This is a genomic window from Xanthomonas sp. NCPPB 3200, from assembly GCF_056393585.1.
On record NZ_CM150785.1, the window covers coordinates 3,040,721 to 3,156,063 of the forward strand.

General features: G+C 66.7%; 97 protein-coding genes and 1 other RNA gene (1 of these 98 cut by a window edge). 44 read left to right on the plus strand and 54 right to left on the minus strand.

All coding sequences use genetic code 11. The features are described from left to right. Positions 1–180, minus strand: partial view of a hypothetical protein gene (locus tag AC06DU_RS13260; RefSeq protein ID WP_016903690.1) — the 5' portion only. Its footprint begins 30 nt before the window's first position; the window shows 180 of its 210 coding nt (coding positions 1–180); the start codon lies at positions 178–180; its stop codon lies beyond the left edge, outside the window. Then, positions 180–1,397 carry a tryptophan synthase subunit beta gene (trpB, locus tag AC06DU_RS13265; RefSeq protein WP_016903691.1) on the minus strand — a complete coding sequence of 406 codons (1,218 nt, stop codon included), beginning with the start codon at positions 1,395–1,397 and terminating at the stop codon, positions 180–182. Before trpB ends, AC06DU_RS13260 begins: the two co-directional genes overlap by 1 nt. Before the next feature lie 106 nt (positions 1,398–1,503). Between trpB and AC06DU_RS13270 the strand changes: the two genes are divergently transcribed. Next, positions 1,504–2,424, plus strand: coding sequence for a LysR family transcriptional regulator (locus AC06DU_RS13270; protein ID WP_478202609.1), 921 nt, complete (start codon positions 1,504–1,506; stop codon positions 2,422–2,424). Positions 2,425–2,557: 133 nt separating this feature from the next. Here AC06DU_RS13270 and AC06DU_RS13275 read toward each other — a convergent pair whose 3' ends face one another. From AC06DU_RS13275 to prmB, 9 genes are all read right to left on the minus strand, one after another. Continuing rightward, a complete protein-coding gene (locus AC06DU_RS13275) occupies positions 2,558–3,226 on the minus strand; it encodes a phosphoribosylanthranilate isomerase (RefSeq protein ID WP_016903693.1) in 669 nt (222 codons plus the stop codon). Continuing rightward, positions 3,223–3,996: a tRNA pseudouridine(38-40) synthase TruA gene (truA, locus tag AC06DU_RS13280; protein WP_016903694.1), complete on the minus strand. Its 774-nt coding sequence runs from the start codon at positions 3,994–3,996 to the stop codon at positions 3,223–3,225. Before truA ends, AC06DU_RS13275 begins: the two co-directional genes overlap by 4 nt. Before the next feature lie 38 nt (positions 3,997–4,034). Beyond that, on the minus strand, positions 4,035–4,421 hold the full coding sequence (locus tag AC06DU_RS13285) for a VOC family protein (protein WP_104568255.1): 387 nt from the start codon (positions 4,419–4,421) through the stop codon (positions 4,035–4,037). Continuing rightward, positions 4,418–6,388, minus strand: coding sequence for a motility hub landmark protein FimV (locus tag AC06DU_RS13290; protein ID WP_478202610.1), 1,971 nt, complete (start codon positions 6,386–6,388; stop codon positions 4,418–4,420). Before AC06DU_RS13290 ends, AC06DU_RS13285 begins: the two co-directional genes overlap by 4 nt. Before the next feature lie 218 nt (positions 6,389–6,606). Beyond that, a complete protein-coding gene (locus tag AC06DU_RS13295; RefSeq protein ID WP_039510062.1) occupies positions 6,607–7,632 on the minus strand; it encodes an aspartate-semialdehyde dehydrogenase in 1,026 nt (341 codons plus the stop codon). Between the two features lie 86 nt (positions 7,633–7,718). Continuing rightward, a complete protein-coding gene (locus AC06DU_RS13300) occupies positions 7,719–8,789 on the minus strand; it encodes a 2-hydroxyacid dehydrogenase (RefSeq protein ID WP_435013927.1) in 1,071 nt (356 codons plus the stop codon). Next, positions 8,782–9,885 (minus strand): chorismate synthase, encoded by a 1,104-nt coding sequence (aroC, locus tag AC06DU_RS13305; protein ID WP_039522212.1) that lies wholly within the window; start codon positions 9,883–9,885, stop codon positions 8,782–8,784. The genes AC06DU_RS13300 and aroC overlap by 8 nt, the downstream gene beginning before the upstream one ends. Further along, positions 9,875–10,363 (minus strand): hypothetical protein, encoded by a 489-nt coding sequence (locus AC06DU_RS13310; RefSeq protein ID WP_104593243.1) that lies wholly within the window; start codon positions 10,361–10,363, stop codon positions 9,875–9,877. The genes aroC and AC06DU_RS13310 overlap by 11 nt, the downstream gene beginning before the upstream one ends. Next, positions 10,353–11,279 (minus strand): 50S ribosomal protein L3 N(5)-glutamine methyltransferase, encoded by a 927-nt coding sequence (gene prmB / locus AC06DU_RS13315; protein WP_104542609.1) that lies wholly within the window; start codon positions 11,277–11,279, stop codon positions 10,353–10,355. The genes AC06DU_RS13310 and prmB overlap by 11 nt, the downstream gene beginning before the upstream one ends. Positions 11,280–11,359: 80 nt before the next feature. Between prmB and AC06DU_RS13320 the strand changes: the two genes are divergently transcribed. Further along, complete coding sequence (locus AC06DU_RS13320; RefSeq protein WP_054592520.1) at positions 11,360–12,010, plus strand: SCO family protein; 651 nt, start codon at positions 11,360–11,362, stop codon at positions 12,008–12,010. After that, complete coding sequence (gene asd, locus AC06DU_RS13325; protein WP_065032464.1) at positions 12,007–12,855, plus strand: archaetidylserine decarboxylase; 849 nt, start codon at positions 12,007–12,009, stop codon at positions 12,853–12,855. The genes AC06DU_RS13320 and asd overlap by 4 nt, the downstream gene beginning before the upstream one ends. 636 nt (positions 12,856–13,491) lie before the next feature. Here asd and AC06DU_RS13330 read toward each other — a convergent pair. Beyond that, the gene (locus AC06DU_RS13330; RefSeq protein WP_065032465.1) at positions 13,492–15,075 is read right to left on the minus strand and encodes a transglycosylase SLT domain-containing protein; all 1,584 of its coding nucleotides are present in this window, start codon (positions 15,073–15,075) and stop codon (positions 13,492–13,494) included. A gap of 282 nt (positions 15,076–15,357) precedes the next feature. Between AC06DU_RS13330 and AC06DU_RS13335 the strand changes: the two genes are divergently transcribed. Continuing rightward, entirely contained in the window at positions 15,358–16,863 is a 1,506-nt protein-coding gene (locus AC06DU_RS13335) for a helicase HerA-like domain-containing protein (protein WP_478202611.1), read from the plus strand. A 66-nt stretch (positions 16,864–16,929) separates the two neighbouring features. Next, complete coding sequence (locus AC06DU_RS13340) at positions 16,930–17,445, plus strand: hypothetical protein (RefSeq protein ID WP_080689456.1); 516 nt, start codon at positions 16,930–16,932, stop codon at positions 17,443–17,445. Positions 17,446–17,512: 67 nt separating this feature from the next. Here AC06DU_RS13340 and nudK read toward each other — a convergent pair whose 3' ends face one another. After that, on the minus strand, positions 17,513–18,112 hold the full coding sequence (gene nudK, locus AC06DU_RS13345; RefSeq protein ID WP_478202612.1) for a GDP-mannose pyrophosphatase NudK: 600 nt from the start codon (positions 18,110–18,112) through the stop codon (positions 17,513–17,515). A 346-nt stretch (positions 18,113–18,458) separates the two neighbouring features. Between nudK and AC06DU_RS13350 the strand changes: the two genes are divergently transcribed. Continuing rightward, a complete protein-coding gene (locus AC06DU_RS13350) occupies positions 18,459–19,733 on the plus strand; it encodes a hypothetical protein (protein ID WP_478202613.1) in 1,275 nt (424 codons plus the stop codon). Positions 19,734–20,149: 416 nt separating this feature from the next. On the opposite strand, the gene AC06DU_RS13355 is transcribed toward AC06DU_RS13350, so the two are convergent. Continuing rightward, positions 20,150–21,616 carry a rhomboid family intramembrane serine protease gene (locus AC06DU_RS13355; RefSeq protein ID WP_478202614.1) on the minus strand — a complete coding sequence of 489 codons (1,467 nt, stop codon included), beginning with the start codon at positions 21,614–21,616 and terminating at the stop codon, positions 20,150–20,152. 106 nt (positions 21,617–21,722) lie between these two features. Here AC06DU_RS13355 and greB point away from each other — a divergent pair, with 106 nt between their 5' ends. Further along, positions 21,723–22,229 (plus strand): transcription elongation factor GreB, encoded by a 507-nt coding sequence (greB, locus tag AC06DU_RS13360; protein ID WP_024939541.1) that lies wholly within the window; start codon positions 21,723–21,725, stop codon positions 22,227–22,229. A gap of 125 nt (positions 22,230–22,354) precedes the next feature. Here the strand turns inward: greB and rimO are convergent, their stop codons facing one another. Next, positions 22,355–23,728 carry a 30S ribosomal protein S12 methylthiotransferase RimO gene (rimO, locus tag AC06DU_RS13365; protein WP_047128955.1) on the minus strand — a complete coding sequence of 458 codons (1,374 nt, stop codon included), beginning with the start codon at positions 23,726–23,728 and terminating at the stop codon, positions 22,355–22,357. Positions 23,729–23,908: 180 nt separating this feature from the next. On the opposite strand from rimO, the gene AC06DU_RS13370 reads away from it, so the two are divergent. The 4 genes from AC06DU_RS13370 to AC06DU_RS13385 all read left to right on the plus strand — a co-directional run bounded on the left by AC06DU_RS13370 (position 23,909) and on the right by AC06DU_RS13385 (position 25,859). Then, entirely contained in the window at positions 23,909–24,571 is a 663-nt protein-coding gene (locus AC06DU_RS13370) for a dienelactone hydrolase family protein (protein ID WP_016905084.1), read from the plus strand. After that, the gene (locus tag AC06DU_RS13375; RefSeq protein ID WP_024939538.1) at positions 24,568–25,005 is read left to right on the plus strand and encodes an HIT domain-containing protein; all 438 of its coding nucleotides are present in this window, start codon (positions 24,568–24,570) and stop codon (positions 25,003–25,005) included. Before AC06DU_RS13370 ends, AC06DU_RS13375 begins: the two co-directional genes overlap by 4 nt. Positions 25,006–25,032: 27 nt before the next feature. Further along, positions 25,033–25,200, plus strand: coding sequence for a LiaI-LiaF-like domain-containing protein (locus AC06DU_RS13380; protein ID WP_006452352.1), 168 nt, complete (start codon positions 25,033–25,035; stop codon positions 25,198–25,200). Between the two features lie 473 nt (positions 25,201–25,673). After that, the gene (locus tag AC06DU_RS13385) at positions 25,674–25,859 is read left to right on the plus strand and encodes a LiaI-LiaF-like domain-containing protein (protein ID WP_024939537.1); all 186 of its coding nucleotides are present in this window, start codon (positions 25,674–25,676) and stop codon (positions 25,857–25,859) included. Positions 25,860–25,881: 22 nt separating this feature from the next. Here the strand turns inward: AC06DU_RS13385 and dcd are convergent, their stop codons facing one another. Then, positions 25,882–26,451 (minus strand): dCTP deaminase, encoded by a 570-nt coding sequence (dcd, locus tag AC06DU_RS13390; protein ID WP_010366727.1) that lies wholly within the window; start codon positions 26,449–26,451, stop codon positions 25,882–25,884. A gap of 96 nt (positions 26,452–26,547) precedes the next feature. Next, positions 26,548–27,399, minus strand: a complete 852-nt coding sequence (gene apbC, locus AC06DU_RS13395) for an iron-sulfur cluster carrier protein ApbC (RefSeq protein ID WP_024939536.1) — start codon at positions 27,397–27,399, stop codon at positions 26,548–26,550. A 339-nt stretch (positions 27,400–27,738) separates the two neighbouring features. On the opposite strand from apbC, the gene AC06DU_RS13400 reads away from it, so the two are divergent. The 5 genes from AC06DU_RS13400 to AC06DU_RS13420 all read left to right on the plus strand — a co-directional run bounded on the left by AC06DU_RS13400 (position 27,739) and on the right by AC06DU_RS13420 (position 41,182). Then, complete coding sequence (locus tag AC06DU_RS13400) at positions 27,739–30,729, plus strand: TonB-dependent receptor plug domain-containing protein (protein WP_478202615.1); 2,991 nt, start codon at positions 27,739–27,741, stop codon at positions 30,727–30,729. Positions 30,730–31,109: 380 nt separating this feature from the next. Next, a complete protein-coding gene (locus AC06DU_RS13405; protein ID WP_104600324.1) occupies positions 31,110–34,160 on the plus strand; it encodes a TonB-dependent receptor in 3,051 nt (1,016 codons plus the stop codon). Positions 34,161–34,412: 252 nt separating this feature from the next. Then, on the plus strand, positions 34,413–36,515 hold the full coding sequence (locus tag AC06DU_RS13410; RefSeq protein WP_046345999.1) for a M13 family metallopeptidase: 2,103 nt from the start codon (positions 34,413–34,415) through the stop codon (positions 36,513–36,515). A 364-nt stretch (positions 36,516–36,879) separates the two neighbouring features. Then, positions 36,880–38,985, plus strand: coding sequence for a M13 family metallopeptidase (locus AC06DU_RS13415; protein WP_478204423.1), 2,106 nt, complete (start codon positions 36,880–36,882; stop codon positions 38,983–38,985). 184 nt (positions 38,986–39,169) lie between these two features. Next, the gene (locus AC06DU_RS13420) at positions 39,170–41,182 is read left to right on the plus strand and encodes a M13 family metallopeptidase (RefSeq protein WP_478202616.1); all 2,013 of its coding nucleotides are present in this window, start codon (positions 39,170–39,172) and stop codon (positions 41,180–41,182) included. Positions 41,183–41,531: 349 nt separating this feature from the next. On the opposite strand, the gene AC06DU_RS13425 is transcribed toward AC06DU_RS13420, so the two are convergent. The 6 genes from AC06DU_RS13425 to AC06DU_RS13450 form a co-directional block, all read right to left on the minus strand. After that, positions 41,532–42,230: a rhomboid family intramembrane serine protease gene (locus AC06DU_RS13425; protein ID WP_054591556.1), complete on the minus strand. Its 699-nt coding sequence runs from the start codon at positions 42,228–42,230 to the stop codon at positions 41,532–41,534. 40 nt (positions 42,231–42,270) lie between these two features. Continuing rightward, positions 42,271–42,678: an MGMT family protein gene (locus tag AC06DU_RS13430; RefSeq protein ID WP_478202617.1), complete on the minus strand. Its 408-nt coding sequence runs from the start codon at positions 42,676–42,678 to the stop codon at positions 42,271–42,273. A gap of 476 nt (positions 42,679–43,154) precedes the next feature. Continuing rightward, the gene (gene gorA / locus AC06DU_RS13435) at positions 43,155–44,525 is read right to left on the minus strand and encodes a glutathione-disulfide reductase (protein WP_478202618.1); all 1,371 of its coding nucleotides are present in this window, start codon (positions 44,523–44,525) and stop codon (positions 43,155–43,157) included. Beyond that, on the minus strand, positions 44,522–45,772 hold the full coding sequence (locus AC06DU_RS13440) for an NAD(P)/FAD-dependent oxidoreductase (RefSeq protein WP_478202619.1): 1,251 nt from the start codon (positions 45,770–45,772) through the stop codon (positions 44,522–44,524). Before AC06DU_RS13440 ends, gorA begins: the two co-directional genes overlap by 4 nt. A 7-nt stretch (positions 45,773–45,779) precedes the next feature. Then, positions 45,780–47,024, minus strand: coding sequence for a DUF418 domain-containing protein (locus AC06DU_RS13445; RefSeq protein WP_478202620.1), 1,245 nt, complete (start codon positions 47,022–47,024; stop codon positions 45,780–45,782). A 213-nt stretch (positions 47,025–47,237) separates the two neighbouring features. Then, positions 47,238–47,717 (minus strand): FKBP-type peptidyl-prolyl cis-trans isomerase, encoded by a 480-nt coding sequence (locus AC06DU_RS13450; protein ID WP_024939526.1) that lies wholly within the window; start codon positions 47,715–47,717, stop codon positions 47,238–47,240. Positions 47,718–47,763: 46 nt separating this feature from the next. Between AC06DU_RS13450 and AC06DU_RS13455 the strand changes: the two genes are divergently transcribed. Together AC06DU_RS13455 and AC06DU_RS13460 are read left to right on the plus strand one after the other, a co-directional pair. Then, positions 47,764–48,372, plus strand: a complete 609-nt coding sequence (locus AC06DU_RS13455) for a C40 family peptidase (protein WP_175430018.1) — start codon at positions 47,764–47,766, stop codon at positions 48,370–48,372. A 109-nt stretch (positions 48,373–48,481) separates the two neighbouring features. Next, on the plus strand, positions 48,482–49,231 hold the full coding sequence (locus tag AC06DU_RS13460) for a C40 family peptidase (RefSeq protein WP_016903983.1): 750 nt from the start codon (positions 48,482–48,484) through the stop codon (positions 49,229–49,231). Between the two features lie 149 nt (positions 49,232–49,380). On the opposite strand, the gene AC06DU_RS13465 is transcribed toward AC06DU_RS13460, so the two are convergent. The 3 genes from AC06DU_RS13465 to AC06DU_RS13475 form a co-directional block, all read right to left on the minus strand. Beyond that, positions 49,381–49,872 (minus strand): acyl-CoA thioesterase, encoded by a 492-nt coding sequence (locus AC06DU_RS13465; RefSeq protein ID WP_024939524.1) that lies wholly within the window; start codon positions 49,870–49,872, stop codon positions 49,381–49,383. Positions 49,873–49,978: 106 nt separating this feature from the next. Continuing rightward, complete coding sequence (locus tag AC06DU_RS13470) at positions 49,979–50,815, minus strand: class I SAM-dependent methyltransferase (RefSeq protein WP_478202621.1); 837 nt, start codon at positions 50,813–50,815, stop codon at positions 49,979–49,981. A 9-nt stretch (positions 50,816–50,824) separates the two neighbouring features. Continuing rightward, positions 50,825–52,165, minus strand: coding sequence for a dicarboxylate/amino acid:cation symporter (locus AC06DU_RS13475; protein ID WP_046343426.1), 1,341 nt, complete (start codon positions 52,163–52,165; stop codon positions 50,825–50,827). A gap of 142 nt (positions 52,166–52,307) precedes the next feature. Between AC06DU_RS13475 and AC06DU_RS13480 the strand changes: the two genes are divergently transcribed. From AC06DU_RS13480 to AC06DU_RS13500, 5 genes are all read left to right on the plus strand, one after another. Then, positions 52,308–54,014 (plus strand): alkaline phosphatase, encoded by a 1,707-nt coding sequence (locus tag AC06DU_RS13480; protein WP_102251699.1) that lies wholly within the window; start codon positions 52,308–52,310, stop codon positions 54,012–54,014. 91 nt (positions 54,015–54,105) lie between these two features. Next, a complete protein-coding gene (gene tilS / locus AC06DU_RS13485) occupies positions 54,106–55,401 on the plus strand; it encodes a tRNA lysidine(34) synthetase TilS (protein ID WP_478202622.1) in 1,296 nt (431 codons plus the stop codon). A gap of 31 nt (positions 55,402–55,432) precedes the next feature. After that, positions 55,433–55,696: an exodeoxyribonuclease VII small subunit gene (locus tag AC06DU_RS13490; RefSeq protein WP_478202623.1), complete on the plus strand. Its 264-nt coding sequence runs from the start codon at positions 55,433–55,435 to the stop codon at positions 55,694–55,696. A gap of 1 nt (position 55,697) precedes the next feature. Continuing rightward, positions 55,698–56,573 carry a polyprenyl synthetase family protein gene (locus tag AC06DU_RS13495; protein ID WP_478202624.1) on the plus strand — a complete coding sequence of 292 codons (876 nt, stop codon included), beginning with the start codon at positions 55,698–55,700 and terminating at the stop codon, positions 56,571–56,573. A gap of 504 nt (positions 56,574–57,077) precedes the next feature. Next, positions 57,078–58,175, plus strand: a complete 1,098-nt coding sequence (locus tag AC06DU_RS13500; RefSeq protein ID WP_478202625.1) for a M35 family metalloendopeptidase — start codon at positions 57,078–57,080, stop codon at positions 58,173–58,175. A gap of 70 nt (positions 58,176–58,245) precedes the next feature. Here the strand turns inward: AC06DU_RS13500 and AC06DU_RS13505 are convergent, their stop codons facing one another. After that, complete coding sequence (locus AC06DU_RS13505; protein ID WP_024940779.1) at positions 58,246–58,710, minus strand: DUF4870 domain-containing protein; 465 nt, start codon at positions 58,708–58,710, stop codon at positions 58,246–58,248. A 106-nt stretch (positions 58,711–58,816) separates the two neighbouring features. Beyond that, on the minus strand, positions 58,817–60,184 hold the full coding sequence (pmbA, locus tag AC06DU_RS13510) for a metalloprotease PmbA (protein WP_478202626.1): 1,368 nt from the start codon (positions 60,182–60,184) through the stop codon (positions 58,817–58,819). Between the two features lie 52 nt (positions 60,185–60,236). Between pmbA and yjgA the strand changes: the two genes are divergently transcribed. After that, the gene (gene yjgA / locus AC06DU_RS13515; RefSeq protein WP_478202627.1) at positions 60,237–60,818 is read left to right on the plus strand and encodes a ribosome biogenesis factor YjgA; all 582 of its coding nucleotides are present in this window, start codon (positions 60,237–60,239) and stop codon (positions 60,816–60,818) included. A gap of 151 nt (positions 60,819–60,969) precedes the next feature. Here yjgA and tldD read toward each other — a convergent pair whose 3' ends face one another. After that, on the minus strand, positions 60,970–62,415 hold the full coding sequence (gene tldD / locus AC06DU_RS13520; RefSeq protein WP_102253810.1) for a metalloprotease TldD: 1,446 nt from the start codon (positions 62,413–62,415) through the stop codon (positions 60,970–60,972). Between the two features lie 99 nt (positions 62,416–62,514). On the opposite strand from tldD, the gene AC06DU_RS13525 reads away from it, so the two are divergent. Next, positions 62,515–63,270: a DUF6065 family protein gene (locus tag AC06DU_RS13525; RefSeq protein WP_104590040.1), complete on the plus strand. Its 756-nt coding sequence runs from the start codon at positions 62,515–62,517 to the stop codon at positions 63,268–63,270. 131 nt (positions 63,271–63,401) lie between these two features. Here AC06DU_RS13525 and AC06DU_RS13530 read toward each other — a convergent pair whose 3' ends face one another. The 3 genes from AC06DU_RS13530 to AC06DU_RS13540 all read right to left on the minus strand — a co-directional run bounded on the left by AC06DU_RS13530 (position 63,402) and on the right by AC06DU_RS13540 (position 69,569). Then, positions 63,402–67,328: a YhdP family protein gene (locus tag AC06DU_RS13530; RefSeq protein ID WP_478202628.1), complete on the minus strand. Its 3,927-nt coding sequence runs from the start codon at positions 67,326–67,328 to the stop codon at positions 63,402–63,404. 169 nt (positions 67,329–67,497) lie between these two features. Continuing rightward, positions 67,498–68,997, minus strand: a complete 1,500-nt coding sequence (gene rng, locus AC06DU_RS13535; protein ID WP_016903751.1) for a ribonuclease G — start codon at positions 68,995–68,997, stop codon at positions 67,498–67,500. Beyond that, positions 68,997–69,569, minus strand: a complete 573-nt coding sequence (locus AC06DU_RS13540) for a Maf-like protein (protein ID WP_054591523.1) — start codon at positions 69,567–69,569, stop codon at positions 68,997–68,999. The genes rng and AC06DU_RS13540 overlap by 1 nt, the downstream gene beginning before the upstream one ends. A gap of 122 nt (positions 69,570–69,691) precedes the next feature. Here AC06DU_RS13540 and AC06DU_RS13545 point away from each other — a divergent pair, with 122 nt between their 5' ends. The 3 genes from AC06DU_RS13545 (at position 69,692) to AC06DU_RS13555 (ending at position 74,815) form a co-directional block, all read left to right on the plus strand. Further along, positions 69,692–70,426, plus strand: a complete 735-nt coding sequence (locus AC06DU_RS13545) for an SIMPL domain-containing protein (RefSeq protein WP_065049755.1) — start codon at positions 69,692–69,694, stop codon at positions 70,424–70,426. A gap of 313 nt (positions 70,427–70,739) precedes the next feature. Next, complete coding sequence (locus tag AC06DU_RS13550) at positions 70,740–73,844, plus strand: TonB-dependent receptor domain-containing protein (protein WP_478202629.1); 3,105 nt, start codon at positions 70,740–70,742, stop codon at positions 73,842–73,844. A 299-nt stretch (positions 73,845–74,143) separates the two neighbouring features. Next, positions 74,144–74,815, plus strand: a complete 672-nt coding sequence (locus AC06DU_RS13555; RefSeq protein ID WP_478202630.1) for an energy transducer TonB — start codon at positions 74,144–74,146, stop codon at positions 74,813–74,815. A 236-nt stretch (positions 74,816–75,051) separates the two neighbouring features. Here AC06DU_RS13555 and rlmH read toward each other — a convergent pair whose 3' ends face one another. Next, on the minus strand, positions 75,052–75,522 hold the full coding sequence (gene rlmH / locus AC06DU_RS13560; protein WP_016903756.1) for a 23S rRNA (pseudouridine(1915)-N(3))-methyltransferase RlmH: 471 nt from the start codon (positions 75,520–75,522) through the stop codon (positions 75,052–75,054). A 121-nt stretch (positions 75,523–75,643) separates the two neighbouring features. On the opposite strand from rlmH, the gene AC06DU_RS13565 reads away from it, so the two are divergent. Next, positions 75,644–77,185 (plus strand): alkaline phosphatase PhoX, encoded by a 1,542-nt coding sequence (locus tag AC06DU_RS13565; protein ID WP_054591527.1) that lies wholly within the window; start codon positions 75,644–75,646, stop codon positions 77,183–77,185. A gap of 220 nt (positions 77,186–77,405) precedes the next feature. Here the strand turns inward: AC06DU_RS13565 and AC06DU_RS13570 are convergent, their stop codons facing one another. From AC06DU_RS13570 to AC06DU_RS13600, 7 genes are all read right to left on the minus strand, one after another. Then, a complete protein-coding gene (locus AC06DU_RS13570; RefSeq protein ID WP_478202631.1) occupies positions 77,406–78,521 on the minus strand; it encodes a J domain-containing protein in 1,116 nt (371 codons plus the stop codon). 11 nt (positions 78,522–78,532) lie between these two features. After that, a complete protein-coding gene (gene rsfS, locus AC06DU_RS13575) occupies positions 78,533–78,943 on the minus strand; it encodes a ribosome silencing factor (protein ID WP_478202632.1) in 411 nt (136 codons plus the stop codon). 57 nt (positions 78,944–79,000) lie between these two features. After that, positions 79,001–79,849, minus strand: coding sequence for a nicotinate-nucleotide adenylyltransferase (gene nadD, locus AC06DU_RS13580; protein ID WP_478202633.1), 849 nt, complete (start codon positions 79,847–79,849; stop codon positions 79,001–79,003). Beyond that, entirely contained in the window at positions 79,846–80,874 is a 1,029-nt protein-coding gene (gene holA / locus AC06DU_RS13585; protein ID WP_047126816.1) for a DNA polymerase III subunit delta, read from the minus strand. The genes nadD and holA overlap by 4 nt, the downstream gene beginning before the upstream one ends. A gap of 185 nt (positions 80,875–81,059) precedes the next feature. Further along, positions 81,060–81,701, minus strand: coding sequence for an LPS-assembly lipoprotein LptE (locus tag AC06DU_RS13590; protein ID WP_024939734.1), 642 nt, complete (start codon positions 81,699–81,701; stop codon positions 81,060–81,062). 224 nt (positions 81,702–81,925) lie between these two features. Continuing rightward, on the minus strand, positions 81,926–84,568 hold the full coding sequence (leuS, locus tag AC06DU_RS13595; RefSeq protein WP_478202634.1) for a leucine--tRNA ligase: 2,643 nt from the start codon (positions 84,566–84,568) through the stop codon (positions 81,926–81,928). Between the two features lie 72 nt (positions 84,569–84,640). Then, positions 84,641–85,252 carry a DUF998 domain-containing protein gene (locus tag AC06DU_RS13600; protein ID WP_039522279.1) on the minus strand — a complete coding sequence of 204 codons (612 nt, stop codon included), beginning with the start codon at positions 85,250–85,252 and terminating at the stop codon, positions 84,641–84,643. 187 nt (positions 85,253–85,439) lie between these two features. Here AC06DU_RS13600 and trxA point away from each other — a divergent pair, with 187 nt between their 5' ends. The 4 genes from trxA (at position 85,440) to AC06DU_RS13620 (ending at position 88,334) form a co-directional block, all read left to right on the plus strand. Then, on the plus strand, positions 85,440–86,297 hold the full coding sequence (gene trxA / locus AC06DU_RS13605; protein ID WP_478202635.1) for a thioredoxin: 858 nt from the start codon (positions 85,440–85,442) through the stop codon (positions 86,295–86,297). A gap of 116 nt (positions 86,298–86,413) precedes the next feature. After that, complete coding sequence (locus AC06DU_RS13610; protein WP_478202636.1) at positions 86,414–86,863, plus strand: DUF4442 domain-containing protein; 450 nt, start codon at positions 86,414–86,416, stop codon at positions 86,861–86,863. A 171-nt stretch (positions 86,864–87,034) separates the two neighbouring features. Beyond that, entirely contained in the window at positions 87,035–87,277 is a 243-nt protein-coding gene (locus AC06DU_RS13615) for a DUF378 domain-containing protein (protein ID WP_054591530.1), read from the plus strand. A gap of 151 nt (positions 87,278–87,428) precedes the next feature. Then, positions 87,429–88,334: a peptidylprolyl isomerase gene (locus AC06DU_RS13620; RefSeq protein ID WP_104577158.1), complete on the plus strand. Its 906-nt coding sequence runs from the start codon at positions 87,429–87,431 to the stop codon at positions 88,332–88,334. A 51-nt stretch (positions 88,335–88,385) separates the two neighbouring features. Here AC06DU_RS13620 and AC06DU_RS13625 read toward each other — a convergent pair whose 3' ends face one another. After that, positions 88,386–89,273, minus strand: a complete 888-nt coding sequence (locus tag AC06DU_RS13625; RefSeq protein WP_039522286.1) for a DMT family transporter — start codon at positions 89,271–89,273, stop codon at positions 88,386–88,388. Positions 89,274–89,443: 170 nt separating this feature from the next. Here AC06DU_RS13625 and AC06DU_RS13630 point away from each other — a divergent pair, with 170 nt between their 5' ends. The 4 genes from AC06DU_RS13630 (at position 89,444) to AC06DU_RS13645 (ending at position 92,860) form a co-directional block, all read left to right on the plus strand. Next, positions 89,444–90,379 carry a LysR substrate-binding domain-containing protein gene (locus tag AC06DU_RS13630; RefSeq protein ID WP_065032495.1) on the plus strand — a complete coding sequence of 312 codons (936 nt, stop codon included), beginning with the start codon at positions 89,444–89,446 and terminating at the stop codon, positions 90,377–90,379. A 327-nt stretch (positions 90,380–90,706) separates the two neighbouring features. Further along, positions 90,707–91,021 (plus strand): metalloregulator ArsR/SmtB family transcription factor, encoded by a 315-nt coding sequence (locus AC06DU_RS13635; protein WP_024939743.1) that lies wholly within the window; start codon positions 90,707–90,709, stop codon positions 91,019–91,021. Between the two features lie 30 nt (positions 91,022–91,051). Continuing rightward, entirely contained in the window at positions 91,052–92,485 is a 1,434-nt protein-coding gene (locus tag AC06DU_RS13640; RefSeq protein ID WP_478202637.1) for a DUF2867 domain-containing protein, read from the plus strand. Between the two features lie 81 nt (positions 92,486–92,566). Next, the gene (locus tag AC06DU_RS13645) at positions 92,567–92,860 is read left to right on the plus strand and encodes a hypothetical protein (RefSeq protein ID WP_005994696.1); all 294 of its coding nucleotides are present in this window, start codon (positions 92,567–92,569) and stop codon (positions 92,858–92,860) included. 205 nt (positions 92,861–93,065) lie between these two features. Here AC06DU_RS13645 and AC06DU_RS13650 read toward each other — a convergent pair whose 3' ends face one another. After that, positions 93,066–93,875 carry a DUF4349 domain-containing protein gene (locus AC06DU_RS13650; protein ID WP_478202638.1) on the minus strand — a complete coding sequence of 270 codons (810 nt, stop codon included), beginning with the start codon at positions 93,873–93,875 and terminating at the stop codon, positions 93,066–93,068. Beyond that, positions 93,872–94,279, minus strand: a complete 408-nt coding sequence (locus tag AC06DU_RS13655; RefSeq protein WP_478202639.1) for a GFA family protein — start codon at positions 94,277–94,279, stop codon at positions 93,872–93,874. The genes AC06DU_RS13650 and AC06DU_RS13655 overlap by 4 nt, the downstream gene beginning before the upstream one ends. Before the next feature lie 46 nt (positions 94,280–94,325). Here AC06DU_RS13655 and AC06DU_RS13660 point away from each other — a divergent pair, with 46 nt between their 5' ends. Continuing rightward, positions 94,326–96,131, plus strand: coding sequence for a DUF885 domain-containing protein (locus tag AC06DU_RS13660; protein ID WP_154832301.1), 1,806 nt, complete (start codon positions 94,326–94,328; stop codon positions 96,129–96,131). 304 nt (positions 96,132–96,435) lie between these two features. Here the strand turns inward: AC06DU_RS13660 and AC06DU_RS13665 are convergent, their stop codons facing one another. The 5 genes from AC06DU_RS13665 to rraA all read right to left on the minus strand — a co-directional run bounded on the left by AC06DU_RS13665 (position 96,436) and on the right by rraA (position 103,006). Beyond that, positions 96,436–98,268 carry an ABC transporter ATP-binding protein gene (locus tag AC06DU_RS13665; RefSeq protein WP_102253798.1) on the minus strand — a complete coding sequence of 611 codons (1,833 nt, stop codon included), beginning with the start codon at positions 98,266–98,268 and terminating at the stop codon, positions 96,436–96,438. Positions 98,269–98,446: 178 nt separating this feature from the next. Beyond that, on the minus strand, positions 98,447–99,043 hold the full coding sequence (locus tag AC06DU_RS13670) for a plasmid pRiA4b ORF-3 family protein (protein ID WP_478202640.1): 597 nt from the start codon (positions 99,041–99,043) through the stop codon (positions 98,447–98,449). 251 nt (positions 99,044–99,294) lie between these two features. Continuing rightward, entirely contained in the window at positions 99,295–100,560 is a 1,266-nt protein-coding gene (locus tag AC06DU_RS13675; protein ID WP_102584944.1) for a cation:proton antiporter, read from the minus strand. 330 nt (positions 100,561–100,890) lie between these two features. Next, complete coding sequence (locus AC06DU_RS13680; protein WP_478202641.1) at positions 100,891–102,483, minus strand: serine hydrolase; 1,593 nt, start codon at positions 102,481–102,483, stop codon at positions 100,891–100,893. A gap of 22 nt (positions 102,484–102,505) precedes the next feature. Then, a complete protein-coding gene (rraA, locus tag AC06DU_RS13685; protein ID WP_478202642.1) occupies positions 102,506–103,006 on the minus strand; it encodes a ribonuclease E activity regulator RraA in 501 nt (166 codons plus the stop codon). A gap of 278 nt (positions 103,007–103,284) precedes the next feature. Between rraA and AC06DU_RS13690 the strand changes: the two genes are divergently transcribed. Next, positions 103,285–104,118, plus strand: coding sequence for a DUF72 domain-containing protein (locus tag AC06DU_RS13690; protein ID WP_478202643.1), 834 nt, complete (start codon positions 103,285–103,287; stop codon positions 104,116–104,118). A 37-nt stretch (positions 104,119–104,155) separates the two neighbouring features. Beyond that, the gene (locus AC06DU_RS13695) at positions 104,156–105,103 is read left to right on the plus strand and encodes a DMT family transporter (RefSeq protein ID WP_478202644.1); all 948 of its coding nucleotides are present in this window, start codon (positions 104,156–104,158) and stop codon (positions 105,101–105,103) included. A gap of 88 nt (positions 105,104–105,191) precedes the next feature. On the opposite strand, the gene AC06DU_RS13700 is transcribed toward AC06DU_RS13695, so the two are convergent. From AC06DU_RS13700 to AC06DU_RS13715, 4 genes are all read right to left on the minus strand, one after another. Beyond that, complete coding sequence (locus AC06DU_RS13700; RefSeq protein ID WP_209271869.1) at positions 105,192–106,316, minus strand: GGDEF domain-containing protein; 1,125 nt, start codon at positions 106,314–106,316, stop codon at positions 105,192–105,194. A 74-nt stretch (positions 106,317–106,390) separates the two neighbouring features. After that, on the minus strand, positions 106,391–107,113 hold the full coding sequence (locus AC06DU_RS13705) for a pseudouridine synthase (RefSeq protein ID WP_104568218.1): 723 nt from the start codon (positions 107,111–107,113) through the stop codon (positions 106,391–106,393). Positions 107,114–107,161: 48 nt separating this feature from the next. Then, on the minus strand, positions 107,162–109,567 hold the full coding sequence (locus AC06DU_RS13710; protein WP_478202645.1) for a putative bifunctional diguanylate cyclase/phosphodiesterase: 2,406 nt from the start codon (positions 109,565–109,567) through the stop codon (positions 107,162–107,164). Positions 109,568–109,839: 272 nt separating this feature from the next. Next, positions 109,840–111,774 carry a DEAD/DEAH box helicase gene (locus tag AC06DU_RS13715; protein WP_046343498.1) on the minus strand — a complete coding sequence of 645 codons (1,935 nt, stop codon included), beginning with the start codon at positions 111,772–111,774 and terminating at the stop codon, positions 109,840–109,842. Positions 111,775–111,946: 172 nt separating this feature from the next. Between AC06DU_RS13715 and AC06DU_RS13720 the strand changes: the two genes are divergently transcribed. From AC06DU_RS13720 to AC06DU_RS13735, 4 genes are all read left to right on the plus strand, one after another. Next, positions 111,947–112,447: an RNA polymerase sigma factor gene (locus AC06DU_RS13720; protein ID WP_046343499.1), complete on the plus strand. Its 501-nt coding sequence runs from the start codon at positions 111,947–111,949 to the stop codon at positions 112,445–112,447. A gap of 27 nt (positions 112,448–112,474) precedes the next feature. Then, positions 112,475–113,122, plus strand: a complete 648-nt coding sequence (locus AC06DU_RS13725) for a hypothetical protein (RefSeq protein WP_478202646.1) — start codon at positions 112,475–112,477, stop codon at positions 113,120–113,122. 152 nt (positions 113,123–113,274) lie between these two features. Continuing rightward, positions 113,275–113,517: an RNA-binding S4 domain-containing protein gene (locus AC06DU_RS13730; RefSeq protein ID WP_024939760.1), complete on the plus strand. Its 243-nt coding sequence runs from the start codon at positions 113,275–113,277 to the stop codon at positions 113,515–113,517. Continuing rightward, complete coding sequence (locus AC06DU_RS13735; RefSeq protein WP_478202647.1) at positions 113,514–113,834, plus strand: hypothetical protein; 321 nt, start codon at positions 113,514–113,516, stop codon at positions 113,832–113,834. Before AC06DU_RS13730 ends, AC06DU_RS13735 begins: the two co-directional genes overlap by 4 nt. A gap of 212 nt (positions 113,835–114,046) precedes the next feature. Here AC06DU_RS13735 and ubiM read toward each other — a convergent pair whose 3' ends face one another. Together ubiM and AC06DU_RS13745 are read right to left on the minus strand one after the other, a co-directional pair. Beyond that, the gene (gene ubiM / locus AC06DU_RS13740) at positions 114,047–115,225 is read right to left on the minus strand and encodes a 5-demethoxyubiquinol-8 5-hydroxylase UbiM (protein WP_478202648.1); all 1,179 of its coding nucleotides are present in this window, start codon (positions 115,223–115,225) and stop codon (positions 114,047–114,049) included. 31 nt (positions 115,226–115,256) lie between these two features. Next, positions 115,257–115,332, minus strand: a non-coding RNA gene (locus AC06DU_RS13745) — sX9 sRNA. Positions 115,333–115,343 lie beyond the last annotated feature (11 nt).

Consider the following 115,343-nt stretch of genomic DNA (forward strand, 5'->3'; position numbering starts at 1 on the left):
CAGTTCGGTCAATGCCTGGGCCTCGACCTCGAGGTCGAAACTGTCCAGGCAGCAGCCGCAGCCGCTGTTTTCCGAGCAGCTGCGGATCTGCGGCGCCCAGCGGTCGAGCCAGGCGAACAGCAGCTCCTGCTCGCCCGGCTGGTCGGCCAGCGCGGTCACGGTGACGCGCCGCAGTGGCATCAGACCTGCACGCCTTCGCGCGCGGCGATGGTGTGCACGTCCTTGTCGCCGCGGCCGGACAGGTTGCACAGGATCAGCGCGTCCTTGGGCATCTCGCGCGCGAGCTTGATCGACTGCGCCACCGCGTGGCTGGATTCGAGCGCGGCCAGGATGCCTTCGGTATGCGCCAGCAGATGGAAGGCGGCCATCGCTTCGTCGTCGGTGATGCCCTGATAGACCGCGCGGCCGCTGTCGGACAGGAAGGAGTGCTCCGGGCCCACGCCCGGGTAATCCAGCCCGGCGGAGATCGAATGGGTTTCGGTGATCTGGCCGTCGTCGTCGCAGATCACATAGGTGCGGTTGCCATGCAGCACACCGGGGCGCCCGGCCGCGATCGACGCCGCATGACGGCCGCTGGCGATGCCGTCGCCGGCCGCTTCGGCGCCGTAGATCTTGACGCCCGGGTCGTTGAGGAAGGCATGGAACAGGCCGATCGCATTGCTGCCGCCGCCGACGCAGGCGCTGATCGCATCCGGCAGGCGGCCGAAGTCTTCCAGCATCTGCGCGCGCGCTTCACGGCCGACAATCGCATTGAAGTCGCGCACCATGCGCGGATACGGATCCGGGCCGGCCACGGTGCCGATGATGTAGAAGGTGTCCTGCACGTTGGTGACCCAGTCGCGCATCGCCTCGTTGAGCGCGTCCTTGAGCGTGGCCGAGCCGGAGGTCACCGGGATCACCGTGGCGCCCAGCAACTTCATGCGGTAGACGTTGATCTTCTGCCGCTCGATGTCGGTGGCACCCATGTAGACCACGCACTCCAGGCCCAGCCGCGCGGCGACCGTGGCACTGGCGACGCCATGCTGGCCGGCACCGGTCTCGGCGATGATGCGGGTCTTGCCCATGCGGCTGGCCAGCAGGGCCTGGCCGATGGTGTTGTTGATCTTGTGCGCGCCGGTGTGGTTCAGGTCCTCGCGCTTGAGCAGGATCTGCGCGCCGCCCACTTCGCGGCTCAGGCGTTCGGCGTGGTAAATCGGGCTGGGCCGGCCGACGTAATGCTTGAGATCCTTGTCGTACTCGGCAATGAAGGCCGGATCCTGGCGCGCCTGGTCGTAGGCGGCAGCCAGTTCCTGCAACGGGCCGATCAAGGTCTCGGCGACGAACCGGCCACCGAACTTGCCGAAGTGGCCGGCAGCGTCCGGATAGGCGTGAAAGTCACTGATGGGCTGGGCCGACATGGGAATCCTCTGCAGCGATGCGGTCATACAAGAGGCATTACTGTAGCGCAGCCACGGCGTGCGATAAATCGATAAGATTGCCGCAACCTGTGACCTGGACTCACATATGAGCACCCTGCTTCCCCCGCTTGCAGCCCTGCGCGCGTTCGAATCCGCCGCGCGTCTGCAGAGCGTCAGCCGGGCCGCGCAGGAGTTGCACGTGACCCATGGCGCCATCAGCCGGCACGTGCGCTCGCTGGAACAGGCGCTGGGCGCGGCGCTGTTCACCCGCCAGGGTCGCGGCCTTGTGCTGACGCCTGCCGGCGCCCGGCTGCGCGATGCGACCGGCGAAGGCTTTGCACTGATCGGCGACACCTGGGCGGCATTGCGGCGCCCCAGCAGCGAGGCGCCGCTGGTGCTGGGCTGCTCGGGCAGCCTGCTCGCGCGCTGGGTCATCCCGCGGCTGGGCCGGCTGCAGCGGGATCTGCCGCAGGTGCGCCTGCACCTGTCGGCCAACGAGCAGGCGCCCGGCCCGGATCTGGACGGCCTGGATGCGGCCCTGCTGCTGGACACCCCGCCCTGGCCAGGCGACTGGCAGGTGCACGAGTTGGGGGTGGAGTGGATCGGTCCGGTGCTGAGTCCGCAGCTGGCATCGGCGACGCAGCTCGCTGGCAGAGCGCCTGACGCCCTGCTCGATCACGCCTTGCTGCATACCCGCTCGCGCCCGCAGGCCTGGCCGGAATGGGCGCAAAGCCACGGCGTGGCAGCCGAAGTGCTGCACTTCGGCACCGAATTCGAACATCTGGTCTACCTGCTGGAAGCCGCCGCCGCCGGCCTGGGCGTGGCGATCGCACCGCAACCGCTGGTTGCCGCGGACCTGGCCGCCGGACGCCTGCTGGCGCCCTGGGGCTTCACGCCAACCCGCGGCCGCTGGGTGCTGTGCGCCGCAAGGCGCAACCCCGATCCACGCATCGAACAGCTCGCCGGCTGGTTGCGCAGCGCACTTTCAGAAGATCAGCAGCGCACCACGGATGCCGCAAGCGTCTGATTTGAGAGCTCAGTGGTCTGCGAAACAGCGACCGAACAATCGATCATCAGAGAAGCGAAAGATCTAGGGCAATCAAAACAACGAAGCAGACTGCCCACTCCGATTCCCCAATCCCGATTCCCGAATCCCCAACTCACCCCATCTCGTGACAATCGGCCCGGCGCACTTCTTCGACGAACTTGCGCATCATGTGGCCGTCCTTGATCCCGGGCGCCAGCTCCACGCCGCTGGACACGTCCACACCCCACGGCAGCGTTGCCACGATCGCGTCGAACACATTGTCGGCGGTGATGCCACCGGCCAGCAGAAACGGGCGATGCAGGCCGGTCGGCAGGCGCGACCAATCGAAGGTCTTGCCGGTACCGCCGCCTGCACCGGGCGCATGGCTGTCGAACAGGAAACCGGCGGTATTGGGGAAGGCGAGCTGCAAGGTTCGCGCGTTGGCGTCCTCACCATTCATCCCGCCGCTGCCCATCGGCACCGCCTTCAGATACGGCAGGTTGAAGCTGCGGCAGAACGCGTCGTCTTCCTCGCCATGGAACTGCAGCAAGGTCGGACGTACGGTGCGCACCACTTCGCGCACTTCTTCCTTGGAGTTGTTGCGGAACAGCGCCACCACATCGACCATCGGCGCGGTGGCCTGGCGCATCGCGCGCGCCTCGGCCGGCGCCACGCGGCGCGGGCTGCCATGCGCAAAGATGAAACCTACCGCGTCCACACCCAGCTCGCCGGCCAGTCGGATATCACCGGCGCGAGTCATGCCACAGAACTTGATACGGGTGCGGTACAGCGATCGATTCATTGGGTTACCTCAGCGGGCAGATGCCACTCTGCGGGATACAGCGGCCCGACGAAGACCAGGCCTTGTGGCGGCGCTGTCGGCCCGGCCACCGTGCGGTCGCGGCCGGCCAGCAGCGTCGCGATCCAGTCGCCCGGTTGTTCCCCGGTTCCGATCAGGATCAGCGAGCCAACAATATTCCGCACCATGTGATGAAGGAATGCATTGGCCTGGACCTGCACCTCCACCACCTCGCCGATGCGTTGCACGCTGATGGCCTGCAGGTTGCGGCGTGCATGCAGGGCCTGGCACTGCACGCTGCGAAATGCGCTGAAGTCGTTCTCGCCCAGCAAGGCCTGCGCGGCTGCGTGCATGGCATCGGCATCCAGCGGGCGCCGCTCCCAGCTCAAGGTCTGGCGATACAGCGCCGGGCGTATCTGCCGATTGAGCAGGCGATACCGATAGCGGCGTGCGCGTGCGGAAAACCGCGCATGGAAGTCGGCGGCGGCCGGCACGCACCAGCGCACCGCGATCGAGGGCGGCAGACGCGCGGTAGTGCCCAGCATCCAGCCACGCGGCTCGCGGCGCGCATCGCTGTCGAAATGCACCACCTGGCATTCGCCATGCACCCCGGCATCGGTGCGGCCTGCGCACACCACCTGCACCGGGGCATCGGCCACCGAGGACAGCGCCGCCTGCAGGCTGGCCTGTACGCTCGGTCCGCCATGTTCCCCCAACTGCTGCCAGCCCTGGAACTCGCTGCCGTCGTACTCCACGCCCAGCGCGTAACGCATCGGAACCTGCCTGTTATCGAATCGATGGAGCGCGCGGACTAGCCGACCGCGCGCTCGGACCACACTGCCAGCGTGTTACCGCCCGGCTCGCGGAAATGAAAGCGGCTGCCGCCGGGAAAGCCGAACACCGGCTTGACGATCTCGCCACCGGCGGCAAGGATCTGCTCGGCCATGGGCTCCAGCGCGTCGGCATACAGCACGACCAGCGGGCCAGCGTCTGCCGGCGCTACCGCGGTGGCGCGATAGAAACCGCCGTCCAGACGACCGTCGTTGAAGGCCAGATAATCCGGGCCATAGGCCTGAAACTGCCAGCCGAACACGGCTTCGAAAAAGGCGCGGCTGGCCTCCAGATCGAGCGAGGCGAATTCCACGTAATCGATGCGGCGCTCGCGCGCGGCGGCCATGCTGTCCAGCGCCGGGCTCATGCCAGGCGTTCCAGCAGTTCGGCGGCCTCGGCGCGGCTGGCCTCGTCGCCGGTTGCGGCGACTTCCAGCAACAGGCCGCGTGCGGTGTCCGTGTCGCCAAGGTCCATGTAGGCCACGGCCAGTTCCAGACGATCGCGCCCTGCCGAGACGAACTCCCTGCTGTTCACCGCGCTGGGCGCAGCGGCCGGCGCGATGGGGGCCGGATCGACATCCAGGCGGTCCTGCGTGGCGACCGACGCGGACGGCATGCCCGGCGGCAAATCGCTGCTGGCGTGTGCAACGTCACCGTGCGGCGGCTTGCCGTCTTCCGGCTGCGCGTGCGCGGACCTTGGCGGCTCCGGCACCGCTTCCTCGGGCGCGACGAACGCCGGCTGCTCTACCGGAGGCGCTGGCGGCGTTGCGCGCAGCGAGCGCCAGTCATCGCTGGCGACCACCGGCGGCGCGGCGGCAGGCTCGGACAGCACCGGCTCACGGCGCAGCACATCGGACAGCGGTTGCTGCGCCTGCTGGGCGCGTTCTTCCTCGCGCAGATCGGCCTGCTCGAATTCGGGGTCGTGCAGCACATCGTGTTCGCTGGGCACGGTGGCCTGCGCATCGTCCTGCGGTTCGGCGGCGTCTGCCGCGGCACCGACCGGCACGAAATCGAACTGACGCCGCGGCAACGGCGGCAGCGGCGAGGGTTTGCGCCGGCGCGCCGCCAGCCAGGCGACGACCGCCGCGACGATCAACACCAGGCCACCGATCAGCCACAGCGGGAACCCGCTGCCCTGCTGTGCCGCAGCCGGCGTTTCCGACAGGCGCTTCTGCGCGGCCGCCAGGTCGGTGTCCTTCATGGCGATCAAGGCTTGCTGTTGCTGCTTGAGCTTTTCCAGATCGGCCACGCGGGTGCGCAGATCCTGCAATTCCGCATCGCGGGTGGCGATGTCTTCCCTGGCCTGTTGCAACTGTTGGTTGGCCGCCATGTCGCCCTCGCCTTCGGCACTGGTGCCGGACGTGGCGCCGGCGGTGTTGGTCTGACTCGCCACTGCAGGGGCGATCTCGAGCCGCGCGCCGGCACCTGCCGAGGCCGCCGCTGCGGCAGGCGCGGGCGTTGCGGCCGCAGCGCCGGCCTCGGCCGGCTGCGGAACCGCCGAGCGCGCCTGACGCCACTGCGCGGCCTGCTCGCGCACCATCACCGCCGCTTCGGCGGCGCCGACCTGCGCCAGCGCATCCTCCTGCGGGGTGCGCAGCACTGCGCCCTGCTTCAATCGATTGATGTTGCCGCCGATGAAGGCGTCCGGGTTGGTACGCAGCAGCGCCAGCATGGTCTGGTCGAGCGAATGCCCGCTGGAACGGGCCACCGCGGCAGCGATCTCCGACAAGGTCTGGCCCGAGCGCACCGCCGGCAACGCATCGCCGGCCGGCGCCGGCGCGGCAGCACGCGTGCTGGAACGCGTGCCGGGCGCCGCCGCGTCGGCGGCCTGTCCGGCGCGTTCAGCGGCGGCTGCGGGCGCGGCGGCCGGTGCGCGTGCGATGGCATTGCTGGCCCCGGCGCGCGGCGCCTCGATGCCTGGCTCGGCGATCGCCGCGGCGGTGTTGGGCGCATCGACCAGTGCGGAATACTCGCGCACCAGCCGGCCCTGACCCCACTCCACCTCGATCAGGAAGTTGATCGCCGGCTGCTCCACTGCCTGGCTGCTGGTCACACGGATCACCGCACGCCCGCGCGCGTCCTGCGCGAACTGGAACTGCAGGTTGCTGACCAGGCCCTGCGGGCGCTCCAGGCCGACCCGTGCAAACGTGGTGGCCGATGCAAGCGCCACGCGTGCGTTGTCGAGTTCGCCCGGCTCGTTGGAAATGACCGGAATCTCGGCCACCAACGGCTGCCCGGGCCTGGACAGCACCCGGATATCGCCCAAGCCCAATGCCATGGCAGCGCCACTGCAGGCCATCAGCAGCAGCGCACCTATCCCTTGTATCGGACGCATCGCGCCCCCGCCCCTATGTTTCATGGGCATCAATATAGCCGCTGCATGAGCGAAAAAGTCGGCGACCCGACGCAGAGCGCAGATGCCGCCGCGATGCCGCGATGCGACATGCATGCTGCAGCTCATCGGCAACGCATGGGTAGGAGCGCACTTGTGCGCGATGAGGCTTCACTGGGAGAGCTTCATCGCGCGCCAGCGCGCTCCTACAAACTCACGCGTCAGCCTTCCTGTGCGACCAGCTCGGCCAGCTGCACGGCGTTGAGCGCGGCGCCCTTGCGGATGTTGTCCGAGACGATCCACAGATTCAGGCCGCGCGGATGCGACAGGTCCTCACGGATACGGCCGACGAACACCGCGTCCTTGCCGGAAGCATGCGTGACCGGCGTCGGGTAGCCGCCAGGCTTGCGCTCGTCCACCACTTCCACGCCGGGCGATGCGGCCAGCAGCGCGCGCGCGTCTTCGACGCTGATCTTGTCGCGGGTTTCGATCGCCACCGCTTCGGAGTGACCGTAGAACACCGGCACGCGCACCGCGGTGGGATTCACCTGGATGGAGTCGTCGCCCAGGATCTTGCGGGTCTCCCAGACCAGCTTCATCTCTTCCTTGGTGTAGCCGTTGTCCTGGAAGTCGTCGATGTGCGGAATCAGGTTGAAGGCGATCTGCACCGGGAAACGCTGCGGGTCGATCTGCTGGAAGCTCAGCAGCTCGCTGGTCTGCTTGCCCAGCTCTTCCATCGCCGAACGCCCGCCGCCGGAGACCGACTGGTAGGTCGCCACATTGATGCGCTCGATGCCGTACTTGCGGTGGATCGGGCCGAGCGCGACCAGCATCTGCATGGTCGAGCAATTGGGGTTGGCGACGATGCCGCGCGGGCGCTGCTTCAGCGCTTCGGGATTGACCTCCGACACCACCAGCGGCACGTCGTCGTCGTAGCGGAACGCGGAGGAATTATCGATCACCACCGCGCCGGCGGCGGCGAACTTGGGGCCGTACTCCTTGGACACGCTGCCGCCTGCGGAGAACAGCGCAATGTCCACGCCGGTGGGATCGAAGTCGGCCAGGTCCAGCACATCGACCTTGCCGCCATTGAACTCCACCTGCCCGCCGGCCGAGCGCGCCGAGGCCAGCGCGTACAGGGTGGCGACCGGGAAGTTGCGCTCAGCCAGGATGCTCAGCATGGTCTCGCCGACAGCGCCGGTGGCGCCCACGACCGCGACGTTGAAACGACGGTTTTCGTTGCTCATGAGATTGTCTTTATCGAATAAGGAAAGTGGGGAATACGCTTGCGCAGTGGGTTCGGGGAACCTCCAAAGCTGGCCGCGGAGGTTCCCTATCGTTTGGTCGTGATGGTTTTGCCGGTGCTGGTCGCTTCGCCAGCGCGCGCGCCGCCCTGTTTGGCAGCAGCCACCGCATCGGCATTCAGCGCGCTCGGCGGATGGCCGGCATTGGCGCCTTTGCCCAGCGCGGCAATCAGGTTGTCCACCGCCAGCTGCACCATCGCGCGGCGCGTGGCCAGGCTGGCGCTGCCAATATGCGGGGTGAGCACGACGTTGCGCAGGGCCAGCAGTTCGGGACGGACGGACGGCTCGCCTTCGTAGACATCCAGGCCGGCACCGGCCAGGCGCCCGTTGGCAAGCGCATCGGCCAGCGCGATTTCATCGACCAGGCCGCCGCGCGCGATATTCACCAGCGTGGCGGTGGGACGCATCTTGCCCAGCGCCGCGGCATCGATGATGTGGTGCGAGTCCCTGGTGTACGGCAGCACCAGCACCAGGTGATCGGACTGCGCCAGCAACGTGTCGAGGTCCACGTACTGCGCGCCGAGCGCCTGTTCGGTGGTGGCCGGCAGCTGGCTGCGGTTGTGGTACAGCACGCGCATGCCGAAGCCATGCGCGCCGCGGCGGGCGATGCCCTGCCCGATCCGGCCCATGCCCAGGATGCCCAGCGTGCTGCCGTGGAGATCGGCACCGAGCATGGTCTTGAACGACCACTGCCCCCACTGCCCGTCGCGCAGCCAGCGCTCGGCTTCGGTGATGCGGCGCGCGGTGGCCATCAGCAAGGCAAAGCCGAGATCGGCGGTGGTCTCGGTCAACACATCCGGGGTGTTGCTGGCCAGGATGCCGGCTGCGCTGAGCGCATCCAGATCCAGGTTGTTGTAGCCCACGCCGACGTTGGCGATCGCGCGCAGTTGCGGTGCAGAGGCGATTTCCGCCGCGCCGATACGCTCGTTGAGGGTGATCAGCGCACCGTCCAGCGATGCCAGCCGCGCAGCCAGCTCGGCCGGCGAATACGCGGTGACGCGCGCGGTGGTGGTCAGCTCGAAATGCTCGCCCAACTGCGCGACGACATCGTCGAACAGCGGCTGGCTGACCCACACCTTGGCGCGGGGCGACTCAGACATCGGCCTGACCGGGAATGCGTGGCGCCACCTCGCCGACATCGCCGCACTGGGCGCGATGACGCAAGGCCTGGTCCATCAGCACCAGCGCCATCATCGCCTCGGCGATCGGGGTAGCGCGGATACCGACGCAGGGGTCGTGGCGGCCGGTGGTGATCACATCGACCACCGCGCCGTCCGCGTCCACGGTCGCGCCGGGCAGGCGCAGGCTGGAGGTCGGCTTGAGCACCATCGAGGCGGTGATCGCCTGGCCGGTGGAAATGCCGCCCAGGATGCCGCCGGCATGATTGCTGAGAAAGCCTTCCGGGGTGATCAGGTCGCGGTGTTCGGTGCCCTTCTGCGCGGCGCTGGCGAAGCCGTCGCCGATCTCCACGCCCTTGACCGCATTGATGCTCATCAAGGCGGCGGCCAGTTCGGCATCGAGCTTGCCGTAGATCGGCTCGCCCCAGCCCGCCGGCACGCCACCGGCCACCACGTCCACGCGCGCACCGACCGAATCGCCGGACTTGCGCAGCGCGTCCATGTAGGTTTCCAGCTCCGGTACCTGCTCGGCATGCGGCCAGAAAAACGGGTTGTCCTCGACCGCATTCCAGTCGAAACCGGTCGGGCGGATCTCGCCCAGCTGCGATAGAAATCCGCGCACCAGCACGCCGTAGCGCTGCTTGAGCCACTTCTTGGCGATCACCCCGGCGGCCACACGCATGGTGGTCTCGCGCGCGGACGAACGCCCGCCGCCGCGCGGATCGCGGATGCCGTACTTCTGCCAATAGGTGTAGTCGGCGTGCCCGGGACGGAACTGCTGGGCGATGTTGCTGTAGTCCTTGCTGCGCTGATCGGTGTTGCGGATCAGCAGGCCGATCGGCGTGCCGGTGGTGCGGCCTTCATAGACGCCGGACAGGATCTCGATCTCGTCGGCTTCGCGGCGTGCCGAGGTGTGCCGGCTCTTGCCGGATGCACGCCGCTGCAGATCGTGGGTGAATTCTTCCGGCGCGATCTCCAGGCCCGGCGGGCAACCGTCGACCACGCAGCCGATCGCCGGCCCGTGCGACTCGCCGAAGGTTGTGACCGTCAACAGGCGGCCGAAACTGTTACTGCCCATGACGGCATCCTCTCAACATTGCAGCAGGTGGCGTGGCGCGCAGGATGCGCGGCAGGTGACGTGCCGCCACCAGCATCGGTGCCACCGCCAACAGGCCGCTGAACACCAGCACAAAGACATCCAGCTTAATGCGCCCACTCAGCAGCCAATCGGCGAGCAGGTGCAGCGCAACGCCAGTTCCGACCAGCAGGCCGAGTGCCACAATGAGCGTGCGGCGCCGATGCGCACGCAAGGCCGCATCCGAACTGACCACCACGATCCACGCCGACACCAGGCCGAAAAACGCCATCAGGCCGAAGCCGATCTCCGCCCCCGCCCTCAACAAGCGCTGTGGCAAGGGACCGCCGTACATCGGGTCAAACAGGCGGTACACCACGTCGATCAAACTGAGCGGAATGCCGACGCCGAAGATGGACACCGGCACCAGCAACAGCAGATCGCTCAGCTGCGGCCGCGCGATGGACGATTCAGCGCGCACTGGCCAGCTCGGCGATGCGGGCGCCGTGCGCGATCAGCTCGCGGCATTCGACCGCGAAGATGCCCATCTGCCCCACCTTGAACTCGACCCAGGCCAGATCCACTTCCGGCAGCAGCTTGATCAGGTGCTGCTCGGACTCGCCCACTTCGCAGATCAGCAGGCCATCTTCGCTGAGGTGCTGCGGCGCATCGCGCAGGATCTTCAGCACCAGATCCAGGCCGTCGTCGCCCGCACGCAGACCCAGCTCCGGCTCGTAGGAATACTCCTGCGGCAGCGCGTCGGTTTCGTCGTTGGTGACATACGGCGGATTGGTGACGATCAGGTCGTACTGGCGGCCACCCAGCCCGGCGAACAGGTCCGACTTGAGCAGGGTGACATTGTCGGCATGCAGGCGCGCCTTGTTTTCGGCGGCCAGTGCCAGCGCGTCGTCGCTGATGTCAACGCCGTCCACGTCCCACTGCGGATTGTAGTGGCCCATGGCGATCGCGATGCAGCCCGAACCGGTGCACAGGTCCAGCGCGCGGGTGACTTCGCGTCCGCCCAGCCAGGGTTCGAAGCCGGCCTCGATCAGCTCGGCGATCGGCGACCGCGGCACCAGCGCACGCGCATCGCTCTTGAAGCTCAGCCCGGCGAACCAGGCCTCGCCGGTCAGGTACGCCGCCGGCACGCGCTCGGTGATGCGGCGCTCGAACAGGCCCAGCACCTGCTCCTTTTCCGAACGCAGCAGGCGCGCCTGGCCATAGGCCGGGCCCAGATCGTGCGGCAGATGCAGGCTGTGCAGGACCAGCTGGGTGGCCTCGTCCAGCGCATTGTCGTAGCTATGGCCGAAGGTCAGACCGGCTGCATTGAAACGGCTGGTGCCGTAGCGGATCAGGTCGATGATGGTGTGCAGTTCGTCGGCCGCGGCGGCAGTCATGGCAACAACTAAAGAGGAATCGGCCCACGATTATAGAGGTCGGATCGGTATCATGAGCGTCCGTTGCACTGGAAACCGCCATGTTCAATCGCAATACCGGCATCGTGCTGCTGGTGGCGCTGGCCGCCGGCCTGGGGCTGTTGCTGGGCCAGAAGTTTCTTGGCGCCGCGCCCAGCTCGCCCTGGCCGCCCACCCGCACCATCACCTTTTATCCGCAGCCACGCACGCTGCCGCAGTTCAGCCTGCGCCAGTCCGATGGCACCCAGCTGGTACCCGGTGAGCTGCAGGGACATTGGACGCTGGTGTTCCTGGGCTTCACCTTCTGCCCGGACGTCTGCCCGACCACGCTGACCGATCTGGCGGTGGCGCAGCAGCAGTGGGAAAGCATCCCCGATGGCCTGCGCCCGCGCGTGCTGTTCGTGTCGGTAGACCCGCAGCGCGACCCGCCGGCGCGCCTGGGCGAATATGCGCATGCCTTCCACAAGGACACCCTGGCCGCCACCGCCGAGGTGCCGGCGCTGCAGCGCTTCGCCACCGCGCTGGGCTTCGTGTTCCAGAAAGTGCCGGGCAAGGGCTTTGCGGACAATCCCAACGACTACAGCATGGATCACTCGGCCGGCATCGCCGTACTCGACCCGCAGGGCCGCCTGGCCGGGCTGATCCGCCCCCCGCTCGACCCCAAGGCGATCGCCGCCGACCTCCAGCAACTGACCAAGGTAACCGCTCCGTGAGTCTCGTCACTTCCCTGACCTACGTGCTGCCGCACCGGTTGCTGTCCTCGCTGGCGCGTGCGCTGGCCTATTCCGATACGCCGTCCACCAAGCAATGGTTGATCGACACGGTCACGCGCAAGTTCGGCGTGGACCTGGGCGAGGCACTGGAACCGGACCCGCGCGCCTATCCCACCTTCAATGCATTCTTCACCCGCGCCTTGAAGCCGGGCGCACGCGTGCCCGACGCCGATCCTGCGGCGCTGCTGATGCCCGCCGACGGCCGCATCAGCCAGCTCGGCCCGATCGAGAACGGCCGCATTTTCCAGGCCAAGGGGCAGTCGTTCACTGCCGCCGAATTGCTCGGCGACGCCGAAGCGGCGCAGCCGTTCAACGACGGCCTGTTCGCCACCGTCTACCTCTCGCCCAAGGACTACCACCGCGTGCATATGCCGTGGACCGGCACCCTGCGCGAGACCGTGCACGTACCCGGCCGCTTGTTCAGCGTCGGCCCGGATGCGGTGCGCAATGTGCCGCGGCTGTTCGCGCGCAACGAGCGCCTGGTCTGCCACTTCGACACCGACTTCGGCCCGATGGTCTCGGTGATGGTGGGCGCGCTACTGGTGTCGGGCGTGGAAACGGTGTGGAGCGGCGTGGAGATCCCGCGCTACGGCGACCGCATCACGCGCAAGGACTATCGCGGCAAGGGCATCGTGCTGGAGAAGTTTGCGGAGATGGCGCGCTTCAATTACGGCTCGACCGTGATCGTGCTGCTGCCGCCCGGTGTCGCAAAGCTCGATGGCGGACTTGCCGCGGAGACATCGGTGCGCCTGGGGCAAGCGCTCGCCCGTCGCCAGATGGGCTGATCACCGCCGCGCGCCTGCGATGTTCGCTTCGGTTGCAAGTGATGCAACGCAGCGACGCCGTCGTAGGAGCGGGCCTGACCGCGACAGGGCCTTCTCGACGACGTTCAATGCGCAGGCGCATGTCGCCCTCCCAGTCTTCGATGTAGAGCGTTCTCGCCTGCGCTGGAACTACCGGGATTGCTTCGTCGCGGCCAGGTCCGCTCCTACAACGGCGCAGCTCGGCGCAGTGCCCCGATGCGGTACGCCCGACTGGTCAATGATCCCGCTGATCAGTTCAACGGCCTGTTCCGAACAGGAACACTTGTCCGCGGCGAAACGCCACCATGACAGCGGCGTCGCACTTAGGCTCGCTCGCTACAAGACCGATGCCCAGTCAGGCTCCCACAAGAACGATGCGGGTGTAGGAGCGGGCCCGACCGCGACGTGGCATTCGCAGTGAGGCTGGGGGCTTGCACCTTTCTGACTCCAGCCTCCGATTCAGAACTGCCTTGCCTGTACTGGAGCTACCGGGACTGCTTCGTCGCGGCCAGGTCCGCTCCTACGGGGCGCCCGACCGCTTCTAACAAAGCGCGGCCCGGCGCAGCTTGCCGAAGCAGCTGGCCGATGCTCTAACGCACGCGGTACGGCAAGCGCTGCTCAGCGATCGCAGCCGGCCAGCTTGATGCTCTGCCCTGGCTTGAGCGCATACGACGGTGCCTTCAGGCCATTGGCCTTGGCCAGCTCCTTGACCTCGCACTGGTACTTCTGCGCGACGCGGCCAAGCGTGTCGCCCCTGGCGATGGTGTAGCTGCGCGCCTGCTTGGCCTTGGGCTTGGCGATCGCCGGCTGGCCGGTGGCCACGGTGGTCGGCACGCCGGCCATCGGGCTGACATCGCCCACCGCCACGCTGGGCACGTACTCGGGGGCGCTGCTGCTGCGCACGATCGCGCTGTTGAGATCGGCGGTGATCAGCGTGCGTGCCAGGTCCGCGCGCGGGCCGTTGACGCAGTAGCGCGTGTACAGGCTGACGATGCGGTTGGTGGCGTTGATGACGGTGCCGGCCGGGATCCAGCCATCGGATTCATAGCGCGGGTTGAGGTTGCGCAACGCACGCATGTAACCGTCGCGCGTGCCCATGCTGCCCAGGCAGATGGTGAGTTCGTAGATGGTGGTCGACTTGGCCAGCTTCAGCGTGGCCGGCTGCGCGTCGAGCTTGGCGAAGTCCACGCCGTACTGGCGCGGATGCAGGAAGATCCACGCCGCGGCGATCACCATCGGCACGTAGTCCTTGGTTTCGGCCGGGAACTGGTTGTAGACGTCCTGCTCCCAGAACCCGCGCCCGCCGCTCTGCGAGAACACGCGCGCGGCACGGCCTTCGCCGCCGTTGTAGGCGGCCAGCGCCAGCTCGATGTTGCGGTTGAGCCCGGCCATGCGCTCGTTGAGGTAGGCGGCGCTGGCTTCGGCGGCGCTGCGTGCATCAAAGCGCGTGTCGAAGCCGGTGCCATCCGGGCCCAGCCCGAAACGGCGCCCGGTGGCCGGCATGAACTGCATCAACCCGGCCGCGCCGGCACGCGAGCTGGCGTGCACCTTGCCGTTGGATTCCTTGGCCATGATGCCGAACAGCAGCGCCTCGGGCAGGCCGCGCTTCTGCCATTCCGGCCACATCACCCCGCGCAGGTTGCTGTAGTTCTCGTAGCTGGTCAGCAGCGCCGGGCGCATGTCGGTCAGCCAGCGGCGGATGCCGGCCTGCACGGCAGGGTTGTACTGCACCATCTTGTCGAAATCGTGGCGCTGGTCGTTGAGCAGCGTGGCGGCACGCGCCGCCTCGGGCACGCCGTTCGCCGCCGGGCCGAGGTGGTCCGGGTCGGCCTGCAGCAGGGTGTCGTCGTCCTGCGGATCTTCGGCGGCCGGCGCTTCGGCATCGGCGCGCGCCTTGAGCAGGCGCTTGTAGGTGGCCAGCTGATTGGCGACCAGGCAGCCGCGCTGCTTGATGCAGGCGTCGATGACGTCTTCCATGTCCTCCAACGCGGCATCGCCTTCGGCGGTGCCCTTGGGGTCGGAGTTGTTCACCAGCACCAGCGCATCGCGGTAACGCTTTTCGGCGGCGGCCATGCGGGCATCGAGCACGGCGGCCTTCTCCGTGTCGCGTTTGGAAATGGCGTGGGCAGCGGGGACGACAGACATCAGCGCCACCACGACCAGAACCGGCCATGGGCGCAAACCAAAATGAGCGAGCGGCATCGTAGGCAGTGCAGCGGAAAGGCAGGCAGGGTAGCCGCCGGGGCGACACCGGGGCAAGGCGGCGGGGCCGGCAGGGTCAGTGGGCCGTTAGCTTGGCGGCTGCGCAGCGGGACTGGAATGCCTTGGGGAAGGTCGGCAAGCGGCTGGCACACCGGCTGCGTCATTGCACCGCCTGTCGGCCGCCGTCAGCCGGACAGGGGTCGAAATCCAGGGCCAAGCCCCGCCCGGTCTGCGCGGCCGGATTGCCCGCTAGAATCCGGCGTTTCCCACCGGATCTGCGCTATGGCCTCGTTCCTGCTCGGCAAAGGCGTCACCGACGACATCCAGGTCGTGCTGGAAGGACGCTTCGGCAATCGCCACGGACTGGTGGCCGGCGCCACCGGCACCGGCAAGACCGTGACCTTGATGACCCTGGCCGAAGGCTTCTCGCGCATGGGTGTGCCGGTGTTCCTGGCCGACGTGAAAGGCGATGTCGCCGGCCTGGCAGTGGCAGGCGACGGCGCCGCCGGCGTGCTGCAGCGCGCCACGGAGATCGGCATCACCGACTACGCGCCGGCCGCCAGCCCGGTGGTGTTCTGGGATCTGTACGGCCAGCTCGGCCACCCGGTGCGCACCACCGTCAGCGAGATGGGCCCTGCCCTGCTGGCGCGCATTCTGGAACTCAACGACACCCAGTCCGGCGTGCTCGACATCGTGTTCAAGCTGGCCGACGACCGCGGCCTGCTGTTGCTGGACCTGGACGACCTGCGCGCACTGCTTGGATTGGTGGTGGAAGAACGCAAGGAACTGTCCACCAGTTACGGGCTGGTCTCCAGCCAGTCGGTGGCCGCGATCCAGCGCGCCCTGCTGCGGCTGGCGCAGGACGGTGGCGAGCACTTCTTCGGCGAGCCGGCGCTGGAGCTGGCCGACCTGATGCGCGTGTCTGCGGACGGCCGTGGCGTGATCGGCATCCTGGCGGCCAATCAACTGGTGCTCAAGCCGAAGCTGTATTCCACCTTCCTGCTATGGCTGCTGTCGGAACTGTTCGAGCGTCTGCCCGAGGTGGGCGACCTGGAACACCCCAAGCTGGTGTCCGTGTTCGACGAAGCGCATCTGCTGTTCGACGATGCGCCGGCTGCGCTGGTGCAGCGGATCGAGCAGGTGGTCCGGCTGATCCGCTCCAAGGGCGTGGGCGTGTATTTCTGCTCGCAGTTTCCCGACGACATTCCGGACAACATCCTCGGCCAGCTCGGCAACCGCGTGCAGCATGCCCTGCGCGCGTTCACCCCGCGCGACCAGAAGGCGGTCAAGACTGCGGCGCAGACCTTCGTGGCCAATCCCAAGCTCGATGTGGCCACGGCGATCTCCAGCCTGGGCACCGGCGAGGCGCTGGTGTCGCCGCTGCAAGGCAAGGGCGTGCCGGCACCGGTGCAGCAAACGCTCATCGCCCCGCCGCGCTGCCGCATGGGCGCCATCAGCGAGACCGAACGCGCGCAGGTGCGCGCGGCCAGCCCGGTCGGCACCCGCTACGACACCGCGATCAACCGCGAATCGGCTGCCGAGCTGCTGGCGCGCCGGGTCGAACAGGTCGCCGAACACAACGCCGCACCGCCGGCACGCACCCGCGAGGACGAGGAAACGCAGGACAGCGGTTTCGGAAAAGCCGTCAAGGATGCCGTGTTCGGCACCGGCCGCCGTCAGGGCATGCTGGAAACGATGGCAAAGCAGACCTCGCGCACCATCGGCAGCAAGATCGGCCAGCAGATCGTGCGCGGCATCTTCGGCAGCATTTTTGGTGGGAAGCGTTAGGTAAAACGAATAACCACAGGGACGAACACTATGCGCAAGATATGGATGCATCTTTGTGGGATTGCCATGCTTGTTCTGACTGCAACTTGCGGAGCACAGGAAAAAACACGCAACCCCAACTACGACTACCACGATCCTGGCTATGGCCCAATCAAGTGGCCATTGCGCAGCCAGCACCTTCTCGCCGGCCACTACTCAGGCCTCTTGCAGATAGAGGGCGAACGCCCTGAATGCGCAAGTGCACACGCTGACTTGTGGCTGGAAGCCGCCGTCAAGGATCAGAAAAGTCATCGCTATACGTTGAAGTACACCTGTCTGTCTGGACAAGATCCTAAACATCACAGACAGACAGTGACCTTGCGTAGTACGTGGTGGGTGGATGAGATCGCGGGCAGCTGCTTGATCTTGCAAGCAGAGCCCGACCCACGCTTTTCCTATCCCTCTCCGCTCTACGGATTCCGGATTGATGAAACTGACAACCCCAAACCCGGTGTTGCTGAGTTCCTATCCCAGGATGGCGGAAGCTGTCAGAGCGGCGGAGCATCCGAATACCAGGACAAGATCCTGAAGCGCGTGCATTGAGTTGCAAGCGACCTAGATCTTTGGCAGCCGACTCTGAGGCGCTACCGCCATAGCGCAACGTGCTGCTCTATGCCAACACACCATGCAACTTGGCGTACTGCAACAGCATGATGGTCTTGGCATCGGCGATCTCGCCCGAGCCGATCATCGCCAGCGCTGTATCAAGGGACAGCTCGAGCACCTCGATCTCTTCGCCGTCTTCTTCGAGTCCGCCGCCCTCGCTGACCTTGTCGCCGTCGAAGTATTCGCCGACGAAGAAGTACAGGCGTTCGGTGACCGAGCCAGGGCTCATAAAGGCCTCGAACACCTTGCGCACGTTGTCGATGCGGTAGCCGGTTTCTTCTTCGGTTTCCTTGCGGATGCAGGTCAGCGCATCGTCCTGGTCGAGCAGGCCGGCGCAGGCTTCGATCAACATGCCGTCGGGATTGCCGTTGAGCAGCGTGGGCAGTCGGAACTGGCGGGTGAGCATCACCGTCTGTTTGGCGCGGCTATACAGCAGGATGGTGGCGCCATTGCCACGATCGTAGGCTTCACGTGACAGGGTCTGCCAGCGGCCGTTCTTGCGCTGGAAATCGAACGTGACCTTGCGCAGCACATACCAATTGTCCGAGAGCACATCGATGCTGCGAATGCGGACCTGCGGGTTGCCGGTGGCAGAAGGATTCAAGCGACACTCCTTGTGATGCGAGCGACGGCAATGCCAGGGGCGCGGCGCGCCCGGTCACTCGTATGGGCCGCAAGATTGCGGCGGGCCATTATTTTACCTATCGCTCTCCCGGTGCGTCACACAACGCATCGGTGGTCTGTCGATGCGCATCCGATGCTATCGGACACAGCAAGCTTCAATGCAATGCCGGCACTGACGCCTGGCCTGGCCAGCAATATCCAGACCGTGCCGGCGACATGTCGCCGGCCTGTGCCCATTCCAAGTTTAATTGGCTCGCCCTCCCCCCAATTGCGTGACGACGCGCCCCACCGCACAATCCGGTCACATCACACGCCTGGGGAGCGTCATGGAAGACCGTTTTCGCGCACGCAAGGTTGCCGCGCAGGCCGCGCCGGCACCGTTCTGGACCCGCATTCCCGCCATTGCCACCTATCCGCTGCGCGGCTCGGCGCTGTACGCATTGATTGCGCTGACGCTGTGCAGCGCGCTGCTGGTGCTGCCCGGCATTCTGAAACTGGTGGTCGCCGGCGTGCTGGGCATGGCGACCTACACCTATGCCTTCGACATCCTGCGCCATACTGCCGACGGGCAAGCCGACGCGCCCCGGCTGGGCTACAACAGCTTCGACAGCGCGGTGCTGCGGCTGATCATGCTGGCGCTTGCGCTGGGCATCGTCATTGGTGCCACTGGCGTGCTGGCGGGCAAGCCTGGCCTGACCATCGCCTATCTGGCAGTCCAGCTGCTGCTGCCGGGTATGATGATTGCGCTGGCCATCGATGGCAGCCTGCGCCGCGCCCTCAATCCGGCCGTGTCGATCGACATGGCAATGCGCATCGGCTGGCCGTACCTGGCTGCATACGGTTTGCTGTACGTGATCCAGGGCAGCGCCACTGCGGCGATCTTCATTGCGGTGAAGTATCTGCCGCCGATCGTGCGCGAGGCGACGATGGTGAGCGCCTCGATCTGGAGCCTGTTCGCCAGCTTCCACCTGATGGGGTATCTGGTCTACCAGTACCACGAAGAACTCGGCTACGTGCCCAGCGGCGATGCGGCGTTCGAGCGCGAAGACCCCGATCAACGCCTGCTCGACGAAGCCGAACAATACCTGCGCGACGGACACTCCGACGAGGCATTCCAGGCCCTGCGCGGGGCGGTGCGTTCGCGTGCGGTGAGCCTGGCGGTGCACGAGCTGTATCAACGCCTGCTGCGTCAACACCATCGCAACGATGAACTGCGCGAGCACACCCGCCAGTACATCAACCGCCTGCTGCAGGAAAAGCAGGAGCGTCGCGCGCTCGCACTGCAGCGCGAAGCGCTGGACGGCGACTCCACGTTTACCCCGCTGACGCCTGAGCACGCCACCTTGCTGGCCGAGCGCGCCAAGATGGCCGGGCAATTCCAGCTGGCGACCGACGGCCTGCTTGCGGCAATCGCCGCATGGCCGCGCGATCGGATGATGCCGGCCTGGTCGCTGGATGCCGGCCTGCTGTTGGGCGAGCGGTTCGGCCGCGATGAGCAGGCGCGCGCAGTGCTGCAAAACGCACTGGCTCAATGCGACGACGATGCACTACGCGCGAAGCTGGAAGCCGCGCTGAAAGCGGTGGCGATTCAACCAGCTTGAGCAGCCAACAAAGCTTTCTAATGCTCAGATCAGATGCTCCACCATTGGTCCGTCGCGCGACGTGCACTACTCGCAGCCCTGGACAACGACCATCTCGACAGGTCCTTGCCCGCCCACCGTCGCGGGACCTTACGCGGCATGGATGCCGCGTAAGAGCCTACATGGACGTACTTGCGGCGTGTCCTGCGATGGTGGGCGGGCAAGGGCCCGGCAGCCACGCCGCAGATCAACCGCTCTGCAACTGATCCATCCGCAGTGCTCGCCCCCCCTTCAAAACACGACGCCTGAAGCAATCAAGACTTCACACTGTTACGTCGTTTTGGTGGTGATACGATGCTTGAATCAAAAGCTCCGGTGAGTCGAGTGTACGGCGCTCTCACCGCTTGCGTTGGCAACACGGATCAAGCAGAAACCACTCACCCGTTCTCGAGCAAAAAGCGCGCCTTGCTGGCCTGTGCCTGCTCGGGGAACTGCTCCAGCAGCTGACGCAGCAAGCGCGCACGCTGCGCGCCGTCCTGCAGCTCGCCGTGTCGCAGGGCCAGTACGAACCAGTGGTGCGCCAGCTCGGCGCGCGGCATCCCCGACTCGCCTTCCTTCAACAGACGTTCGGCATCGGCCAACGATCCCGTGCGCAGGCATGCGCCGATCAGTGCCATGCGTGCCGATGGCGCGTACCCGATCCCGGCCTTGCCCAGTTCGGCAGCGACTGTCAGCTGGATGCGCGTCTGCTCGACGTGGTGCGTGTGCAGTTGCAACAGCGTCTGCGCGTGCTGCAGGCTGTCCTGGTTGCGGCCGGCATTGCGCGCGGTGCGGTAGCGCGCCAGCGCCACGTCCAGGTTATGCGGCTGTTCGCTGGCCAGCTCCGCCAACAGCCGCTCGGCTTCCACGTTCTCCATGCGTCCCAGATGCCGCTGCGCGCGCTCCCAGCGATTGTCCACCAGCACTGCCTCGCTCTCCTGCATGAAGGCCGGGCGCGTGCGCCGCAACAGCACCAGCACGACACCGAGCACGGCGCCACTGACCAGCCCACCGGCGTGTGCCTCGAAGGCGACGCTGCCGTTGTCGCTCCATAGCAGGCTGTACAGCTCCCAGCCCAGCCACAGCGGCAGCAGCAGGATCGCCGGCCCGCGTACGTAATCGAATACCACAAAGAACCAGTAGAAGAAGCGCACCTTGCGCCTGCCCCAGACCACGCAGAACGCGCCCATCAAGGCAGCGATCGCACCGGAGGCGCCCAGGCCGCCGCCCGGCGCGCCCCAGCGCCACCACAGGCTGGCCGCGCTGGCACCGAACCCGCCGAGCAGATACAGCAGCAGGAACCAGCCGCTGCCGATCGCACCTTCCAGCAAGGTGCCCAGCGCCAGCAGAAAGAGCATGTTGCCCAGCAAATGATCGAAGCTGCCATGCAGGAAGGTGGCCGTCAGCATCCTCGCAGGTGACCACTCGGAGCTACGCTGCAGATGCCGCAACGTGAACACCTTGGACAGGCGCGCATCGTAGGGCACGCGCAATGTGCGCCATTCGCGCAGACGCTGCTCGTCCTTGAACAACGCGCCGCTGCGCAATGCCTCTGTAAAGACCAGGTCGTGCATCGTCAGCTGCGCCAGGTAGGCAAGGCGTTGCCGCGCCGGCACGCTGTCCAGCCTGGCCTGGCGCGCAGCGCGCAACTTGGTGTCGTCGGTCTGCTGCAGATAGCGCTCGTGGGCTTGCGCCTCCACTGCACCGAGGCCGGACTCGACGTAGTAGCGCACCGCGTTTTCGACCAGCGCATCGTCCTTGCGTTGATAGCCCAGGTACACCACCACATTGGCCAACACCAGCAGCAGCGTCACCCAGGGAATGTTCTGGCGCGACCAGGGCTTGTGCAGCGGCATCAGCAACATGACAACGTCCGTGTCCGAGAGAGCGCAAAGCTTCGCCGTGCGACGGCAGATGCGCAAGCCGGCCATGCGCGCTAGCATCGCGGCCCCGCTGTCCGATACACCGCCCATGAGCCGCTGGCGCCCGCCCGCCGAAAAAAGCACCGCACTGATCACGCCCGACGGCCACGCCCGGCTCAAGGCCGAGCTGGAAGAGCTGTGGCGCGTGCGTCGGCCGGAGGTGGTGCGTGCGCTGGCCGCCGCAGCGGCAGAAGGCGACCGCTCGGAGAACGCGGAGTACACCTATCGCAAGAAGCAGCTGGGCGAGATCGACCGCCGCGTGCGTTATCTGAGCAAACGGCTGGAAGCGCTGCGTGTGGTGGATACCGCACCGACCGATCCGCGCGCGGTGTTCTTCGGCGCACAGGTCGAACTGGAGGACGCCGACAGCGGCGAGCTGCTGCACTACCGCATCGTCGGCCCGGACGAAACCGACGCCGGACGCGGCTGGATCAGCATCGACTCGCCCTTGGCACGCGCGCTGCTGAAAAAACGCGTGGACGACGAGTTCGAAGCACAGTTGCCGTCGGGCAAGCACACCTTCGTGGTGGTGTCGGTGGATTACGCTACCCAGTAGGCGAGTGACCACACTCTGCTGACCTGCGTGTAGGAGCGCACTTGTGCGCGATGGGGCGTTATCGATAAGGCCTCATCGCGCGCAAGCGCGCTCCTACGGACAGACGTGCAAGGACCAGCGTCCAGTTACACCATCTGCAGATTCAACGGACGTCCCTGCTGGATTGCGACATTGGCCGGCAATGCATCGCCGAACAGATCGTGCTCGTCACTGTCGGTGATTTCCACATCGACCAGGTCGCCGACCTTCAAGCCGCGCTCGCCGCCATTCTGGATATGCACCAGGCCGTCGATTTCCGGGGCGTCCGCGCGTGAGCGCGCCACCGCGATATCGTCCTCGATCAGGTCGACCAGGCATTGCTGCACGCTGCCGATCTTGGCCTCCAGCCGCGCGGCGGAGATCTCCGCCTGCCTGGCCATGAAGCGCGCCAGACGTTCCTGCTTGAGCTCTTCCGGCACCGGGTCCGGCAACGCGTTGGCGCTGGCACCTTCCACCGGCGAATAGGCAAACGCGCCGACGCGATCGAGCTGGGCCTGATCCAGGAAGTCGAGCATGGATTCGAATTCGGCATCGGTCTCGCCGGGGAAGCCGACGATGAAGGTGGAGCGCACCGTGATCTCCGGGCACATCGCCTTCCAACGCTGCACGCGCTCGAGGGTCTTTTCCACCGCACCGGGCCGCTTCATCAACTTGAGGATGCGCGGGCTGGCGTGCTGGAACGGGATGTCCAGGTACGGCAGCAGCTTGCCTTCGGCCATCAGCGGAATCACATCGTCCACGTGCGGGTACGGATACACGTAGTGCAGCCGCGTCCACACGCCCAGCTCCGACAGGCCTTCGCACAGCGCCTTCATGCGGGTCTGGTACATGCGATCGCGCCACGGGCGCTCGGCATATTTCAGGTCCACGCCGTAGGCCGAGGTGTCCTGCGAGACCACCAGCAGTTCCTTGACTCCGCCACGCACCAGGCGTTCGGCTTCGCGCAGCACCTCATCGACCGGACGCGAGGCCAGATCGCCGCGCATCGAGGGAATGATGCAGAAGCTGCAACGGTGGTTGCAGCCTTCGGAGATCTTCAGATACGCGTAATGGCGCGGGGTCAGCTTGATGCCGTAGTCGGGCACCAGATCCACGAACGGGTCGTGACGCGGCGGCAATGCGGCGTGCACCGCCTCCATCACGCTCTGGTAGTCCTGCGGGCCGGACACCGCCAGCACCTGCGGGTAGGCCTCGCGGATCTGTTCCGGGCGCTTGCCCAGGCAGCCGGTGACGATCACCTTGCCGTTGGCGTTCATCGCCTCGCCGATCGCATCCAGCGACTCGGTCACCGCCGAGTCGATGAAGCCGCAGGTGTTGACCACCACCACGTCGGCAGCGTCGTAACTGGGCACGATGTCGTAGCCCTCCACGCGCAACTGGGTGAGGATGCGTTCGGAGTCGACGAGCGCCTTCGGGCAGCCAAGGCTGACGAAGCCGACTTTGGGGTTCAGCTGGGACATGGAAGCAGGAGCCTGGGAACGGAGCGGTCTGGGGCCTGAGTGGAGCAATTATAGCGGCGCGCGGGCAGCGCTCTGAACCGCGCTGCGGGCAGGCAAGGTCATCTTAGCGAGACCCTCACCTGCAGCGCCGCCGATCCGGTCGATAATGCGCGCCTTCCCCCTACCGCAGCAGGAGTTCCCATGGGTCACTGGACCACGCTCGACACCCCCGACGGCCAGGTCGCCGCCTGGCACGCCACCCCGACCTCCAGCCCGCGCGGCGGCCTGGTGGTGATCCAGGAGATCTTCGGCGTCAACGAACATATCCGCGCGGTGGCCGACGATTACGCCGCACGCGGCTACGAAGTGCTGGCGCCGGCCTTCTTCGACCTGGAAGAGAAGGACGTGCAGCTGCCCTACGACCAGGAAAGCCTGCAGCGTGGCCTGGCACTGGCCAATGCGGTCGGCCTGGAGCGCGCGGTGGAGGTGGTCAAATCCGCCGCCACCCTGCTCGGCCGCGCCGGCAAGGTCGGCACCGTGGGCTATTGCTGGGGCGGCTCGGTGGCGCTGCTGTCGGCGATCCGCCTGGGCCTGCCCTCGGTGAGCTACTACGGCGGCCGCAACACCCAGTTGCTGGACGAAACACCGAAGGCGCCGGTGATGTTCCACTTCGGCGAGCAGGACACCAGCATTCCGCCCGAGGCGATCCAGGCCCACCGCGAGAAGCTGCCGCAGATGGAAACCTTCGTGTATCCGACCGGCCACGCCTTCAATCGCAGCATCGACCCCACGCATTACGACGCCGACAGCGCCGAGCGTGCACTGGAGCGCACCCTGGGCTTTTTCGAAGCGCATCTGGGATGAGCGGGACTGCAGCCGGCACGTCCGGGGCGAGCGGCTTCCAGCTCGATGCACGGCTGGCCGCAGACAGCGTGTTCGTCGCCGACGGACCGCTGTCGCAGGTGCGGCTGATGGACGACAGCCGCTTCCCGTGGCTGGTGCTGGTGCCGCGCGTGGCCGATGTCAGCGAGTGGATCGATCTGGATGGCGGCCAGCAGCGTCTGTTGCTGGCCGAGATCAATCAGCTCTCGCAGTTGCTGCGGGTCGAGCCCGGGGTCGCCAAGCTCAATATCGGCGCGCTGGGCAACATCGTGCGGCAGCTGCACGTGCATCTGGTCGGCCGGCATCCGGGCGATGCGGCCTGGCCTGGCCCGGTCTGGGGCAGCGGCAGCGCGCAGCGCTTCGAGGCCGACGCGCTGCACCAGCATGTCGCTGCGTGGGCGCAGCGGCTACGATAGGCGCCCGTCTCACAACCACCTGTCCGCATGAAATCCAATGTCGTCGCCGCGCTGATCCTGATCCTCGTCGGCCTGCTGTTCCTGGCCAACAACCTGGGCTGGACCAATGTCAGTCTTGGCCGGCTGATCGCCACGTGGTGGCCGGCGGCGCTGGTCGCCTGCGGTGTGGGGATGTTGTTTGGGCGGGGCAAATAGTCGGGAATCGGGAATCGGGATTGGGGAATCGTAAGAGCGCGCTTCTGGCGCTGTTGATTCCCGAGCTATCCGGCCGTAGCTGCTGATCTGTCACTGATTGGATGCGGCAACGCGCCTTGACGCGCGGCTCTCGCCCGTGCGCGTGATGGGCGCTAGCGCCCGTGAATATGGAATGGAGCGATTCCAGCAGTCGATCAGCCCCAGCGCCGGGTCAGAGCGCCGACATCCCTTCTCCCATCGGGAGAAGGTGCCCCGAAGGGCGGATCAGGGGACGCGCGAATGCGCTAGCCGACTGCACCCGTAGAGCGGCAGGACTCCTGTATCCCCGGGACTGCCAGCGAACACGACACGGCCCCCAATGCAGCCATGACCTGGCCGACATGACGTTTGTCATCCGCAAGAGTTGACTTCCGGCACCTGATCGGTGGGCGTGTTGCGCGCAGCATGGGCGCACACCTACCGAGGACATCGCCATGCACTATCGCCTGATTCCCGCCCTGTTCCTGATCACGCTGGGCACGCTGTTTCTGCTGGACAACCTCGGGCTGGCCCGTATCGACCTGGGCAACCTGGTGTCGACCTGGTGGCCGGCGTTGCTGATCGCCGCCGGCGTGCGCCAACTGCTGCGCTACCGCGAGCGGGCCACCGCAACCTGCTGAAGGCCGCGGCTGCTCCACTGCATCAGGTGCGCGGCAGGGTCACGCCGGTCTGGCCCTGGTACTTGCCGCCGCGGTCCTTGTACGAGGTCTCGCAGACTTCGTCGGACTGGAAGAACAGCATCTGCGCCACGCCTTCGTTGGCGTAGATGCGCGCCGGCAGCGGCGTGGTGTTGCTGAATTCCAGCGTGACGTGGCCTTCCCACTCCGGCTCCAGCGGGGTCACGTTGACGATGATGCCGCAGCGCGCATAGGTGCTCTTGCCCAGGCACACCACCAGGGTGTCGCGCGGGATGCGGAAGTATTCCACCGTGCGTGCCAGCGCGAAGCTGTTGGGCGGGATGATGCACACATCCGATTCGATATCGACAAAGCTGCCCGGATCGAAGTGCTTCGGGTCGACGATGGTCGAGTTGATGTTGGTGAAGATCTTGAACTCGCGCGAGCAGCGCACGTCGTACCCGTAGCTGGAAGTGCCGAAGCTGACGATGCGCTGGCCGGCGGCATCGTGCTTGATCTGGCCGGGTTCGAACGGCTCGATCATCGCGTGCTGTTCGGCCATGCGCTTGATCCAGCGGTCGCTCTTGATGCTCATGCGGTGTTCCTTGAAGACGGAAGGCGGCAGGCCGAGCGGCCCGCGCGAAAGGCAGCGAATTCTAGCAAGCGGCCGGCACCAGCGCCGGCCTGCGCGCTACAGCAGCGAAGCCGAAATCGGGATGCTGGCGCGCGGCCGCTTGCCCAGTTCCTCGGACAGGCGCGCGGCAGCGGCCAGATAGGCCTGCGCTGCCGCCGACTCCGGCGCGGCCACCACGATCGGCTGGCCGGCATCGCCCTGCTCGCGGATCGCGATCGCCAGCGGCAACGACCCCAGCAAGGGCACGCCGTACTGGGCGGCCATGCGCTCGCCGCCGCCTTCGCCGAACAGGTGCTCGCGGTGGCCGCACTGGCTGCAGGTGTGCACCGCCATGTTCTCGACGATCCCGAGCACCGGCACCTCGACCTTTTCGAACATCTTCAAGGCCTTGCGCGCATCCAGCGTGGCGATGTCCTGCGGCGTGGTGACGATGACCGCGCCGGCCACCGGGATCTTCTGGGACAAGGTCAGCTGGATGTCGCCGGTGCCCGGCGGCAGGTCGATCAGCAGGTAATCCAGGTCGTCCCACAAGGTGTCGTTGAACAGCTGGGTCAATGCCGAGGTCGCCATCGGCCCGCGCCAGATCATCGGCGTGTCCTGATCGACCAGCAAGCCGATCGACATCGCTTCGATTCCGAACGCGCGCAAGGGCTCGATCGACTTGTTGTCCGGGCTGTCCGGCCGCCCGCTCAGGCCCAGCATCGCCGGCACGCTCGGCCCGTAGATGTCCGCGTCCAGTACACCGACGCGCGCGCCCTGCTGACGCAAGGCCAGCGCCAGGTTCACCGCGGTGGTGGACTTGCCCACCCCACCCTTGCCCGAGCCCACCGCGATCACATTGCGGATGCGTGGATGCGGCGCCAGCGCCCCCTGCACCGCGTGCGCGGGGATTCTGCGCTCGCCGCTCATGCGCGTGCGCTCCGGGAGGGGTCGATCACCTTGCTTGAAGCGCGTTGCACCATCGTCGTCATTGCCTGCCTGATTCGTCGTGCGCTGCGAATGCAGCGATGGCTGCGTCGCCAGCCGCAGCGCTGGGAAGACCGTCAGTTTACCGGCTCGGCCACAGGCAGATGCGTTTCAAGCCACCACCGGACACCGGCGCCGCACGCTCACACATGTGTCAAACCGCGGCAAATTTCACAAACGTGGACACATGATTAAGGAATTGTTACGTTTGCAATTCAGTTCAGCCAGCGCTCAGCGAGCACGGCTGTGCCGCAAAATCCCCCGCAAGGAATCTGCAAGCGCATGTCGAGTCGCCTTCTGCAACCCACCCAGCGTCATCGTCTGAGCACCGCGCTGTTTGCCGTGCTGGCCACTTCTGCCGGCCACGCTGCCGCGCAGTCAGAAAACGGGGTCGCACCCGGCACCACCGATCTGGACAAGGTCACTGTCACCGGCTCGCGCATTGCGCGTACCGGCTTTGTCACGCCCTCGCCGGTCACCGCGATCAGTGCCGAGGAAATCCGCGCCACCGGCGCGACCACCATCAGCGACCTGATGGCGCGCATGCCGGCGCTGGCACCGAGCTACACGCTGGGCAATTCCACCCGCTTCATCGGTACCGCCGGGCTGGGCCTGCTCGACCTGCGCGGCATGGGCGTGGACCGCACCCTGGTCCTGGTCAACGGCCGCCGCCACGTGGGTTCCAGCCCGGGCTCGACTGCGGTGGACGTCAACACGATTCCGGTGGAATGGGTGGAACGCGTCGAAGTCATCACCGGTAGTGCCTCGGCCGTCTACGGCGCCGACGCGGTGGCCGGCGTGGTCAACTTCATCCTCAAGAAGACCTTCACCGGATTCGAGACGCGCGCGCAGACCGGCCTGGCCGATGAGGGCAACTACAACCGCTCCTTCGCCAGCTTCTCGGCAGGCACCAACTTTGCGGACGGCCGCGGCAACATCGCGGTGTCGGGCGAATACAGCAAGCAGGACCGCTTCGGTCGCGGCAACCGCGCCATCGGCCGCGAGTACCTGGTGTCGGTTCAGAACCCCGCGTTCGATCCGAGCCAACCGCCGAGCGAGCGCAATCCGCAGAACGTGCTCAGCGGCCCGGGCGGCAATCATTCCACGTCCTACGGCGGCACCTTCAACCTGGGTACCTTCGATTTCCGCAACCCGGCCAGCTATGGCAACCGCTACCTGTTCAACCAGGACGGCAGCTTCCGCCGCAACCGCTACAACGGCACGGTGGTCAGCAACACCTCCTGCGTGGACTGCGATTTCGTTGATCTGAATGCGGTCGCCGACCTGCAGCCCGGCTTCGATCGCAAGAGCGTCAATACCATGATCAACTTCGAGGTCAGCGAGAACCATCGCCTGTTCTTCGAAGGCAAGTACAGCGAGACCGATTCGGAATTCTTCGGCCAGCCGGCCTTCGACAGCTCGCTGCGCGTGCGTCGCCAGAATCCGTATGTCAGCCCCGAACTCGGTGCGCTGATGGATTCGCGCGGTGTCACACAGATCCTGATGAACCGCTTCAATGTCGATGCCGGCCGTCGCGGCGAGAACATCGAACGCAAGACCTATCGCGCAGTGCTCGGTGCCGAGGGCAACTTCACCGATAACTGGACCTACGACGTGTCCGCCAACTACGGCAAGACCACGGTCGACCGCTTGAATCTCAACAACCGCATCAACGAGCGCTGGCAAGCCGGTATCGATGCCGCACGCGATGCCAGCGGCAACATCGTCTGCCGCACCACACTGGATCCGAACGCGATCAATCCGCACACCAATCGCGTCTATTCGGCGCTGGCGCGCGAAGGCTGCGTGCCGTTCAGTGTGTTCGGCAATGGCGCGGTGACCCCGCAAGCAGCGGCATGGTTCAACACCACCGCGCGCTCGCAGGCCAAGATCCAGCAGACCGTGTTCAGCGCATCGGTGGCCAACAGCAACCTGCTGTCGCTGCCGGCCGGTGACATCGGGTTTGCCGGTGGCGTGGAATACCGCAAGGAACAGAGCGAGGAAATCACCGATCCGCTGGCGGCCTCGGGCGCGACCTTCCTCAACGCCATCCCCAACAGCGGTGGCGAATATACCGTCAAGGAAGTCTTCGTCGAGAGCACCATTCCGTTGCTTGCCGGCCTGCCGGGCGTGGACCGGTTGGCACTGGATGTGGCAGGACGCTATTCGGACTACGACAGCATCGGCTCGACCAAGACCTGGAACGTGGGCCTGGACTGGACCATCATCCCGTCGCTGCGTCTGCGCGGCACCGTGGCACAGGCAGTGCGTGCGCCCAGCATCGGTGAGCTGTACGACTCGCAGAGCGAAAACTTCGCGACCATCAACGACCCCTGCAACTACCTGCCGACCAACACCAACCGCCCCGGCACCGCAGGCGATGTGGCATTGCGCCAGGCCAACTGCAGTGCGCTGGGTGTGCCGGTGGGCTGGATCGATACCTTCACCTCCACCCGCCCCGGCGTGAGCGGCGGCAACCCGGAACTGAAGCCGGAGCGCGCGCGCAGCCTGTCCTATGGCCTGGTGTGGCAGCCGGAGTTCTTCGACGGCTTCGGCATGTCGATCGACTACTGGCGCATCGACCTGCAAGATGCGATCGGCACCGTGACCGCAGAGACCAATGCCACGCGCTGCGTGGACAACCCAGGCGGCATCAACAACAGCTTCTGCGGCTTCGTGCAGCGCGCCCCGCTGGGTGGATTCACCGACCCGCAGGGCCGCATCTATCCCGAGCACAGCATCATCGGCTGGCAGGCGCTCAACGAAAACCTGTCACGCTCGCGGCGTGTGGGCGTGGATCTGGAAATGGACTATCGCTTCCAGCTCGGCGAAGGCAACACCGTGCTGCGCCTTGTCGGTACGCGCCTGATCCAGTCGCGCGAATGGGTGTTCCAGGACTTCCCGGCAGAGTACGACGAGTACGTGACATACGTGACCGACCCGCGCTGGCGCGCGCAGTTCCAGACCAAGTACAACTGGAACGAATGGCGTGCCTCGTGGGACATGAACTATGTGGACGGCAACCTGCGCGTGACGCCGGAAAGCTACAACAGCAATCCGGGCTCGGCCAGCCCGATCAAGAACGGCTCGTACACCTACCACAACGTCCAGTTCGGCTATCAGTTCCCCGGCTCGAAGATCGACGTCTACCTCGGCATCGACAACGCCTTCGACAAGGATCCGCCGCGCAACTACTTCGGCTCGGACTTCACCTCCGCGCTGTACGACAACATCGGCCGGTTCTTCTACCTGGGTACGACTGTCCGGTTCTGAGCGCTGTTGACGATGCATCGAAAAGACCCCGTTCGACGGGGTCTTTTTTTGACTTCATGTTTCATATGAAACCAGTAACTCCGGACGCGACACTCTCAAGATGAACGCGGCGCCATGTAGCGTTCGGTTAATCGGCGCAATGTCATGCCGCATCGCGCGCACTGACAAAAATGAATACTTGTGCCGCACATGTCCGCGATTGTTCGCATGCCCTGCAATTTGTGCGCAGATCCGCATATTTGATGCGGATCTCGCCCTTTTCATTAACGAATCATTCAAAGCGCTTGCGACCCAGACCACACATTCATTACGTTCGGGTTAAGGCCATCTGACTCTCCGGTGACCGCCACTTCTCCCGATACCCAGCTGAAAGGTTAGGAATGAGCAATCAAATTCGTCGCCATGCCCTCAAGCGCACCGCTCTGGCTGTTGTGCTCGGCGCCTGTCTCGCCAATGGCGCGGTCTACGCACAAAGCACCACAGGCAGCATCTACGGTAGCGCTCCCTCGGAAGCCGGCAGCACCATCGTCGTTCAAAGCGACACCGGACTCAGCCGGACGATCACCATCGACGCCAATGGTCGTTACAACCTCGGCTCTTTGCCGGTCGGAGCCTACACCGTCACCTTGAAGCGTGGCGATCAGGTCGTCGATACCCGCAAGAACGTGCAGCTGCGCGTTGGATCCGGCACCGAGGTGTCGTTTGCTGGCGCAAACGCTGCAGCAGGCAACGCAGATGCGACCACACTTGGCGCCATCACGGTCACCGCCGCGAACGCGCCAAAAATTGACGTGAGTTCGACTAGCGCGCGCTCGGTGATCACCTCCCAACAGCTCGCAGTGCTGCCGCTCGGCCGCAGCGCAGAGGCAATCGCACTGCTGGCGCCTGGTGCTGTCGCGGGTAGCGGAGCATTTGACAACGGCTCGCGCTCGGTTGTTTCGTTCGGTGGCGCCGGTGTGACCGAAAACGCGTACTACATTAACGGCTTCAATGTCAGCAATCCGCTCAGCAATCTCGGCGGCGTCAGCCTTCCCTATGGTGCGATCGACCAGCAGGAAACCTACACCGGTGGCTACAGCGCCCGTTACGGCCGCTCCACCGGCGGTGTGATCAACCAGGTCGGCAAGCGCGGCACCAACGAATGGCATTTTGGCGCACAGGCCGTCTGGGAACCCAAGTCGCTGGCCAGCTCGCCTGAGAACGTGCGTTTCCCCAATAACACGCTCCCGGACGGATTTGAGTACACCAATCCCGACCAGCCCGGCACGTTGTATCGCAGCCGCAAGGACGATGGTGCCACCCGTACCGTCTACAGCGCCTACGCGGGCGGCCCGTTGATCGAGGACAAATTATTCGTCTTCGTCGCGGGCGAATCGGACAAGACCGATGGCGTGTCCACCAACTCGAGCGCGGCCAGTGTGTTGGGACGTAACAACTACGCCTACAGCGCACCCAAGTTCTACGGCAAGATCGACTGGAACATCAACGACAGCAATATCCTCGAGTACACGCGCATCGAGAGCACCGATCGCCGCGGCGGTTACTACACCGATTTCGATTACGACACCTTGTCCGGTGGCGGCCGTAGCGGCACTTTTGCCGACACTTACAAGATCAAGGACCGCTACGACATCTTCAAGTACACCGGGTACCTGACGGATGACCTGACCTTGAATGCCACCTGGGGTCGTAGCCGGCAGGACAATCTGCAAGCCAATCCGTATGTGTCGGAACTGCCTTATCTGCAGAATGTGACCAATCAGAACCCGGCGCTGACCGGCGGCACACCCATCACCAACGACCAGGCCAGCAACCGCACCAAGGCCGATCGCCCGCAGAACAAGACGCGCAGCCTGCGGCTTGAACTTGAATACCGGCTTGGCGATCATGACCTGACCGCCGGTGTGGACAACATGTACTTCAATGCCTCCGACGAAGGCGTGCGGACCACTGGCCCGGGATACCAGTGGCTGTTTGCCCGCCAGTCCAATCCCAACATCGATATCCGCCCAAGCCTGGGTGTTGGCCCCTCCGGTGGCGACGGTTACTACGCGCAGCGGCGCATCTTCACCACCACCACCAGCATGGCCGTGGAACAGAAGGCGTACTACCTGGAAGATCGCTGGCAGGTGAGCGACAACTGGTTGGTACTGCTCGGCATCCGCAACGACAAGTTCACCAACTTCAACAGCGCAGGCGCGCCGTATGTCGACAGTGGCGACCAGTGGGCCCCGCGGCTGGGCGTGAGCTGGGACGTGTTCGGCGACTCGTCGTTGAAACTGTATGCAAACGCAGGGCGCTACTACCTGGCGCTGCCCAATAGCGTTGCCGTCCGTGGCGCATCGGCTTCCACCTACACCGATGAATATTTCGCCTACAGCGGCCTGGATGCCAACGGCGAGCCGACCGGCCTGAGAGCCCTGGGTCCCGGACCGGTCTCCTCCAATGGAGAGTATGGGCAGACGCCTGATCCCAACTCCTTCGCGCCCAGCGATCTCAAGTCGCAGTACCAGGACGAGTTCCTGGTTGGCTTCGAAAAGACCCTTGGCGAAAAGTGGAATTCCGGCGCGAAGGTGACCTACCGCAAGTTGCAGACAGCTATCGACGACGTGTGCGATACGGGCAAGATGGCAGACAAGCTGGAAGCGAGCGGCATCGATTCCTCGTCGGTGGCCATTCCCGGTTGCGTGATGTTCAATCCGGGCGAAACCAACACCTATAACCTGGCCAATAACGATGGTTCCGGTCGGACCCAGGTGCGCATGTCCCAGGACGACTGGGGCTTCACCAGCGGCGCCAAACGCAACTATGTGTCGGTCGACCTGTTCCTGGAGCATCCCTTCGATGAGAAATGGTTCGCTCGCGTCGACTACACCTGGTCGCACCTGTACGGCAATACCGAAGGCCAGGTGAAATCCGATCTGGGCCAAGCGGACGTTTCCAAGACCCAGGACTGGGATTCGGCAGAGTTGATGTACTACGCAGGCGGCAGCCTGGCCAACGATCGCCGTCACCAGCTCAAGGCGTTCGGCGCGTATCAGTTCACGCCCGAGTGGATGGCATCGGCAACGGTTCGAGTTCTGTCGGGAACGCCCAAGTCCTGCCTGGGCTATTTCGGCCAGGGCGAACAGGATCCCATCGGCTATGAATCCGGCTACCACTACTGCGCAGGGACACCGTCCCGTCCAGGCGATGCAGGCCGGACTCCCTGGCTGACCAATCTGGATTTGGGCGTGACCTATCGCCCGGCGTTTGCTGACCATAAGCTCGCCATCGGATTACAGGTGTTCAACGTCATCAACGATCGTGACGAGACCCGTACCGAAGCCGTCTATGGGGACGATCGCTACACGGTTTCCAATACTTATGGCATGGGTACGTATTTCAACCCGCCACGCTTTGTCCGCCTGTCGGCATCGTATGACTTCTGAGCACTGAGCAAGGCGTCAGCAGGCATTGTGCCGCATGTTCTCCACGGCCCCGCAAGGGGCCGTTTTTTTTGGTCCGGGCGGCAGCGAAACGTAACAAAGCCAGCGTGCATCGGTGGCCTCCCCCCCCCCGCACCCATGACCTTCGACACCATGCCATCCGGCTGGCGAGGCGTAGAGTGCCGGCCACAGCCCCGGCGACGGGGCTTCCCACATCTGCTCCTGGAGCCCTTTGTGATTCGTAAACCTCATTTGTTGACCCTGTCCCTGGCCGTGGCCGCCGCGCTGAGCGGTTGCAAGAAATCCGAAGACGCCGCGCCGGCCGCGCCCGCGGCCGATACCGCCGCAACCACCCCGGCGGCACCCAAGGCGCTGACCCTGGACCAGAGCAAGCTGCCGGCCGTGAACCAGTTCACCGCCGCCGACCTGGATACCAACGGCAACGCCTGCACGGATTTGAATGCGTACGCCAACGCCAAGTTCCTGGCCGCCAACCCGGTGCCGAGCGATCGCACCAGCTGGGGCGCGTTCGAGATGCTCGACGAGCGCTCCAATGCGATCCAGCAGCAGCTGGTCGAACAGGCCGCGGCCGACACCAGCGCCACCGGCGTGGAAAAGATCGTCGGCGACCTGTGGTCTACCGGCATGGACGAGGCCAAGATCAACGCCCAGGGCATCGAGCCGCTGAAGCCGGAACTGGCCGCGATCGACGCCATCAACGACCAGGCCAAACTGGTCGACTATCTGCGCAGCAGCGCCGCCAAGGGCAACAACGAGCTCTTCAGCTTCGGCGCCGAGGCCGACTTCAAGAAATCCAGCCAGAACATCGCCTATGCCATGCAGGGCGGCCTGGGTCTACCGGATCCGGAGTACTACACCAGCGCCGCCAACAAGGCCAAGCTGGAGGCCTACCAGGCGCACGTGGCCAAGGTGCTGGAACTGTCCGGCGTGGCCGCGGCCGATGCCGCCGCGCAGGCCAAGCAGGTGGTCGCGTTCGAGACCCGTCTGGCTAAGGTCTCCAAGACCAGCACCCAGATGTCGCGCGATGCGTCGCTGGCCTACAACCCGATCTCGCCGGCCGATGCCGACAAGCTCACACCCAACTGGTCGTGGACCGAGTTCTTCAAGTCGCAGGGCGTGGCCACGCCGGAGATGTTCTCGCTGGCGATCCCGGCCTTCCACCAGGAAGTGAGCAAGATGATCGCCGACACCGATCCGGCGATCTGGCGCGCCTACCTGCGCTTCCACACCGTCGATGGTGCCTCGCCGTTCCTCAGCCAGCCGTTCGTCGATGAGAACTTCGCGTTCTACAACCAGACCCTGCGCGGGCAGAAGCAGATCAAGCCGCGCTGGAAGCGCGTGCTGGCGACCATCAATGGCCAGACCGGCGAAGCGCTGGGCCAGATGTACGTCAAGGTTGCCTTCCCGGCCGACTCCAAGGCCAAGATGGAAACCCTGGTGACCAACCTGCGCACCGCGCTGAAGGCCCGCATCGAAAAGCTGGACTGGATGAGCCCGGAGACCAAGACCAAGGCGATCGCCAAGTGGGAAAGCTTCACGCCCAAGATCGGCTACCCGGAAAAGTGGCGCGAGTGGAACGGCTTGAACACCAGCCGCGACAGCTACCTGGGCAACGTGATGGCCGCGTCCGAGTACAACTACAAATGGAACCTGTCCAAGATCGGCAAGCCGGTGGACAAGACCGAATGGGGCATGAGCCCGCAGACGGTGAACGCCTACTACAACCCGCTGCAGAACGAGATCGTGTTCCCGGCCGCGATCCTGCAGCCGCCGTTCTTCGACCCGAATGCGCCGGAGGAAATGAACTACGGCGGCATCGGTGCGGTGATCGGGCATGAGATGACCCACGGCTACGACGACCAGGGCAGCCGCTTCGGTGCCGATGGCAACTTCATCGCCGATCCGGGTTGGTGGACGCAGAAGGATCTGGACGCGTTCAAGGCGCGCACCGGCAAGCTGGTCGCGCAGTTCGACGGCTATCGCACCCCGGCCGGCGACAAGGTCAAGGGCGACCTGACCCTGGGCGAAAACATCGCCGACCTGGGCGGCCTCAACACCGCCTACGACGCGATGAAGACCGCCACCGCCGGCAAGGACGATCCCAAGACCGACGGCATCACCCGTGACCAGCGTTTCTTCCTCAACTGGGCCACGGTGTGGCGCCGTAACTTCACTCCGGAAGAACTGGTGGTACGCCTGAAGACCGATCCGCATGCCCCGGCCAACTTCCGCGCCATCGGCGCGCCGTCGAACATGCCGGCGTTTGCCGCCGCATTCTCGTGCAAGGCCGGCGATGCGATGGTGCGTCAAGGCGATCAGCAGGTCGTGATCTGGTAATTGCGCGACATTGCTAAGAGCGAGCGGCGATCTTCGGATCGCCGCTTTTTTTTTGTGTGCGCCGTGGCACCGTTGGCGGGTGCGTAAACCTCTTTCGTCCGCACTGGTAGCGCCTGTGCCCAACCGGAAATCAGCACGCCATTCCGGCAACCAAGCAGGCTGCACCTCGCTCGGGAGCGCTTTAGCAGGCACGCCGGAGACAAGCGCTTGTGCAGCGCCGGCCTGGATTGCCGTGGCTGCACCTGGTGAACGGATGCGCTTCGTGAACCGGTGTCTCCAGGCCAAGCTCAACAAACCTCAAACCCGGCGCTCGCAAGGCGGCGTCCGCTTATGCTCGGAGTCCATTTCCTCGCCGATGCCAGATATGCCCTTGCTCAAGACCTCCACCCTTGCCCTGGCCCTGCTGGTCGCCCTGCCTGGCTGCAAGCGCGCCTCCGATGCAGATGGCGCCACGGCATCAGCGGCCACTTCGGCACCTGCCGCGCCGCCGGCCACGACAGCCAGCAAACCCGCATTCGATATCAGCGAGCTGGGCCCGGCAGCCAGCGCGTGCCAAAACCTGGACGACTTCGTCAATGGCGCCTGGGCCAAGGCCAATCCGATTCCGGCCGACCGCACCAGTTGGGGCATGTTCGACGAGCTGACAGAAAAGAGCCTGACGACCCAGCGTGAGATTGTTGAAAGCGCCGCGAAGCAGGTAGATACGCAGACCGACCCGCTCACACGCAAGCTTGGCCTGCTCTATGCCTCGGGCATGGACGAAGCCGCAATCGAGGCAGCGGGAGACCAACCCATCCGTCCGTTGCTGGAGACGATTGGGGCGCTGAAATCCCCGGGCGATGTCGCCAAGTACATCGCGAGCCGCTATGCGGAGGGTGACGGCCAGGTTTTCCAGTTCGGCGCGAGCGCGGACTTCCACAAGGCAGACCAGCAAATCGCCTTCGCCAACGAAGGCGGCCTCGGCCTGCCAACAAAGGACTACTACACCGCCGCCGAGTACGCCCCCATTCGGGAAGCCTATCTGGCCTACATCGCCAAATCGTTCGAACTCACCGGCAGCAATGCCGATGCGGCCAAGGCGCAGGCCAAGGACGTGATGGCGCTGGAATCGCGCCTGGCTGCTGCGTCGCTTTCGCCGACCGACGCACGCCAACCCAAGAACCAGTACAACTTTGTCAGCGTTGCCGAGGCAGACGCGCTCACCCCGCACTTTTCATGGAAAGATTTCTTTGCCGCGCAAGGCGTGGATGTCGGTGCCGGCTTCTCGCTGTCGCAACCGCGCTTCTTCGCTGCGTTCGACCACCAGTTGGCGAGTGCGCCCATTGCGCAGTGGCAGGCGTATCTACGCTTCCACACCATCGACGATGCATCCAAACATCTCAGCAAGGCCTTTGTCGACAACAACTTCGCTTTCTACGGCAAGGCTCTGTCCGGGCAGCCGGAGCAACGCCCACGCTGGAAACGCGTCCTGCGCGCGCTCGACTCCGCCATAGGCGAAGGCCTTGGCCAGCTCTACGTCGCCAAAGTCTTCACGCCCGAAGCCAAGCAACGCGCGGCCGAACTGGTCGACAACGTCCGCGCCACGCTCAAGACGCGCATCGAAAACGTGGATTGGATGAGCGCTGAAACCAAGACAAAGGCGCTCGCCAAGTGGAACGCGTTCCTGCCCAACATCGGCTACCCCGACACCTGGCGCGACTGGTCGGGGCTGGACATCGTGCCGGGGGCGTATTACCGCAATCTGCAGGCGGCTGCCAAGTTCAACTACCGCTATGACATCGCTCAAATCGGCAAGCCCACCGATCGCAAGCGTTGGTCGATGACGCCCCAGACGGTCAACGCGTACTACAGCCCCAGCACCAACACCATCAATTTCCCGGCCGGCATTCTGCAACCGCCGTTCTTCGATGCCAATGCCGACGATGCCCTGAATTATGGCGCCATCGGCGCGGTGATCGGGCACGAAGCCACGCATGGCTTCGACGATCAAGGCAGCCAGTTCGATGGTGCGGGCAACAACGTCAATTGGTGGACGGCGCAGGATCGCAAGGCATTCGAGCAGCGTGCCGACACCCTGGTAAAGCAGTTCGATGCCTATGTTCCGCTGCCCAGCCACCCCAAGCTGCATGTCAACGGCAAACTCACCCTCGGCGAGAACATTGCCGACCTGGGCGGTATCAACATTGCCTACGACGCCCTGCAGACTGCATTGCGCCAGCATCCCGAGCGGGTCACGCGCATCGACGGCTACAGCCCCGAGCAGCGGTTTTTCCTGGGTTTTGCGCGCAACTGGCGCGGACAGACGCGCGAGCAGCAACAACTGGTCTACCTGGCGAGCGACCCGCACTCACCGGACAACCTGCGCGCCATCGCATCACCGTCAAACATGCCGCAGTTCGCCACCGCCTTCGCCTGCAAGCCGGGCGATGCAATGGTGCGCCCGGAGAAAGACCGCGTGGTGATCTGGTAATTCGGTGCAGGTAGCGCCTGCAATCGCTTCCAGCAGCAACGCAACACGCACAGGCCCGCACCCGCGGGCCTGTCGCGTTCATGCAAGCGGCCGGCACCGAGGACCGCGGGCAGCTCGTGCCCGCCTGCACGGGGCGCAGCCTTGCTAAACTCCGCCGACTTCAATCTGGCCACCCTTCTTCTCGATGCCCACCATTCGTCCGCTTGCCCTCGCTCTTGGCTTCAGCCTGATCACGCTGCTGTCCGCCCCCGACGCCGACGCCGCTCGCAAGAAGAAGGCTGCTCCCAAGGCGCCGGCCGTCTCGGCGGCCTGCACCAATTTCTACGATTACGCCAATGCCGGCTGGCTCAAGGCCAACCCGGTGCCGCAGGCCGGTGCCGTCACCGCGCTGGGCCAGCTGTCCGAGCGCGCGCTGCAGCAGCAACGCGAGTTGCTGGATGCGTCGATGAAGACGCCACAGGGCAATGTGCAGAAACTGCTCGGCGACTTCTGGGCCAGCGGCCTGGACGAGGCATCCGTCGAAAAGGACGGCTCCAACCCCATTGCCCCCTTGCTGTCGCGCATCGACGCGATCAAGAAGGCCAAGGATGTGCCCGCTTCCATCGCAGCATTGCATCAGGTCGGTATTCCGGTCGGCTTCAATTTCGGCCCGGACGTGGACCTGAAGGCGCTTGACCGGCACATCGGGTATTTCATGCAGGGCGGCATGGGTCTGCCGGACCCGGCGTTCTACACCCGCACCGACGCCGACACCCAGGCGCTGATGGGCCGCTACCGCGCCTACGTCAAGCAGATCCTGGCGCTGACCGGCACCCCGGCCGACAAGCTGGATGCCGATGCCGCCTCGGTGCTGCAGATCGAGACCGCGCTGGCGCGCAGCGCGCAGTCGGTGCAGGGCATCAACAACCCGTTCAACAACTACGCCCCGATCGCCACCAAGGAGCTGACCAAGCAGTACAAGAATCTGCGCCTGGCCGACTTCCTGGAGGCACAGGGCGTCAAGGACGACCTGGTGTCGATGGCCGACCCGGCCATGTTCAAGCAGCTCGACAGCATGATCGTCAGCATCAAGCCGGACCAGTGGAAGGCCTATCTGCGCTGGCGCGTGGGCGATGCGATGGCGCCGTACCTGTCCAAGAGCTTCCACGATGCCGAGTACCAGTTCCGCGGCCGTCTGCTGCGTGGCGATGCGCTGCCGCCTCAGCGCTGGCAGCAGGTGCTGGACGCGATCAATATCGCCGCCGGCCCGATGCTCGGCCGCGAATACGTGGCGCGTTACCTGAGCAGCGACACGCGCCGCCAGGCCGAAGCCATCGCCGACCAGGTGCGCGACGCGCAGCTGGCCGCGCTGGAGCGCACCGGCTGGGGCAACGGTGAGGTGATCGCCGAAGCCAAGTCCAAGCTGGCGGCGATGAAGATCGAAGTCGGAGCGCCGCGGCGCGATCTGGATTACACCGTGCAGCCGATGGGCCGCGGCAGCTTCGGCGGCAACATGCTGATTGCCTCGACCTGGCGTCACCGCGAGGAGATGAAGCGCATCGGCAAGGGCAACGCCGACCGTCGCTGGGACGTGCTGCCGCAGCAGCCGGCAGTGGCCTACGACATCGCGCAGAACCGCCTGATCATCACCGCCGCCGTGCTGCAGGCACCGGTGCTCACCGCCGGCAGCACCCCGGCCGCGCAGTACGGCGCTTACGGCGCGCTGGTCGCCCACGAAATGACCCGTGCCATCGACGCCAAGGGCTCGCTGGTGGATGCCAAGGGCGAGTTGCGCAGCTGGTGGACGCCGGCCGAGAAGAGCAGCTGGACCATGCTGACCGGCAAGGTGGCCAGCCAGTTTGGTGCCTACCCCTACCCGGGCGTGCCCAACGTCAAGGTCAACGGTGCGCAGACCGCCGAAGAAAACCTGGCCGACCTGGCCGGCGTCGAACTGGCCTGGCAGGCCTTCAGCAAGGCACAGCCAGCAGCCACCGAGGCCGACAAGCAGGCGTTCTTCACCGCCTGGGCCGGCTTGTGGGCCCAACAGCTGTCGCCGAACGAAGCGGTGCAGCGTGCCAGCGCCGACATCCGGGCGCCGGGCCAGTGGCGCACCAACGGCCCGCTGTCCAACCTGCCGGAGTTCGGTGCGGCATTCAGCTGCAAGGCCGGCCAGCCGATGCAGCGCGTGGATGCCGAGCAATTGAAGATCTGGCGCTGAGTCGAGCGCCAGGAAGTCACTGGCAATCAACACGCAATGGCAGGCAATAAAAAAAGAGCGCGGACTCCGCGCTCTTTTTGTGCCTGGCATTTAGTCCATCCCAACATTTGGTAGGAGCGGCCCCGGCCGCGATGAAGCCTTGCCGGTAACGCCCCATCGCGGCCAGGGCCGCTCCTACGGATCAGTGTGGATCTGCCACGCCCGGCTGCCAGTCATCCATCCGTTGCTTGCCTGACAACGCACGCTTGGTAGGAGCGGCCCCGGCCGCGATGAAGCCTTACCGGTAACGCCCCATCGCGGCCATGGCCGCTCCTACGGATCAGCGTGGATCTGCCACGCCGCGACTACCTCAACGCACCACACGCAGCGGCGGTTTGCGCCCCTTGCCACCACCCTTCCCGCCGCCGCTGCCGCCAAACGGCGACTGCCCGCGCCAGTAACGGATCATCAGCCAGCCAAATAGCATGCCGCCCAGATGCGCAAAGTGGGCCACGCCCGGCTGCCAGCCGGTCGCGCCCAGGAATAGTTCGATCGCACCGAACACGATCACGAAGGTGCGCGCCTTCATCGGGATCGGCGGAAACAGCAGCATCACCCGCTGATTGGGAAACAGCATGCCGTACGCCAGCAACAGGCCGAACACACCACCCGATGCACCCACCACCGGCGCCCCGCTCTGGGTGAACCAGGCCATCAGCAACTGACACACACCGGCACCGGCAACGCACACCAGGTAATAGGTCAGAAAGCGCTTCTGCCCCCAGGTCTGCTCCAGCGCCGCGCCGAACATGAAAAGCGCCAGCATGTTGAAGAACAGATGGTTGAAACCGCCATGCAGGAACGCATAGGTCAGCAACTGCCACGGCATGAAGCTGGCGCCGGGCGAGAACGCATCGAAGCCGTTGGAAATCGGCCACAGCATCAACGAGGACAGCGCCGCGTCGGAGGGCAGCACGCCGGCGCCCAGGTCGCCCAGTGCCCATTGCAGCAGGAACAAGCCAATATTGGCGATCAACAACGCTTTGGTGACGGGCGGCAGTTGGGGCATGACGGCATCCTTCGGAATGCCAACCATCATAACGGCAGGCTTATGAAGGTCCCCACACGGCGGCATCCAACCGCTGCGCGGCACTGGCACGGCGCACCCGGCCCTGCTCGACCACCACGCCTTCGGCACGCAGCCGCTGACATTGCTCACGGTAGCCGGACGAGCCTTCCGGCAACGCGATCCGGCCATCGCTGCGCAGCACCCGGTGCCACGGCAGCTGCGGATCATCATTGCCGCTGAGCACGCGCGCCACCAGCCGCGCCCGCCCGGGCAGGCCGGCGCGCAGTGCGACCTCGCCATAGCCGGCAACCTGGCCGGAAGGTATTGCCCGAATCGCCGCAAGAATGCGCAGCCGCGCCTGTTCGCCGGAGAGCAGCCCGGCGTTGGAGGCGGCGCGCGCAGATGGATTGGTGGATCGACGCGTCGTTGGTTTGCGGGGCTGGGACATCGCGCAAGGATGCCAGCTATGGGATTGAAATCCCTCTTCCGTCCGAGCGAGGAGGCAGTGTTTGCGCGCTCTCGGCGCGCGTGTCTTGACGCGCCTTGGCCGACAGCGCGAAGCGGGATTGAGGTGAGGGTTCGGGCGGCACGAGGCACGGCGGACAAGCAGCGCGGCCAACTTCCATGCAGGGCCGATGAGGCATGGCCGGCCGTGAACGTCGGATCGGCAGTTGATTGATGCATCGACTTTACCGAACCCTCACCTCAACCCCTTTCCCGAGGGGAGAGGGGCTTTGATCCGTTTGCTTGCGGGGGCCAGGCCTGCGTCAAGCGCACTTACGTCGGGTGCAGGAGTGGTGTGCAGTGTTGCGCGGGGCTGCCGCAAGTTGTGACACGCAGGGGCCGACGCCAGTCCCTGCATCCGGCAGGGCGCTGATGCCCTCGTCGGCCAGGTCACAACTGCCGCACCAATGCATCAGTGCATCAGTGCATCAACACGATCTCTTCCGACGAGGTGGGATGGATCGCCACGGTCTCGTCGAAGTCGCGCTTGGTCGCACCCATCTTCACTGCCACCGCAAAGCCCTGCAGCATTTCGTCGGCGCTCTCGCCCAGCAGATGCACGCCGACCACGCGCTCTTGTTCGCCCACACAGACCAGCTTGAACAGGCTGCGCTGCGGCGCGTCGGCCAGCGCGTGCAACATCGGGCGGAAGTTGCTGCGGTAGACACGCACCGCGCTGCCATGCCGCGCGCGCGCCTGCTCCTCGGTCAGTCCGACCTGCCCGAGCGGCGGATGCGAGAACACCACGCTCGGCACGCCTTCGTAGTCCATGCGCGCATCCGGCTGCTTGCCGAACAGGCGATCCATCAACTTGCGTCCCGCCGCGATTGCCACTGGCGTCAGTCCGACCTTGCCGCCGACATCGCCGATGGCATGGATGTTCGGCACGCTGGTGGTCTGGCCTTCGTCCACCACCACCTCGCCCTTGTCGCCCAGGCGCACCCCGACCTCTTCCAGACCCAGCCCCGCCGTGTTGGCGCGCCGGCCGGTGGCGAAAAACACCTTGTCGAAGACGTCGTTGCCCTGCTCGCTGGGGTGCGCGGGATGACCATGCACGCGCAGCCTGCCTTCTGCATCGCGCTCCAGGCCGGTGGTGGAAAACCCGAAATGCAGGCGCACGCCCAGGTGCCGCAGGTTGTCGGCCAGTTGCAGGGTCAGCTCGGCATCGAAGCGCTCCAGCAACCGCTCGCCCTGCACGAACAGATGCACCCGGCTGCCCAGCGCCTGCAGCAGGCCGGCGATCTCCACCGCGATATAGCCGCCGCCGACAATCGCCACCTGCGCGGGCGCATGACAGAGATTGAAGAAATCGTCGGACACCTCACCGTGCTCGGCACCTTCGATGTCCGGCCGCAGCGGATGCGCGCCGGTGGCGATCACGATGTGCTCGGCGGTCACCGGCAAGCCGTCACCGCCCATGATGGTATGGCGATCCTGCAACACACCGCGCTGCGGAATCATGACCACGCCATCTTCGTCGAGGCGGCGCCGATAACTGGCGTGGATGTTGCCTATGTAGCCCTGTCGGTGGGTGACCAGTTCCTGCCACGCCAGGGTCGGTCGCGGCACATCGAAACCCAGCGCCCCGGCCAGCTCGATCTTGCCGGCCAGATCGGCCGCCAGCCACATCGCCTTCTTCGGCACGCAGCCGAGATTGACGCAGGTGCCGCCCAATTCGTTCGGCTCCATCATCGCCACGCGCGCGCCATACTTGGCCGCGCGAAACGCAGCGGCCAGTCCACCAGAGCCGCCTCCCAGGATCACCACGTCGTAGTCGTACCGGGCACTCATGCGAAGCGCTCCGCCCGGTAGGGATGCGGGTCCAGCGCAGGTGCGCGGCCCGTGATCAGGTCGGCCATCAGTTGTCCGCTTGCAGTGCTCATGCTGATACCGAGCATGCCATGTCCGGCTGCGAGCCAGACGTGAGGACGGCCCGGCACCGCGCCCAGCACCGGCACGTCGTCCCAGGTCATCGGCCGCCATCCATACCAGCGCTCGATCACGGCCGGGCCGGCCGGCGCATGCAGATAATCGGCCGCTGCGCGCTCCAGTGCCGCCAGGCGCGTGGGGTTGAGGCGGGTGTCGTGCCCGGAGAATTCCATCGTGCTGCCGATACGCAGACGATCGCGCCATGGCACCACGAACACCCAACGGTCCTTCAGCACCACCGGGCGACGCGGCATCAGCGCCGGGGCGGTATAGGTGATCGAATAACCCTTGCCGGCCTGCACCGGCAGACGCAATCCCAGTTGCGCCGCCAGCAGCGGCGACCACGGGCCGGTTGCGATGACCACCTCGCGCGCCCGCAGTCGCCCACGCGCGGTGTGCACGCACGCGCCGCGTGCGTCCGGCACCACCGCATCGACGCGGCACTGCGCCTGGATCACCGCACCGCGCGCGCGCAGCACTCTTGCCAGTTCTGCGGTGTAACGCTCCGGGCGTAGATGCGCATCGCCGGGGAAATGGATCGCACCGGCAATGCCCGCGCGGAATGCCGGATCCTGGCGCACGTAGTCGGCACCGTCGATCATTTCGGCCTGGATACCCCACTGCGCAAGCACGTTGCACTCGTGGCGATAGTGCGCAAAGCGGCGCGCATCGGCAAACACGTAGTCCAGCCCATCGCTGCGAAATTCGCAGTCCAGCGCATAGCGCTCGACCCAGTCGTCGAAGCGTTGCCGCGCATCGCCCAGCAACGCCGCGCGCGCCTGCGCGCTGGCCTGCCAGTGATGCGTATTGCAGCGCTGCGCGAACTGCAGCAACCAGCGCCACAGCGCCGGGTCCAGACGTGGCCGGATATACAGCGGCGCGTCCGGCGTCAGCATCCATTTCAGCGACTGCGCGATCATGCCCGGCGCTGCCAGCGGCGGCGCATGGCTCGGCGTGATGGTGCCGCAGTTGCCGTACGACGTCGCCGCACCCACCGCACCGGCATCGAGCACGTGCACCTGCCGACCCGCTTCGACCAGTGCCAGTGCAGTCGCCAGCCCAATGGCGCCGGCACCGACCACCACCACATCGACAGGCGCGGCGCTCACGTGCGCACTACCCCACGCGCGCGTCGGTGCGGCGCATCGGCGGCACACGCAGATAGGTCACGCTGCGCCATAGCCATTCCATCGGCCCGAAGCGGAACCAGCGCAACCACCATTGGCTCAGCACCACCTGCAGCGCAAACAGCGCCAGCGCGAACGGCAGTTGCCATACGCGCGGCAGCTGCTCGAAATAGCCCAGCCCGTAACCGTAGAAGATCCACGTGCACACCAGCGACTGCAGCAGGTAGTTGCTCAGCGCCATGCGTCCGGCGGGCGCAAGCCAGGCCAGGCGCGGCGCCAGGCGCACCACCCAGGCCGCATAGCCCAGGCTCATCAGCGGACCGGCAATCAGCGACAACGCGAACGCACCCGACAGGCGCAGATCCAGCCGCGCCGGATCGATCCACGGCTCCAGCGCGTAACTCACCCCCATCACGCCCAGCCCGAGCGGCAGCACCACGTAGCGCAGGGCCCGAAACAGGCGCGGGAAGCGCTCGGGCGCGGCGATCGCGCCACTGCGCACAAACCAGCTACCCAGCAGGAACATGCCGAGCATCGCCGGGCCATTGATGCTGAGCCCGGTCATCGCGTGCTGCAGGTCGTGCCAGCGCTGCAGCGTGGCCTGCGCATAGCTGCCGCTCCCGAAGGCGGCGCGCTGCGCCTGCACGTTTGCTGCCGCCTGTTGCGCCGCATCGGCCATCGCGGCCTTCCATTCCACGGCAGCCGCCGGATCGAGCTGCATCAAGGTGCCTGCGACGCCGTACAGCAGCGTCAACGCGGGCGCGCAACAGTAGACCAGCGCGGCAAACCACGGCAGCGTCACCGTCGGCACCGAGCGCGTGGCCAGCAGCAACAAGGCCAGCAACGCGTAGGTCACCAGCACATCGCCGGACCACAGCAGCAGCGCATGCAGTAGGCCGATCACTAGCAGCCCGACGGTACGGCGCAGATAGGTGCCGAACAACCCGCGCCCGGCCTGCGCGGCACGTTGCGCCATCACCGCAAAGCCCATGCCGAACAGCAGCGAGAACAGCGTATAGAACTTGCCCTGCACCAGCAGGTACACCAGCGCATCGGCAACCCGGTCGGCGCCGTGCCAATGCGGCTCCACGCCGGTGACCGCCAGATCGAGCGGACCGACGAAGGCTTCGATATTCATCAGCAGGATGCCCAGCAGCGCAAAACCGCGCAGCACGTCGAGCACCGCGATTCGCTCGCTGATTGCGATGGGCAGCAAAGGATCGCGCGGGGTCATCTCGGCTCGGGCAGCGCTGCGCGGCGATCGCGGCGATCGCGGCGCGCAACATGCAAACAGCCCGCCGAGATGGCGGGCCGCGGAAACACATCCAGCCAACGCTGGTCACACGGACACGATCGGCGCGTGCAAGCCGGCATCACCGTGCGGTGCATGCCGATCCTGCAGATAGACCGCATCGGTCCGTCTGCCACACAGGCGTGACGACTGCGCTCAGTGGTGATGGCCGCCTTCGCCATGCACATGCCCGTGATCGCGCTCTTCCTGGGTGGCTTCACGCACCTCGATGATCTCCACGTCGAAGTGCAGGTCCTTGCCGGCCATCGGGTGATTGAGATCGACGTCGACCACGCTCATGCCGACCTTCTGCACCGTCACTGCGCGCGGGCCGAAGTTGGTCTGCAGCACCACCTGGGTGCCCGGGACCAGCTTGGTGGCGCCGAAGTGCTTCTTGGGCACGCGCTGGCTCAGGCCTTCGCGGTATTCGCCGTACGCTTCGGTGGCCTTGACGTCCACGCCGAAGCTGTCGCCGGCTTCCTTGTCCATCATGGCCGCTTCCAGGCCCGGAATGATGTTGCCGTGGCCGATCATGATCGCCAACGGGTCACGCTCCTTGGAGCTCTCGATCGGCTCCTGGCCGAGCTCGGAAACGGTGTAGTGGAAGCGGACGACGCTGTCTTTTTCGATCTTCATGCCTGGCTCTGGATAGGCTGCCCGGTGGCAGACGGTGGAGGACGGCTTGTCGGCCGCCGGGTGCGCCGCCATCATGGCGACCTTTCGAACCGCCCATTATCCCGGCTCCATGCATATCACGCCAGTTTTCGCCGCCCGCGCCCGCCGCGCCGCGGCCAGTTCGTTGCTGGGCCTGCTCGTGCTGCTGGGCGGTTGCGCACAGGCGCCGGTCCGTCGACCGGCCGCCACCCCGCCACCGGCACCGCGTGTCTGGCCACAGGTGCCGCCGTCCAACCCGGCTGCCGCCAACAACATCCTGATGCGTGCGCTGGGCCTGGTCGGCACGCCGTACCGCTTCGGCGGCAATACGCCGGAAACCGGCTTCGACTGCAGCGGGCTGGTCACCTATGTCTACAAGGATGTGCTGGCGCTGTCGCTGCCACGCACCTCGCGGGAGCTGGCCGCGGTGCAGGGCCCGCGCATCCCGCCGGAGCAGTTGACCACCGGCGATCTGGTGTTCTTCGGCTCCAGTGGCAACGTGACCCATGTCGGCATTTATGTCGGTGAAGGCCGTTTCGTACATGCTCCGAACACCGGCGGTACCGTCCGCTTGGATTTCCTGGATGGCGCCTACTGGCGTGACCATTATTCAGGTTCAAAACGGGTTTTGCCCTGATATGTGATTTGCATCACATTTCATAAAACGGAAATTTAACCTTTTTTGAACGTAACGATTCTTTCACCAAGGCATCATCCCGCATCGACAGCAGAATTGTGATTCCCGCGTGACGAACGACGAACAGATCAACACTGGCGCCGCACCGCTTCCGCCCCGGAAACCGCTCCGCCTGCTATGCGCCACCGCTCTTTGGCTCGCAGCCCTACCCGCCCTGGCCCAGACCGCCAACGGCACCGCATCCGCTCCGCAGACGACCACGCCAGACAGCGCCGTCGCCGCCGAGAAAGCCGCAACCCGCAGCCGCGCCGACGCCGCTGCCACCGCAACACTGGCCGCCCTGCTTCCGCACCTGGCCGCCAACGACGCCATTCCGCTGATGGACCGCTCGGCGATGTTCGCCGGTGACCTCAGCCGCCTGCTGGCCAATTACGACGTCTCCCAGAGCGCAGCCAATGCTGCCCAGAACGCCGTGGCCGACAGCCGTGTGCAGGTGATCCTGCAACGCGCCATGGCCCTGCTCGGCACCCCGTACGTCTGGGGCGGCGAGTCCACCGAAGGTTTCGACTGCAGCGGCCTGGTCGGCTATGTGTTCAAGACCGCCCTGGGCATCGACCTGCCGCGCGTGTCGCGCGACATCGCACGCGACGAATCTGCTGAACTGATCAAGGACCCCAACGCGCTCAAGGCAGGCGATCTGGTGTTCTTCGGCAGGCGCGGCCGCATCGACCACGTGGGCCTGGTGGTCGGCGATGGCAAGTTCCTGCACGCGCCCAGCCGCGGCAAGGACGTGCGGGTGGATTCGCTGGCCAGCGGTTACTGGAGCGAGAAGTTCATCCAGGCACGTCGGGTGCTGTGATCCCGAGCAGCTGATCCACTGCATGACAGAAAGGCCGCGGAGATCCCGCGGCCTTTTGCATGGTGGACGGTCTTTGCGCGGAAGCTCCCTATCGTCGCCGCGCACGCATCTGGGTCACGTACGCAGCACCGCGCACCTTGCCACCGCGATCAGCGCGCGGCATCGGCCTGGTAATGCGCCATGGTGTCCTCGATGCCCTTGCTCAGTTCCATCACCTTGAGCGCGTATTCGGCCAGGCGCTGATCCTCGGGCGTGCCCGGCCGCCAGGAAGGCACTTCCACCGGCGTGACACCATCCGGGTCCATCGCCACGAACACGATGATGCAATGCGTGCATAGCCGCGAGTCGCCGCCCATCGGGCTGCGCGCCCGTACATCGATGGCGAAGTGCATGCTGGTGCGTCCGGTGTAGACCAGCTTGGCCGACACCGCGACCAGATCGCCGATCCGCACCGGCGCCACGAAGCGGATGCCGCCCACCGCCACGGTGACGCAGTAATGCCCGCTCCAGCCACTGGCTGCGGCAAAGCCGACCTGGTCGATCCACTTCATCACCACGCCGCCATGCACCTTGCCGCCGAAGTTGACGTCGCTGGGCTCGGCCAGAAAACGAAATGTCAGATCACGCTGTTGGCCAATCACCGCCCGCCCCCATCAATGGATGAGCTGGCAGTGTGCCATGCGGGTGGGACGTCAGCGCGCCCAACGCAAACGCCTGACGCCGCGTCCGGCAGGGCCGACGCTTCACTCAGGAACGCAGCGCATCCAGGTTGTCCTGCCTGCGCAGGCACAGCCACGGAAAGTGGGGTTGTTTCATCCTGAGCATCCGCCGCAGGCGCGCACCCGGGCGGCGCGGGTCGAACAGTCGCTGCACCACAAAGCGGCCGAAGCTGGCGTAGGTGTGCTGGTGGTAGTGCGCGGCCAGCGCGGGCACGCCCAGTTCGGTGAAGTAGCGCAGGCTGCGCGCGTCGCTTGCGTTGGCGGCTTGCGCATCCGCATACAGCGGGCTGTCGAGGATGTGCAGCTCGCCGCCGTCGCGCAGTTGGGCGAGCAGGCGCACGACCAATGCCGCAGGGTCGGCGAAATACTGGATGCAGGCCGGGACCACGATGACGTCGAACAGATCGCGTGGCAGCGCCAGGGTCTGGATGTCGGCGGCGATGAAACTCAGGCGCTGGTCGTGGCCGAACACGCGCGCGGCCTGGGTCAGCTCGGTGCGGTTGACGTCGATGCCGCAGACGTCGCGCTGCAGCGACTGCGCCAGCAGCTGCGACAGCCAACCGTTGCCGCAGCCCAATTCGGCTATGGCGCCCTCGCCTGCCTGCGCGCGCAGATGTTGGACCAGCAAGGCGCTGGACAGCGCACGCACCTGCCATTCCAGACTGGCACCGAGTTTGCCGCCGGGACGCGGCAGGCTGCGCACCTGTGCATCGGTGTAGAGCCGGCCTTCCTTGCGCCGAACCTGCAGATACTGCTGTTCGAACGGATCATCGGCCAACGACCGCTGTACCAACACGCCGTCGACGCAGTGCAACTCGGGCAGTTGCTGCAGGCGGTCGCGCAGCGTGGGAAATCCAGCGCGCATCGGCGGCAGTCAGCGCTGCGTCGGCGCGCGATCGGTCAGCGGATCTTCCAGGCCCACGTTGGTCGAGGCCGACTCATAGACCGCCTTGTCGAGCAGGCCGGTTTCCTTGGCCACCAGCACCGGCACCAGCATCTGCCCGGTCACGTTGGTCATGGTGCGCATCATGTCGAGAATGCGGTCGATCGCGTACAGGTAGCCGATCACTTCCAGCGGCAGATTGGCCGCGCTCAACACCACCGTGGCCATGATCACCGCGGTGCCGGGCACGCCGGCGGTGCCGAAGCTGCCCAGCACCGAGGCGATCAACACCACGAAGTACTGGTTGGCGGTCAGCGGCACGCCGGTGTATTGCGCGATGAAGACCGCGCACAGGGCTGGATAGATCGCGCCGCAGCCGTCCATCTTGATGCTGGCGCCCAGCGGCACCGCGAACGCGGCGTAGTCCTTGCTGACTCCCAGATTGTGCGTAATCGAACGCATCGCCACCGGCATCGCGGCAAAGCTCGACGAACTGACGAAGGCCACCTGCATGCCAGGCGCCGCACCACGGAAGAACTTCCACGGGTTGAGCCCGTGCGCCAGCAACAGGCTGCTGTAGACCACCAGGATATGCAGGGCGCAGGCCACATATAGCGCAAGCACGAAACTGCCGAACGGCAACAGTTTTTTGAAGCCGTAGCTCCCCACCAGGCCAGCAATCAGCCCGAAGGTGCCGAGCGGGGTCATCTCCAGCACGAAGCGGGTGACCTGGATCATGATGTCGCTCAACTGCGCGGTGAGCTTGCGTGCCTCGGCCACGCGCTCGCCGAGCTTGACCATCGCAAAGCCCAGCAGCGCGGCGAAGAAGATCACCGGCAGGATCGATCCGCGCCCGGCCGCCAGCACCGTTTCGCCGGCCGCATTGGTCTTGGTGCCGATGCCGGTCAGTGCGTAGAACGGGTTGGAGGGCACCACGTCCAGCAGCACCTTGATCGGGCTGGGCACATCGCGCGGTTTCCAGGCCGAATCCACGCTCAGGCTGAAATGGCCGGCGCCGGGTTGCATCAACGTGCCCACTGCCAGGCCCACGCCCACCGCCAGTGCGGCGGTGATGACGAACCACAGGAAGGTACGCCCACCGAGCGCGGCGACGGATTTTTGCCCGTGCAGCGAGGAGATCGCATTGATCACCGCAAAGAACACCAGCGGGATCGCGATCATCTTGATCAGGGTGACGTACAGATCGCCGAGCGGGCCGAACCACACATCGGCGGCCGGGCCCATGGCAGCGCCGGCGATTGCGCCGAGCACGAAGCCGGCCACCACGCGTTGCCAGAACGGAATGCGCAACCAGGCCGAGACCAATGTCATGCGTCGAATCATCCGGGGGGAGAGTGCATGCACCATAGCCCAGGCCCGCGTCGCCCGCGAGGCCACGACTGGAACAGCGGCGTGTCATCTGTGTGACACCAGGCATCCCGGCATAATGCGCGCTGATTCAGTCACGAGTTCGATGCCGATGCGTTACCGCCTGCCTGCCCTCGCCGCCCTGACCACCGTGTGTGTCGCCGCCTGCGCGTCCAGCGCCGGCACCAGCGCATCTGCGCCCGCCGCCGTGCGCGTGGAGGTGCCGCAGGTGACGCATCCCGCCGGCGAGACGCCGCAATGGTGGTACCGCTCGGGTGCCGCGCGCGCAGCCGGTAACGGCGCCATGGCCGGGCGCGCGCGCAACGTGATCCTGTTCCTGGGCGATGGCATGAGCCTGACCACGGTGGCCGCCGCGCGCATTCTGGATGGCCAGCGCAAGGGCGGGCCGGGCGAGGAGAACCTGCTGTCCTGGGAACAATTTCCGGCCACCGCCTTCAGCAAGACCTACAACACCGATTCGCAGACGCCGGATTCGGCCGGCACCATGACCGCGATCACCACCGGGGTGAAAACGCATATGGGCGCGATCGGCGTCAGCAGCGGCAACCGCAGCGACTGCGCCGACAGCCTGGGCAAGGGCCTGCTGAGCTGGCTGCAGTTGGCCGACAGCGCCGGCATGGCCACCGGCATCGTCACCACCACCCGCCTCACCCACGCTACCCCGGCGGCGACCTATGCGCATTCGCCGGACCGCAACTGGGAAAACGATACCGACCTGCCCGAGTCCGCCCGCACTGCCGGCTGCCAGGACATCGCCCAGCAACTGCTGTCCAGCGCGCGCTTCGGGCGTGGCCCGCAGGTGGTGCTGGGCGGCGGACGCAGCCAGTTCCAGACCGTGCAGGAACGCGATCCGGAATACGACGACAAGGTCGGCCTGCGCCTGGACGGCCGCGATCTGGTCGCCGAGTGGAAGCAGGCGCACCCGCAGGGCGCCTACGTCTGGAACGAACAACAGTTGCAGGCGGCCGCCGGCGCGCCCGCATTGCTTGGCCTGTTCGAGCCGGATCACATGCAGTTCGACCACGACCGCAATCGCACCGCGCAGGGCGAGCCCAGCCTGACCGAGATGACCCGTACCGCGATCCAGTCGCTGTCGCGCGACCCGAACGGCTTCGTGCTGATGGTCGAAGGCGGCCGCATCGATCACGCCAACCACGCCGGCAATGCCTACCGCGCGCTCGACGAAACCGTCTCGCTGTCCGATGCAGTACGCACCGCCGTGCAGACCGCGCCGCCGGACACGCTGATCATCGTCACCGCCGACCATTCGCATACGCTCAACTTCGTCGGCTACCCGGTGCGTGGCAACCCGATCCTGGGCAAGGTGCGCGGCACCGGCGGCGAAGAAGGCGACCGCAGCCAGCTGGCCACCGACCTGGCCGGCCAGCCCTACACCACGCTGAGCTACGCCAACGGCCCCGGCTACACCGGCGCCAGCAACGCGCAGCCGGCCGGCCCCAAGAAGTACCCGCACGAACCCAGCAACAGCGAGCCGGCCGCCGGCCGCCCGGACCTGACCCATGTCGACACCGAGGCGCCCAGCTACATGCAGGAATCGCTGGTGCCGACCAAGTCCGAAAGCCATGGCGGCGAAGACGTCGGCATCTGGGCCACTGGCCCGGGCAGCGCAGCCTTCCGCGGCACGCTGGAAGAAAACGTGATCTACCACGTCATCGTGCAGGCCACCCCGCGCCTGCGCGAGCGCCTGTGCAAGGCCGGTACCTGCGACAGCACCGGCGTGCCGGTGGAGTTGCCGCAGTCGGCCACGTTCGAGACTGCGGCCAAACGCTGATGGGCAGGCTGCGCGCAGCGCGGACGGTGGCGGCGCGGCATGCCCCGCCGCCGGCGTGCGGATGCAGCGTCGCAGCACGCCATCTGCATCGATGACCGGATTGCTGCCACCCGCGGCGCCGCCCGGCCCGGTGCTGGTCGCCTACAGCGGCGGCGTGGATTCGAGCGTCTTGCTGCACCTGCTGGCAGCGACGCCGCGTTGTCGCGACACGGGGCTGCGTGCGGTGCATGTGCATCACGGCCTGCATGCCGATGCCGACGCCTGGGCATCGCATTGCCAGCGCCAGTGCGATGCCTTGCAAGTTCCCCTGCAAATTGCGCACGTGCAGGTCGCGCGCGACAGCGGCCTGGGGCTGGAAGCGGCGGCACGCCATGCACGCCATGCCGCGTTTGCCGCGGCACTGGCGCCCGGCGAATGGCTGGCGCTGGCGCACCATCGCGACGATCAGGCCGAAACCTTCCTGCTGCGCGCATTGCGCGCTTCCGGCCCGGACGGCTTGGCGGCGATGCGCGCGCAGCGTCCCTTCGCCGCCGGCATGCTGTGGCGCCCCCTGCTGGCGCATGCGCGCGCCGAGGTGCTGGCGTATGCGCAGGCACATTGCCTGCACTGGATCGAAGATCCCAGCAACGCCGACGCCCGCCACGACCGCAACTTCCTGCGTACCCAGCTGATGCCCGTATTGCAGCAGCGCTGGCCGCAGGCCGCCGAGGCACTGGCGCGCAGCGCGCAGCTGAGCGCCGAAGCCAGCGACCTGCTGTTGCAGGAGGACACCGCGCTGCTGCCCGACCTGCTGACCGTCGCCGGCGCACTGGATCTGCAGGCCTTGCGTGCGCAGCCGGCAACACGTCGGCCGCGGCTGCTGCGCGCCTGGGTGGCGGCAGCGCAGGCACCACCGCTGCCTGCGCACGGCGTTGCCGCCCTGGAGCAGGAAGTCGACGACGACGCGCCGGATCGGCAGGCCTGCTTTGCCTGGCAACAGGTGCAGGTACGCCGCTGGCGCCAGTGCCTGTACCTGCTGCGTCCACACAGCGCGTGGCCGGCGTCATGGCAGGCCTGCTGGGATGGCACGACCCCGCTGCCACTGCCGGATGGCGCGCAACTGCAGTTGCACGGCGCACCCGGCCTGCGCTTCGCGCAACCGCTGCTGGTGCGCGCACGCCAGGGTGGCGAACGCATCGTGCTGCCACAGCGCGCGCATTCGCATCGGCTCAAGCACCTGCTGCAGGCGCTGGATCTACCGCCCTGGCAACGCGCGCGCCTGCCGGTCCTGTGGGCCGACGGCCAGGTGCTTGCAGCCGGCGACTGCATCGTCTCGGCGGCATTGAGCGACTGGCTAAGCGCGCATGGCGCATCCTTACGATGGCGCGACCACGCCACTGCGAATTGACCCGCCTGCCTGCGCGCCGCACACTTTGACGATGGTCAAAAAATCCTTGAACGAAACATCCCCGGTCGCCCGCTTCGAACAGTCGCTGGAAGAACTCGAGCAACTGGTGCAGAAGATGGAAGTCGGCGACCAGAGCCTGGAGCAGTCGCTCACCGCCTACGAGCGCGGCATCGGCCTGTACCGCGACTGCCAGCAGGCACTGGAACAGGCCGAACTGCGCGTGCGCATGCTGACCGATCCCGCGCGCCCCGATCTGGCCGAAGACTTCCAGACGCCATCGCAGGACGGCGGCTGAGGTGAGTTCGGCGTTGTTCGAGCACTGGATCGGCCGCACCGAACGCAGCCTGGAGGCCAGTCTGCCCAGCACCACCCTGGCACCGCAGCGACTGCACGCCGCGATGCGACACGCGGTGCTGGGCGGCGGCAAGCGCATGCGCCCGCTGCTGGTGTATGCGACCGGCGCACTGTTCGGCGCCGACGAGGACCGCCTGGACATGCCCGCGGTGGCGGTGGAGCTGATCCACGCCTATTCGCTGGTGCACGACGACTTGCCGGCAATGGACGACGACGCCTTGCGCCGCGGCCAGCCCACCGTGCACATCGCCTTCGACGAAGCCACGGCGATCCTGGCCGGCGACGCGCTGCAGACGCGCGCCTTCGAGCTGCTGGCTGCGGCCCCGGTCAGCGCGGAGCTGCGGGTCGGCTGGCTGCAGAGTCTGGCCACCGCCGCAGGCGCTGCCGGCATGTGCGGCGGCCAGGCGCTGGATATCGATGCCACCGGCCAGTTGCAATCGCTGCGCGATCTCGAGCGCATGCATGCCCTCAAGACCGGCGCGCTGATCCGCGCCGCGGTGCGCATGGGCGCACTCACAGGCGCTGCCGCAGCCGACGACCAGCAACGCCTGGATGCGTTTGCCGATGCGCTGGGCCTGGCGTTCCAGGTCCGCGACGACATCCTGGATGTGGAATCGAGCTCGGCGCAGCTGGGCAAGACCGCCGGCAAGGACGCCGCGCAAGCCAAGTCCACCTATCCGGCCCTGCTCGGAATGGACGGCGCCAAGGCCAAGCTGGCCGAACTGGCCACCCGCATGCACGACATCCTGCAGCCCTACGGTGCGCCCGGCGACACGCTGGCGACGCTGGGCCGGTTTGCGGTGGACCGCGCGCACTAGCGCTCCGCGTTCGTCTGAGCTGCCGCACAGGCGCGCCGGGCGCCTCGTGCGCCGATGCCTGGCGAACATGCACAGGCTCCGCCGATGCGCAGGGCGAGCGGCCGCGCAACCGGCTTCAACGCCACCACGCACGGCGACTACGGCAGCGCGTTCGACTTCAGCAGCCCGCAGAGATCAGGCGCTCGCACCGGCCTTTGCGCATACCGTGCGCCAGCGCACGGTGCGGCTGCAGCACACCGCCCTGCAAGCGCTGCGCTGCGTCACAGAACGTAACTTCTCCTTCCATACATTTTTCACATGAAAACTTCGGCAGGACGGCAATAAAGTGCGGACTAATTCACACTTCCAGGCTGAATTGTCGCCATCGGTGTCCGCATTTGTCATTGCCTGACTACCGGCAGGCCAAAAACCACATCAATCGGTTCTCTTGTTGCGTCTGCTCGCTCTGCCTAGGTTGACCTGCCCGCGTCCGCGGACATCCCCCGACCACATGGAGAGTCACTGGTGAAGAACGTTTTTCTCGCATCGTTTGCAGCAGGCACGCTGGCCGTTGTTGGCGTGCTCGGTTCGGCGCAGGCGCAGTCCGTGCGCGGCCCGGTCCCGTTGACCATCGAACTGGCGCCGGTCGCCGATCAGGCCGGGCGACACCAGGGCAAGATCGCGGTGACCGTCACCAACAACGGCAGCCAGATCGCCCGCGTGCCGACCTATCAGCTGCCGCTGCAGACGCTGGACAACGGCATCCTGGAAGTGAGCCGCGATGGTGTGCCGGTGACCTACACCGGACGCCTGGTCAAGCGCGGCCTGCCCAAGGCGGCCGACTTCACCATCCTCAAGCCGGGCCAGAGCGTCAAGGGCGAGGTCGATCTGGCCGGTGCCTATGACCTGTCCACCAGCGGCAACTACACCATCCAGGTGCGCTCGTCGCTGCAATACGCATCGCTGTCCGACGGCAGCCTGATGAAGGCGGCCAACGGCCTGCCGGCCGTCGCCACCAGCACCCCGCTCACGGTCTGGCTGGACGGCGCACGGCGCGGCGTGCAGCGCCAGCTCGCAATCGGTCCGACCGCTGTGGTTAATGGCATCAACTACCTCAACTGCAGCACCACCCGCACCAATCAGGCCGCCAGTGCCGTCACTGCCGCGCGTACTTACTCGCAGAACGCGCGCAACTACCTCAATGCCGGCAGCACCGGTGCGCGCTACACCACCTGGTTCGGCGCCTACAACGCCTCGCGCTACAGCCGGGTCAGCTCGAACTTCGTCAACATCGACAACGCGCTGGACCAGAACAACGGCCAGCTGACGATCAACTGCAGCTGCGAAGCGGATCTGGCGGACGCCTTCGCCTACGTCTATCCGAACCAGCCGTACGAGATCCATGTCTGCAATGCGTTCTGGAGTGCATCGACAACCGGCACCGACTCCAAGGCTGGCACGCTGGTGCACGAGACCAGCCACTTCACGGTCGTCGCCGGCACCCAGGACCGTGTCTACGGCCAGTCCGGCGCGCGCAGCCTGGCGATCAGCAACCCGGCCCAGGCGATCACCAATGCCGACAGCCACGAGTACTTCGCCGAGAACACCCCGGCGCAGAACTGATCGCGTCATCGTCTGAAACGACAAAGGCCCGGCATCGCTGCCGGGCCTTTGTCATTTCCACCGCGCCGGATTACTTGATCAGGCGCAGCGTGAACGGATAACGGTAGTGTTCGCCGTTGTTGGCCTTGACCGCGGCCAGGATGCACAGCACCAGGTTGGCGATCCACACCAGCGTCGGCACGAAGAACAGGATGCCGAACGACACGATGGTCAGGATCACCGCAGCCACGTAGGCAATGATCACGGTGATCTGGAAGTTCAACGCCTCCTTGGCCTGATCGGTGGCGAACGGCTTGGACGGGCTGGCGTCCTTGCTGATCAGCCAGATCACCAGCGCGCCGATGAAGGACGTCAGGATACCGAGCAAGTGCGCGGCCAGCGCCAGGGTGCGCTCCTCCGACGGTGTGCTGGTCCCGATCGGCGGCGGCGGCGGTACGGCGTGTGACTCGAATTCGCTCATCATGTCTCCCCATGCATGGTTGTGGTGCGGCGGACTATAACAACGATTCAGCCAGCCACCAGTGCGGGAAGACATTGTCTCGGCTCTGCACGGCGACTGCCGCCAGGCAGAGCGGCAAGACCCACGCGCGCCGGACGCTGTGTAGTTGGGCAGTTGGCGCAGCAGCCCTGCTCAATCACGGTCAGCTATCGCCTGCCACCGTCATGCGGTTGACCAGCACCGAGCCGATCTTGACGTGCGAGCGCGGATCGACATCGCTGCCGACCGCCTCGATGCCGGCGAACATCTCGCGCAGATTGCCGGCGATGGTCAGGCCGTCGACCGGATAGGCGATCACGCCGTTCTCGATCCAGAAGCCCCCGGCGCCGCGCGAATAATCGCCGGTCACCGGATTGACGCCGTTGCCCATCAGCTCGGTGACCAGCAGGCCGCGCGACATGCCGGCAACCAGCGAAGCCAGGTCGCCGGCGTTGGCGGTGACCTGCAGGTTGTGCACGCCGCCGGCGTTGGCGGTGGTCTGCAGGCCCAGCTTGCGCGCCGAGTAGCTGCCCAGCACATAGCGCTGCAGCACGCCGTCACTGATCAATGCCGAACGCCGCGTCGCCACGCCTTCGCCATCGAAGACGGCCGAGCGCAGGCCGCGGCGCAGGTGCGGCAGTTCTTCGATGTTGAACCAGTCCGGAAACAATTTGCTGCCGACACTATCGAGCAGGAAGCTGGCGCGGCGATACAGCGCGCCGCCGGAGACCGCGCCGAGCAGATGCCCGACCAGCGAGCGCGCCACTTCCGGCGCGAACAGCACCGGCAACTGACCGGTCGGCAGCGAGCGTGGCTGCAGCCGCGCCAGGGTGCGTTCGGCGGCATGGCGGCCGATCGCTTCCGGCGCCTCCAGGTCTTCGCGCGCCAGCGCGCTGCTGTACCAGCCATCGCGCTGCATGCCGTCGCCCTGGCCGGCGATCAGCGCGCAGCTGATCGAATGGTGGGTGCCGCGCTCGCGGCCGATGAAACCATGCGAGTTGGCGTAGACCGACAGGCTGAGCCCGGTGCTGGCCGAGGCGCCGTCGGAGTTGCTGATCCGCGCATCGGCATCGCGCCCGGCGCTCTCGCAGGCCAGCGCCAGGTCCACCGCGGTGTCGGCGTCCAGTGCCCACGGGTGCCAGCTGTCCAGCTCGGGGAAGTCACGCGCCATCAGTTCCGGATCGGCCAGGCCGGCAGCGACATCGTCCTCGGTGTAACGGGCGATCGCGCAGGCCTGGGCAACGGTCGATTCCAGGCTGGAATCCTGCAGATCGGCGGTGCTGGCGCTGCCCTTGCGCTTGCCGAAGTACACGGTGACCGCAATGCCGCGGTCGCGGGTGGATTCCACCGTCTCCACATCGCCCAGGCGCACGTTGACGTCCAGGCCGCGCTCTTCGCTGCAGCTCACTTCGGCCTGGGTGGCGCCGGCGGCACGGGCGCGCTCGAGCAGGCGCTGCGCGATGTCGGTGAGCGCATCCAGGCGCTGCAGGCTGTCGTCCTGGACACGTGTTTCGGAGGAGAGTGCGTTCAATGCTTTATCCTAGTCTCAATGATGAATAACTTCTTGTTTCGGATGGATGGCAATGCGCGGACGCGACGAAGACACCGGTGAATTCCGCGGCGCCAGCCGCAGCCAGCAGCGGCGCGAGGCGCTGGAAATCTTCGACCTGGGCGAAAAGCTGGTGGCGCTCACTCCGGCGCAGCTGGCCAAGTTGCCGGTGCCCGAATCGCTGATCCCGCATATCGAGGAGAGCAAGCGCATCACCTCGCATATCGCGCACAAGCGCCAGCTGGCGTTTCTGGCCAAGCACATGCGCCGCGAGGACGACGAAACGCTGGCCACAATCCGCGATGCGCTGGATGCCAACAGCGACACCGCGCGCCGCGAAGTGGCCGCGATCCACCGCGTCGAGCGCTGGCGCGAACGCCTGCTCGCCGAAGGCGACGTGGCGCTGGCCGAACTGCTGGAAACCTACCCGGCCGCCGACCGTCAACAACTGCGCCAGCTGGTGCGCAATGCCATCCACGAGCGGGCCAAGAACAAACCGCCGCGCGCCTACCGCGAGCTGTTCCAGGTGCTGCGCGAGCTGTCTCAGGAGCAGGGATTGGAGAGTGGGGATTCGGGATTGGAAGACGACGAATCGGCGTCGGACGCCGACGAATAAGGCTCCGCCCGATCCATCCAGCCCCGCAACGGCCATCCCGGCCGTTGCCAATCCCAGATCCCGGCTCCCGGATCCGCCCAAGCGAAATCCGCCACGCCCGGCGCTTCCTGCTGTTGCGAATCCCGAATCCCGATTCCCGAATCCCCGCATCTCAGGCCTGCGTTCCACCAACGGTAATGCCGTCGATCAGCAGCGACGGCTGACCGACGCCGACCGGCACGCTCTGCCCGTCCTTGCCGCACACGCCCACGCCTTCGTCCAGCGCCAGGTCGTTGCCGATCATGCGCACCTTCTGCATGGTCTCCGGGCCGTTGCCGATCAGCGTGGCGCCCTTGACCGGCGCGGTGACCTTGCCGTCTTCGATCAGGTAGGCCTCGGTGGCCGAGAACACGTACTTGCCACTGGTGATGTCGACCTGGCCGCCGCCGAAGTTGACCGCGTAAATGCCCTTTTTCACCGAGCGGATCATTTCCTGCGGATCGTGCTCGCCGGCGCGCATGTAGGTGTTGGTCATACGCGGCATGGTCAGGTGCGCGAACGATTCACGCCGGCCGTTGCCGGTCGGCGCCACGCCCATCAGGCGCGCGTTGTGGGTGTCCTGCATGTAGCCGACCAGCACGCCATCTTCGATCAGCGTGGTGCACTGGGTGGACGTGCCCTCGTCGTCGATATTGAGCGAGCCGCGGCGGCCATCCAGGGTGCCGTCATCGACGATGGTCACGCCCGGCGAGGCCACGCGCTCGCCGATGCGGCCGGCGTAGACGCTGGTGCCCTTGCGGTTGAAATCGCCTTCCAGGCCATGCCCCACCGCCTCGTGCAGCAGCACGCCGGGCCAGCCCGGGCCGAGCACCACCGGCATCACGCCGGCCGGTGCCGGAATGGCATCCAGGTTGACCAGCGCCTGACGCAGCGCTTCGCGGGCAAAGCCCTCCGGGCGGCCATCGGCGAACAGTTCGGCATAGCCGTAACGGCCACCGCCGCCGGAGTAACCGGACTCGCGCCGCCCGCCCTGCTCGACGATCACCTGCACGTTCAGGCGCACCAGCGGGCGCACGTCGGCGGCGAGCACGCCGTCGCTGCGCGCGATCAGTACCGTGTCCACACCGCCGGACAGGCTCACCATCACCTGCTTGACGCGCGGGTCGGCAGCGCGCACGTACTGGTCGATACGGCGCAGCAGATCGACCTTGGTCGCGCTGTCCATGTCGTCGATCGGGTCGGTGGCCGGGTACAGCGCACGGCCGTTGCCGCGCACCAGCGAGCGGGTGGATTGCGCACCGCCTTCGCGCGAGATTGCGCGCGCGGACTGCGCCGCCTCCAGCAGGGCATCGCGCTGGATGTCGTCGGAATAGGCGAAGCCGGTCTTCTCGCCGGCAATCGCGCGCACGCCCACGCCTTGTTCGATGGAATGCGCACCGTCCTTGACGATGCCGTCTTCCACGCTCCAGCTCTCGCGGCGCGAATGCTGGAAATACAGGTCGCCGAAGTCGATGCCCGGACCCAGCAGGGCGCCGAAGGTGCGGTCGAGATGGCCGGTGTCCAGGCCGGAAGGAAGCAGCAGCCGGGTTTCGGCCAGAGTGAGAGCGTTATCGGTCATGCAGTCAGGATGGGGCCCGCGCGCCGGGGAGACAAGTCGTTCGGCTGAACATGCGGCACGGCTATCATCGCGGGCCCATCGCCACGCCGACGCCCGCGCATGAAGCTCACTGCCCACGTCCTGGATGGCCATACGCTGGACATCCGCCCCGCCCCGCACGAGCGCGACTGGATGGACGCCACCGACCAGCGCTATGCCTACCGCTGCCTGCCGCTGGCGATCGCCAATGCGCATGGCTGGGAGCTGCTGTGCCAGGCCGGATTCGAGGCCAGCTGGGACGGGCGCGACAGCCTGGATGCGATCCAGATCAGCGCCGATGCCGGCGCCGCGTCACCGGCGCTCAGCCACTTCGGCTACGGCGTGCTGACCTTCCACGTGCCCTGCCTGTTTCGCACCGATGCCGGCATGGATCTGTTCGTCACCGGGCCATTGAACCGGCCCAAGGACGGTATCGGCGCGCTGAGCGGCATGGTCGAAACCGACTGGAGCCCGTACACCTTCACCATGAACTGGAAGTTCACCCGGCCCGGGCAGGTGCGCTTCGAGGCCGGCGAGCCGTTCTGCCATCTGTTCCCGCTGCCGCGCCAGCTGATCGAACAGGTGCAGCCGCAGTGGAAGCCCTTGTCCGAGGCGCCGCAACTGGCGCAACAGCATGCCGACTGGACGCGCAGCCGCACGCAGTTTCTGCAGGAACTGCCGGATGCACAGTCGGCCGCCGCGCGCGAGAAGTGGCAACGCGGCTATTTCCGTGGCGTCGCCGGTGCCGATCAGGCGCCGGTGCAGGGCCACCGTTCGCGCCTGCGTCTGCCGATGTTCGCGCGCGCCGACAGCGACGGCGACGGTCCGCTGGACTGAGTGCATCGCTGCATCGGCGCACCGGACGTGCCCGCTAGCGCGCGTGCCGCATTCGATCGACTTACCGCAATGCCTGAGCGCCCGCGACAACTCAGCACCAGCACACGCCAGTGCGCCGGCAACCGGATGCGTCAGCGTGGCGACCGACCGGGCGTGCCTGGCGTTGCCGTGGGCGCGCCTTCTGCCGGCGGCTTGCCGGGCGCCCGCTCGCGCACTTCGCGCTCCACCACGTCCACCTGCGGATCCTTCCACGGCCCGGTGACGTGATAGGTCTTGGCGCCGATCGCCCCCAGCGGTTTGCCGAGCACCGCATTGGCGGCCGCGCCTACCGCCGCCCCGACCGGGCCGCCGGCCACCGCGCCAACCACGGTGAGCAGATTGCCGGCCTTGGGGTTCACGTCCACGGTCTGGTCGAAGGTCTGCGCACGCAGGTCGGTCTGCCCCCGGATGGCGATGTCGGCGGCCGGGCCTTCGATGCGGATTGCATCGGTGCGCGCGAAGCCCTCGCCGAAGCGCACCTGGCCGTCCAGCTTGTTGAAGGCCAGCCCCTTGGAGAAGAAATCGCGGAAGTCGAACATCAGCCGGCGCGGCAACTGCGCCACGCTGAGCAGGCCGAGCACGCGACCGGCACCGGGGTCCACTTCCAGCAGCTGGCCGTTGCGCACGTCGATCTTGAGGTCGCCATCCAGCGAACCGAGCGCAAACCCGGTCGGCGAGCCCTGCCAGCCGGCATTGAGTTCCAGCTGGCCTTCGCCGCCGCGCAGCTGGCCGCCCAGGGTGAGGTTCTGCAGCAGGTTGCCGAGATTGCGGCTGTCCACCCGTGCCGACAGCCGGGTGCTGGCGGAGTCGCCCTTGCCGCGCCAGGCGCCGGTCAGGCCGATGTTCTGGTCGTTGGAGCGCAGTTGCAGCTGGTCCACCTGCATGCCGTCGGTCAGCCGGCTGCTGCGCAGGGTGGCCGCGCCCAGGGTCATCTTGCCGACCTGCAGGTCGTCGATATCCAGCGACAGCGGCGGGATCGAGACCGGGTCGAACTCGGCCACCGCGCGGCGCGCCGGTTCCGGCAAGGCACCGGCCAGCGGATCGCCCGGCTCGGGCACGGCCGGCTCGGCCGGTGCGGCCACCGGCTGCCAGTGCACCGTGCTCAGCTTGCCCTGCACGGCGGCGCCATCGGCATTGGGCACGCTGAGCTGGCCGGCCAGCGACGGGCCGTCCAGGGTCACCGCCACCGCGTCGCGGGACGGCCGCAGGCGCAGGCGCGTCTGCGGGAACACGCCGCCGATCATCAGCAACCGGTCGGCCTGCACATCCACCTGCTGCAATGGCACGGCGTCCTGCTTCGGTGCTGCCGGCTGGCCCGGCAGTGGCGGCATGTCCGGCTCGCTGCTGCCGCGCGCCAGGCTGATCCAGTCGATCGCATCCAGCGAGGCAGTGCGGCCGGTGACCACCAGGCCGTTGGCGGGCGGCCGCTCGGTGACCGTGTCGGTACCCATGACCACGCGCACGCCGGTCTGGTTGCCCTGGCTGCTGGCCTTGAGCGCAACCAGCTTGCCGAAGGCCACGTCGATGTCGCCATCGCCCACCGGCAAAGCCACCCTGACCTGCGTGTCCAATGGCTGCGTGGCCGCCTTGTCCAAGGGTGCGGGCAGATCCAGGGTGGTGCCGACCAGCTGCGAGCGCAGTGTCAGCAACGCCTTCGCGTCGGCCTGCCCCGGCGAGGTCAGCGGCACGTCCACGCCCACCTGCCACGGTGCGCTGCCATGCACGTACGGGCGCAACCATTCCATCTGCGGCGCGCGGTCGAACAGCTCTTTCGCATCCAGGGTCGCGCCGAAGCGCGCCTCGAAGGCCTGCTTGGGGTCCTGCACGAAGCCGCCGGCACGCAACGACAACTCACCGCTGCGGCCCTGGTGCTGGACGCTCAGGCGCTCGGCGGCAAAGCCGCTGTCGCGGTACTCGGCCTGTCCGCTGACCTGGTCGAAGGCCAGGTTCCAGCGTGCATCGCCCAGCCTGGCGCCCTGCAGCGCGACCGTGCCTTGCAGATGGCCGCCCACACCGCCGGTGCGCAGGGGACGCAGCAGGTCGAAGCTCACCGCTGCCGGGCCGGACACCGTGAGGTTGCGCAAGGTGTCGCCATAGCGCTGCTCCAGCGGGCTCTTGCGCAGCATGCCCAGCAACTGCGCGGCATCGGCCCGGGTGGAGGCGCGCACGTACAGCTCGGAGGTGGCGAAGCTGGGAATGCCCGACTCCAGCGACGCGATCGGCGCGCCGGCCAGCTCGCCCTTGCCCTGCAGGGAAAATCCGTTGCCGATGAAGCGCAGATCGGCCTGCACCTGCTCCATCGCCGGCCAGTCCGGATTGAACGGGATCACGCCGTCGCGGATCTGGCCGAACGCCTCGAACCGGCCGTCGTTGTTGTCGAACGGCCAGTCGTCCAGGTCGCCGCTGACCAGGCCGGTGCCGCCGGTGATCACGCCACCGGCAACCGCCGTGTCCAGCCAGTCGATGGCCGCCTTGCTCATCTTGGAGCGGATCCAGAACTTGCGCGCCACCGGCAGGGCGACATCGTCCAGTTGCGTGGCCAACTGGATGCGCGGGCGGCTGCCATCGTTCTGGAACCACAGCCCGCCGCGCACGCTGGCGCCATAGTCCTTGGCCTGCACGCGCAACGCCGGCGTGGCGACCTGCCAGCCGGCGCCGTCGCGCCAGCCCACGATGCTGCCGGCCAGCTGCAACTCGTGCACCACCCCGAAACCGGTCGGCCAGTCGAAGCGCAGCGTGGCATCCGCTGCGGGGTCGAGCTGGATTGCCTGCGCATCGCCATCGATCCGGCCGCGCAGACCGCTGATGCCCGGCGCGTTGCCCACCGGCAGAAAGCCCAGTTCCTCGATCCGGCCCTGCGCGCGCACCGCTCCGCCCTGCTCGCCGGCGATCTGCAGATCGGCCAGGCGCAACTGCGGCCGTGACAGGCTCAGCCAGCGCCGCAGGCCAGGCGACAGTTGCTCGCTCAAGGCGGCCGCCGCGATCAGGCCCGAGACATCGAGGTGGTTGCCCACCACCGCATAACGGCGCCCGCCGGCAACGCTCAGCCCGTCCAGCCGCTGCAGCCTGGCCGCCTGGCCCAAGCGCAGCAGCGGCGCATCCATGCGCCAGCCGCCGTCGATGGTCTGCCAGCGCGCGCGCGCCTGCAGCCGCTCCCACACCAGCGTGCGGCGTGCGGTCTGCTCGGGCAATGCCGCGCCGGACAATCGCAGTTGCTGCAGATCGGCATCCACGGTGACTGCAGTGATCCGGCGCGCGCGCAACTGCGCCCAGGCCTGCAGGCGTCCGCCGCCGCCGTCCACGCGCATGCCGCCGAACTGCAGCAACGCCGCCCAGGCGGCCAGATCGGCCGGGTCGGCTTGTGCATAGGCGCTGCCGTCGCCGCTGTCGCGATCGAACGCGATCACCGTGGTCAACGGTGCGCGCTGCAGGTCGATCCAGGCGCGGCTGCCGACCTTCACCGTCGAGCCGTTGACGCGCAGGCGCAGGTCGATGCGCGGCAGCGTGGTATCCACGCCGATCGACGGCGCGGCCACGCGCAGGCGCGCCTCGGCCACCTGGATCTCGCCGAGCCGGCGCAACGCTTCCAGCGGGTCCGAACGCCGCCCGGCCGGCAGACCCTGCACCGACCAGACGCCATCGTCGCTACGTTGCAGCGTCAGCGCCAGGCCACGCAGACGCACCTCGGTCAGCGAATGGCCGGGCAACAGGCCGGCGTACATCGCCAGCAGGATTTCGGCCTGGCCCACGCGTACATCGCCATGCGGGCCGATCCGCAAGCCATCCAGCCGCAGCAACGGCCCGCGCCGGGTCCATTCGGTCTGCAGGCGATCGAACGCGATCGGCTGGCCGGCGCGCTCGCTCAGCCACGCGGCGATCTGCTGCGGCCGCTGCTCGGCCAACGGCAACGCCTGGCTGGCCGCACCCACCAGCAACGCGATCGCCACCAGCGCAAGCGCGGTGGCAGTGATCGCATAGCGGCGAAACAGACGGAGACGGCGGCGCAGCGCGGTGGGCATTAACGGCGGGGAATGGTGAATAGGGAATAGGGAATCGCAGGAGCACAAACCGCGCCGCGCACACGATCATCCATCCGCGCGCGCCGCCATTCTAAAGATGTCACCGGCACCCCGCAGAGCGCCTTTCGCTCCACCCCCATTCCCGATTCCCGACTCTCCATTCCCCGCCTCACAGCAGCACCACATCGAACTGCTCCTGCAGATACTGGTCGTCGGACTGGAAGCGGATGCTCTTGCCGAGGAATTCCTCCAGCTCGGCCACCGCGGCCGACTCTTCGTCGGTGATGCGGGCGACCACCTTCGACGAGGCGATCACCAGCAGCCGCGCCGCATCGAACTGGCGCACCGCGCGGGTGATCTCGCGGAAGATCTCGTAGGTCACCGTTTCGGCGGTCTTGATGGTGCCGCGCCCGCTGCACTGGCCGCAGGTTTCCGACAGCTGCCGCTCCAGGCTCTCGACGGTGCGCTTGCGGGTCATCTCGACCAGGCCCAACGGCGAGAATTCGTACACGGTGGTCTTGGCGTGATCGCGCGCCAGCGCTTTCTCCAGCGTGCGCAGCACCTGGCGGCGGTGCTCGGCATCGTCCATGTCGATGAAGTCGATGATGATGATGCCGCCCAGATTGCGCAGCCGCAGCTGCCGCGCCACCGCCTGCGCGGCCTCCAGGTTGGTGCGGAATACGGTCTCCTCGAGATTGCGCTGGCCGACGAACGAACCGGTGTTGACGTCGATGGTGGTCATCGCCTCGGTCTGGTCGATCACCAGGTAGCCGCCGGACTTGAGCGGCACCTGCTTGTTCAGCGCGCGCCCGATCTCGTCCTCGACCCCGTACAGGTCGAAGATCGGCCGGTCGCCGGTATACAGCTCCAGCCGCTCGGCCAGCACCGGCATGTACTTGGCCACGAAGGCCTGCAACTGCACGAAGGTCTCGTTGGAGTCGACCTTGACCTTTTCCACATCGCGGCGGATCAGATCGCGCACCGCACGCAACGGCAGGCTCAGGTCTTCGTAGATGATGCTGCACGGCGGCGCCTCGCGGCCGCGCCGCTCGACCACGTTCCAGACCCGCGACAGGTAGGCGATGTCCTCGGCCAGCGCCTCGGCCGGCTGGCCTTCGGCGTTGGTGCGGATGATGTAGCCAAAGCCGCCGTGCTGGGCCGAGACCTCGCTGACGATGGTCTTCAGGCGCAGCCGCTCGGCCTCGTCCTCGATCCGCGCCGACACCCCGACGATCTTGGATTGCGGCAGCAGCACCAGGTAGCGCGAAGGAATGCTGATCTGCGTGGTCAGCCGCGCGCCCTTGGTGCCGATCGGGTCCTTGACCACCTGCACCACGATCTCCTGGCCGTCGCGCAGCAGTTCCACGATCGGCACCGCAGCCGCCGGCGGCGGCGGGATCGGGGTCTCTTCGGTATCGACCACGCTGGCCGGTGCCGGCGCCGGGCGCACCACGTCGTTGGCGTGCAGGAACGCGGCGCGCTCCAGGCCCAGCTCGACAAATGCCGCCTGCATGCCCGGCATCACCCGCTGCACCTTGCCCTTGTAGATATTGCCGACCACGCCCCGGCGCCAGCCGCGCTCGATATGCAGCTCCTGCAGCATGCCGTTCTCGATCACCGCGACGCGGGTTTCGCGCGGGGTGACGTTGACCAAGATCTCTTCCGACATCAATGCGCTCCGAGGGCTGTGAGCAACTGCGAGGTGTGAAACAGCGGCAATCCCATCACGCCGGAATAGCTGCCGGCCAGATGGCTGATAAAACGTTCGGCGCGGCCTTGGATCGCATACGCGCCGGCCTTGCCCATCGGCTCGCCGCACGCAACGTACGCGGCGATCTGCGCAGCATCGAGTGGCGCGAAGGTCACCTCCGACACCACCAGCGTCTGCACCGGGGCGCGTTGCGCGCAGACTAGAACCACGGCCGTGAGCACCTGGTGGGTACGCCCGGACAGCAGGCTCAGCATGGCGATCGCATCGTCCGCATCGGCCGGCTTGCCGAATACCCGTTCGCCCAGCACCACCTCGGTATCGGAGCCGAGCACGATCGCATCGGGGTCGCTGGCCTGCACCTGCGCCAGGCCGGCACGCGCCTTGTCCAGCGCCACGCGCTGCACGTATTGCGCAGGCGATTCGTCAGGCGCGCGCAGTTCGGGCACGTCCAGTTGCAGGGTCTGGAAAGGCACATCCAAGCGTTGCAGCAGTTCTTGCCGGCGCGGCGACCGGGAGGCGAGATAGAGCATCCGTCCAGCATACCTGTTGCCCCTCCCCGCCCGCTTGCCGATCCGGGCGGCAGTGGTCGCGTTCGACTCACAACATGTTCATCGAACCGGCAACACGCTTCCCCTACAGACAAGGAGATCTCATGCGTACCACCCTCAAACCGTTGTTGCTGGCCCTGTCCATCGCTGCCGGAACCGCCATGACCGCCCACGCCCAGACCGCTCCGAGCTACACCATTCCCAACGACGGCACCCTGCTCAACGTGTCGGCCGAAGCGGAGGCCAAGCGCATACCGGACATCGCCACGCTGTCGGCCGGCGTGGTCACCCAGGCCGCCGACGGCAACGCCGCCATGCGCCAGAACGCCGAACAGATGAGCAAGGTCATGGCCGCGATCAAGGCCGCCGGCATCGCCGACAAGGACGTGCAGACCACCGGCATCAACCTCAGCCCGCAGTACACCTACAAGGAAAACGAAGCGCCCAAGATCAACGGCTACCAGGCCAGCAACACGGTCAGCCTCAAGGTCCGCGACATCTCGCGCCTGGGCAAGGTGCTGGATGCATTGGTCGCCCAGGGCGCCAACGACATCAACGGCCCCAGCTTCTCGGTCGACCAGCCCGAACCGGCCTACGACGAGGCCCGCGTGGCCGCGCTGAAAAAGGCCCAGGCCCGCGCCGACACCTATGCCAAGTCGCTGGGCCTGAAGGTGCGCCGCATCGTCAGCATCTCCGAAGGCCGCAGCGGCGGCGGCGTGCGTCCGATGATGATGGCCGCCTCGATGCGCTCGGCCAAGGCCGAGATGGACACCCAGGTCGCCCCGGGCGAGAGCACCTTGTCGATCAACCTGGACGTGACGTTCGAGTTGGGCCGCTGAAGAGGCAAATCTCATCCTGCCGCGCGCCGCTCACTGCCCTCTTCGGAGGGCAGTGTCGTTTCCGCAGCCCATCGCGAGGTGGTGCCTCATCGCCTTTCATACCGGCAATCAAGTTTCGTTTAAAACTTATAACGTGGTGACTTGCAAGTGCCCAAAGTCACGTCCGGCCAGCATGAATAGGCGAATTTGTATATTTGTGCTTAAAAAAACATGAAATTTAGAGAAAACGTTCTTTAAGCAACCTCTACAGCTCTCTAGCATCGGTTGTCAGCGCACCGTCATATTCGTGATGGCGCTCCTCTGGAGAGAGACGATGTCCGGCAACGTTGCTTCAAAGCGCACCTTCCACCCAGCATCGCGGGCGCGCTATGCCCGCATCAGCGTGCTTGCGCTTGCGCTGAGCGGCGCCGTCGGCGTGCTGGCGTCGGGCACTGCCGCCGCACAAAGCACCACTGCGGGTATTTACGGCAGTGCACCCGCTGCCGCCGGTGCAACCGTCACGGCACAAAGCGATACCGGTTTTGCCCGAACCGCGATCGTCGATGCCAACGGGCGCTACGCGATCGGCAATCTTCCGGTCGGCACTTATACGGTCACCTTGCAACGCGACGGACAATCTGTAGAGACACGCAAGAACATCGCCCTGCGCGTCGGCGCAGGCACCGATGTGTCCTTCGGCGGCGGTGCCGCGGGCGACACCGCCACCCTGGGCACGATCACCGTGACCGGCAAGAACATCTCGCCGGTGGATGTGTCCGCCACCGCCTCGCGCACCGTGATTACTGCCGAACAGTTGCAGCGTTTGCCGCTGGCGCGCTCTGGCGAAGCCATTGCACTGCTGTCGCCAGGGGCCGTGCAGGGCAGCGGCTATTTCGGCAATGCGATTTCCTTCGGCGGCGCCGGCGTGACCGAAAACGCCTATTACCTTAACGGCTATCTCAGCTCCAACCCGCTTTCCAACATCGGTGGTGTCACCTTGCCGTTCGGCGCTATCGACCAGCAGGAAACCTATACCGGGGGCTACAGCGCCCGGTATGGCCGCTCCGCAGGCGGCGTACTCAGCCAGGTCGGCAAGCGCGGCACCAACGAGTGGCACTTCGGCGCACAGGTGCTATGGCGTCCGAAGTCGCTGTCCAGCGACTACAAAAATGTCTTCTACCCGGATGCCGCCCCACCTGCCGGCTATGAATACAGCGACGACAGCCTGCCCGGCACTCTTTACCGTAGCCGAAAGGACGACACTTTTTGGAATACGGTCTATAGCGTTTATGGCGGCGGCCCGCTGATCGAAGACCGCCTGTTCGTCTTTGTCGCCGCAGAGCAGGAACGCACCGAAGGCGTTTCCACCGCACGCAGGGACGACCCGGTGATCGGCCGCAACAATTACCGCACCGATGAGCCGAAGGTTTACGCAAAGATCGACTGGAACATCAATGACAGCAACATCCTCGAACTGACCGGCGTCAAGAATAATTCGCGCGACGGCGGTGCTTACAGCGATTTCAACGGATACCAGGGCGTCAACGGCGACGCCAACGGCGCATTCGCCGATACGGTCAAGGTCAACGACCGCTATTACATCGGCAAGTACACCAGCTACATCACCGACGATCTCACCTTGAGCGCCACCTACGGCAAGAGCCGTCAGACCGATTTCCGCAACAACCCCAGCACCGCACCGCTGCTGACTAACACCAATCTGCAGGACCCGGCCATCACCGGTGGCAGCGAGATCCGCAACAACCAGACCTCCAGCCAGGCGCGCGATGGTGAAAACAAGACGCGCGGTCTGCGCATCGACCTGGAATATGTGTTGGGCAGTCACACCCTCACTGCAGGTGTGGACAACATGTATTTCAACGCCAATAACGAAGGTGTCATCACCACCGGCCCGGGCTTCCGCTGGATCTATGGACGCTCTTCGCGCCCCACCTCGCCCATCAGCGCTGCACTGGGCGTGGGTCCGGCCGGTGGCAATGGCTACTACGCCTATCGCTCCGTGTTCAATACCGCGACCAGTATGTCGGTCGAGCAAAAGGCCTACTTCCTTGAAGACAAATGGCAGGTCAACGACAAGATGCTGCTGACGCTGGGTATCCGCAACGACAAGTTCACCAACTTCAACGACGCGGGCGTGCCTTACGTGACCAGTGGCGATCAGTGGGCGCCGCGCTTGGGGCTGAGCTGGGACGTGTTCGGCGACTCCTCGCTCAAGGTCTACGGCAACGCCGGTCGCTACTACCTGGCGTTGCCTAACAGCGTGGCCATCCGTGGCGCATCGCCGTCCACGTTTACGCGCGAATACTTCACCTACACCGGCATTGATGCGCAGGGCAGCCCGACCGGGCTGACGCCGGTCGCGGTCGATCCATCCGCCGGATTCTCCTGTTCGGGTAACGTCGTCTCCTCCAATCTGGAATGCGGTCAGGCACCGGATGCCGCCGGCATCGCCGCCACCGACCTGAAGTCGATGTACCAGGACGAGTTCATGCTCGGCTTCGACAAGACCCTGGGCGAGAGTTGGGTCACCGGTGCCAAGGCCACCTACCGCACGCTCGGCGCCACCATCGACGACGTCTGCGATGCCGACCGGATGCGCACCAAATTGACTGCATCGGGTATCGACCCGAGCACCGTCAACGTGCCCGGCTGCATCATCTTCAATCCCGGCGAAACCAACTCCTTCAGCCTGGCCAACCTCGATGGGTCCGGCCGCACCTCGGTGTCGATGTCGCCCTCGGATTGGGGCTTCGACAAGGAAGCCAAGCGCACCTATCTGGCAGTGGACCTGTTCCTGCAGCATCCGTTCGACGGCAAGTGGGAAGGCCGTATCGATTACACCTGGTCGCGCAACTTCGGCAATACCGAAGGCCAGATCAAATCCGATATCGGCCAGACCGATGTCTCCAAGACCCAGGACTGGGATGCCGCTGCGCTGATGTGGTACTCGGGTGGCTACCTGGCCAACGATCGTCGCCATCAGATCAAGATCTACGGCTCTTACCAGATCGCGCCCGAATGGCTGATCGCAGGCAATATCCGCGTGCTGTCCGGCACGCCGAAGTCCTGCCTGGGGTATGTCAGCATCAACGGCATCAGCGAAGATTCCGATGCCGGCGACCCGGTGGGCTATGGCTCCTCCTACCACACCTGCAACGGCCGGCCGTCGCGTCCGGGCGATGCCGGCCGGCTGCCGTGGACCAAGATCGTCGACCTGGGCCTGACCTATCGCCCGGCGTTCGCCGACAACAAGCTCGCCATGACCCTGCAGGCCTTCAACATCTTCAACGAGCGCAAGCCGCTGCAGGTCGATTCCACCTGGGAAGACAGCCCGTTCACCCTGTCCAACACCTACAACATGGGCGCGTTCTTCACCCAGCCGCGCTACGCGATGTTCTCGGTGTCGTACGACTACTGACGCACTCTCCCGTCAGCGTCGTTTCCCCAGCCCATAACGGGCTGGGCTTTTCTACCGCAAACGCCCAGCTCCGGCTGGGCGTTTGCCTAGAAGTCCTCTTCGTTTGCCTTAAAAAGCCGGCCAGCGATCGATATCGACATGGTCGCGGAATCGCTCCGGCATCCTTCGCGATGTGCAACGCCTTCGCAGACACGCGCCGCGCTTGTGCAGCCGCGCGCGCTGAGGTAAACCTACGCTACCGGATGGTGTAGTGCGTCCGGGTCGCGCTGGTCCTTTCCGCAGTTCCGTTGAGGAGGTGGATGATGGTTCGCACGCAATCGCAGGTTTCTTCCCGATCCACCGGCATCGACACCTCGCGCGTTCTGGCGATGAGCACGGCGGTGGCCTTGCATCTGCTCGCCGGCGGGTTGTTGTTGATACCGCTCTCGTACCGGGCGGTTCCGCAGCAGCCCGCACCGAAAGAACGCTGGGTCATGCCCATCACCATCGAGACGCCGCCGCCACCGGTGTTTCCGATCGAGGTGAAGTTCAAGCCGAAGGCAACGCATGCATCGCCGACCACGGTACCGGTGCAGGTGCAGACCCCGGTGATCAGTGAGCCCGCGGTGGTCGACAACCCAACGTTCGCCTTACCTGCGGTCTCGGAGGCGGTGTCTGACAGCGCGCCGGCGATTGCCGCACCCAACGGCCCGGTCGAGGCAGGCCAGTTGCAGTATCTGAGTTCACCGGCGCCGAGTTACCCGGTGGCGGCACTGCGTGCCGGGCAGCAGGGCACGGTGCTGCTGCGCGTGTTGGTCGGCACCGATGGGCGCCCGGCCGAGGTGAGCGTGCAGACCAGCAGCGGTCATCGCGCGCTCGATCTGGCGGCACGTAGCCAGGTTCTACGCAACTGGCGCTTTCAGCCGGCGATGCAGAACGGCCAGGCCGTGCAGGCCTACGGCCTGGTGCCGGTGAGTTTTTCGTTGAACTGATGCGTCATCACCTGCGGCGACCCGGATGCCCGGTCGCCGCATGGTCTGGCGTTGCGCAGCCGGCTGCTGCAAGGCCACGGTTTCAGCTGTTGCATGCGCAGCATGCATCGCGCCTTGCGTGCACGCGATGACGTGCGGTCTCGCGGATCGGGTTGAGGATGCGTCCGGCTACTCGCCCGCACATCCATCTCGAAAGCGCAGCGGCGACGCGCGGCATACTGCCGTCGCGATGCCGCTTAGGCGCGGTGGTACGGGTGATTGGCCAGCATCGCCGCAGCACGGTACAGCTGCTCGGCGACGATCAGGCGCACCAGCATGTGCGGCAGGGTCAGCGGGCCGATCGACCAGCTTTCGCTGGCGGTTTTCAGCACCTCGGCGGCGTGGCCTTCGGGGCCGCCGATCAGGAACGCCAGATCGCGGCCCTGCCCGCGCCAGTGCTCCATGCGCTGGGCCAGCTGTTCCGAACTGAGCGGGCGGCCCGGGATATCCAGCGCAACCACGTAGGCGTTCTTGGGCAGCGCGGCGAGCACACGGCGGCCTTCGTCGTCGATGGCGCGTTGTGCATCGCGACCCTTGCCACGCAGGCCGGGTTCGATCTCGACCAGCTCCAGCGGCATCCAGTGCGAGAGACGTTTCTGATATTCGGCAAAGCCCTGCGCCACCCAGGCCGGTGCGCGCTCGCCGGTAGCGATAAGTCGGCATTTCATGACCACATGATATCCGCGTCACAGCCTGGGCATCGGAACCGGGGCGATCACAGCGGTGTCATGGTGCGGTTACAGCGGGCTTCTAGGGTCGACGCACTACCCAGCCCGCAGGAGTCGTTCGATGCCGATTTTCGATCCCGCCCGCCGCCAGGTGCTCAAGGGCAGCGCTGCCGTGATGGCCGCCGGTGCGCTAGGCAGTTTGAGTGCGCTGCAGTCGCGCCAGGCCCAGGCCGCCAACAGTTCCTCGCCGCCGCTGCAACTTGCCCCGGTGCCCAGCCGGTACGGCCCGCTCGCGCCGGTCGCCGACCAGAGCACCGGACTGCCGCTGCTGCAGCTGCCGCGCGGTTTCAGCTACCGCTCGTTCGGCTGGAGCGGCGACCGCATGGACGATGGCCAGCCCTGCCCCGACCGCCATGACGGCATGGCCGTGGTCGGCCTGCGTCGGCCCGACTGGCGTCCGGGCAGCGACCCGTTGCGCGGCCTGGAATACGTGCTGATCCGCAACCACGAACGCGGTGCGACCACGCCGTTCCGCGCGCCGGCGATGTACGACACCGGCATCGTCAGCGGCACCCAATCCGCCGGCGGCGGCACCACCACGCTGAGTTACGGCCGCCGCGGCTGGGGCAGCCTGGAGCCCAGCCTGGGTGGCACCCTGGTCAACTGCGCCGGCGGCCCGACCCCGTGGGGCACCTGGCTGAGCTGCGAGGAGATCAAGACCAACGCGGTATCCAGCACCGGCCGCAAGCACGGCTATGTGTTCGAAGTGGACCCGGACAGCCAGCGCACCACCGGCCGGCCGCTGCTCGGGCTGGGCCGCTTCAGCCACGAGGCGGTGGCCATCGATCCGCGTACCGGCATCGTCTATCTCACCGAGGACGACCGCAACAAGGCCGGCCTGTACCGCTTCATCCCCAACGACCGCCGTGGGCGCAATGGCTCGCTGGAAAACGGTGGCCGGCTGCAGGCCGCACGCGTGCGCGGGCGGCGCAATGCCGATCTCACCGTCGCCAGCATCGGCCAGCAGTTCCAGCTGGAATGGGTGGACATCGAAGAGCCGGATCTGGACAGCATCGCCGCGCCGGCCGGCTTTGCCGACATCGGCGCCAACGACACCCTGAGCGGGCCGTTTGCGCAGGCCTGGGCAGACGGCGCGCTGCGCATGAGCCGTGGCGAAGGCATCTGGTACAGCTACGGCAAGCTCTTCATCGTCGACACCAGCACCGGCGTGGATGCGCAGGGCCGGCGCGGTTACGGCAATGGCGCGGTATGGGTGCTGGACCTGTTCACCCAGCGCCTGAGCGCCCTGTTCGTCAGCGGCAATCAGCTGGCCGCGCACAACCCGGACAACGTCACCGTCAGCGCGCGCGGCGGCGTGGTGCTGTGCGAAGACGGCGGCGAAAGCCCGGACGAATACGGCCCCGGCGCGCGGCTGCTCGGGCTGACCCGCGGCGGCGAATCGTTCTATCTGGCCAAGAACAATGTGCAGCTCACCTCGCAGCAGATCGCCGATGCCGGCAAGACCATTGCCGAGGGCGACTACCGCGATACCGAGTTCTGCGGCGCCTGCTGGGATCCGCTGGCGCGCACCCTGTTCGTCAATATCCAGACCCCGGGTATCACGCTGGCGATCACCGGCCCGTGGGAGCGCGGGCCGTTGTGAGCCTGCGGCCCTGAGCTGGCTGTCTTAGGCACAGGGCAACGGCCAGCGCTGCCGAACGGACCGGCCTCCGTTTCGGCAGCGTCGCTCCGGCCGCCGGCACAACGCCACGCATGCACGCGTCCCGATTGCAGGGCTGGCAGCGTGTCCAGCCAAGGCTGCGCGCCGCACGCGCGCGCGCGATGGCGGGTGTGCAAGCCGCCAACCACCATAAAGACCGGGATCAGAACCAGGGCGCGTCGGGCGCGCCCGCCATGGCGCGCTGCCGCTTCAACCAGCGCTTGAACGATTGCGGGTCTTCCAGCTCGCGCAGGCCACGGCGCGCGTCCAGCAGGTCGTCTTCGACCTCGCGCTTGAGTTGGGCCATCAAACGGCCCAGTCGCTCCGGCTTGGGGCGCGACGGCAACTCCAGCCCGTATTCGGCGCAAAAGTCGTCCGACTGCTGCTGCACCTGCTGCTGCAGCTGCCTGCACTGCCGATCCAGCTCGCGGTTGTAGTCCTGCAGGCGCGCGGCGCTCATCGCATCCACGCCTTGGGCGTCCATCAGACCGATCTCGGCCTGCAGTTCGAGCAGACCCAGCAGATCGCCGGCCTTGTAGGCCGCGTTGAGCCGCTGCATCAGGATGGTGCGCGCGGCATGGTCGTCGACGCCCTTGGCGCGATCCGGATGCAGATTGCCGGCCAGCTTGCGATACAGCTCGCGCAACGGAGGCGGCTCGGCATTCTCCACCACTGCCTTGTGCTCGGCACGCTTGCGCCGTTGCGTGTGGCGTTGTTGTTGCTGCGCACGCTCCTGCTGCAGGCGCTCGCTGACGCGCTCGTAGAGCTGTTCGGGCGAATCGATGCCATCCAGCTCGTCGGCATCCAGCCCGTAGGCCTGGCCGAGGATCTGCTTCATCAGCGCATCGGATTCGGCGACTTCCTGGTCGTAACCGGCTGCGCTGTGGCGATCGTAGATCGGCCGCAGTGACGCGTGGCCGGCCTCGATCAGCGGGGCGGCGATATCGCACAGCAACTCGGACAGGAAGGCGCGGTCGGCCTTGCCCAGTTTGACCGTGGCATACGCACGGTCGAGCTCTTCGACCAGGGCGAGGTCGGCCGCGCGGCGGTGGTCGAGCAAGGGCTGCAATTCGGCGTGGTAACGCTCGCGCCACTGCGACAGTGCAAGCTGCCAGGCCTGCAGGTCGGCACGATGCCGTTCCAGGTCGCGCAGCAATCGGTCGAAGCGCTTGCGTGCCGGCGACAGCGGCGCGCCGGAGGCGTGTGCGCCCTGGCTGCGCAGCTGTTGCAGCGCCTGCGAGGCAGGCGCATCGGTCGGGGGTCGGGCATTGCGCGGCATGCCCGGCTCACTCACTCTTCGGGATCGGCTTCCGCATCGTCCGGACGCTGGTCGCCCACCGTCCACAGACGTTCCAGCGCGTAGAACTCGCGCACGCGCGGCAGCATCACATGCACCACCACGTCGCCCAGGTCCACCAGCACCCACTCGGCCTCGCGCTCGCCTTCCACGCCCAGCGGCATCACATCCAGGCGCTTGGCGAACTTGACCACTTCTTCGGCGATCGACTTCACATGGCGGGTCGAGGTACCCGAGGCGACCACCATGTAATCGCAGACGCTGGACTTGCCGCGCACATCGATCTCGGCCACGTCCTTGGCTTTCAGCTCCTCCACGGCCTCGCGCACGGTGGCCAGCAGGGCCGGCACGGACGGCGGCGGATTCGGGATGGAGGTCTTGATGACTTGGGCTTGGGTGGTCAAAGCGGGCAACTCGATGGAATTGGCGCGAATTATAGGCCGGTCCGGCCGGCTGCGTGTTCAGCTAGTCGGCAGGGCGCAGCCATAGAGGCCTTCGTGCGCGATAAATGCCGCCACCGATGCCGGCAGCAGCGCTTGCCAGTCACCGCCGGCGGTGATGCGCGAGCGCACCGCGCTGGCCGATTCACCGCGCAACGGCTGCTGCAGCGACCACAGGCGGCCTGCGGGCGAGATGCCCAGCTCGCCCGCCTTGGCGGCCCAGCGGCCCTGCACTGCCGCGGCGAGCTGCGGCGCATCGGCCAGGTCCAGCGGCGTGCCCGGACGCGCGGCAATGACGAAATGCGCCAGTTCGAACAAGTCTTCCCACTGATGCCAGCTGCTCAGCCCCATGAAGGCATCGGCACCGAGCAGCCAGGCGATCGGTGTCGTGGGGCCGAGCTCGGCGCGCAGCGCGCGCAAGGTGTCGACGGTGTAGGACGGCGCACGGTCGCGGCTGGCACGTTGCAGCTCGCGGGTGTCCAGCGTCAGCCCGGGGGTGTCGGCCAGCGCCAGCTCCAGCATGCGCGCGCGCTGCGCTGCGGTGGCGCCGGGTGCGGGACGGTGCGGCGGATCGGCGGCCGGCACCAGGTGCACCAGCGCGTCCAGTTCGTCGCGCGCGGCGCAGGCGATGGCGAGGTGGCCCAGGTGGACCGGATCGAAGGTGCCGCCGTAGTACAGGTGGAGCGGGGATTGGGGAATCGGGATTCGGGAATCGGAAGAGCGTGGGTTCGGCGCTGCCGGGTGGGAGTTGGTGGGCGGCGAGGTGTGGGCTGCGCTGCTAGAGGTGGTCGCAGCTGCGGCCTGGTCGGGGGTTGCGCTGCGTGGGGAGGCGGGTCGCGCGTCGCCGTTGGCGGCATCGCCGGCTTTCACGCCAGCAATCTCACCGCGCGGGATTCGGCCACGGCCACCAGCAGGCGTTCCAGGCCGACCCAGGGGTCGCCGTCGGCGCGGCCCTTGGCCATGCGGTCGACCCGCGAGGCTTCGGCGACGAAGCGCTCCCAGCGGCGTGGTTCGGGGTGCCGTTGCAGCGCGCGCTTGAACGGCGCCTGGCGTGATTCCCACAGGCCCTGTGCCTTCATTTCGGCAGCGAGGTTGCCGCCGTTGGCCTGCACCTTGGCCAAGGACGCAGTGCGCAGCAGTTCCTTGATCAGGATCGGCATCAGCGCGGCCACCGCCTCGCCTTCGGCGCGCAGGCCGGCGAGCATGCGGATCGCTGCGGCCGGCTGCCCGGAGAACGTGGTTTCGGCCAGGCGGAACACGTCGTAGCGCGCGGCATCGGCGACCAGCGACTCCATCGCCTCCAGGTCCAGCACCTTGCCATCGGCCAGCAACACCAGCTTGTCGATTTCCTGCGCGGCGGCCAGCAGGTTGCCTTCCACCCGCTCGCTCAGGCGCTGCACGGCCGCCGCGTCGGCACGCAGGCCGTGGCTGCGCAGGCGGCGCTCGATCCAGTCCGACAGCTCGTGCGGCTTGATCGCCCAGGCCACCGAAATGGTGCCGATGCGGCCGATCGCATCGGCCCATTTGCCCTGGTGCGCCTTGCTCCAGTCGTTGGCGGTGATCAACAGCACCACATCCGGCGGCGGGTTGGCGCAGAAGCGGGTGATGACCTCGGCGCCGTCCTTGCCCGGCTTGCCGCTGGGCAGGCGCACTTCCACCAGCCGGCGCGGACTGAACAGGCTGGGCGCGTTGAAGGTCGCATCCAGCTGGTTCCAATCGAACTCCCGGCCATCGGCATCGAAGACCTCGCGCTCGCTGATGCCTTCGGCGCGCGCGCGTGCGCGCACCGCATCGGCCGCCTCCAGCACGCGCAAGGTCTCCGGACCGGCGATCAGGTAGACCGGCTGCAGCGGCTGATTGGACTGGCCGGCGAGCTGTTCTGGGCGAAGTTCCATGACTAGGTAAGTTCCATCACTACGAAGGCACGCGCCACTGCACCGTCACGCACCAGACGGCGTCGGTGACGATCGTCGGGGCATGCTCGCCGCGCAGCAAGCGCGACATGCGCCTGGCGCACGCCAACTCCGCACAGCGTGCGCGGTTGCCCGGCAGATGCGCGGACGGGACGATCACCAGCTGCTCAGTTATTCGACGAAGACGCGGGCGGCAGCGAGGCCGGCACGCTCGATTCCGGCGTGGACGGCTGAACCGGCGGTGTGGTGGCTGGCTGCAGCGGCGCGCTGGGCGTGCTTTCCAGCGTCTCGCCGCGCTCCACACGCGCGCGCACGACGCTGTCGATGCGACGCAGGATCGAGGCCGACATGTCCTTGCGCAGTTCGTTGGCGAGGATCTCGCGCTCGGTCGCGGTACCGGTGGCATCCACCGGTGGCGACACGTAGTCGCGCGACAGCTCGATCACCTGCTGCGGCACCAGCACCGAGCCGTTGGCGGTGGTGACGGTGAAGATGGCCGCATAGCGCAGGCTGTATTCCTGCGCGCGGCCCTGGCTGTCGATGGCGATCGGCAGATCGCCCCAGCGCTCGGACAACACCTGCACCTGCGCAAAGCCGGTCTTGGCATCTTCGTCGGCCAGGGTGGCGCCGGCGGCCTTGAGGCCACGCCGCAGCAACTTGGCCAGCTCGCTGTACTGCACCGCGGACTGCACCTTCACCGCGGGCGTGTCCGGCGGCAGCGCCAGCGAGTTGCGCAGATGGAAGCCGCAGGCGGTGAGGCTCGAGACGAGCACGAGGGACGCAGCGAAGGCAGTAGGAAATCGAATCATGGGCACAGTCTGGATGAGCGCCCCGGCGGCGGCAACAGGCGGCTAGCCTGCCCGACACCGCGTGAACGGGGCTTGAGAGGGCGCCGCGAAAAACGCGGCGCCCGGGAATGACAAACGCGTCGCCACGCGCCGGTGAAATGAATGACCACACGCCACTGCGGCAATCTCACCTGCGCGTCGCCACGCCGGTCCGCGACACTGCACGGACCGGCGATCGGCAACGATCAGCCCGCCACGATATTCACGATCTTGCCGGGCACGATGATGATCTTGCGCACGCTCAGCCCTTCCAGGAACTTGGCCGCGTTCGGCTCGGCCTGGGCCAGCGCCTCGATCTGCTCGCGTCCGACATCGGCGGCCACCTCGATGGTGCCGCGCAACTTGCCGTTGACCTGCACCGCCAGGGTCAGCGCGTCGCGCACCAGCGCGGCGGCATCGACCTGCGGAAACGCGACATCTTCCAGCAGCGTCTCGCCGTGGCCCAGCACCTGCCACAGGGTGTGGCTGGCGTGCGGGGTGATCGGGTTGAGCAGCAGCACCATCGCTTCCAGGGCTTCCTGGCGCACCGCCCGGCCCTGCGCACTGGCATCGTCGAACTTGGCCAGCGCGTTGGACAGTTCCATCACTGCGGCGATCGCGGTGTTGAAGCTGTGGCGGCGGCCGTAGTCGTCGCTGACCTTGCCGATGGTTTCGTGGGTCTTGCGGCGGATCGCCTTCTGCTCGGCGCTCAGCGCGGCGGCGTCCAGTGCGGCGGCGGCGCCCTCGCCCACATGCTTGTGCACCTGCACCCACAGCCGGCGCATGAAGCGCGCCATGCCATCGACGCCGGCCTCGTTCCATTCCAGCGACTGCTCCGGCGGGGCGGCGAACATCGAGAACAGCCGCACCGTGTCGGCGCCGTACTTGGCCACCATCGACTGCGGGTCCACGCCGTTGTTCTTGGACTTGGACATCTTCTCGGTGCCGCCGATGTGCACCGGCTGGCCGTCGGCGATCAGTACCGCGCCGGTGACGCGGCCGCGCTCGTCGCGCTGGATTTCCACGTCGGCCGGATTGATCCAGTCCTTGCCGCCGTTATCGGCATCGCGATAGAAGGTGTCGGCGATGACCATGCCCTGGGTGAGCAGGTTGGTCACCGGCTCGTCGCTGTCCACCAGCCGCGCGTCGCGCATGAGCTTGTGATAGAAGCGGAAGTACATCAGGTGCAGGATCGCGTGCTCGATGCCGCCCACGTACAGGTCGGCCGGCATCCAGTAGTTGGCGCGGCGGTCGACCATGTCGCGTGCGTTGGGGCTGGTGTAGCGCGCCACGTACCAGCTCGACTCCATGAAGGTGTCGAAGGTGTCGGTCTCGCGCTCGGCCGGGCCGCCGCAATCCGGGCAGGTGGTCTGGCGCCAGGTCGGGTCGGTCTTGATCGGCGAACCGGTGCCGGCAAATTCCACGTTCTCCGGCAGCACCACCGGCAACTGGTCTTCCGGCACCGGCACCGCGCCGCACTTGGCGCAATAGATCACCGGGATCGGGCAGCCCCAATAGCGCTGGCGGCTCACGCCCCAGTCGCGCAGGCGGTAATTGACCCGGCGCTGGCCCTGGCCCTTGCGCTCGAAACGCTCGGCCAGTGCCTCGAAGGCGCCGCCGAAATCCAGGCCGTCGAACTCGGCCGAATTGATCAGCTCCAGCGGGCGGCTCTTGTCGGTGTACCAGTCGCGCCACTGGCTGGCGTCCCAGCGCTGCTCGTCGTCGTTGCGCGGCTCGCGCAGCTTGACCACCTGCACGATCGGCAGCCTGTACTTGTTGGCGAACTCGAAATCACGCTGGTCGTGGCCGGGCACCGCCATCACCGCGCCGGTGCCGTAGCCCATCAGCACGAAGTTGGCCACCCACACCGGCACCTGCTCGCCGCTGATCGGATGCACCGCGGTCAGGCCGGTGGCCATGCCGCGTTTTTCCTGGGTTTCCAGCTCGGCTTCGGAGACGCCGCCGTGCTTGAGCGTTTCCAGCAGCGCGGCCAGCTCCGGATTGGATTTGGCCGCATGCAACGCCAACGGATGCTCGGCGGCGATCGACACGAAGGTCACGCCCATCAGCGTGTCCGGGCGGGTGGTGAACACGCGCAGCGGGTCCAGCGGTGCGCCGTCGGTGTCGCGCACATCGAACTGGATCTCCAGCCCTTCAGAGCGGCCGATCCAGTTGCGCTGCATGGTCTTGACCGAATCCGGCCAGCCGTCCAGCTGGTCCAGCCCGTCGAGCAGTTCCTGCGCGTAGTCGGTGATACGCAGGAACCACTGCGGGATCTCGCGTTTTTCCACCAGCGCGCCGGAGCGCCAGCCGCGGCCGTCGATGACCTGCTCGTTGGCCAGCACGGTCTGATCGATCGGGTCCCAGTTCACCACCGCGTTGCGGCGATAGGCCAGGCCCTTGCGCATCAGCCGGGTGAACATGCGCTGCTCGTGCACGTAGTACTCGGGCGTACAGGTGGCGAACTCGCGCGACCAGTCGATCGCATAGCCCAGCGATTTGAGCTGGCCACGCATGTGGTCGATGTTGGCGTAGGTCCACTTGGCCGGCGCGGTCTTGTTCTTGATCGCCGCGTTTTCCGCCGGCAATCCGAACGCATCCCAGCCCATCGGCTGCATCACGTTGTGGCCGGTCATGCGCTTGTAGCGGCTGACCACATCGGAGATGGTGTAGTTGCGCACATGGCCCATGTGCAGCGCACCGGACGGGTACGGCAGCATCGACAGGCAATAGAACTTCGGCTTGTCCGAAGTTTCGTCGACCTGGAAGGCGTGGGTGGCATCCCAGAACTGCTGGGCGGAGGTTTCGACCTGCTGCGGGTCGTAGGCGTTCGGTTCGACGGTGGACATTGGGAGCGGATGCTCGGGCGGTGCAAAGCGGCACAGGGTACCGCAGTGCAGCAGGTGCTCCAAACGCTTGCCTCAGGTGGCGGGTCTGGCCGGCCAGCGCCAGGCCGCCACCGCGAGCCAGCCGACCCAGGCCAGGAACGCCAGGCGCTGGGCGATCGCCTGCCGCAGCAGGCCCGGCGGGCCGAACGCCAGCACCGCCACCAGCAGCCCCGCGCCCAGGCTCAGCCATGCCAGTGCGCGGGTGCCGGGCTGGTTGAGCAGCGCGGCGGCGAGCAGCAACATGCCCGGCACGAAGGCCACCGCCCACAGCAGCCAGGCGGTGGCATGGGCCTGGCTGGCGCGCCCGTCCAGATCGGTGGGGTCCAAGGGCAAGGCGCCCATGCCGAGAAAGGCCAGCCCGGCCAGTACGATCAACTGCCCGCCCACGCGCAGGCTCCAGCTGGACCTGGCCGGCATGCGCGCCAGCAGGCTGACCCCGGTGGCCATGCCGAGCGCACCGACCAGCACGAACGCCAGCAGGTTGAAGCCCAGCGCATGCGGCACCCCGTTGGCACCGAGCAGCGCAACCGGATGGCTGGCCTGCAGGTAACCGGGCAGTGCCACGCCGAAGCCGGCCACCGCCAGCACGAAGACGGTTGCGGCGACCAGGCCCAGGTAGCGCTGGGTGCCATCGATGCGTGTCATTGCCTTGCTCCAACGCGGGGCGCAGGCTGCGCCACCAGGACGCAGCATTGTCGTGCCGGGCGCGCGTGGCGTGAACCCCTGCCGGCGTGACGGCCGGCCACGCCATGCGCGCGGGCCGGCCAGCCTTGTGTCGGCCCGGTTTGCCACCATTACCTCCCACTGTTGCCGCAATCACTTCTGGAAGCCCATGTCCGACAAGCCGCACGTATTCGATGCCACCACCGACACCTTCGAGACCGAGGTCCTGCAGAAATCGTTGACGACACCGGTGCTGGTGGACTTCTGGGCCACCTGGTGCGGCCCCTGCAAGTCGTTGACGCCGATCCTTGAAAAGCTCGCCGCCGACTACAACGGCGCCTTCGAGCTGGCCAAGGTCGATGTGGACAAGGAGCAACAGATCGCCGCCGCGTTCCAGATCCGCTCGGTGCCGACGGTGTTCCTGGTCAAGGGCGGCGAGCTGGTCGACGGCTTCCCGGGCGCGATGCCGGAAGGCCAGGTGCGCGAATTCCTGACCCAGCACGGCGTGCTGCCGGCCGAGCCGCAGGTCGCCGACGCACTGCCGCCGGCCCCGCTCGAGCCGCAGGACCAGGTCGCCGCGCTGCGTGAGGCGATCGCCGCCGAGCCGGATAAGGACGAGCTCAAGCTGGACCTGGCACTGGCGCTCCTCAAGACCGGCGACACCGCCGAGGCCGAGCAGTTGATCGACGCCCTGCCCGCCAACCTGGCCACCGACGACCGTGCGGTGCGCGCCGAGGCCCGGCTGAGCTTTGCCAATGTGCTCAAGGACGCGCCGGACGCCGACGCGCTGCAGGCCGCCGTTGCCGCCAACGGCGCCGACCTGCGTGCACGCCATCTGCTTGGCGTGCGCCACCTGCTCGACGGCCACGACGAGGCCGCGCTGGAGCAGTTCCTGGAAATGCTGCGGCAGGACCGCGCCTTCGACGACAACCTGCCGCGGCGTAGCCTGATCGATGCGTTCCGGGTGATCGAGGACGAAGACCTGGTCGGCCGCTACCGCCGCAAGATGTCGTCGCTGGTGTTCTAAGCACCGCCGGCACCACGGCGCCCGGTTTGCTGGCCGGGCGCTGCCGTCACCGCCACAACCTCCATACGCATGCGAATGGTATGCTGCAGGCCCGCCCCGCCATAGACCCTGGCCGCATGCGCGCTTCACTGTTCAAGCTCGGTATCAACCTGTGGCCGCCGTACCTGTTCGCCGGCATCCACGTCACCTCGTTGTCTCCCGACTACCGCTACGCACGCGTGGAGCTGCGCCAGCGGCCGTGGAATCGCAATTACGTCGGCACCCATTTCGGCGGCAGCCTGTTCGCGATGACCGACCCGTTCTGGATGCTGCTGACCATGCAGAACCTGGGGCGCGACTACTACGTGTGGGACAAGGCCGGCAGCATCGAGTTCGTCAAACCCGGGCGCGGTACGGTGAGCGCGGAGTTCGTCATCGACGACAGCGTGCTGGCCGAGTTGCGCGCGGCCACCGCCAGTGGCGAAAAACACCTGCGCTGGTTCGAAAACGTGGTGCACAACCGCCAGGGCGAGGTGGTGGCGCGCGTGCGCAAGCAGTTGTACGTCAAGCGCAAACCGGCACGCTGACACTGCGCCGTCGGCGCGCTGCCAGATGGCCAACACACTGCATCGGTTTCACGCGGGTCGGCTGGACGTGATCGTGGCGTGCGCAAGCCCGTCATGCCCTCGCGCACGCTCACGAGGTGTTGCGCGCGGCATGCGGACGCTGGGGTCTCCCAACCCACACGGACTGTCTTCATGAAAACGCTCAACGTCATCACCCTGGTGCTTCTTATCGTCGGCGGCTTGAACTGGGGCCTGGTCGGTCTGTTCCAGTTCGATCTGGTCGCCACGCTGTTCGGCGGCCAGGATGCCCTGCTGTCGCGTGTGGTCTACACGCTGGTCGGCATCTCTGCGTTGTGGCAGCTGGTCCCGCTGTTCCGTAACGACCATGACGCCAACGTTCACCACACCAGCCCGCACGTGCGCAACACCCCGTAAGCGCACAGCTGAAGCAGGCATGCGCGTGACAGCACGACGCCGGCGCATTCCGCCGGCGTCCTGCTATGCGTTTATGCACGTTGCGTCCAGGCGCTTTGCGTCCGGGCGCGTGGTCGGCAAGAATCGGGCATCCCTCCCGCTGGCTGCCTTCATGCTTCTGCGCACTGTTGCTTCCGCCTGCCTGCTTGCCCTGGTGTTACCCGCTGCCGCCAACGCGGCCTATCGCAGCCCGCAGCAGATCCTGGATGCCTCGCCGGCCAGCGCCTGGCGCGTGCTCGACCCCGAGCGCACGCTGTACCTGGAGCTGGATGGCGGACGGGTGATCATCGAGCTGGCGCCGCAGTTTGCGCCCGCGCACGTGGGCAACATCCGCACCCTGGCGCACGAGCGCTTCTGGGACGGGCTCAGCATCTACCGTTCGCAGGACAACTTCGTGGTGCAGTTTGGCGACCCGGATGGCGAGACGCCGGCCAAGGCCAAGTCACTGGGCTCGGCGAAGACGCACCTGCCGGCCGAATTCGAACGCCCGTCGCAGGGCCTGGATTTCCAGCGCCTGCCCGACAGCGATGGCTGGGCAGCGCAGGTGGGCTTTGTCGACGGCTTCCCGGTCGGGCGCGACAGCGCCAGCGGCAAGACCTGGCTGGCGCATTGCTACGGCACCCTGGGCGCCGGCCGCAACAACGACGAAGACAGCAGCATCGGCGCCGAGCTGTATGTGGTCACCGGGCAATCGCCGCGCCAGCTGGACCGCAACATCACCGTGGTCGGCCGCGTGGTCAAGGGCATGGAGTTGCTCAGCGTGATCCCGCGCGGCCCGGACCCGATGGGTTTCTACAAAGACCCCGCGCAGCGCTCGCCAATCCGCGCCATTCGCCTGGCCAGCGAGGTGCCCATGCCCGAACGCACGCCACTGCAGTTGCTGCGCACCGACAGCCAGACCTTCCGCGATGTGGCCGAAGCGCGCCGCAATCGCAAGGACGATTTCTACAAGCGCCCGGCCGGGCATATCGATCTGTGCAATGTGCCGTTGCCGGTGCGGACGCCGCCGGCTGGCTGAGTCGGGAATCGGGAATCGGGAATCGGGAATCGTAAAGCGGCGCGCGCGTGACTAGCGGGCGCGCTGGCTGAAGGCGACGCTGCCCAGGATCAGCACCGCGGCCACCAGCATGGTCCAGGTCAGCGGCTCGCCCAGCAGCGACCATGCCAGCAATGCGCCGAACACCGGCACCAGATAGGTCACCGTGGAGGCGCGTGCCGGGCCGATGCGCTGGATCAGGCGGTAATACATCAGGAACGCCAACCCGGTGCACACCACGCCCAGCGCAGTGGCGCAGGCCCAGGCCACAGCCGGCACCGGCGTGGTTGGCCACTGCAACCAGGCCAGCGGTGCCAGCAGCAACGCGCTGCAACCCAGCGTGGACGCCGCCGATGCGGCCGGCGGCAAATCGCCCATGTGGCGCTTCACCAGGTTGTAGCCGATGCCGTACAGCAGCGACGCGGTGGCGCCCGCCAGTGCCGCCGGCCCCACGCTCAACCCGGCCGACTTGCCGGTGGCCAGCACCAGCACGCCGATGAAACCGATCAACAAGGCCAGCGCGCGACGCGTGCCGATCTTCTCGCCGAAGAACAGGAAGGCGATCAATGCGGTGAACAGCACCGTCATCGCATTGCAGATCGCACCGATCGCGGCCGGCGCGTGTTGCGCGCCCCAGGCGAACAGCAGGAACGGCAACGCGGAGTTGAGCACGCCGATCGCCGCCAGCATCGGCCAGCGACGCAGCGGGAAGCGTTCGCGCGCCAGCCACAGGAACGGCAACAGCACCAATGCACCGAGCGCCAGGCGGATTTCCACCAGCGCCACGGTGCCGAACCTGGGTGCGGCCACGCGCATGAACAGGAACGAGCAACCCCAGACGATGCCGAGAAACCCCAACTCCAGCGGGGTGCGCCATTCGCGTGCCGCAACCGCTGGCTGCGTCGCCGGCTGCGCGCTCATGGCCGCACCTGCGCACGCTGCCGTGATGTGCTGAAACCGCAAGAGACAACATCAGGCAAGCAGACGGGCATGGCACGATCATCGCGATGGGGTAATGCAGCATCGGTTGCAACCGCAGGCGCGACAAGCGCGTAGTATCGAGGCGAGCCACAAATCTCACTCATGCCTCGATGAACTTGCGCCCCACCCTGCTGCCCGCGCTGGGCGTGTTCGCCGCCGCCGCGCGCCACCAGAACTTCGCGCATGCCGCCGAAGAACTGCATCTGACCGCCAGCGCGGTCAGCCACCATGTGCGCAAGCTCGAAGCGCTGCTCGGCGTGACCCTGTTCCAGCGCTTGCCGCGCGGGGTCAAGCTCACCGCCGAGGGCCGCCAGCTGGCCGACGCCGCCACCGCTGCATTGGCCGAGATCGCCTCGGTGGCCGGCAACCTGCATCCGCGCGAAGACGCCATCCCGCTGCGCGTGACCACCTTGCGCTCGCTGTCGTACTGCTGGCTGTTGCCGCGGCTGCCGCGCTTCTGTCGCGCGCATCCGCATATCCGCATGGATCTGCAATCGGACGCGGCGTTTTCGCGCTTCGAAGAAGGCGGCCCGGATCTCGGCATCCGCTACGGCCAGGGCGCCTGGCCCGGATTGACCTCGCATCATCTGATGGACGACGAACTGTTTCCGGTGGCCTCGCCGTCACTGCCGGAGGTCGCTGCGCTGCGCACGCCGGCGCAGATCGCGCAATTGCCGCTGCTCACCGACATGTCGCCGCAGGGCTGGCGCGACTGGTTCCGTGCCGCCCAGGTGCGCGGCACCACACTGCCGCCGATGCATACCTTCAACGACAGCACCGACGCAATGCGCGCGGCCGTCTATGGCCTGGGCGCGGTGCTGGCGCGCAAGCACATCGCCCAACCGTACCTGCAGCGTTACGAGCTGGTACGCCTGCCCGGCCCCACCCTCAAGGCACGCTACGCCTACTACATCGTGCACCCCAGCCACCGCGTCCCCGGCCCTGCGGCAATGGCGTTTATCGATTGGCTCAAGCGCGAGGCGCTGGACGAGCGCACCCCGATGCCTGCCTTGCCGGCAGAGCTGCTGGCACTGCCTGCGGTCTGAGGCGGCTGCTTGCATCACTGCGACCTTGCATGCCGGGCCCTGCCTGGAGGACTTGAGCGCGGTGCCTGAGCCGGTGCTGCCGGACTGATCTGGCATGCCTGGGCTGCAGGCCGCCAACCGCAAAACCCTTCAGCACCTATCGGCTGCGACCTGCCCCGCGGGCAGATCCCGCGCGCCAGAGGCCTGGACATCCCCCATCACCGCAACGTCGGCGACAGCCGCCAGCCGCGCCCGACCACCGCCGGGCAGCGCCGCGCCGAAAAGACGCTTGACATGGGCCGCCATAAAATCAATTAATTAGCTAATTCGTTAATTGCCTAATTCCTTATGTCCATCGACCGCATCTTCGAAGCCCTTGCCTCCCAGCCCCGCCGCAAGATGCTGGCGTGCCTGGCAGACCAGGAACTCACCGCCGGCCAGATCGGGCAGTTGTTCGAAATGAGCGCGCCAGCCATCTCGCGGCATCTGTCGGTGCTGGAAAGCGCCGGGCTGGTATCCAGCGAACGGCGCGGCCAGTTCGTGGTCTACCGGCTCACCCCGGACAACATGGTCAACACGCTCAGCAGCTTTGCCTTCGAAGTCTGCCCGGCCTCGGCGCCGCTCAAGCGCAAGGCGCGCGCCTTGACCAAGAAGACCTCCTGACTCTCCTCCGGCCGCAAAGGACTCATGCCGATGTTCAGCACGCCCCAGCAACGCCCTGCCGATGCACAGGCAGGTTTTCCGTCAGTCCGTCTGGAGTCCTACAGCGGCGGTCTGCCGGTGGAGGTCACGCTGATCGCACAGCTGGGCGTGGGCGCAGGCAACCCGTTGATCGAACAGGCCTGCCGCCGCCAGCGCGCGCATCCCAGTTTTCACGATGCGCTGGACGAGCCATCGGCACGCCTGGCCGGCACCGACTTTGCGCACGGCGAATCGACTGCCCTGTTCTCGTTTGCGGTGGGCGCCAACGGCCACCCGTTCCATCGCCACGCCGGCCATCGCATGTTCACCGCCATCACCGGCAGCAGCGGCGCGCAACTGCGCTTCTGCACCGCCTCGATGGAGCAGATCGAACAGGATCCACAGCACTTTCTGGCGGCGTTGCGGCATATCGATCTACCGGCCGACTGCCTATTCACCGTGCGCTTTGGCGGCGGCACCTGGCATCAGTTCGCACCGCTCAAAGCGCAAGCCGCATACCCGGCATTTTTCGCACTGTCCTGCCACAGCGACGAGGCCGGCGGCGCGTTGAGCGATGCGGTGCGCGCACGCGTGCTGTCCGGCACCGCCGATATCGCCACGCTCACCGAAACGCTGCCGGAGGCGGTGATCGGGCTACTGGCCTCGGCGCAGGCACGCGCGCTGCAGATCCCCACCGTACGCCTGTCGTTGGCCGCATCGCCAGGCAGCAGCAGGTCTGCATGGTGCGGCCGGCTGCGCGCGCTCAGCGGCAGGCTGCGCCAGGCAGTGAGCCGGCTGCGTCGACCGGTGGGGTTCGTTGCAATGGCACCGCAGCTGGCGCAGGTCAGCGTGCATGCCGAGCCCAAGCCCGGCTCGCTGCTGACCCGGCACCTGCAGGGCTTCGATCATCAGGACAGCGTACGTCTGCGCCTGCAGCCGCATCAGTTGCGTCAACGCGGTGCGCACACCTTGATGGCGTTGCTGCTGGAGGGGTTCACCGAGCGCGCGCCGCGCGGCGTGACCTGGTTGATGCGGCTGCGCAATGCGCTGGTGGCGCCGCTGCAGTTGCGAACTTCTCCGCTGGGCTGCCCGGTGTCTTCGTTGCTGTCGGCACAGCGCGACTGCCTGTTCGCAGGGCGATTCCCGGTACTTGCGCAAGACAACGCGCCACTGGATCGACGCGTGCAGGTATTGCTGGGCGCCGACGACCGCCACCTGGTCTTCCGCAGCAGCGTGGGCGTGGAAGTGCTGGAGGATGGCAGCGTGGAGCTCAGCCTGGAGACGCGCGTGGCCTGCCGCAACAGGTTTGGCCGCGTTTACATGGCCCTGGTGGACGGCGTGCACCATCGCTACATCGCACCGGCGCTACTGCGCACTGCCGCCCAGGCCCTGCTGGTGCCGGTACTGGAGACCACCGCAGCACAGGCAACCGCGCGGCGCCCGTGAGCGGCCAGCGCACGCGGCCATCACCCGATCTTGCCTGACGGCTGCCTAGTCTTTGGGTCCCCAATCCAAGGAAGCTTTCCCATGCCGACTCTTCGCATGCGTATCACCGGCACCGACGACGACGCGCGTGCCATCGCCAACCTGCTGCAGAGCATCGAAGGCATCGAGCACGTGGAAGAAGTCGACGACCTGATGCCGCACCTGGATGACGACGATTCCAGCTCGGCCGGCCTGTCCGACGACGAAGGTCCGGGCAGCCACGAGTTCGAAGTGGAAGCCGGCAACGATGCCACTGCGCAGAAGGTGCGCGACGCCGTGCAGGAGCTGGCCCTGCAGCTGGACGTGTTTGTCGAGTACGAATTCGACGAAGGCTGAGCCGGCTGCGTACCGACTGCGCTGCACTTGCGCGCAGTCGGTGTCTGGAGATATTGCACACCACGTGCTGTACCGCGATCGCGTGCAAGCAGCGCAACCAGGATCGACGTGCTACCGCGCAACGCGTCGAGTAGCTGCGTGAAGTAATCGCCCTTCCCAAAACATGCGCAGCTAATGCGGCATCGCCGACCAGCTACGCAGTGGATCAGGACATCCGGCGTCGCCGCGCACGCCAACGCCATGCCTGCAGCAGCAGCCAGCCGACGAGCAACCCCAGCACCACCACCGGCAGCAACGCCGCCACTGCACGGATCACGAAGGCCACGCTGGATGCGAAGACCTGGCCGAATTCGGCTGCCGCCTCGGCAATCTCGCCCCTGCCCTGCTCGCCACCGGTGCCGCGGAAATTGAGCGTCAGCAACTGCGTGCGCACGCGCCGTTGCTGCTGCGCGGCGTCCTGCTGGGTCTGCTGCGCTTCGGCCTCGATCTCGGCAAGCCGCTTGGACAGGGCCAGCAGATCGGTCACGGCCAGGTCGCGGCGCTGCTGCAGTTCGAGCAGGCGCGCATGTTCTTTCTGCAGGCGCGCCTGTGCCAGCCCGGTATCGGCGATCTGCTGCGCCAGATCCTCGGCACGCGTGCTGCGCGCGGCGACATCGCCATGCTGGCCGGCCAGTTGCACCATCGGCTCGATGCCGTCCGGAGCTAACCGCACGCTGACGCTGCCGCTGGGGTCGTGCCCACCGGTTTGTTCCACCGCCAGCAGCGCGCAGTCGCCGAACTGCGCCGACTGGCAGGCGGTGCGTACTGCGGCGATGCGTTGATCGATCTGATCGGCCGGCAGTTCGATGCGTACATCGTGCTCATACGCCAGCGCATTGCCTTGCGCGGCGGGCGGTGCCGGTGCCGGCGCCGGCGCGCCGCCGTCTGCCGCCATCTCGCCCGACGGCCTGGCACATCCGCTCAGCGCCCAGCCCAGCAACAAGCCGACCGCGTACCACTGCATCCGGCGCCTCATCGGCTGGCTCCATCGGCCACGTGCATGCTCTGCACGGTCAGACCCGGCGCGGACACACCGCGCAGCTTGACCGCCACACTGGCCTCGCCAGTCCTGCAACGCACGCCCGTGCTGAAAGGCGCACTGCCGCGCTGCGGGAAGTGGTGGTGATTGGCATGCTGCCGGTTGAAGCGATGGATTCCCGGCATCTCGGGCGCCGCCTGCAGGCGCAATGGCGCGCGCATGCCGGGCCGCAGCAGGCCACCACGGCGACGGCATGACGCACACGTGCGCTCGCACGCCTCGGGGTTCGGCGCATCGGTGTGCGGGTCGAACGCGATGCGTCCGCAATGACAGCTGTGGGCGTCGTGCATGGTGATCCTCCTTGAAAGCGGCCACTCTAAACCAATGGCGGATGCGGACAAGCGCGCACATGCCTATGCTGGCGGATTGCTTCCATTGGAATCCACCATGCGTCAACGTCTGCTTGTCCTCGCCCTGCTCGCCGGCCTGAGCGCCTGCCAGCAGCAGCCCGAATCGCCGCGCGCCGGCAGCCCCGATGCCGCGACGCAGGCTGCGCAGACGCCGGATGCGCGCTTTGCGGCGCTGTCCAAGCGCGCGCTCGACACCTGGATGCAGCTGTCGCCGGTCACCGCCACTCAGACCGGCGATCACCGTTTCGATACGCAGATCGACGATCTGAGCAGCGCCGGGCGCCAGCGCAGCCTGGAGGCCGGCAAGAAGCTATTGAGTGAGCTGGATGCCATCGAGGTGGCCAAGCTGTCGCGCGAGAACCAGGTCGATGCGGCCATTTTGCGCAACCAGCTGCAATCGGAAATCTGGAACACCGAGGTGCTGCAGAGCTGGGCCTGGGACCCGCAGGTCTACAACGGCCTGGCCGGCAGCGCGCTGTATGGCCTGATGGCGCGCGACTTCGCGCCGCTGTCCGAGCGCCTGAGCTCCGCCACGCAGCGCATGGAGAAGATTCCCGGCATCTTTGCGCAGGCACGCGAAAACCTGGACCCGGCCCGCGTGCCGAAGATCCATGCCGAAACGGTGGCCAAGCAGAACAAGGGCATCCTCAGCATCGTCGATACCTTCATCGCGCCCAATATCGGCCAGCTCGGCCCGATCGAAGCGGCCCGCGCGCAGGCCGCCATCGACGACCTGCGCAAGGCCGTGGCCGAGCAGCAGACCTGGCTGGATACCGTGCTGGTGCCCAATGCCAAGGGCGATTTCCGCGTCGGTGCGCAGATCTACGACCAGAAGCTGAAATTCGCGCTGCTGTCGTCGTTGTCGCGCGCCGAGATCAAGCAGCGCGCCGAGTCCGAGCTCAAGCGCGTCCGCAGCGAGATGTACGGCATTGCCCGCACGGTGCTCAAGGACAAGCCCGGTGCACCCAAACTGCCCGAGACGCCCAACGACGACCAGCAGCAGGCCGCGATCGAGGCGGCGCTGGAACTGGCCTATGCCGACAAGCCGGCACGCGACAAGGTGGTCGACGACGCCAAGGCCGCACTGGCGCAGTCCACCGAGTTCGTACGCCAGAAGGATCTGATGACGCTGCCCGATTCGCCGGTGGACATCATCCTGATGCCGGAGTTCCAGCGCGGCGTGGCGGTGGCGTACTGCGATTCGCCCGGCCCGCTCGACAAGAATCTCAAGACCTTCTATGCGGTCTCGCCGATTCCCGACGACTGGAACGACAAACAGGTCGATTCGTTCCTGCGCGAGTACAACAGCCGCATGATCCACCTGCTCAGCATCCACGAAGGCACCCCGGGTCATTACCTGGAAGGCTGGCATTCGGCCAAGTTCCCCTCCACGCTGCGCGCGGTGCTGCGCTCGGGCATGTTCGCCGAAGGCTGGGCGGTCTACACCGAACGCATGATGCAGGAACAGGGCTATCTGGATAACGACCCGCTGTTCCATCTGGTGCAGCTCAAGTTCTACCTGCGCACCATTGCCAACGCCATCCTCGATCAGGGCGTGCATGTGGATGGCTGGGAGCGCGACAAGGCGATGCACCTGATGACCCACGACACCTTCCAGCAGGAAAGCGAAGCGGCGGGCAAGTGGGTGCGAGCGCAGCTGTCGTCCGCGCAGCTGCCGACCTACTTCGTCGGCGTGCAGGAACATCTGGACACGCGCAAGGCGGTGCAGGACAAGCTGGGCAAGGACTTCAACCTGAAGGCGTACCACGACCAGATGCTGTCCTACGGCGCCCCACCGGTGCGCTTTGCACGCGAGTTGATGCTGGACCAGCCGATCGAGTGATTGATCCTTCTCCTACCGGGAGAACAAGCACTCTTCGCCCCTCGGGAGAAGGTGTCCCGCAGGGGCGGATGAGGGTGCGGGCGAAGCCTGGTGTGGCCGGAACTAGCGAGTGGCTTCGCCCCGTACCCTCACCCCAACCCCCGCTCAGCGCCCCGGCCCGCGCTTGCAGCGCGGGCGCTCCAAGGCACGCGCGCAAGTGGCGCGCAAGCCGTGCCTTGGCGCCCCGGCAGGAGAGGGGCGTATTGCTGCGGTGGTTGCACGTTTGTGCAGCCCACTAATTTGCGCAGCCCACTAAACAGCGACCTCAGCCATCCGCTGCAACAAACCCGCCGGTCTGCCGCGCCCACAGGCGTGCATACAGCCCGCCCTGCGCGATCAGTTGCGCATGCGTGCCGGTCTCGACGATGCGTCCGGCATCCATCACCACCAGCCGGTCCATGCGCGCGATGGTGGAGAGGCGGTGCGCAATCGCAATCACCGTCTTGTTGCCCATCAACGCGTCCAGGCTATCCTGGATCGCCGCTTCCACTTCCGAGTCCAGCGCCGAGGTGGCCTCGTCCAGGATCAGGATCGGCGCATCCTTCAGCAGCACGCGCGCAATGGCGATGCGCTGCCGCTGACCGCCCGACAGCTTGACCCCGCGTTCGCCCACATAGGCATCGAATCCGCGCCGGCCTTCGCCATCGACCAGCGTGTCGATGAAGCCTTCCGCGCGCGCCTTGCGCACCGCTTCCAGCATCTGCGCGTCGCTGGCCTGCGGCCTGCCATACAGCAGGTTGTCGCGGATCGAACGATGCAATAGCGAGGTGTCCTGGGTGACCAGGCCGATCTGCCCGCGCAGGCTTTCCTGGGTAACCTGGGCGATGTCCTGCCCGTCGATGAGGATGCGCCCCTGCTCCAGGTCGTACAGCCGCAGCAGCACGTTGACCAGGGTCGACTTGCCCGCGCCCGACGGCCCGACCAGGCCGATCTTCTCGCCAGCACGCACCTGCAGGTCCAGCCCGGCGATCACCCCGCCGCGCTTGCCGTAATGGAAATGGATGTGCTCGAACTGCACCTGGCCGTGCGTCACCTGCAACGGCACGGCGTCGGGCGCGTCCTGCACCAGCACCGGCTGCGAGATGGTCTGCATGCCGTCCTGCACGCTGCCGATGTCTTCGAAGATGCCGTTGACCGTCCACATGATCCAGCCGGACATGTTGTGGATGCGGATCACCAGGCCGGTGGCCAGCGTGATCGCGCCGACGCTGATCTGGCCGCGGCTCCACAGCCACAACGCCAGCCCGCAGGTGCCCACGATCAGGAAGCCGTTGGCCACCGCAATGGCGGTATCCATCGTGGTGGTCACGCGGGTCTGCCCGCGATGCTTCACCGCCAGCTCGTCGATCGCATCGCGCACATAGGCCTGTTCGCGGCCGGCATGGGCGAACAGCTTGAGCGTGGAGATATTGGTGTAGCCGTCGACGATGCGCCCGGTGGCCTTGGAGCGTGCATCCGACGCGATCCACGCGCGCGCCTTCATGCGCGGCACGAAGAACGCCATCAGCGCGACATATACCACCAGCCAGATCAGTAGCGGCAGCATCAGCCAAGGGTCGGCCTGCGCAAACAGCCACAGTGCGCTGCCGGTATAGACCACGATGTACCAGAGCGCATCGACCATCTGCACCGCCGATTCGCGCAGCGAGGTCCCGGTCTGCATCACCCGGTTGGCGATCCGGCCGGCGAAATCGTTGTTGAAGAAGCCCAGGCTCTGCCGTACCACGTAGTTGTGCATCAGCCAGCGCGAGCGGTTGCTCAGGCCCGGCACGATCGCCTGGTTGACCAGCAGGTTGTGCAGCCCGGTGAACAGCGGGCGCGCCACCAGCGTGATTGCCGCCATCCAGAGCAATTCGCCGGCATGCCGGCGGAAGAAGTCCGCTCCCGGTCGCTCGGCCAGCATATCGACGATGCGCCCGAGGAAGTCGAACATCGCCACTTCCACCAGGGCCAGCAGCAGCCCGGCGATCAGCGTGGCCAGCAGGATCGGCCACAACGGCCGCAGATAATGCAGATAGAACCGCCACACGCTGCGCGGCGGCATTTCCCGCTCGATCGGCGGGAAGACATCGATCAGGGATTCGAACCAGCGGAACATCGCAGACGCTTTCGGGAAAAACCGGGAGATCAGGCTAGCTGATCGCGCGTCAAGCTGCAGTGGCGCTGGCGTCGGGTTGCTGCAGCATCACCTGCACGGCAGGCTGCGCTGTGTGCGGCAGGCAACCGGTCCCGTCGCATCGGTTCCGATGGCCCAGGCCATGCGGTGTCGGTCGTGCTCATTCGCGGACACGTGCGAGCAGGCGGTTGACCTCGACTAGATCGAAATGGCCCGGATCGAAGCGCCCGCCCAGGGTGGCCAGCTCCTGCACATGTTGCGCATGCTGCGGGTCGGCGATGATCCGCAGCAAGGCCTGGTAGCTGTCGATTCCTTCGCTGCTCTCCGGCGGGCAGGCATTGGCGCCGTCCACGCAACGGGCCGCGCGCAGGCTCGCATCCGGCGGCAGGATCGCCTCGACCTGGACGCGGTGCTGCCAACCCGCGCCGGCACCGTAGAAATAGTCGAACCGCTCCAGCTCGCCCACCGCGCTTTCGATGCTGACCCGGGCGGCATGCTTGAGCCGTGGCCGCTCCGGCACATCCAGCCCGGACTCGCCGTAGCGGCCGCCGCCCAGGTCGAATTCGTACGGATGCGCACCGCTCCAGCCCATCACCGGTTGCAACACACGATGCAACGTGGCCAGGCGCAGCGCTCCGGCTACCAGCACGCGGCGCCAGATCAACGGCGCGCTGTCCACCAGCGAAACATGCAGCTGATATACCGGCGCAGGCGTGGGTACCGCCTGCTGTGCAACTTTCTTCTTGGCCTTGGTCATCGGGTCTTGGCTACCTGTTTGCGCTGCAAGTATGCAGCGATGCGCCACTGGCTGCATCGCTGCGCACCCGACGCCGCCGAGTTGCGCGTTGCCAAGGCCAATGACGCATGCGAGCGCGCGTGGGCGGGAAACGCGCGTTCGGCATCTCGCAGCGTGGCGTGGCGAGCATCAAAATAATCGTGCAGCCCCATCGCTACCTAATCGTGACGCGATGGTAGTCCGCATATCAGCGACAAAACGAGCCAGCGGCCTCAACGCTGCTGCAGGCTCGGCACCGCAGCGGTCACGTCGGCGTGGCGACGCATGATCCAGTTGAACAGCGGCGTGGCCATCAGCGTGGAGAGGATCGCCATCAGCACCAGCACCGAGAACAGGCCTTGTTCGATCACGCCGGCCTGCAACCCGATGTTGATGATGATCAGTTCCATCAAACCGCGTGCATTCATCAGCGAGCCGATCGCCATCGCATCGCGGTTGTTCTCGCCGGTGATGCGTGCGGCGGCCCAGCAGGCCAGTCCCTTGCCGATGAACGATGCGGCCAGAATCGCCACGCCGGCCAGCATGATCTGCGGCTGCAGCAACACGCTCAGCTGCGTCTTCAAGCCGGAATAGGTGAAGAACATCGGCAGCAGGAACACCACCACGAACGGCTGCATCATCTCGCGCAATTTTTCGGTCAACGCGCCCCTGGGCAGGCAGACGCCGAGCAGGAAGCCACCGAAGACTGCATGGATGCCGATCGCATCCATCGCCCAGGCGCTGAGGCAGAACAGCATCAGGATGACTGCCAACACGCCATTGCTCAGCGGTTGGTCCTGCACCACATAACGCTCGAGACGACGCAGCAAATGCCGGCCGACAAAGATCATGAACGCCGCATACGCAACGCCGCCGCCGATGGCCAGATAGGCGCTGCCCCAGCTGCCGCCGAAGCTGGCCAGCACCACGGCAAGAATGCACCACGCCGCCGCATCGTCGAACGCACCTGCAGTGAGTGCCAGCGTGCCCAACGGGCTATTGGTCAGCCCGCGCTCGTGGATGATGCGCGCCAGCATCGGGAAGGCGGTAATGGCAATGGCCGCGCCCAGGAACAGCGAGGCCTCCATCAACTTGGCTTTTTCCGAGAACAAGCCCTCCACGTTGATCAGCCACGGACACATCGCGAAGGCCAATGCGAACGGCACCGCGATCCCGGCCAGCGACACGCTCATCGCGCTGCGATAGCGTGCACGGAAATGATCGCTGCGGAAGTCGGTGCCGACCAGGAACATGTACAGGCCCACGCCGAACTGGGCCAGCACATACAGCACGTCCAGCGTCTGCTTGGGAAACAGCGCCGCCTGCATATCCGGCAGTAATATGCCGAACAGCGACGGACCCAACGCCACGCCGGCAATCATCTCGCCGACTACCTGCGGCTGCCCCACCCGCTTGGCCAGCAATCCCACCAGACGACAGATCAGCAGGATCACCGCAGCCTGCAAGAAGAAATACACCGACATCTGCGGAGTGGTCATGCGTTGGGCAACATCCCTGAGAAGTGCGCGGATCATAACGAGCCGTGCCGGCCGGCGATAGCATCATGCAGCTGGCGCCAACGCGCCGTCGGGCGTCGGCACGCCTGCCTGCACCGGCAGGCCCGACCACGTGACGCATGCCCACCGAGCCCGGTTGCCGGCACACGCCACGATCAATGCATCCTGCAGCCCACATCGCGGCGCAGATGACACCCGAAAGCCCTGCAACCGGTTGGTGATGGCGTGGACGGCACACCGATACTGCACCGGCCGCCGGCCACTACACGCTCCGTGCGGTGACCGTGACCCGCTTGCAGGACGAGTGATGTGTCACTTGTGTCCGGCTTGCTCCGCTGCCACCGGCGTCAACACCAGATCCTGGAAATCGAAGCTGAAATCGGTCAGCGGCGAGATCGCCTCCATCCGCATCTCGCGCACCGCGCCATCCGGGGTCAGCGCGAAATTGACGAAGGCATCGGCATTCAGGCTGCGATCGTCCCAGCGCACGATGAAGCTGTCGTGTTGCCAATGCTCCAGCGTGCCGATCAATTGCGCGGTCTTGGAAAACTGCAGACGCAGGCGCTTGCCGTCCTGACGGATCACCACGTCGCCGTACCACGGGTCGCGATAGGTCGCCGCATAGCTGCGCAACGGCAACGACGGCGTGGAGCGCGCTGCGCGTGCGTCCTGATGCTTCTTCCAGCTGGTGTCCGCATCGCCGTCGGCCTTGGCCACCGCCTTGGCATAGGCAGCGGTCCAATCGGTGGCCGGCATCTGCAGGAACGCATCCAGCACCTGCAGGGTCACCGCATTGAAGGCCGCACCGATCTCCTGATTGGTCAGCACCACCACGCCCAGCTGCTGGTCGGGCACCAGCGTCAGCCGCGACACCATGCCCGGCCAGCCGCCGGTGTGCCACACCAGCCGATGGCCGCGGTAGTCGCTCAGGCTCCAGCCCTCACCGTAGCCGGCAAAATTGGGGCGTGCCGCCGCCAGCTCCGGCACGGCCGGGTCGGCAATCGCGATCGGCGTGATCATCGACCACATCTCCTGCTGCCGTTTGGCACTAAACAGCGGCGTGCCATCGGGCAGGATGCCGCCGGCCAGTTGCACCTTCATCCACAACGCCATGTCGTGCGCGCTGGAATAGATGCCGCCGGCACCGGAGTTGTTGGACCAAGTCAGCGGCGCGACCGTGCGCAGCTCGGTGAAGTCGTACTTGGCATGGCCCACGGCCGCGTTGTCGCCCGGTTGCAGATGGTCGGCATTGAAGCGCGTACCGCGCATGCCCACCGGGGCGAAGATGCGTTGCTGCAGAAACGCCGCATAGGTCTGCCCGGAGACCTGCTCGATCACCTTCTGCGCCACCGCATACAGGATATTGTCGTAGGCGTAGCGATCGCGGAAACCGCCCTTCAGCGGCACCTTGGACAGGCGCTGCACCACTTCGTCGGTGCTGTAGCTGGTGGTCGGCCAGAACAACAGATCGCCCGCGCCCAGGCTCAGGCCGCTGCGGTGCGCGAGCAGATCGCGCACACGCATCTCGCCGCTGACGTACGGGTCGGACATGCGGAACCACGGCAGGTGGTCGATGACCTTGTCGTCGAGCGAGAGCTTGCCCTCGTCGGCCAGGATCGACAGCGATGCGGCAGTGAACGCCTTGGTGTTGGAGGCGATCGCAAACAGCGTGTCGGGCTGCACCGGCGCAGGCTTGCCGATCTCGCGCACGCCGTAGCCGCGCTCCAGCACCACCTGCCCATCCTTGACGATGGCCACCGCAATGCCGGGCACATCGAACTGCTTGCGCACGCGTTCCATCTGCGCGTCGAACTGCTGCATGCCGGCGGGAAGCTCGGCCGCCTGCGTCGTCACCAAGCTAGCCAGCATCAGCACGCCTCCACTCAGCCATCGGTTCACGGTCACTGTCGCACGTCCTCTCGTTCGCTCAGGTCGATCCACCGGCACTGTCCAGCGACAGCGGCAGCGGTGCCACCAACACGCCGTTGCCATCGGCATACAGCCAATGGCCGGGCACGAAGGCCACGCCGGCAAAATTCACCGGCACATCCACATCACCCAGATCGCGGCGCTCGGTGCGGCGGGGGCAGGCACCCAGCGCCAGCACGCCCAGCGGCAGCGTGGCCAGGATCTCCACATCGCGCACGCAGCCGTGGATCAACACGCCGGCCCAGCCGTTGGCGACCGCCTGCATCGCGATCTGGTCGCCCAGCAGCGCGTGCTTCAACGAGCCCTGCCCGTCCATCACCAGCACACGGCCGTCGCCAGGCGTGGAGGCCAGCTCGCGCACCCGCGAGTTGTCCTCGAAACAGCGCACGGTGACCATCGGCCCGGAGAATGCCGCACGTCCGCCATAGGAGCGGAACAGCGGCTCGGCGATGCTCACCTCGGGAAAGCGGTCACACAGATCGGGCGTGGTCCAGGTCATCGCTGCGGTCCGAAAGTGGCGATCTGCGATGGTAGCGGCATGGCCGCGTCCGCGTAAGCCGCCGATCGCCCAGCCGGCTGGCCGGGCGGTGCCTGCATCGAGTGCGCAACGCCTGCATGCCGCCGCGCGCCAACGGCCGCGCCTGCCTGGCAGTGCGCAAGCGTTTTGGCAGCCGCCGCTTTGCCGCGGAGCCGGCGGGGCTATCATCTGGGCGGCTTGCCACATCTGTGCGTCTGCGAACATGCCAGGCGCGCGCTCACGCCAACGTGGAATCTGTCATGACCGATCTGTTCGCCGCCACCCCGCCCGCGCTCGATGGCATCCACGTCGGTATCGGCGGCTGGGTGTATGCGCCATGGCGGGCGGGGATGTTCTATCCGCAAGGGCTGGTGCAGCGCCGCGAACTGGAATACGCAAGCCGCCACGTCACCGCCATCGAGATCAACGGCACGTATTACGGGACGCAGAAACCGGCCACCTACGCGAAGTGGCGCGACCAGGTGCCGCCCGGGTTCGTCTTCTCGGCCAAGGCACCGCGCCGCATTACCCAGTCGCGCAAACTGGCAGGCACCCAGGCGCAGGTGGACGACTTCATCGGCGGCATTGTCGAGCTCGGCGATACGCTGGGGCCGCTGGTGTGGCAGTTCGAACAAGGGCATCGGCTGCAGGCCGACGACCTGGACGCCTTCCTGTCGTTGCTGCCCAAACGTGCCGGCAAGCGCGTGCTGCGCCATGTGCTGGAAATCCGCGACCACGACGCGGTGGATGCCGCGCTGCTGGCATTGGTGCGCCGGCATGGGGTGGCCACGGTGTTCACCGATTCGGACGAGCATCCGTCCTTTGCCGATCTGTCCACCGACTTTGTCTATGCGCGGCTGATGCGCAGCCAGGCGCGCCTGCATGCCGGCTACCCGGCGCCGGCACTGGCGCGCTGGGCCGAGCGCATCCAGGCCTGGCGGCGCGGCGACGATGTGGCGGACCTGCCGCATATCGACGCATCGACGCACCCCGCAGCCACGCCGCGCGAGGTGTTCGTGTTTTTCATCAGTGCTGCCAAGGAGCGCAATCCGGCCGCGGCGATGGCGTTGCTGCAGGCGTTGGGGGCGCGCTGACAGGGGCGTTGCGTCGCGTCTTCGGCGACAATGGCGCATGCCCACGACCGACCTGCGCAAGGCGCAACTGCAAATCCATTTCTGCGTCCTGCTCTGGGGCATCACCGCGATCCTGGGCAAGCTGATCACGCTGCCCGCGTTGCCACTGGTGTGGTGGCGCATGTTGATCGTGGTGGTGGCGCTGGCGCTGTTGCCGCGGGTGTGGCGCGGATTGCGCGGGCTGTCCGGCCAAGTGGTGCTGGGCTATTGCGGCATTGGCGCCCTGGTGGCCCTGCACTGGCTGACCTTCTACGGCGCGATCAAGCTGGCCAATGCCTCGGTGGCGGCGACCTGCATTGCACTGGCGCCGGTGTTCACCGCCGTGATCGAGCCATGGGTGACGCAACGCCCCTTCCGCCCGCGCGAATTGCTGTTCGGCCTGGCAGTGCTGCCCGGCGTGGCGCTGGTGGTCGGCGGGGTGCCGGATGGCATGCGCGCCGGCGTGGTGGTCGGCGCAATTTCGGCGGTATTCGTCGGCCTGTTCGGCTCGCTCAACAAGCGCATGGTCGCGCATGCCGACCCGCTCACCGTCACCGCACTTGAGCTTGGCGCCGGCACCTTGACCCTGACGGTGCTGGCGCCGGCCATGCCGTTGTTGCTGCCGTCGCTGCATGGCGACCTGATGATCATCCCCAGCCTGAACGACGGCGTCCTGCTGCTGGTGCTGTCGCTGGCCTGCACGCTGCTGCCGTTTGCGCTGGCACTGGTGGCGCTGCGCCATCTCAGCGCCTACTCGGTGCAGTTGGTGACCAACCTGGAACCGGTCTACGCCATCGTGCTGGCGATCGCACTGCTCGGCGAGCAACGCGAGCTGACCCTGCAGTTCTATCTCGGCGTGGCGATCATTCTCGGCGCGGTGTTCCTGCATCCGGTGCTGGAGCGCCGGCGCAAGATCGTGCACCCGGAGCTGCTCGGCACTGCCGAGGCGAAGAACATCGTCGACTGACCGCACGGCGCAACCAACAAACGCCACCGTCGCAGCGGCCCAGGCCGCGACCGGCCTTATCGATGACGCACCCGCGTGCGCACGCCCCCTACCCCAACGCCACCACCTGATCACGCCCGCCACGCTTGGCCGCATACAGGGCCTGGTCGGCGCGCTTGATCACCGCCTCCACGCTTTCCTGCGGATGCAGCGTGGCCACGCCGATACTCACCGTCACCGGCAGCGCGATCGTCATCACCGCCACGCTCTGGCGCAGGTATTCGCACTGCACGCGCGCCTGCAGCAGATCCACGTTGGGCAGCAGCAGCACGAACTCCTCGCCGCCATAACGCGCAATGGTGCCGGCACCGGCCACATGCGCACGCAGCAACGCCGACAGTTCGCGCAGCACCACATCGCCCTGGTCGTGCCCATGCACGTCGTTGACGGTCTTGAAGTGGTCCACGTCCAGCAACGCCACCGACAACGGCTGGCCTGCCGCACGCGTCTGTTCCATGGCCGCGGCCAAGGCCACTGAAAACGCGCGTCGATTGGGCAAGCCGGTCAGCGGATCGGTGCGGGTCTGCTCGACCAGATCGGCATTCAGCGCGTCCATCTGCGCGTAATAGCCGGCCAGCTGCTGCTCGTACCATTCGCGCTCGTGCAGTTGCTGGCGCAGGCGCTTGCCGGCCAGGCGCAGTTCCAGCAGATGCGCGGCCTGCCGCGACAATGCCTGCAGGGCAGCACGCTGCTCTTCGCGCAGATGCGCCGGGGTCTGGTCGAAGACGCAGAGCGAGCCCAGCGCCATGCCCTCGCTGGTCACCAACGGCGCGCCGGCATAGAAGCGTACCGCCGCGCTGCCGGTCACCATCGGATTGTCGTGGAAGCGCGGGTCGAGCAAGGTGTCGTCGACCATCATCACTTCATCCGGGCGCAGGATCGCATGCGCGCAGAACGAGATGTCGCGCGATGCCTCGCTGCGCGGCGCGCCATGTGCGGACTTGAACCATTGCCGCTGTTCGTCCACCAGCACCACCGCCGCCATCTGCGTCTCGCACAGCGTGGACGCAATCATGGTGAGGTCGTCGAAGGCACGCTCGGGCGGCGAATCCAGCACTTCGTACTGACGCAGCGCTGCAAGCCGCTCGGCTTCGTTGTCCGGCAATGTCGGTTTGATCACTCTGCCCGCTCCCCAGCTGGCTGTCGGCGGCGGAAGTATGACCGAGCCGGTCATGCACGGCCATCGGGTTGCGCCTGCGCAGCCGATGCACCGTGCTGTTGCGGTTCAGTCCAACGCGCGAGAAACGCTCACCAGTCGGTGCGTTGCGGCAGCAGTCCACGCAACTCCGCATCGCTGAGGTTGCGCCACTGCCCGGGCTTGAGCGCGGCCAGCTTGATGTTGTCGATGCGCACCCGGCGCAGCTGGGTCACGCGGTAGCCGAATTCGGCGGACATCAGGCGGATCTGCCGGTTCAAGCCCTGCTCCAGCACGATGCGGAAGCCGAACTTGGCGATGCGCGCGGTGCGGCACGGCAACGTGGTCTCGTTGTGGATGCGCACGCCGCGCGCCATACCGCGCAGGAATTCGTCGGTGACCGGCTTGTTGACCGCCACCAGATATTCCTTCTGGTGGCGATTTTCCGCGCGCAGGATCTCGTTGACGATGTTGCCGTTGCTGGTCATCAGGATCAGACCTTCTGACTCCTTGTCGAGCCGGCCGACCGGGAAGATGCGCTGCTCGTGGCCGACGAATTCGACGATGTTGCCCTTGACCGAACTTTCGGTGGTGCAGGTGACGCCCACCGGCTTGTTGAGCGCGATGTAGACATGCTTGCGGCCACCGGGCTTGCTGGCGGCGCGCGTGCGCAGCGGCTGGCCGTCCACCAGCACGGTGTCGTCCTCGCCCACCACCGCACCGGTGCCGGCAGCCACGCCATTGACGGTGACCCGGCGTTCGCCGATCAGGCGATCGGCCTCACGGCGGGAGCAGAAGCCGGTTTCGGCAATGTATTTGTTGAGTCGGGTCGTCATCGGCCGATTATCGGCGATTTGGAGCGACGCGCGTGCACCAATCTGCGATCAGGACAGCGCCAGCAGCGGCTGCCCGGCGTGCAGCAGCTCGTCCAGCGGGCATGGACGATGCAGGCTGAAACCCTGCACCTGGCCGACACCGGCCTCGCGCAGGCCGGGAATGTCCGCCTCCGACTCCACGCCCTCGGCCACCACTTCGATCCCCAGCGCCAGGCCCACCTGCGCGATCGAGTGCACTGCCGCGCGGTCCACCGCGTCATGCGCGTAGTTGCGCACGAAGCCGCAATCGATCTTGAGGACATCCACGGTGAACTGCTTGAGATAGCCGAACGAGGCCAGGCCGTTGCCGAAATCGTCCAGCGCCACATGGCAGCCGCGCGCACGCACGCTCTGCACGAAGCGCTGCGCGTGCTCCAGATCGCCGATGACCGCGGTCTCGGTGATCTCCATGCACAGCTTGGGCACCAGGCTCGGGTAGCGCTCGAACAAGGACCACACGAAATCGAGAAAATCCGGCTGCGCGATCGACTGCGCGGACAGATTGACGTGGCACAGGTCCAGCGTGGCCACATGCATCGGACTGGCCGCCAGCTGCGCGCACAGCGTTTCCAGCACATGCACGTCGACCATGCGCCCCAGGCCGTAGCGCTCCACCGCAGGCAGGAATTCGCCCGGGCTCAGCACCCGCCCGTCGCGCGCGCGCATGCGCACCAGCACTTCGTACTGCAGGCGTTCCGGATCGCTCAACACCTGGATCTTCTGCGCATACAGCAGCAGCCGGTCCTCGGCGATCGCCTGCTGCACCGCGCTGATCCAGCCGCCGTCGTGGCGCCGCCGCGCCAGCGCCAGATCGTTTTCGCCGAAGCAGCGAATGCGGTTGCGCCCTTCTTCCTTGGCCGCATGGCAGGCCAGATCGGCGGCGGTCATCAAGGCATTGACGTCGCTGGCGCCCTGGCGGATTTCCACCACGCCGAAACTGCAGCTCGGCGTCAGCGGCCGTCCGCCCTGGTGGCTCCACGGCTGACCCAGCACCGCATGCATGCGCTCCAGCAAGGACTGCGCCTGCGCCAGATCGGTATTGGCCAGCAGGATCGCAAACTCGTCGCCACCCAGCCGCCCCAGCCAGTCGCCGGGGCGCAACTGCATGGTGATCACGTCGGCGAAGTGGCACAGGAACTTGTCGCCCACCGCATGCCCGAAGGTGTCGTTGACCAGCTTGAAGTGATCCAGGTCGACGAAGCACAGCGCATGGCAGAGCTGCGGCGATTGCGGCGGCTCGATCAGGCGCAGCAGCCGGCGTTCGATCTCGCGGCGGTTGATCAGGCCGGTCAAGGCATCGTGGCGCGCATGGAAGGCGACTTCGTCGGCCAGCTCGTGCGCATGCGAGACGTCTTCGATCACCGCCAGCACCAGGGTCGGCTCCTCCGGGCCGGGCTCCACCAGCGACGCGCTCCAGCGCCCCCACATCACCCCGCCGTCGGCGCGCAGCAAGCGCCGCTCGCCGGACTGCAGCAGTGTCGGCCAGTCGATCAGGCCGCGGCTGTCCAGTGCGATATGGTCCGGATGCAGCACCTCGGCCAGCGTGCAGGCCTGCAGTTCCTCCGGCCGGTAGCGCAGGATGTTGGCCATCGCAGCATTGGCATCGAGCACGCGGCCGCGCAGGTCGAACTTGACCATGCCCAGCGCCGCCTGCTGAAACGCGGTGCGGAAGCGGCCTTCGTGCGAGAGCAGATAATTGCGGATGCGGCGCATCGCCAGCACGCAGGTGATCAGCACCAGCAACAGGGTCGCCAGGCTGCAGACCACCATCACATCGTGCAGCAGCCGCGCACAGCGGACCAGCAGCGCCTGGAACTGCGCGGTATCGCCGCGCATGCGGCCGTCGAGCAGGTGCAGCTCGTCGCGCAGGGCCTGCAGCGCGCGCGGATCCGGGCGGCTGGCGGCCTGCACGGAGGCGGCCCGGTCGGCCAGGGTGCTCAGCTGCAGCAGGTCGGCGTCGGTGTGTTTCCACATCGCGATGGCGTCGCCCAGATACGGAAAGACATGGCCGTAGCGATACAGCCGCACCATTTGCGGCATGTCCTCACGGGCATTGCGGCCGGCGGCCAGCCCGGCATGGACCGCAGCCCAGTCGATCACCGGCTGCTCGACCGCCTCGCGTGCCGCGCGGTCGCCGAGCGGCACTTCCAGCGCCCGACAGGCGGCCTGCAGGTCGGCCGGATCGCCGCTGCCCAGGTAGCGCTCCAGCCAGTACACCGATTCCTGCTGGGCATTGGACCAGTGGCTCTGGCCGACGATCCAGGCCATTGCCCCGGACTGAATCTCGATCACCAGCGCCGAGAGCACCGCCATGCTGACGGCCATGCCGATCAACAAGGCCAAGGGAAGCGTCAGCCAGCCGCGCATCAGGTGCATGGTCCGCCCACCGCTCGTGCCGCCCGCCATCTGCGCCATTGTCATCCTCGCCCCCCTGCTGCTGCCCAATGCGATTCAGGCGCCCAGTGGGCGCCTGAAGGCAGTAGCGGCCGCAACGGCGCAGTCTGTATGGCTGCGCCCGCCCGGCCACGGTCGGCGCGGAACTTAGCATGGCTAACAGGGTACTGCCGACAATCGCTGCGGTGCCGGCGCATGACGCGCGTACACCGCTATGCATCGATAAGCATAGCGACTGCGGCGACCGGCCGGATCGGCCGGGCAGCCGCAGGCCGCCGGGTTGTCAGCGGTGCTTACTCGCCGCGGGGCTTGGGCGGTCCCTTGCGATGCGGCGCGCCGGCGCGGTCCATCGGACGGTTCGGGCCATTCGGGCGACCGGACGGCTTGCCGCCGCGCGGGAAGCGCGGCTTGGACGGCGATGCGGCCGCCTCGCCTTCCTCCAGCTTGCGCATGTTGAGCTGCTGGCCGGACACCCAGACCTTCTTCAGGTGCGTCAGCAGCTCGCGCGGCATGTCGGCCGGCAGGTCCAGGATCGAATAATCGTCCTGGATGTCGATACGGCCGATGTAGCGGCTTTCCAGGCCGGCTTCGTTGGCGATCGCGCCGACGATGTTGGCCGGCTTCACGCCGTGGGTGTGGCCCACTTCGATGCGGTAGCTCTCCATGCCGAACTCCGGCTCGCCGCGCGGGGCAACCGGATCGCGACGCGGACGCTCGGCGCCCGCGCCATCGCTGGCGAACGCCGGACGTTCCGCACGCGGCGGGCGTGCCGCACGCTCGCCATCGGCACGCGGGCCACGCTCGAACTTCGGCTCGAAGCGCGGACGCTCGCCGCGATCGTTGCGGTCGCCGCGATCGTTGCGCTCGCGCGGTGCAAATTCCTCGCGTGCACCGCGCACCGGCGGGGTCAGCAGGAACGGCGCATCGCCCTGCAGCAACTTGGCCAATGCCGCAGCGATATCGATCGCCGGTACGTTGTTCTCGCTCTCGTAGCGCTGCAGCAGATCGCGATACATCTCGATCTGGCCGCCGGCCAGGGTCTCGGTGATGCGGGTCATGAAACGTGCCACGCGGGTGTCGTTGACCGCATCCACGCTCGGCAGCTGCATTTCTTCGATCGGCTGGCGGGTGGCGCGTTCGATCGCGCGCAGCATGCCCTTCTCGCGCGGGGTGACGAACAGGATCGCGTCGCCGTTGCGGCCGGCACGGCCGGTACGGCCGATGCGGTGCACGTAGCTCTCGGTGTCGTACGGGATGTCGTAGTTCAGCACATGGCTGACGCGCTCCACGTCCAGGCCGCGCGCGGCCACGTCGGTGGCGACCAGGATGTCGAGCTTGCCGTCCTTGAGCTGGGCAATGGTCTTCTCGCGGGCGGCCTGCTGCATGTCGCCGTTGATGGCCGCCGCGGCCATGCCGCGTGCCTGCAGCTTCTGCGCCAGCTCTTCGGTGGCAGCCTTGGTGCGCGCGAAGATGATCATGCCGTCGAACGGCTCGACCTCGAGAATGCGGGTCAGTGCGTCCAGCTTGTGCAGGCCGCTCACCCACCAGTAGCGCTGGCGGATATTGGCCGAGGTGGTGGTCTTGGCCGCGATGGTGACTTCGGCCGGGTCCTTCAGATAGGTCTGCGCGATGCGGCGGATCGCCGGCGGCATGGTCGCCGAGAACAGCGCCACCTGGCGCTTCTCCGGCAACTTCTTCAGCACCGCTTCGACGTCGTCGATGAAGCCCATGCGCAGCATTTCGTCGGCTTCGTCCAGCACCAGCGTCTTGAGCTGGGACAGGTCCAGCGTGCCACGGTCCAGGTGATCGATCACGCGGCCGGGGGTGCCGACCACCACATGCACGCCACGCTTGAGCGCGCTCAGCTGCTGCGCGTAGGGCTGGCCGCCGTAGACCGGCAGCACGCGGAAGCCGGGAATGGCTTCGGCATATTTCTGGAACGCCTCGGCGACCTGGATGGCCAGCTCGCGGGTCGGCGCCAGCACCAGCGCCTGCGGCTTGAGCTGGTTGAGGTCGGCATTGGACAGCACCGGCAGCGCGAACGCGGCGGTCTTGCCGGTGCCGGTCTGCGCCTGGCCGAGCACGTCGCGGCCGGCCAGCAGCGCGGGGATGGTGGCGGCCTGGATCGGCGACGGCGACTCATAGCCGACGGCGGCAACCGCCTTCATCACAGCGTCTGAGAGGCCGAGGTCTGCAAACAGCAGCGGCGCGGGAGATTCTTGGGTCATTGGGTAACTCCGGAGGCGCCGCACGGAGCCGGCAGGCGCAAAGCAGCATAGTGTGCGCCCTCGGGCCCCCTGCTGTCGAAATTTCCGTGACAGTCCGTTCAGCTTGTGAGGATTCGCCCGCTGCGGCGAATCATCTCCTCGACCCTTGTCATCCACCCACCCGGCCGGAGCCATGTCCCTGGAAACAGACCTGCACACCCGCTTCAACGCTCTGCTGCAGCAGCACCGCGGCATCGTCCTGAAGGTCGCGACCAGCTATTGCTGGAACCCGGACGACCGCGCCGAGCTGGCGCAAGACATCACCGTGCAGTTATGGCGCGCGTTCCCCGGCTACGACGCCGGCCGGCGCTTTTCCACCTGGATGTACCGCATCGCCTTGAACGTGGCGATCAGCGATCTGCGCGGCCGCAGCCGCGCGCCGCAGGACCCGCTCCCGCTGGAGGCGGTGGCCGACAGCATCGCCGACCCGCTGGCGCGCGACCCGGCACACGCGCAGCAGGTCGCCGCACTCCACGGCTTCATCGCCCACCTGCCGCCGCTGGAACGCGCCTTGATGCTGCTGTACCTGGATGCGCACAGCTACCGCGAGATCGGCGAGGTGCTCGGCATCAGCGAGACCAATGTCGCCACGAAACTCAGCCGCCTCAAGGCGCGCATCCGCGCCGAACTCTGACCACCCACTTCGCCCAAGGAACATTCGATGGAACTCGACGACATGCAACGCGCCTGGCACGCGATGGAACACCGCCTGGATCAGCACAGCACGCAGATCGGCCACATCGTCGGCCAGGTGCGTGGCCACGCGGCGCGCACCAGCCTGCGCCCGCTGTGGCTGAGCCAATCCGCGCAATTGCTGTGCGCCGTGGCGCTGCACGTCGTGATCGCGCGCAGCTGGCTTGCCCACACCGATCAGGCTGCGGCCATCATCGGCGGCGTGCTGCTGCAGCTGTGGAGCATTGCACTGGCGATCTCCGCACTACGGCAGCTGCAGCTGCTGGCGCAACTGGACTTTGCCGGACCGCTGCTGCCGACCCAGCGCGCGCTCGCGCAGCTGCGGCGCTGGCGCACGCGGGTGGCCCCGTGGCTGGGCGTGGCGTTCTGGGTGCTGTGGGTGGCCGTGGCCGACGCCGGCTGGCGCGGGCTGACCGGCCTGACCCTGCCGCACGACTGGCTGCTGCTCAATCTGTTGGTGGGTGTACTCGGCGGCATCGGCACCTGGCTCGGCTATCGACGGCTGCAGCGCAAACGCCATCCGTGGCTGGAGCGCATCGACAACGCGCATGCCGGGCCCGGCGTCGTGCGCGCCGAAAGCATGCTGGACGAGATTGCACGCTTTCGACGCGAATAAGCGTGCCGCCCCGCACCGCGCCTCCGGCGTCGTGTCCGCCGCTGGCGCGCCTGCGTCGCGCACGACTGCACCTGCCGGGGCTGCGTTCGGCACGGTGGTGTTGCCGGCTGCGACGGGCGGATAATCGCCGTCTTCCTGTCACCGAGCGCACCATGCAATTTCTGGAATTCGACCTGGACGGCGAGTACATCGAACTCAACCAGTTGCTCAAGCTGGCGGGTATTGCCGACAGCGGTGGGCAGGGCAAGGCGATCGTCGCCAGCGGCGCGGTCAGCGTCGATGGCGTGCAGGAACTGCGCAAGACCGCCAAGATCCGCCCCGGCCAGTGCGTGCAACTGGACGATGTGGAGATCCGCGTGCTGGCGCTGGACCCCGATGCGGAGCCGGCAGAATGAGCGTGGTGCAGGTCAGCTGGCGCAACAACGCGCCCTCGACTGAAGACCCGGACCACGATGTCTATATTTTCTCGATCGACGTCGATTCACCCACGCCGTTCTGGTTCGAGCAGTCGATCCGTGGCGGTCACGCCGAGCGCGGCGGTTGCAGCATGCTGGCCTTGCACGAGCTGGAAGCCTGGCCCGGCGGCTGGCGCGCAGACGTGACCAAGGCCGGCTGCGCCTGGGTGATTCCACTGCTGGAAGACGCCTTGCGCAGCGGCGATGCGCGCAGCGCGATCGATGCGATTCTTGCGTGGGTCAACGCGCCGGCCTGATGGCTGCGTGCCCGACTGCGGCGCGCCTGACGAAAGCCGACCTCATGCAAATCCGGCCTGATCGAGCCCATCCGATTGCCGAACGAGCACCCGCGAACGGGCCGCTAACCGCATTGCCCGCCCGCATGTCGAACACCGTTACAAGCCACTGCGCGTGAGGACCACAGCGCAGCGCTGCACGCACTGTGCCTCCCTGCTCCCACTTCGATACGTCAGACGCTGCGCTGGGTCAGATGCGCCGCAATCGCCTGCTTGAACGGCGCCACCGCATGCGCCGCACGCAAGGCACCACGTCGCAGCAGGCGGGCCGGCGCACGGTCGTCGGTATACAGCGCGGCCAATGCGTTGGTCGCTTCATACAGCGGCCGCGTCGCCAGCCGGTGCGCCCGCTCGTAGCCCTGCAGCAGGGCCGCAGCCCCGATGTCGCGCCCAGCGGCGGCAGCGGCGCGCACACGCTCGGCCAGGCGCGCCTGGCTCTGCAATCCGAAATTGAAGCCGTGCGCGGTGACCGGGTGCATGCCCACCGCCGCATCACCGATCAACGCGGCACGCTCGGCGATAAAGCGTTGCGCATAGGCCGCCACCAGCGGATACGCATGCCGGCTGCCGTCCTGCTGCATCGGCCCGAGCCGATGCTCGAACGCCTCGGTCACCGCCGCACTGAAGTCCACCGCCTCCATCGCCAGCAAGGCCTCCACCTGTCGCGGCGGCAGGGTCAGCACCGCACCGGCCCGATTGCCCTGCAGAGGCAACAACGCCAGCGTCTTGCCGTAGCCAAACCACTCCCAGGCGGCATGCCCGTGCGGCAGCGCATGCCGCATCCGGCACACCAGCATGGTCTTGCCGAAATCACGCAGCTGCGCACCGATGCCGAGCAGGCGCTGGGTGCTGGAAAAGCGACTGTCGGCCGCCACCAGCAGGCGCGCCGCCACCGTTTCCCCATCGGATAACTGCAGCACCACGCGGTCGCGCTGCTGCTGCACGGCCTGCAGCGTGCAAGAGCAGCGCATCTCCAACGCAGCTTGCGCCTGCACCGCCTGCCAGGCCGCGCGACGGATCAGATGATTGGGCACCAGCCAGCCCAGATCGCCGGCACCACGCGCGGAGGCGGCGAAGGTCAGCGCGAAGTGCGAATGTCCGTCCATGACGCGGGCGTCGCGCAGCGGCGAGATCGCATCGGCGGGAAATTGCGGCCAGATGCCCAGTTGCTCCAGCAACGCACGCGAGGCATGGGTCAGCGCGATTTCGCGTCCGTCGAAGGCCGGCTCGGCCAGCTGCGCGCGCGGCTGCTGGTCGACCACCAGCACCGACAGGCCACTGCCGGCCAACGACCGCGCAAAACTCAGGCCGACCGGCCCGGCACCAATGACTGCGACATCCACCGATTGCATGCCACGCTCCTTCACCACCGAGACCCAGAGGAGCTAACAAGACCTCGCATGCAATGGTCAGCTGGATGCGGTCGGCGCAGAGCAACCGGCATGTCCGCGTGGCACCTGCCGCATCGGG

Coding starts and splice junctions, on each gene's coding strand:
- trpB (WP_016903691.1), bottom strand. CDS start 1,397: ATGTCGGCCCAGCCCATCAGTGACTTTCACGCCTATCCGGACGCTGCC.
- AC06DU_RS13270 (WP_478202609.1), top strand. CDS start 1,504: ATGAGCACCCTGCTTCCCCCGCTTGCAGCCCTGCGCGCGTTCGAATCC.
- AC06DU_RS13275 (WP_016903693.1), bottom strand. CDS start 3,226: ATGAATCGATCGCTGTACCGCACCCGTATCAAGTTCTGTGGCATGACT.
- truA (WP_016903694.1), bottom strand. CDS start 3,996: ATGCGTTACGCGCTGGGCGTGGAGTACGACGGCAGCGAGTTCCAGGGC.
- AC06DU_RS13285 (WP_104568255.1), bottom strand. CDS start 4,421: ATGAGCCCGGCGCTGGACAGCATGGCCGCCGCGCGCGAGCGCCGCATC.
- AC06DU_RS13290 (WP_478202610.1), bottom strand. CDS start 6,388: ATGCGTCCGATACAAGGGATAGGTGCGCTGCTGCTGATGGCCTGCAGT.
- AC06DU_RS13295 (WP_039510062.1), bottom strand. CDS start 7,632: ATGAGCAACGAAAACCGTCGTTTCAACGTCGCGGTCGTGGGCGCCACC.
- AC06DU_RS13300 (WP_435013927.1), bottom strand. CDS start 8,789: ATGTCTGAGTCGCCCCGCGCCAAGGTGTGGGTCAGCCAGCCGCTGTTC.
- aroC (WP_039522212.1), bottom strand. CDS start 9,885: ATGGGCAGTAACAGTTTCGGCCGCCTGTTGACGGTCACAACCTTCGGC.
- prmB (WP_104542609.1), bottom strand. CDS start 11,279: ATGACTGCCGCCGCGGCCGACGAACTGCACACCATCATCGACCTGATC.
- AC06DU_RS13320 (WP_054592520.1), top strand. CDS start 11,360: ATGTTCAATCGCAATACCGGCATCGTGCTGCTGGTGGCGCTGGCCGCC.
- AC06DU_RS13330 (WP_065032465.1), bottom strand. CDS start 15,075: ATGCCGCTCGCTCATTTTGGTTTGCGCCCATGGCCGGTTCTGGTCGTG.
- AC06DU_RS13335 (WP_478202611.1), top strand. CDS start 15,358: ATGGCCTCGTTCCTGCTCGGCAAAGGCGTCACCGACGACATCCAGGTC.
- AC06DU_RS13340 (WP_080689456.1), top strand. CDS start 16,930: ATGCTTGTTCTGACTGCAACTTGCGGAGCACAGGAAAAAACACGCAAC.
- AC06DU_RS13350 (WP_478202613.1), top strand. CDS start 18,459: ATGGAAGACCGTTTTCGCGCACGCAAGGTTGCCGCGCAGGCCGCGCCG.
- AC06DU_RS13355 (WP_478202614.1), bottom strand. CDS start 21,616: ATGTTGCTGATGCCGCTGCACAAGCCCTGGTCGCGCCAGAACATTCCC.
- greB (WP_024939541.1), top strand. CDS start 21,723: ATGAGCCGCTGGCGCCCGCCCGCCGAAAAAAGCACCGCACTGATCACG.
- rimO (WP_047128955.1), bottom strand. CDS start 23,728: ATGTCCCAGCTGAACCCCAAAGTCGGCTTCGTCAGCCTTGGCTGCCCG.
- AC06DU_RS13370 (WP_016905084.1), top strand. CDS start 23,909: ATGGGTCACTGGACCACGCTCGACACCCCCGACGGCCAGGTCGCCGCC.
- AC06DU_RS13375 (WP_024939538.1), top strand. CDS start 24,568: ATGAGCGGGACTGCAGCCGGCACGTCCGGGGCGAGCGGCTTCCAGCTC.
- AC06DU_RS13380 (WP_006452352.1), top strand. CDS start 25,033: ATGAAATCCAATGTCGTCGCCGCGCTGATCCTGATCCTCGTCGGCCTG.
- AC06DU_RS13385 (WP_024939537.1), top strand. CDS start 25,674: ATGCACTATCGCCTGATTCCCGCCCTGTTCCTGATCACGCTGGGCACG.
- dcd (WP_010366727.1), bottom strand. CDS start 26,451: ATGAGCATCAAGAGCGACCGCTGGATCAAGCGCATGGCCGAACAGCAC.
- apbC (WP_024939536.1), bottom strand. CDS start 27,399: ATGAGCGGCGAGCGCAGAATCCCCGCGCACGCGGTGCAGGGGGCGCTG.
- AC06DU_RS13400 (WP_478202615.1), top strand. CDS start 27,739: ATGTCGAGTCGCCTTCTGCAACCCACCCAGCGTCATCGTCTGAGCACC.
- AC06DU_RS13405 (WP_104600324.1), top strand. CDS start 31,110: ATGAGCAATCAAATTCGTCGCCATGCCCTCAAGCGCACCGCTCTGGCT.
- AC06DU_RS13415 (WP_478204423.1), top strand. CDS start 36,880: ATGCCCTTGCTCAAGACCTCCACCCTTGCCCTGGCCCTGCTGGTCGCC.
- AC06DU_RS13420 (WP_478202616.1), top strand. CDS start 39,170: ATGCCCACCATTCGTCCGCTTGCCCTCGCTCTTGGCTTCAGCCTGATC.
- AC06DU_RS13425 (WP_054591556.1), bottom strand. CDS start 42,230: ATGCCCCAACTGCCGCCCGTCACCAAAGCGTTGTTGATCGCCAATATT.
- AC06DU_RS13430 (WP_478202617.1), bottom strand. CDS start 42,678: ATGTCCCAGCCCCGCAAACCAACGACGCGTCGATCCACCAATCCATCT.
- gorA (WP_478202618.1), bottom strand. CDS start 44,525: ATGAGTGCCCGGTACGACTACGACGTGGTGATCCTGGGAGGCGGCTCT.
- AC06DU_RS13445 (WP_478202620.1), bottom strand. CDS start 47,024: ATGACCCCGCGCGATCCTTTGCTGCCCATCGCAATCAGCGAGCGAATC.
- AC06DU_RS13450 (WP_024939526.1), bottom strand. CDS start 47,717: ATGAAGATCGAAAAAGACAGCGTCGTCCGCTTCCACTACACCGTTTCC.
- AC06DU_RS13470 (WP_478202621.1), bottom strand. CDS start 50,815: ATGCGCGCTGGATTTCCCACGCTGCGCGACCGCCTGCAGCAACTGCCC.
- AC06DU_RS13475 (WP_046343426.1), bottom strand. CDS start 52,165: ATGACATTGGTCTCGGCCTGGTTGCGCATTCCGTTCTGGCAACGCGTG.
- AC06DU_RS13480 (WP_102251699.1), top strand. CDS start 52,308: ATGCCGATGCGTTACCGCCTGCCTGCCCTCGCCGCCCTGACCACCGTG.
- tilS (WP_478202622.1), top strand. CDS start 54,106: ATGACCGGATTGCTGCCACCCGCGGCGCCGCCCGGCCCGGTGCTGGTC.
- AC06DU_RS13490 (WP_478202623.1), top strand. CDS start 55,433: ATGGTCAAAAAATCCTTGAACGAAACATCCCCGGTCGCCCGCTTCGAA.
- AC06DU_RS13505 (WP_024940779.1), bottom strand. CDS start 58,710: ATGTCTTCCCGCACTGGTGGCTGGCTGAATCGTTGTTATAGTCCGCCG.
- yjgA (WP_478202627.1), top strand. CDS start 60,237: ATGCGCGGACGCGACGAAGACACCGGTGAATTCCGCGGCGCCAGCCGC.
- tldD (WP_102253810.1), bottom strand. CDS start 62,415: ATGACCGATAACGCTCTCACTCTGGCCGAAACCCGGCTGCTGCTTCCT.
- AC06DU_RS13525 (WP_104590040.1), top strand. CDS start 62,515: ATGAAGCTCACTGCCCACGTCCTGGATGGCCATACGCTGGACATCCGC.
- AC06DU_RS13530 (WP_478202628.1), bottom strand. CDS start 67,328: ATGCCCACCGCGCTGCGCCGCCGTCTCCGTCTGTTTCGCCGCTATGCG.
- rng (WP_016903751.1), bottom strand. CDS start 68,997: ATGTCGGAAGAGATCTTGGTCAACGTCACCCCGCGCGAAACCCGCGTC.
- AC06DU_RS13540 (WP_054591523.1), bottom strand. CDS start 69,569: ATGCTCTATCTCGCCTCCCGGTCGCCGCGCCGGCAAGAACTGCTGCAA.
- AC06DU_RS13545 (WP_065049755.1), top strand. CDS start 69,692: ATGCGTACCACCCTCAAACCGTTGTTGCTGGCCCTGTCCATCGCTGCC.
- AC06DU_RS13550 (WP_478202629.1), top strand. CDS start 70,740: ATGTCCGGCAACGTTGCTTCAAAGCGCACCTTCCACCCAGCATCGCGG.
- AC06DU_RS13555 (WP_478202630.1), top strand. CDS start 74,144: ATGATGGTTCGCACGCAATCGCAGGTTTCTTCCCGATCCACCGGCATC.
- rlmH (WP_016903756.1), bottom strand. CDS start 75,522: ATGAAATGCCGACTTATCGCTACCGGCGAGCGCGCACCGGCCTGGGTG.
- AC06DU_RS13565 (WP_054591527.1), top strand. CDS start 75,644: ATGCCGATTTTCGATCCCGCCCGCCGCCAGGTGCTCAAGGGCAGCGCT.
- AC06DU_RS13570 (WP_478202631.1), bottom strand. CDS start 78,521: ATGCCGCGCAATGCCCGACCCCCGACCGATGCGCCTGCCTCGCAGGCG.
- holA (WP_047126816.1), bottom strand. CDS start 80,874: ATGGAACTTCGCCCAGAACAGCTCGCCGGCCAGTCCAATCAGCCGCTG.
- AC06DU_RS13590 (WP_024939734.1), bottom strand. CDS start 81,701: ATGATTCGATTTCCTACTGCCTTCGCTGCGTCCCTCGTGCTCGTCTCG.
- leuS (WP_478202634.1), bottom strand. CDS start 84,568: ATGTCCACCGTCGAACCGAACGCCTACGACCCGCAGCAGGTCGAAACC.
- AC06DU_RS13600 (WP_039522279.1), bottom strand. CDS start 85,252: ATGACACGCATCGATGGCACCCAGCGCTACCTGGGCCTGGTCGCCGCA.
- trxA (WP_478202635.1), top strand. CDS start 85,440: ATGTCCGACAAGCCGCACGTATTCGATGCCACCACCGACACCTTCGAG.
- AC06DU_RS13610 (WP_478202636.1), top strand. CDS start 86,414: ATGCGCGCTTCACTGTTCAAGCTCGGTATCAACCTGTGGCCGCCGTAC.
- AC06DU_RS13615 (WP_054591530.1), top strand. CDS start 87,035: ATGAAAACGCTCAACGTCATCACCCTGGTGCTTCTTATCGTCGGCGGC.
- AC06DU_RS13620 (WP_104577158.1), top strand. CDS start 87,429: ATGCTTCTGCGCACTGTTGCTTCCGCCTGCCTGCTTGCCCTGGTGTTA.
- AC06DU_RS13625 (WP_039522286.1), bottom strand. CDS start 89,273: ATGAGCGCGCAGCCGGCGACGCAGCCAGCGGTTGCGGCACGCGAATGG.
- AC06DU_RS13630 (WP_065032495.1), top strand. CDS start 89,444: ATGAACTTGCGCCCCACCCTGCTGCCCGCGCTGGGCGTGTTCGCCGCC.
- AC06DU_RS13635 (WP_024939743.1), top strand. CDS start 90,707: ATGTCCATCGACCGCATCTTCGAAGCCCTTGCCTCCCAGCCCCGCCGC.
- AC06DU_RS13640 (WP_478202637.1), top strand. CDS start 91,052: ATGTTCAGCACGCCCCAGCAACGCCCTGCCGATGCACAGGCAGGTTTT.
- AC06DU_RS13645 (WP_005994696.1), top strand. CDS start 92,567: ATGCCGACTCTTCGCATGCGTATCACCGGCACCGACGACGACGCGCGT.
- AC06DU_RS13650 (WP_478202638.1), bottom strand. CDS start 93,875: ATGAGGCGCCGGATGCAGTGGTACGCGGTCGGCTTGTTGCTGGGCTGG.
- AC06DU_RS13660 (WP_154832301.1), top strand. CDS start 94,326: ATGCGTCAACGTCTGCTTGTCCTCGCCCTGCTCGCCGGCCTGAGCGCC.
- AC06DU_RS13665 (WP_102253798.1), bottom strand. CDS start 98,268: ATGTTCCGCTGGTTCGAATCCCTGATCGATGTCTTCCCGCCGATCGAG.
- AC06DU_RS13670 (WP_478202640.1), bottom strand. CDS start 99,043: ATGACCAAGGCCAAGAAGAAAGTTGCACAGCAGGCGGTACCCACGCCT.
- AC06DU_RS13675 (WP_102584944.1), bottom strand. CDS start 100,560: ATGACCACTCCGCAGATGTCGGTGTATTTCTTCTTGCAGGCTGCGGTG.
- rraA (WP_478202642.1), bottom strand. CDS start 103,006: ATGACCTGGACCACGCCCGATCTGTGTGACCGCTTTCCCGAGGTGAGC.
- AC06DU_RS13690 (WP_478202643.1), top strand. CDS start 103,285: ATGACCGATCTGTTCGCCGCCACCCCGCCCGCGCTCGATGGCATCCAC.
- AC06DU_RS13695 (WP_478202644.1), top strand. CDS start 104,156: ATGCCCACGACCGACCTGCGCAAGGCGCAACTGCAAATCCATTTCTGC.
- AC06DU_RS13700 (WP_209271869.1), bottom strand. CDS start 106,316: ATGACCGGCTCGGTCATACTTCCGCCGCCGACAGCCAGCTGGGGAGCG.
- AC06DU_RS13705 (WP_104568218.1), bottom strand. CDS start 107,113: ATGACGACCCGACTCAACAAATACATTGCCGAAACCGGCTTCTGCTCC.
- AC06DU_RS13710 (WP_478202645.1), bottom strand. CDS start 109,567: ATGGCGCAGATGGCGGGCGGCACGAGCGGTGGGCGGACCATGCACCTG.
- AC06DU_RS13715 (WP_046343498.1), bottom strand. CDS start 111,774: ATGACCCAAGAATCTCCCGCGCCGCTGCTGTTTGCAGACCTCGGCCTC.
- AC06DU_RS13720 (WP_046343499.1), top strand. CDS start 111,947: ATGTCCCTGGAAACAGACCTGCACACCCGCTTCAACGCTCTGCTGCAG.
- AC06DU_RS13725 (WP_478202646.1), top strand. CDS start 112,475: ATGGAACTCGACGACATGCAACGCGCCTGGCACGCGATGGAACACCGC.
- AC06DU_RS13730 (WP_024939760.1), top strand. CDS start 113,275: ATGCAATTTCTGGAATTCGACCTGGACGGCGAGTACATCGAACTCAAC.
- AC06DU_RS13735 (WP_478202647.1), top strand. CDS start 113,514: ATGAGCGTGGTGCAGGTCAGCTGGCGCAACAACGCGCCCTCGACTGAA.
- ubiM (WP_478202648.1), bottom strand. CDS start 115,225: ATGCAATCGGTGGATGTCGCAGTCATTGGTGCCGGGCCGGTCGGCCTG.